Origin of the sequence: Actinopolymorpha sp. B17G11 (genome assembly GCF_040196095.1) — a bacterium.
In the GTDB taxonomy this organism is placed as follows: Bacteria; Actinomycetota; Actinomycetes; order Propionibacteriales; family Actinopolymorphaceae; genus Thermasporomyces.
Window position 1 is genome coordinate 1 of record NZ_JBEFTW010000004.1, and the last position, 115,343, is coordinate 115,343.

Consider the following 115,343-nt stretch of genomic DNA (forward strand, 5'->3'; position numbering starts at 1 on the left):
CGCCTACTCGCGCTCAACACCGCCATCTGGCACAACTGGATCATCGGCGCACCCGTAAAACGCTCCCTAATCGCCTACGACCACTGATCGCTGACCTGATCAAAATTTCCGATCAACGATCTAGGGGGGGATTCCAGCGGTCGACGCAACGCGAGCTGTGTTTGCGGCGAGCTTGCCGAGGGACAACTACGCCAGCATTCGGGGAGCCGGCAGGTACGTTGATGCGTATGAGGATGGGGATCATCGCCGACATCCACGGCAACGATGTGGCGCTGCGTGCGGTGCTGAAGGACGCAGACCGGCTAGCCGTCGACAGTTGGTGGGCACTGAGTGATCTGGTCCTGTTCGGCCCGCGCCCAGCCGAGGTTCTTGAGCTGCTGCGCGGCCTTCCCGGCATCCGCATGCTACGTGGAAACACCGATCGCTATGTCCTGACCGGTGAGCAACCGGCTCCACACGCGACCGCCACCGATGCTGTGGGCAGCGTCGACCTCGTGCAGCGCTACGGGGCCGTAGCGGCCGCAATCGGTTGGACGCGTGGTGTTCTGGACCAAGCCGGATCATTAGCCGTGCTGGACCACCTCCCGACACAGCTGCGACTCCAACTGCCCAGCGGAGCCGCTGTCCTCGGCGTTCACGCCTCACCGCGAGCCGACGACGGCCAGGGGATCGAACCCGACGTGCTGGATGCACAACTCCGACCACTGTTGGCCGAATGCGACGCCGATGTCGTCATCGGCGGCCATACTCATGTCGCGACAGACCGTCTTCTCGACGGCATCCGTGTCCTGAATCCCGGCTCTGTTGGGATACCGCGCACCTGCGGCACTGCCGGCTGGCTTCTTCTTGAAGACAACGGCGATTCGCTATCCGTCGACCAGCGCAGCGTTCCCTTCAACGTGGACGCCGTGGCCAAGGACCTTTACCAGCGGCGGCACCCTAATGCGGATTTCGCCAGTTCCATCCTCACCGGCCAACGACCACAAGTCAGGGACCAATCAAACGCGTGATCGCGTCAATACTGGAGGCCCTACCGAGGCGGTCCTCTCCGCCATTGTGCAACTCCCAGGCCTCGGCGAGCTGGTTCAGGTCGCCGGAGGGGTCAGGTCATCCTGTGGCCGGGATGCTCGGCTGGGGTACGCATCTCGGCCCGGAAACGACTCTGCGGGGTGTCGTAGTCGAGGCCTTTGCGGGGTCGGGTGTTCAGTTCGCGCATCACCGCAGCGACGTGGGTGTCGGGGTGTACGGATAGGTCGGTCCCCTTCGGGAAGTACTGGCGGAGCAGGCCGTTGAAGTTCTCGTTCGCGCCGCGTTGCCAGGGGCTGGAGCGTTCGGCGAAGTAGATGGCGATGCCGGTTGCGGCGGCAAGTTCGCGGTGTCGGGCCATTTCCACGCCCTGGTCCCAGGTGAGGGTGCGTTTCATGTGCGCCGGCAGTGGCGCGAACGCTTTGATGGCGGCAGCGTTGACTGTCTCGGCGGTATGGTCGGCCGGTAGGTTGATCACGATGCCGTACTGGGTTTTGCGTTCCCGTAGGGTCATCATCGCCGAGCCTGATCTGATGCCGAGAACGAGGTCGCCTTCCCAATGCCCGGCCTGCAGTTTGGTCTCGACCTCGGCCGGTCGCTGGTCGATCATGGTCATGTCACGCACCGCCGCACCGTGTCCGGACCGGGTCAGCCAGCGTGACTTGCGGATCCGTCGGCCAGTGCGAAGCTTGCGGCAGTAGCGCTTGTGCAGGCCTTTCCCGCCGGGGACGAGCAGGGCCCGGTAAATCGTTTCCGGACACAGCGACATGGACCTGTCATCTGGGTAGGTGCGGCGGAGCCAGCCGCTGATCTCGTCCGGTGACCAGCATCGGTTGAGTTTGCGTTGCACCAGCTTCCGCAGCGCCGGGTTGGTGGCCAGCTTGGGCTCGCGGGGTCGGCGACGCTGCACTCGTGCGGCGTGGTCGGCGGTCTGGGGCAGGTAGCGGCCTTGTTCGTCACGGTGCCGATCGAGTTCGCGTTTGATCGTCGATGGGCTGCGGCCCAGTTCGGTGGCGATCTGCCGCTTCGAACAGCCCAGCCGCAACAGATCAGCGATCTGCAACCGCTCTCGCAGCGACAGGTACCGTCCCGAGGATTAGCGCTGCTGGGCAGGCGCCACGCTCTGGTGACGGGCTCGGGTGCGAATCAGTACGCCGGTGCGTCGAGTCACCCCGAGCAGCCTGCACGCTGCGGTGTTCGTCAGCCCGGAACGCATCAACTCCCAGTACCGCGTGTCGCGCAACTCGGTCTTCGACAGCGGCCGCGCGTGCAGCAGTTCGACATGGCGCGCTGACTCCCGCACCGCGCGCTGCTCGGCGGCCGTACGCTCACGCCGCGCCCGCTCATAAGCCCTACGGCGTTCGGCCTCCCACACCGCCGACCGCTCCCGCGGAATCCGCAGCTGGCGCGCCACAGCACGCGCGGACACGCCCTGCTCCCGCAGAGCCGTGAACCGGCGCCGCCACCACCGATACGCACTCGCGCGACTAATACCAGCAGCCCCGCAAGCGGCGTCGAGAGAAGCGCCGCCGAGGAAGCTTGCCCAGAACGCGTCCTCAACCTCTTCGCCGACGGCGAGATGGTGTCGGCGGTCGCGTCGGCTAGTGGCCCTCTGCTGCTCCCAGCGAACAACCAGCGGGGAGAAGTACCCCAGCGACGCCTGAGCCTCGGCCACACCCAGGCCCTGCTCGCGAAGAGCCACGAACGACTCTCGCAGCCACCGATACCCCGTCTGCTTTCCGACCCCGGCCGCCCGTGCCGACCGTGTGAGACCACGCCCCTCACGCACCGACGCCAGGAAACGCACACCAGCAGCAGAGTCCGACCGCAAGTACATCGACGAACCACCTTCGAAGAAGGCGTTGCGTCGACCGATAGAACCTGGGGGCTAACCGTACGCTGCCGATCATGCCTCGGTGCGCCAGGATGGCCGGCGCGCTGGGCGTAGCCTCTTTAGTAGAGGGCCGCAGGCGGCCGTCGCGTGGTGCGGGTTGTGGTGCGAACTGCGGTCACGCGATGCACGTGGAGTCGAATCCGGAGGGGCGGCACGACTGCAAAGTCGCAGGTAGAACGCCTGGGGCAGGTCGGCGAGGGTTCTCATAATCCCTGGGTCGCGGGTTCGAGTCCCGCCCGCCCTACCCCTCTGACTTGGCGCGCGGCGTTGTAGCCGAGTGCCGGAACCGGGCGCGGTCCTCGGTGTACTCGATCCGGTTGGCCGAGGACTCCCGGCTGTCCGTGCGGCGATTCACGCCTTTGACCCTGGCAGGTTTGCGATTGAACAGCCACGTTCTTCCGGCAACAATTGCCGGCATGCAGTTCAGCGCCGATCTTCGCGATCGAGTAGCGGACGGAACCATCACCGTCTCCTACCGGCTCTGGTCGCGACCAAAGGTCAAGGTCGGCGGCGTCTACCGGAGCGGGTCCGTGATGATCGAGATCGACGAGATCGAGCTGCTTCCGTTCTCGTCCATCAAGGAGGTGGATCTCGACCGGACAGGAGAGCCCGACCGTGAGACCCTTCGTCGTCGCGCTGCACACGCCGGTCCGATCCAAGACGACACGATGCTGTACCGGGTGGAGTTCCATGTTGTCAGGCAGCGCCCATGATCAGGTGACCCTCTACGCCATACCTTTCGCGTTCATTACCGACTTGAGGTAGGCGATGACGTCGTCGTGCGTGGGCTCCGGCTGTAGGCGAGATGCATTGACCGCCCACTCCAGCGGGGTCAGGTCGGAGTTCCCGTACGGCTCGTCGGGCTCAGATCGCGCCGTCAGGTCAGCACCCCACTCCACAAGCTTGCGGACCTGCTCGAGGTCTCCGCGCCAGGCGGCAATGTGAAGCGACGAAGCCGGCCACGGAGGACGCTCCAGCGCTTGCTGAAAGGCCTCGCGGGTGTGGACAGGCTCGCCGTGGGAGATGATCACACGCTCGAACGGAAGGTCCAGCATCGCATGAAGGTTAGGCAGAGCGCGTTCCTCGTGAGTGGGTGACATCCACACCCTCAACGATCCAGCTCGCTCGGTCAGGCCGTCGCCGAACACCAGAGTCTTGTGCTGTGGAAGGTAGAGCGGCGTCTCGTGCCAGCCACGTGGATCCCGGAAAGGTAGCAGGCCTCCCGGCAGCTCACGACCGGGCACGATCTTCTGCACGTCGGTTTCTGCCGGGCCCACCTTGTCGATCATGTCGGGATCAAAGGCGTTCGGGCCGAAGGCGCGGCATCGGTATCGGCGGACCAGCGCATCGACGCTCCACGTCCTGCGATCGCTCCAGGTCTCACGCATGTGATCGGCGAGCAGGACTGCGACCGCCGTAGGCGGTCTGGCGGCGAATCGATCCCACACCTCGCTCGCGACCTCCGGCGGAAGCAGAGGGTCGACCACCCACCTTTCGTCGCCTGCGTCCACACAGACACTCGTCACCACCTTCTGCCAGTCGTGACCCTCACTCCAGGCGGGGTGCTCGAGCCGCCAGATCCAAAGACCCGGCGCGAGGTCGATGACCTCCACACCCGGGGAGATGCGCTGAGTCATCGCCGCATCATTCCTTTCGCGTGCGGACCGTCCGCTGGCCGACCGGGGGCAGAGCCGGCAGAGCCAGTGTGGCAGGCATACCGGACATCCTTAGTCCTGTACGCAGCGATGCTGTACACCGGAGTACCCGAGTCCGGTCGGGCATTCGTTCGTGGGGCCAGCGGCAGATCGTTCCGAGCGTTCGCTCGTCACTCGTGCGGGGCGAGCGTGCGGGCGAGCAGGCTGGCGGTTTCCGCCAGCAGGTGGTCGTCCGCGGGAACACCCTCGAGTTCCTTGCTGGACATGACGGAGAGGACGAGCGTCGTACCGTTCGGTGTCCACACGATGCCGATGTCGTTCGCGGTTCCGAAACCGCCGGTGCCGGTCTTGTCACCGAGCACCCAGTCGTCTCGGAGCCCCGCCCGGAAGCGCCTGCCGCTCGTGGTGTTGACCTTCAGCCAGGACACCAGCTGGGCGCGATGGAACGGCTTCAACGCACGGCCCAGGACGAGGTGCGCGTAGTCGCGGCCGATCGCCTCCGGCGTGGTGGTGTCCCGCACATCGCCGGGGACGCTCGCGCTCATGTCCGGCTCGTACCGGTCCAGTCGGGTGTACGAGTCGCCGAGGGAGCGGCAGAACCTGGTGAATCCGCGCGGGCCATCCGTCGCGCGCAGCAGCACGTTGGCCGCGGTGTTGTCGCTGAGCGCGATCGTGGCCATACAGAGGTCGCGGACGGCCATCCCGGTGTTGACGAGGTTCTCGGTGATCGGGGACCAGTCGACCAGGTCGTCCTCGGCGTAGTGGAGGACGCGATCCAGATACTCGCCGCGGTTGTCGTAGTCGCGCATCACGTGCGCCGCGAGCAGACTCTTGAACGTCGAGCACATCGGGAACCGCTCGCCGCTGCGGTACCTGACGGTCACGCCGGTACGTACGTTGCGCGCATAGACGCCGAGCCTCGCGGCGTACCGCTTCTCCAGGTCTTGGAGTTGTTGGGTGACGCCGGGGTCCGATGTCGCGGTGGCCATCGGAGTGGCGGTGACCGCGGCGGCACCCGACACGAGCACGCCGGCGGCCGAGGCGGTGAGGCCGGTCTTGAGCAGCGAACGACGGGACACCGGTGAGGTCGACGGCATCTGTGCTCCAGGTTCGAGAGGGGGTAACGGCACGGGCGAGCCAACCAGCTCACCTGCGGTCATGTCCAAGACACAACATTGAACGAACCATGCAGATCTGATATGAGTCAGCCGTGGACCTGTTCGTGCACCTCGAGACGTTCGTCGCCGTCACCGAGGAGCAGAGCTTCTCCCGCGCCGCGGATCTCCTCGGCATCGCACAACCGTTGCTCAGCCGCCGCATCAAGACCCTCGAGCGGGAGCTCGGCGGTGACCTCTTTGACCGGTCCAGGCGGCAGATCGAGATCACCCGGTTCGGCAGTCTGCTGCTCCCGCACGCGCAGGATGTGCTGCGAAGGGCGGAGCAGCTGCGCAACGTGGCCAGGTCCGCCCAGGCGTCCGCGGTCCAGGTGCTCGGTGTGCCGCCGGACTGCGACCCGCCGGCGCTGGCCCGCGTCATCCGCGCCGCGGCTGACCGCGGGGTCGCCGTGAGCGTGCGGGAGCTGCCCGCACTGGCTCGCTCCGACGCCTTGGCGGACGGGTCCCTGACCCTCGCGCTGGTTCGCGTCCCCGTGGACACAGCAGACTCCGCGGACCTCGACGTGCCGCTCGGCCTTGCCGGGGCGATGCCACGCGGCGGGATCGGCGGGGCCGTCGCCCACCTGGAGAGCCTCCGGCCCCGCCGGGGCGCTGCTTCGAATGCCGACCCGGCGCTGCTCGTCACCCCGGAGGACGACCTGCCACAGTTCGTCGAGCAGCTGCGCAGGGCGATCGCTCGTGCCGGGCTGCCGGAGGAACGGGTCAAGGTCGCGTCGTCGACGGCGGCCGCGCTCGCAGAGACCCTCGCCGGCACCGGACTGCTGCTCTGCACAGAGCAGTTTGCGCGACGCAACCAGGTCACCTGGGTGCGACTGCCCGACATCCCGGTGCGCAGGGGGTACCAGCTGGCACCCAAGGCCCCGGACTGGTTGCTCCCGTTGCTCGGCGCCGCCGTCGGGAGTGTCCCCGAGCACCGGCAGGACGCCGACGACGCGCGCACGCGACTGGCGGTGCAGGCGTGACCGTACGCCAACCTGCGTACGTCGCCAGCTCGCCGAAGCTGCTGCCGCTCGCCCAGTCCGTCGCGGCCGACTGGCAACGGCTCGGCGTCCAGGGGCACCTGCTCGCGCGGAACATCAGCACTGGGGATCAGTTCGGGTTCGACGTCGACACGCCGCTGCCAATGGCGTCGGTCGTGAAGGTTCCGCTCGCGCTCGCCGTACTCCAACGCACCGCGACCGGTGCACTCGACGCCGCGCAGCAGATCACCATCGACCCGGGCGCAGCAAGCTTCGGGCCGACCGGAATCGCGGCGTACCGCCATCCGGTGACCATCGCGGTCGGCGACCTCGTGTACCAGATGCTCTCGGTGAGCGACAACGCGGCCGCGGACACACTCGTCGACCTTGTCGGCATCGACGGAATGCAGCAGAGCCTGCGTGAGTGGGGCTGTACCGACATCAAGATCAGGCACCGGATGCAACGGATGTACGACTGCGCCGCCGGTGTGGCGGGCAACGACTTCGGCCTGGCGATGGAGCTCGCGATCAAGTCCGAGAGCACCGGGCACCATGTGATCGAGCTGCTCGACCCCGGGCGGGGCAACGTCGCCAGCGCAGAAGCGCTCGTCGATCTCCTGCAGCGGGTGTGGCTCGACCAGATCGCGGTCCCGGCGGCGACGGCCGAGCTGCGCCGATTGATGTCGCTGCAGGTCTTCACCTACCGGCTGTCCGCCGACCTACGGGCGGACACACTGCGGGTGAGCGGCAAGACCGGGTCGTTCCTCCATCTGAGGCACGAGATCGGCGTGGTCGAAGCAGAGTCCGGCGACCGGGTGGCGATCGCCGCCCTTACCCGGTCGACCCGCAGAGCGATGATCGCCCACGACGTCGACCTGGCCATCGGCGCCGCGGCCCGATCGGCGTTCGAGGCGCTACGCCGCTGAAGGCAGCGCCCGCTGCGCGCAAATGAGGTTGCCTGTCGGACGGCGACCTGCTTCGCTCCTGGACAAAGTATCGATCGATGAAAGGGGCCCCACGATGCGTCGTGCGTTCATGTCCACGCGAACTGCCAGCTATGTGGAGGACGTGACATGCAGTGCGAACGCTGAACCTGGGGATCTTGGCACATGTCGACGCAGGTAAGACCACACTGACCGAGCGGCTGCTCTTCGTATCCGGCGTCATCGACCAGCTGGGCAGCGTCGACGATGGCAACACTCAGACCGACTCGCTGCCGCTCGAACGCCAACGTGGCATCACGATCAAGTCCGCCGTCGTCTCGTTCGAGGTCAACGGGGTCGTGATCAATCTGATCGACACGCCTGGGCACCCCGACTTCATCGCTGAAGTCGAGCGCGTGCTGACCGTCCTCGACGGCGCGGTGCTGGTGGTCTCGGCGGTGGAAGGCGTCCAAGCGCAGACCCGCGTACTGATGCGTACCCTGCAACGGTTGTGCGTTCCCTCGCTGATCTTCATCAACAAGATCGACCGCAGCGGTGCACAAGAGGGGCCCATCCTGCAGAGCATCTCCGACAGACTCACGCCGGGCATCATTGCGATGGGATCGCCCTACGGTCTCGGCACCCACGATCCAGGATTCACGCCGTACGACCCGGCCGAACCTGGCTTCACCTCCCGGCTGACCAGCCAGCTCGCCGACCATGACGACGCACTGCTTGCCGCGTACGTAGGCGACGAGAAGGTTCCGTACGACCAGCTCCGACATTCCTTGGTCACCCAGATCCGTGCGGCGCAGGTGCATCCGGTGTACTTCGGATCGGCGGTCACCGGCGCCGGGGTCGAGGCCTTGATCGAGGGAGTCACCGAGTTCCTGCCCACGGTCGAAGGAGACGCCGAAGGTCCAGTCGCCGGCTCGGTCTTCAAAGTCGAGCGCGGCCCGTCAGGAGAGAAGATCGCCTACGTCCGCCTGTTCTCCGGGACCGTACGCATCCGAGACCGGCTGCACTTCGGCGACAATGCCGAGGGCAAGGTCACGGCCATCCACCTCTTCGACCACGGCAAAGCCGTCCATCACGGTACGGTCACAGCCGGGCACATCGCGAAGCTGACAGGCCTTGTCGACATCCAGATCGGCGACGCCATCGGCACGCCACGCACCACAGCCGGACACTATTTCGCTCCGCCTTCCCTCGAAACGGTCGTCGTGCCCAGCAATCCGGCCGACAAGGGCGCGCTCCACTCCGCCCTCACGCAACTCGCCGAGCAGGACCCGCTGATCAACCTTCGACAAGACGATGTCCGCCAGGAGATCTACGTCTCGCTTTACGGTGAAGTGCAGAAGGAAGTCATCCAGGCCACCCTGGCAAGCGAGTACGCCATCGACGTCACGTTCCGCGAGACCACGCCGATCTGCGTCGAACGACCCGCAGGTGTCGGGACCTCGCTCGACGTGCTCGGGAAGGGAGGGAATCCGTACGTCGCCACGGTCGGGCTGCGCGTTGAGCCCGCGCCCGCCGGTGCCGGCATCGAGTTCCGGCCGGATGTCACGATCGACGGAATTCCGATCCATGCGTTCAAGGACGTGGAGGCGTTCCGCAGGACGGTCGAAACCGCAGTGCGAAACGCCCTCCGGCAAGGAATCCACGGATGGCAAGTCACTGACTGCATCGTGACCATGACGAAGTCCGGTTTCGTTTCGGCAACGAGCGCGAAGGACTTCCGCCTCCTGACGCCATTGGTGCTGATGGACGCTCTCAGCCGCGCCGGCACCATCGTGTGCGAGCCCATCCACCGCTTCCATCTCGATGTCCCCGCGGACACCGTGGGGCAGATGCTGGCGGCCCTGGCGCGGTTGCGCGCCGTGCCGGAAACACCGGCGATTCGCGGCTCGGAGTGCACCATCGAGGGTGTGATCCCGGCAGGACGAGTGCATCTGCTCCAAGAACAACTCTCGGGACTGACCCGCGGTGAAGGCGTGCTGGAGTCGGCCCTGCACCACTTCGAACCGGTCAGCGGCAAGGCGCCGAGCCGCCCGCATACCGGCGTGAATCCACTCAATCGGACCGAGTATCTGCGGCAGATGAAGCGAGGTATCTGAGACACCTCGGCATCGCTCGGCGTGCCAAGTCGACACGCCGCCTCCGCGCTGACCCGCGTGGTCATCTCGAGCGCTGTACGTCGCATCCAGGCCGATTGCTGATGATGGTTAACCTGCCGTCGTGGGTTCTGATCGGGTAGGCGGCGGCGCCGTTGGGCGAGGCGCGGGATGGTATCGCGGCGATTGCCACGTGCACTCGGTTTACTCGGATGGACACCTGGCGCCAGAGCAACTCGCCGCGGAGGCGCGCACCGCAGGGTTGGACTTCATCGCCGCCACCGAGCACAACACGTCCGCCGGTCACGCCGCCTGGAGTGGCGTCGCCGGCGATGACCTGCTGGTAATCCTCGGCGAGGAAGTGACCACGGACAACGGTCACTGGTTGGCGCTTGGTATCCGCCCGGGTCAGGAGATCGACTGGCGGTACCGCGTGCGGGACGGCGTGCTCGGTCGGCACCTGGACGAGGTGCACCGCACGGGTGGCCTGTGCGTGGCAGCGCACCCGCACGCCCCCTACCAGTCCGGGACGTTCATGTATCCCCCTCAGGGACTCGACGTCATCGAGGTGTGGAACGGGCTGTGGGCGTCGGACGTGCCGTGGAATGCCGACAACGCTGCGGCCCTCGCCGAATGGGGGCGCAGCCTGGCCGCGGACATCCATTCCGGAACGTGGCGGCCCGCGATGGGCAACAGCGACACCCACTTCGAGAATCAGCTGGGGATCCCGCAGACAGTCGTCCAAGCTGACGACTTCACCACCGGCGCCATCCTCGCGGGAATACGCGCCGGCCGGAGCTGGGTCGCCGAGTCCTCCGGCGTCGACCTCGCGGTCACCCTCTCCACCAACCACCGGACCGCCGGAATCGGTGAACAGCTCGAGACCGACAACAAGCCAGCCGTCGTGCGCGTAGCCGTTCAGGGCGTACCGTCCGGCTCGATCAGCGTGCACACCGATCGCGGCACCGTCCACCGCGCGTCACTGCCCGAGGATGGCGCAGGCGCGACCGAGTGGGCGACCACCGCCGAGGAATCGGACTACGTCCGCATCGAAGTACGCCACCCCAGCGGCTCCATGGCAGCGCTCACCAACCCCGTCATCCTGACCTAGTCCGGCTGCCGAGCTGCGCGGTGATACTTGGTGTATCGAGCGGGCGGAGGCTGGTGGCGATGGACGTCTGGGCGTGGGCCTTTCTCGTCGTTGCAGTCGCGGCGATCTTCATGGTGATCTCCGGCGAGGTTGTGGTGACGTTCATCCTCACCGGCCTCTGGATGGGAGTCATCTGGCTGCTCGTGACGTACGGCGGAGTGGTGATGGATGGTCCCGGCCCCGCGATCGTGATCGTTGTCGGCATGGTGATCCTCAGCATCGTCACGCTCGCCGCCATGGCCAGCGCCATCGAGGACCGCCGTTCGGACAAGACCTGATCTCAGAGCCACTCTGTGGCAGGTCATGGCTGTGCCATTGTGGACCTGTGAGAGCCGTACAAATCCGGCTCGACCGCGCCATCAGGACACCTAGACGGTGCTGTGCGGCCCCGGCCGGGAAGGAACGTCCAGCTGCGTACGTTCGTCGACTCGAATAGAGACCAAGCGAAGACTCGAGTTCGCCGAGGGCCACTGAGCAGGTGTGGTGACCCGTACGAATCCGGCAAAGTGAGGCATCATGGCAAGGCTCTCTGAGCGCGTCCGCGCATTCTTCCACGGCGAGCAGGCACAGCGACTTACTCGTCAGGCCCGCGAGCAGCTGCGTAAGCCTGGGAACCAGCGGCGACTGCGGCAGTTGGTGCATCCACGCCGGCACCGGCACCACTGACCTGCCGGATCCGGGCGTTCCCTCCGCTGAGGGTGAGGTCCTCGTGTCCCGACTGCTCACAGGTCCAGGTCGACGACGACCGGGGCATGGTCGGAGGGATTCTTTCCCTTGCGCGCATCTCGGTCGACGTAGGCGTCCGTGACGCGTGACGCTGCCGACCGGCTCGCAAGGAAGAGATCGATCCGCATGCCTTCGTTCTTGTGGAACCTGCCGGCTCGGTAGTCCCAATAGGTGTAGGGAGTGTCGTACTTCAGCGCCCGTGGATTCACGTCATCGAGACCGAGCGCGCGAAGGTCGGCGAGTGCCCCTCGTTCCTCATCGGTGACGTGGGTCGAACCCACGAAGACGGACGGATCCCAGACGTCGGCGTCGGTAGGTGCGACGTTGAAGTCACCGGCCACGACGAACGCCTCCGAGGTGGCGAGCTCAGCTGCCAGCGCGTCGCGCAGCGCGGCGAGCCACGTCAGCTTGTAGTGGAAGTGCGGGCTGTCCGGGGTCCGTCCATTGGGCACGTACACCGACCACACCCGCAGCGGGCCACAGGTGGCGCCCAGCGCGCGGGCCTCGACTTGGGCGACCGGCGGGATGTCGACCAGCGCCGCGTCATCCTCATCCGGTGGGGGCGCGTAGCCCGGCTGGCCGGGGAACCCCCGGGTGATCTGTTCGAGTCCCACGCGAGACAGGATCGCCACGCCGTTCCACCTGCCGTCGCCGTGGGCGACCACCTGATAGCCCCGCTCGATCGCCCCCTCACCGGGGAACTTGTCTCCGGCGCACTTGGTCTCCTGCAGGCAGAGCACGTCGGGTTGGGCGAGGTCGAGCCAATCCTCGACGCGTGCCTGCCGGGCGGTGATGGAGTTGACATTCCAGGTCGCCACTCTCACACGTACCGTTGTACCGCACCGACCCAGGTCGTCGTCGGTAGGTCCTGGCGACGCTCGCGGAGAGGTTCGATCAGCCGGGCCGGCGGGTGATACAACGGTACGAATGTATGACCGTCCGCTGATGCCGGGCCTTCGAAGGCGCCTGGCGCTCGCCTCCGCAAGGATCGGGGCGTGGGCGGCTCAGCGACGCTTCCTGGGCGTCGTCCTCCGTACGTACGCGCGGGTGTCTACCCGGTTGCGTCGTCCGGTCCAGGTCGTCGGCCTGGCCGGGTTGGCTGCCGGCGGGGCCTGGCTGGGCATGTTTCTCGGGCAGACGGCGGCTCCGGTGGGTCCGGTGGACACGACGATGCGGCTTGTGCCGTCGTGGGACGGCGAGTCGAGGGTTTCACTGCCGCCTCTCGGCACCCTGGAGCTCGACACGCACGACGGGCCCGTCCAGATCCAGGTCAGCGTCGACGCGATCAACCCGGTCGCTGCGAAGCGGCTCGTCGAGGACCCGCAGGCGCTTCGGGGGCTCGAGCCCGAGATCGTCGACGACGTGCGTACCGGTATCTACGCCACCGCGACCAAGGGACTGATCACCGGAACGCTCGGCGCGATGACGGTCACGCTGATCGTCATGCGTCGCCGGATCCCGACGCTCATCGCCGGCGGTGGGGCCGCCGTCGCGATCCTCACGGTGCTCAGCGTCGCGGGCGCGACGCTGGATCCGCGCGCTGTCGCCGAGCCGAAGTACACCGGCCTCCTTGCCAGCGCACCCTCTCTGGTCGGCGACGCCCAGGACCTCGCCGAAAGCTTCGGTGCCTACTCCGACGAGCTGGTACGCCTGGTCGGCAGCGTCTCCGACCTGTACGACGTCACGAACACGCTCCCGGCCACCTCGGCGAGAGACGACGAGATCCGGGTCCTCCATGTCTCTGACCTGCACCTCGGCGAGCACGCGTGGGACATCATCGGTTCGGTCACCCGGCAGTACTCCATCGACGTGATCGTCGATTCCGGTGACATCACCGACCATGGCCTCCCGGCTGAGAACTACTTCCTGCAACCCATCCGGAACCTCGGTGTGCCGTACGTCTGGGTGCGCGGTAACCACGACTCGCTGGTCACCGAGGAGGCGATGCGGGCGCTGCCGAACGTCGTGGTGCTCGACGGCAAGGTGAAGACGGTGAAGGGGATCCGGTTCCTCGGCGCGGGTGATCCGCGGTTCACCCCGGCCTGGAGGCGTGTCGTGCCGGAGTCGGACACCCGCGCGGTGGCGAACCAGGCGTTCGCGCTGGCGAAGGTCGCGAAGAACTCCTTTCCCGCCGTCGACGCGATCGTCTTCCACGACAGCGCCGGCGCGACGTTCTTCGACGGCCACGCGTCCTTGCTGCTCACCGGCCACGGCCACGAACACCTCGCCCGCGTACTGCCGAAGGGCAGCCGACTCATGCAGGAAGGCACCACCGGTGGCGCTGGCATGCGTGCCCTGAAGTACGAGGAGCCGCAGCCGGTCGCGCTGGCGGTGCTCTACCTCGACCGGTCGACCAGGGAGCTTCGGGCCTGGGACCAGATCACGCTCGGTGGGCTTGGGCTCACGTCGGCCCAGATCGAACGGCACCAGGTGAAGCCGGACGAAGAGGCGGAACCGCCACCGAGCCCGATACCCACTCCGACCGGTTCGGTGCCCGAGACTCCGGTGTCGTCGCCGACCGTCAGCCTCGACCCGTCACCCCCGCCCTCCCCGTCGTCCCCCTCCCCGTCCTCGCCCTCCCCGTCGTCGCCCTCCCTTTCGTCTCCTCAGCCGGACGGACGCTAGCCGCCGAGGCGCAGCGACTGCCGAACGACCCGTACGGGACCGGACGCCGGTGGCGTACGCCTGCGCCATGATGGGGTGATGCGAGTGGTGGTGCTGTCTGACACCCACGCGCCCCGGCGGTGGCGGTCATGCCCCGAGCGGGTCGCCGCACACCTGCGGACGGCTCAGGTGATCCTTCACGCGGGTGACGTGTGCACGGCAGCGGTGCTGGACGAGTTGGCTGCTTACGCGCCCGTGCATGCGGTCCGGGGCAACAACGACGGGCCCGACGTCGCCAACTGGGGCGCGCCGGACGAGGTGGAGCTGACACTCGAAGGCGTACGACTTGCGATGCTGCATGACAGCGGTCCGGCGGCCGGGCGCCTCGCCCGGATGCGCCGCCGCTACCCGGATGCCGATCTCGTGGTCTTCGGTCACTCCCATATCCCGCTGACGGAGACCGGGCAGGGTCTGCGGATCTTCAACCCCGGCTCGCCGACCGACCGGCGCCGGCAGCCACGAGGCACGATCGGAATCCTCGAGCTCGACGCCGGTCGGATCCTGGACGCCCGGATCGTCCCTGTCACCTGACTGCCGCCCCGTCGCCGTCGTCCCGAGGCGGGCAAGGAGCCGGTCGGCGTCCGCGGAAGCGTGCCGGTTGCCCACCACACCGGGTTTGGCGACCGGAAGTTCGACCGGTGTCACCACCCCGACGCCGAGGGAGGTCAGGTGCCGGCACCACGCTGCACGGCCTCTCCGTTGCGCTGCGCGGCGTGTTTGAGCACGACCCGGTGTCCCTGCCAGTCCGACGGAAAGACCGGTGACCATGGATAGCAGCACCGTTCCTGGGTCGGTCGGCTGTCCGGGGCGTGCTTCTCGCCCGAGAAGCGATGCGGCTGATGGTGGCGCGTCCCCGACATCGGCCGGATTCGGACGGGGTTCGGCCTCTCGCGTTTCGTCGTCTGGCCTCACTACGGTGCACGACATGTTGCTCACGCCAGAATCGCCTTATGCAGTTGACGTGAGAGCCGCCCAGAAATACGGCTCTGTTCCGGGACTGCCGGCATGGCAGGCGGACCGGTACCTCGACCTCCTCCTGCCCACACCACGACCGCCGGAGCTGGCACCTGCCGTTCTCTACCTGCACGGCGGCGGTTGGCGGGCGGGGGAGCGGAGCGCCGGACTGTATCCCTGGCTCAGCCCACTGCTCGCCGCCCACGGGTTCGTCGCGGCCAACGTGAGCTACCGGTTGAGCGGAGAGGCACCTTTCCCGGCCCAGCTGTACGACGTGAAGGCGGCGGTCCGCTGGGTGCGGGCGAACGCGGAGGCGTACGGGATCGACCCGGAGCGCGTCGGGGTCTGGGGCGATTCGGCGGGCGGCCACCTCGCGGCGCTGCTCGGCACCACCGCCGGGCGTGCCGATCTTGAAGGGAACTGCGGCTCGACCGAATGGTCGAGCGCGGTGCAGGCGGTGGTCATGCGTTGCGCACCGAGTGACTTTCCCACGATGCCACCCGAGAACGCGGAGGTGCTCGACGCGTTGTTCGGCGGGCCGCCTTCAGAAACTGCGGAGCTCCGCCGGTTGGCGAGCCCTGCGGGTCACGTGCATGCGGGCGTGCCGCCGTTCCTGATCGTGCACGGCACCCGCGATGAGACGGTCCCGTTCGACCAGGCGGAGACCATGGTCCAGGCACTTCGGGCGTACGACCGGGATGTGACGTTCCATGTCGTCGAGGGCGGGCACCACAACCTGCTGGAAAACCTGGATCTGCCCTGGGGGAGCGACCCTTGGGTCGATCTCGGCCTGCAGGCCCTCGACTTCTTCCGGCGGACCCTGGGAACGTGAACGGCCTACGTCCTTCGGGGGCTGATCGGCCGTAGCGTCGGTCACGGGCCGATCGCGGACGAAGACGCCGCCAAACCTCCACCAAGTGCCATGGATCATGCATGATCCATCACGATGACGCCGATCCGCCCGTTGGGACGGGGCACGCTTTCCGACGCCGTGTACGAGCGCCTCGGTGAGCTGATCTGCTCCGGCGGACTCGTCCCCGGCGAGAAGCTCGTCATCGACAAGCTGGCCAAGCAGTTCGATGTCAGCATCACCCCGGTCCGCGAGGCGATGCGCCGGCTGCAGCGTGAGGGCCTGGTCACCGAGACCCCCTACCGCGGCATGACGGTCTCACGCGCGACGGACGAGCAGCTGCGCGAGCTGTTCGCGGTCCGAGGGCTGCTCGAGGGGTACGCGGCGGCCGAAGCGTGCCAGGTGATGACCACCGAGGAGCTCGCCGTCACCGCCCGGTTGCTCGACGCTCTGGAACGCGCCACCGCCGACAACGACGTGCGCGAGTTCCGCCGGCTCAACACCGAGTTCCACGACAGCTTCGTCCACAAGGCACCATCCCAGGCACTACAGGAGGCGATCGCCGCGATCGCCCGCAACACCGAGCGCTACCGGCACTCCGACGACGTCTTCGACCGTGCCTATCTCGAAGCGTCCCAGGCCGAGCATCGGGAACTGCTCACCCTGCTACAGCAACGCCGACGCGACGACCTCGAACGCCTGCACCGCCGCCATGCCATGACCTTCGTCGACCATCTGATCAGGGGACGGACGAGCTAGTGAGGAGGGAGGAGCCGGGTGCGCATCACGAAGGTTGACACGTTCACTTTCTGGGCCGACTGGTGCAACTGGCTCTTCGTCCGCGTGTCGACCGACGAGGGCCTCGTCGGGTGGGGAGAGGGATCTCTGCACGGCGCCATCGCGTCGGTCGAGACCGCGATCAGGGAGATGAGCCCCGCGCTCGTCGGTGCGCCGTTCGATGGCGTGGAGGTCAGCTGGCAGCGGCTCTACCACGGCTGGCGTTGGCGTGGCGGAGCGATCCAGAACACCGCCCTCAGCGCCATCGACCTCGCCCTGTGGGACCTCGAGGGTGTTCCGAAAGGGCCCGGACTCGGTGCGGAGGTCAACGTGGAAGCCATCGCGGAGTTGAGTTTCCGACCGCAGCCGTTGTCGCAGTCCAGGAGCTGGTGGAGTTGATGCGTACGCGCCGCCAATGCCCTCTCAGGTCGCCGGAACAGACCTTTCACGATTGTCTACCGACAGGAGGACTTCTCGTGTCACGCACAGGTGACGACGCCGAACGCCTCGGCCAGGTCGAGGACGCGATCTCCACGGCTTCGCGGTCGTCGGATCTGAAGATCACAGACCTCCGCGTGGCGGTCGTGGCCAGCAACTACGACTACCCGATCATCCGGATCGACACCAACCAGGACGTGTACGGACTGGGCGAAGTACGCGACGCGGGGCACAAGGAAAGCGCGCTGCAGTTCAAGAGCATGCTCGTCGGTCAGAACCCCTGCAACGTGGACATGATCTTCCGTGCCATCAAGCGATACGGCAACAGCGGTCGTGAGGGTGGCGGCGTTTCCGGGATCGAGATCGCCCTGTGGGACCTCGTCGGCAAGGTCTACGGCGTCCCCTGCTACCAGTTCCTCGGCGGCAAGTACCGTGACGCCGTACGGATCTACGGCGACACTCCCGCGCCGGCCGAGCCGACACCGGAGGCCTACGCCGACGTCGTACGCGCCCGTAAGGCTCTCGGCCTCACGTTCATCAAGTTCGACATCCGGCCGAGTCTGTTCACCGACACGCCGGGCGGCACGATCGGCCAGCCGTCGAAGTTCGAGCACGGCCTCGGTCGCCGATGGCGGGCACCGGGTGCCGGATCTCCCGCGAAGCTCACCGAACGCGGCATCGCGCGTGCGGTCGAGGTGGTGTCCGCGGTGCGAGAGGCGGCCGGCTGGGACGTCTCGCTCTGCACCGATCACTTCGGTCATGGACACCTGACCGCGAAGGACGTCATCAAGCTCGCCGAGCCCCTGGAGTCCTTCGGCCTTGCCTGGTTGGAAGATCCGATGCCGTGGTACGACGTGGCCGGACACAAGCGGGTGACGGACGCGATTTCCACGCCGACGGCGGCGGGCGAGGAACTCTATCTGTGGGACGAGTTCCAGCCGTTCATCGAAGAGCGGGCCATGGACATTCTGCACCCCGACCTTCTCACTTCGGGTGGGATGCTGGAGACGAAGAAGATCGCCGACTACGGCGAACGCTTCGGCTTGACGACGGCGCTGCACTTCGCTGGCTCGCCGATCGCGTTCATGGCCAACGTCCACTGCGCTGCGGCGATTCCCAGCTTCGTGGCGCTCGAACACCACGGTCTCGACCTTCCCTTCTGGGAGAGCCTGGTGACTGGCCTGCCGGCGGACTATCTGACCGACGGCTACGTCACCGTCCCGGATTCCCCCGGCCTGGGTGTCGATCTCAACTACGCCGCCATCGAGGAGAACCTCCGCACACCCGACACGATGTTCCTTCCCACCGAAGAGTGGAACACGCCCAAGCTCGGCTTCTGGCGTCCGGACGATCGCTGGCGGGAGTGACGATGACGAGATTCGACCATCTGAAAGGCGTCTTCGGCCTGCTGCCCACGCCTTACGCCGAGGACCACGAGATCCACACCGCCGATCTCCTGGCGGCGGCGGAGTTCTGTTGCGAGACCGGGCAGCACGGCATCGTGTGGCCGGTGATGGTGGGGGAGTTCTACCTCCTGGGTGAGTCGGAACGCCTCCGCCACCTCGAGCCCCTGCTGGAGAAAGTGAACGGCCGCCTGCCGGTGGTGTTCGGATGCTCCGGTACGTCCGTGCCACAGGTGTTGCTGTTCGCCCGCGAGGCGCAGGAGGCCGGTGCAGACGCGATCATCGCCATGCCTCCGGCACGTACGACGCAGGACGTGGGAATGGACATGTTCCGTCGGCTGGGCGAGGTCTTCGAGGGCCCGATCATCCTGCAGAACGCGAGTGACTACGTGCCGCTGTCGGCCGAACAGGTGGCGTCGGTCGTCGACGACGTACCCCAGATCACCTACGTCAAGGAGGAACGCCCACCGGGGCCGCGGCATATCGGGGAGATCCACCAGCTGCTCGGCGACAAGATCAAGACCATCTTCGGCGGTGTTGGCGGGCGGTTGCTTCCCGAGGAACTCGTCCGCGGGGCTGGCGGGTGTATGCCCGCCTGCCAGGTGGCCGATGTCCTGGCCAAGGTGATGGAGCAGTGGTGGGCCGGTGATGAGCCGGCCGCGCGGGACCTGCACCAGCGGCTCCTGCCGATCCTCATCCGGGAGCGGCAGTCACTGATGCGCTACATCCTCAGGAGGCGTGGCGTCTTCACCTCGACCGTCCAACGGGCGCCCAGTGCGGCGTTCGAGCTCGACGCGGACGACAAGCGGGAGATCTCGATCCTGATCGAGGCAATACGTAACGACGTCGGCGGCTATCCCTTCGGGCCGGAGTAGCCGCGAGCCCGCCGTCGGCCATCCAGCGTCGCGAACGAAAGAGGAACGGAGTGAATCATGGGGGACACGGTTTCTCGCAAGGCGTTCCTGAAGTCGAGCGGGATGGCCGTCGTCGCGGCTTCATGGGACAAGGTTCTCCCGAACGTCGCGGAGAAGTACGAGGTGAACGATGATGCGAGCGAGTACGTCTTCACGCTCCGCCGAGGAATGAAGTGGTCCGACGGCAAGCCGTTCGCCGCCGATGACGTTCTTCTGGTACGAGGACGTCTTCATGAACGACGAGTTGATGCCCACCAAGGAAAGGATGATGTGCGGCGGCCAGGAGCCGTTGCTGGTCGAGAAGGTGGACGACATCACTTTCGCGGTGCGGTTCCGTTCCAGGCCGAACGCGCTGCTCGACCGATTGCTCGCGTCGGGCAACGGCTACGGCATCGCGATGGTTGCCACACCTCGCCACTACCTCGAGCAGGTCCACAAGCGCCACAACCCGGACATCGACCGCAGTACCTCGTCGAGGGATGAGCGCCTGAGCCCGGCCCGGAACTCCCGGCTTCTGTCCGACAAGGGCGGGGTGAGGGCGGTCGTCCGCCTGCTCGATATCGTGACAGTCTCGGCGTCCGGCTAAGGAGATGGCACGTGGGTGACGACGCACCGCGGATCCTGTTGACAGGAGCGGCCGGCAGGATCGGCACGAGCCTGCGCGACACGCTGTCGGACTATCGCCTGCACCTGCATGACCGGGATCTGTCCGGCGTCCAGGCGCGGCCGAACGAGATGGTGTTCGAGGGTGACATCGCGGACTTCGACGGCGTCCAGAAAGCGGCGGCGGGGTGCGACGCGGTGATCCATCTGGCGGCGGATCCCCGGGTTTCGGCGCCCTGGGACGACCTGCGCTCGCCCAACTTCGACGGTGCCTACCACGTGTTCGAGTCGGCCCGTCTGGCTGGCGCGCGTCGGCTCGTCTTCGCCAGCACCAACCACGTGACCGGCATGCTCGACCAGCAGGAGCGGTGGCCCCTCGACCCTGGCGGTGACATCGCGCCGGACTCCCTCTACGGCGCGAGCAAGGCGTTCGGCGAGGCGCTCGGACGCTACTACGCCGAGACCAGTGACCTGTCCGTCGTCTGCCTACGGATCGGCTGGGTGCTCGAACGCTACCTTCCCGACAACGCGGGCTGGCGGCGGATGTGGTTGAGCTTCCGCGACCTTGGCCAACTCGTCCGCAAGAGCCTCACCGCCGATGTCCGCTTCGGCATCTACTACGGCGTGTCCGCCAACACCCCCACGCGCTACCTGCTGGACAACGCCCGGAGCGAACTGGGGTACGAACCAGTTGACGACTCGGCCCGGATCGTCGCCGAGCTCGCCTCGTCAAAGGACGCGTCGCAGGCTAGCTCCCAGGTCCCGCGCGCGGAGGCCTAGAGCCTCCCTGCTGCCACCGGGCGAACGGCTCGTCGGCACCGGGCGTCGGGACGTACTGGAGCTGGCCCGGGGCCAGTCGGTGCAGGGCGTCCTGCATCTGCGTGAGGATCGGGGGAGTCCGCTCGACGCCGGGGACGAACTCCTTGGGTGCGGCATAGATGATGCGGGCCACCCCGGCGACGGCACATGCCGCGTGGCACATCACGCAGGGCTCGCAGCTCGACACGACGGTCGCCCCAGTGAGGTTCTCCAGGCCGTGCCGGGAGCAGGCGGCGCGGATGGCGGCCACCTCGGCATGCGCCGTCGGATCGTTGTCCTGCGCGGTGGTGTTGACGCCGGTGCCGAGCACCTGCCCGTCTCGGACCACGAGGGCGCCGAACGGGGCTCGACCGACGCCCGCGTTGTCCAAGGCGAGCTGGACGACCTGCCGCAGGAGATCACCGTCGGCCGGAGCCAGGCCCGGCTCGTCACTCGACGTCATGCGGGAATCGTAACGTTCCTGGCGTTCCGGCCCTGCCCGTCGAGCTTCCAGGCGATCACGTGTCGCGGATGGATGCCGATGAGGTCCCGGCTGAAGCCGTCCCGCTTGGCCGCCGACGCTAGGAGGTCTTCCCGGTGGCGAGCAGCTTCTCCAGCTTGGGTCGAACCTCCTTCATCGCCTCGGCCGCGGAGCGTTTGCCCATCAGGACCGACTCCCAGACCGGCGTGAAGACGTTGCCCCACTCGACGACGTACCCGCCGTAGTGCTTGCCCGTCTTGTCACCGGGCGTACGAAGGAACTCAGGGTTGAGCTCGTCGAGGAAGACCTGCTTGCTCATGGGTTTCGTCGACGGATCGAGGAACACGTCGCCCTCGGCGAGCTCCCGGAGCGACGGCACGCTCTGGCCGAGCGAGGAGACGATCTTCTGGCCGTCGGCCGAGGTACAGAAGGAGATCCAGTCCCAGGCGGCCTGCTTCTCCTCATCCGGTGCCTTCGCCGTGACCGAAAGCGGGGAGTACCAACCGGTGGAGACCTTCTTACGCCCGACCGGGAAGGGGACGACGTCCCAGTCGAACTTCGCCGCCCGGTTGCGCACCGTCGCCCACACGCCGTCATAGACCATCGCGACGTTGCCGGTCAGGAAGGAGAGCTGGCCGGACTGCTGGTAGGCAGGACTCGGGGCAATCGCGTGCTTGACGCCAAGGTCGGCAACGAACTGCAGACCTTCCACCGCCTCTGGTTCGTCCAACGGCACTCGGCGATCCTCGGTGATCACCTCGCCCTCGCTCGCCCACACCCACGGCCAGGGTGTACCGCCGGCGGCCGGGTCGAAGCCGTACTGCTTGACCCGCTTCGGATCGAAGCCGGCCTGGCCGGGGCTCTTGCCGTTGCGGTCGACGGTGAGCTGGCGGCCGTACTCGACCACTTCGTCCCAGGTCATCGGCGTCGTCGGGTCGGGCGGTTCGATGCCGGCCTTCTCGAACAGGTCGAGGTTGCAGTAGATCGCCATCGACCCGCCGTCATAGGGCAGGCCGTACGTCTTGCCTTCGTACTCCGAGGTGTCCCACGCGGTTGGCAGGAACTCGTCCTTCTTGAACCGGGGGTCGCTCTTGATCAGATCGTCGAGTGGCTCGAGCGCACCCGCCCGAATCGACGACGTGATCGTGCACGAGCACTCGAAGAGCGCGTCCGGCGGCGTGCCACTCGCGAGTTTGAGCTGGAACTTCTGGTAGAAGTCGCCCGGCACCTGCTCGATGTTCACCTTGGTGTCGGGATTGCGGGTGGCGAACTCCTCACGCAGTTGGCGGAACACCTTCCAGATCGCCTGGTCGCCACGGGCGAAGAAGTCGACTCCCGCACTGTCGCTGCCGCCCGCGCCGCCGGATCCGCCGGTGAAGCCACTGCAGGCCGACGTGAAACCTCCGGCCGCAAGGGCGAGGCCGAGCGAGCCGGCGCCCAGGAGGAACCCGCGCCGGCTGTGGAGCGGAGACTGTCTCGGAGCATCCACGATGATGCCTTCCTTTCGAGCAAGGCGTCGTCACTACGCCTTGAGACCTGTGAGCACGATTCCGCGGATGAATGTCTTCTGCGCCAGGAAGAACAGCACCACCACCGGCGCCACCATGATGACGGAGACGGCCATGACGAGATGGGTCATGTCCCGGCCCCACTGCAGGCCCTGTAGCGCTGAGATTCCCAGCGCGAGGGTCCACTTCTCTTCGCTCGTGAGGTAGACCAACGGACCGAAGAAGTCGTTCCAGTGTGAGAGGAACGAGAACACCGTCACGACCGCGATCGCCGGTCTGGACAGCGGAAGGATGATCTGGGTGAGGATCACCCAGGGGCTGGCCCCGTCGATGCGGGCCGCCTCGTCGAGTTCCATCGGCAGCGTACGGAAGAACTGCCGGAGCAGGAAGATGAAGAACGCACTGCCGGCGCCGAACCAGTAGGGCACGGTCAACGGCAGGAAGGTGTCCAACCAGTTCAGCGACTTGAAGAGGATGAACGTCGGTATCAGTGTCACGGTGTACGGCACCATGAGCGTGGCCAGCACGATGGCGAAGAAGATGTCGCGGCCGGGCCAGCGCAGTCGTGAGAACGCGAAGGCACACAACACCGACGTCACCACCTGCCCCGCGGTCGCGACGAACGTGATGACGAGTGTGTTCTCCAGATACTGCAGGAAGGGGAGTGCGGAGAGGACCTCGGTGAAGTTGCTCCAGCGCACCGGTTCGGGGATCCACTCCGGCGGTAGGACAAAGATGTTCTCCGGCCCCTTCAGGGAGCTGCTGATCAGCCACGCGAACGGCAGCAGCATGACGAGCCCGCCCCCGGTCAGCAGGACGTAGGCCACCGCGCGGCGGATCCGACCGGTCGGCCGCCGGCGCGGTGCGGCCGGTGCCTCGCCCAGGTCGACTGTCAGGGGACCGCTTCCCGTCGTCGTGGTGGCCACCTGCCTACCTCCCGCGCTCGGCTTCGTAGTAGACCCAACGGCGTTGGAGGCGGAACATCACCACGGTCAGCCCCACGATGACGAGGAACAGCAACCACGACAGTGCCGCTGCGTACCCGACATTGAAGTACTGGAACGCGTTGCGGTAGAGGAACACCATGTACATCAGCGCGGAGTCCTCAGGCCCCGAACTGCCCGTGCCGGTGGGAGTGTAGATCAGGTAGACGATCGTGAAGACCTGGAACGACCCGATGATGCCGAGTACGAGGTTGTAGAAGATGATCGGCGACATCATCGGGACCGTGATGTGCCGGAACTGACCGACCGTGCCGGCACCGTCGATCTCGGCCGCTTCGTACAGCTGTTGGGGGAGTCCCTGCAGTCCGGCGAGGAAGACCAGCATCGTCCCGCCGAGGCCCATCCAGAGCCCGATCATCACGAGGGCGGGAATGGTGAGTCCGGGTTCGATCAACCATCCAGGGCCGGGTATGCCAACGAAGTCGAGCAGGTTGTTCAGCAGGCCGAAGTCGCGGTTGAGGATCCAGCGCCACAGGGCGGCGGCGGCCGCTGCGGGTACGAGCGTCGGGAGATACCAGATGGTGCGGTAGATGCTGATGCCGCGAACCTTCTGGTTCATGAGGATGGCAACCATGAAACCGGTGATGAGCGTCAGGGGGATCGCGAGAACGCTGTAGTAGATCGTCGCCGACAGCGACTTGAGGAACAGCTCGTCGGAGAACATCTCCAGGTAGTTGCGCAACCCGATGAAGGTCGGCGCGTCGACGATCTTGTACTCGGTGAAGCTCAGATAGAACGTGAAGACAATGGGGTACGCCGTGAAGATCAGCAGACCCAGGATCACCGGCGCGGCGAAGAGGTACCCGTGCACCGCCTCCTGCCCCCAGCGCCGGCGCGACCGCTTCGCCCCTGACCGCCTGGTGCCAGCGTCAGCGGGCTTCGCGGCGGGCGGGGAATAAGGCATACAAAATTAGTAATGGTGGCCCGCGTGGCAGGTCAACGGAACGCGGCATCGGTGGACACTCTTGGCCGCCACGCGCGGTGTCCGGGTAGCTGTGATCTGTCAACCCGCCGTTGCGACATCTCCGCCGAACACTGCACTGGTGGTCAAGCCCAGTGCGCTGGCGTACGAGGGGCCCCGGCGGACCGGTCGCAAGACTGGCCCATGTCAGCGGCCGAGTAGTACTGCGGGAAGGTGAACGTGAACGGAATGCGCCGCGCTGTCCATGCACCGCGGGTGGGTCGAGACTCGACAAGGGTCGGTTCGTCGCGGTCGCGGCAGGCAGTGCCCAGCTGGACCGGCTGATCACGACGCCCGGCTGGCCGCGCGACTCAGCGACTCAGCCTGACACCGCCATCTCGCCGAGCTCGGACCAGTCGTCCTGCGGGACCTTGAAGTTCACGATCCGCGGTGTCTCGACGAGGTGGGGCGGCAGCGTCTCGCGTGCCTTCGCGAAGTGCGCGGACTGCACGTGCGCCGCCCCGGCGTCGTCGTCGCGAAACGCCTCCACCAGGACGTACTCGGCCGGGTCGTCGAGGCTGCGCGACCAGTCGAACCACAGGCAGCCGGGTTCACCGCGGGTCGCCCGGGTGAACTCCTCGACGATCGCGGGCCACTGGTCGGCCGACTCGGGCCGCACGCGGAACTTCGCGGTGATGAAGATCATGGCCGTCCCTTTCATACGTACGAACGACGTTGCACGGCACGCTCACTCGCGGGCAACGACGAGTGCCCCACACTAGAGGTTCACAGCAGGCCGTAGGCGACGGCTGGAAGGGCGGTGCGGGGTCGGGCCGATGCCTGCGGCTGGCTACACGCATCGTCGTCCGGGGATGGGTGGAACCGTTCCGGTCCATCGAGCAGAGACACACGTGCTACGTCGCGACCCGCCGGGCATCGATACCGAGCCAGTCGCGGAAGGACGTGGTCCGGCGTACCTCCTGGACGACGAAGCCGGCGGCGGCGAGATGCGCGGCGAGGTCGGGTGCGCGGTGGTAGGTGAACCAGCGCCGACGGTGCGAGCCGTAGTTGAACGCGACCTCCCACGCCTCGCCGTCGCCGTCGGCCACGGACAGGTGGAGCCGGCCGCCGATGCGTACGGCTCGGGCGAACTCGGCGAGCACGCCCGGCACGTCCGCACGAGGGAGGTGGAGCAGTGCGGCCTGGCACCAGACGGCGTCCATGGATCCGGTACGCAGCGGAAGCTGGCGTAGTGCAGAACCCGACAACGCCTCAGCCGATGGTTCAGAACTCGACGACGACCTTGACCTCGTCGTCGTCACGGTCGAGGGCGCTCTGCCAGGAGGTGAGCGGCACGCGCCGGGTGAGGAGGCGGCAGAGCCAGGAGCGGTCCACGCGCAGCAGGGTGTCGACGGCCTGGGCGTAGTGCCGGCGGCCGGCGTTGACCGTGCCCACCAGTGCCGCGTTCGCGCGCAGCAGCATCGGCGGGACCGAGCCGGGGTCGGCGGCGCCACCGGCGATGAGCATCATCACGCCGGCCTGGCCGAGCAGGGCGGTGGCCGGCCCGATCAACCCGGCCGCCCCTGAACACTCGAAGGCCAGGTCGAAGCGGGGACCGTCCGCGAGGGTGCCGAGGTCGTCGGTGTACGCCGCACCGAGCGTGGTCACCAGGTCGGGTTTCACGCCGGTACGCATCCGGTCGAGCACGGTCACGTCGAGCCCGGCGTCGCGGCCGGCGGCGGCGGCGAGCAGACCGATCGGCCCCGCGCCGGTCACCAGGAGGCGCGCGGGCGTGGAGGGTCCCCGTCGGGCGACGTAGAAGGCGGTCTCGAGTGCCTTGCACACGACCGACATCGGCTCGACGAGGACGCCCAGCTCGCCGAGCCTGTCGGGAACGGGAACGAGGTAGGCGGGTTCGCTACGCCAGCGGGTCCGGCCGAAACCGTCGGCACCTTTGATACCGCGTTCGGTGTAGGCACCGCTGGTGCAGAAGTCCCAGTCACCACGGGCGCAGGCGGCACACTCGGCGCAGGGCCGGCGCACGATGCCGGTGACCAATTGCCCGGGCGCGAACCCGGAGGTCGGCGGTGCCTCCACGACCAGCCCGACCGCCTCGTGGCCCAGCACCAGCCGGGGCGCGTCGGGGCCGGACGCGGACGCACGGTGCGTACCGCCGACAAGGTGCAGGTCGGTGCCACAGACCCCGACGAGGAGGGTACGCACGAGCACGGAGCCTTCGCCTGGTCCGGGCTCGGGAACGGCGTGCGTCGCCGCCGTGTCACGCCGGCCCCGCACGACGCTCATTGCCAGGTTCGTCACGGGCGTCACCAGGAGACGATCGTCTCGCCGGTCAGGCGGGCCGACGCCGGGCCGACGAGGAACAGCACGATCGACGCCATGTCCGCCGGCTCCGCGACGCGTTGCAGCCGGGACCGGTCGCTCTGGTCGGCGACCTCCCGGGTGGCGCGGAACCGCCCGGTATAGGTCGCGGTCGGCGCGATGCAGTTGACGTTCACGTCGTACGGACGAAGCTGCTCGGCCAGGCACCTGGTGTAGTGCGAGTTCGCCGCCTTCGCCGCGGCGTAGATGAGGCCGTTGCGGGCCGGTAGGTGCCCCGCGACCGAACCCACGTTGACGATCCGGCCGGTACGCCGTTCGCGCATGTGCCGGCCGGCGTACTTGCAGGCGTACATCGTCGTGAGGACGTTGTTGTCCACGACGGCGCGGATGTCGTCGGGGTCGATGTCGAGCGCGTCGTTCGGCTCCGGCCGGGGGGTCTGCGCGCCGATGTCCCCGCCGGCGTTGTTGACCAGGATGTCGAGCTGACCGAACGCCTCGATCACGTCCGTGATCAGGCCCGCGGTCTGGGCGGCGTTGGTCAGGTCGGCGGCGAAGAACCCGGACCCCCGGCCGAGCGCGCGTACCTCGTCCGCCACCGCCTCTCCGGACTCGGCCTCGCCGAATCGCGCGGCCGCGGCCCCGTCCAGGTCGTGGATCGCGACATCGGCGCCGTGGCGGGCGAGCTCGAGCGCGTAGTGGCGGCCGAGTCCGCGGCTCGACCCGGTGACGAGCGCGACCTTGCCGGTGAGGTCACCGCCCGGGTGGTCCTGCGCGGTCATCGGTCTCCCGCCCGAGCGGTCTGCAGTGCGTGGACGTACGCGAGACTCGCCGTCAACTGGCGCTGCTCGTAGGCGACGATGGCCTCTGCGGGTTCGCCGCGTTCGGCGGGCGTCCGCCAGTCGCCTCCCGGCCGGGCGTTCGCGCGGACGACGCGCAGCGCCTCGGCCAGCTGGGCGGGTGTACGGGACGGCGGGTAGTCGGGCCAGAAGTCGGGCGCGAACACCCGGATGTCGCGGGCCTGCAGCGCACCCAGCTCGATCGCCATCGTGACGCCCGGCACGGCCTCGTCGAGCAGGTCCAGCAACACCGGGAAGTCGGTCAGCCCCTGACCGAGGGGGCAGCGGACGAGCAGATAGCCCTCCTCGCTCCACCACGTCCAGTAGTCCTTGAGGTGGACGTTCTTGACATACGGTGCGACCCGGCGGAAGTAGTCGACCGGTTCCTCCGCCGTTCCCAGCGGGTTGCCGGTGTCGAGGTTGATACCGAAGGACGGCGACCCGATCGACTCACACAGCCACAGGAGTTCTTCCGACGCGAGGTCCTGGTGGTTCTCCACGGCGAGGTTGATGCCCGCGCTCTCGGCGGTTCCCGCGGCCACCTTCAGCTTCGCCTGCACCTCGGCGAGGAAGGGCTGCCAGCGGCCGGCCAGGGGTCGCCGGTCGCCGCCGATCTTGGCGCCGCCGACGACGGTACGGACAGTGGGAGCGCCCACCCGCGCGGCCAGCTCGATCACCCGGGCCAGTGCCTCGGGGTCGTAGCCGCCGGTGTCTACGGTGATGAACAGACCTCGTTCGGCCGCCTCGCTGCCCAGCTTCTCGACGTCCTCACCCTCGAGGAACGTGGCCGGCATCTCCACGCCGGTCAGGCCGTACGTCTGTGCCAGGTCCATCATTGCCCGCGCTGTGATGCGTGGCCGACCGGCGTCGGGGTTGAGACCCATGCTGTAGGTGGTGCCGTACGCGGAAAGTCCCACGCGCAGAGGTGACGGGCTCATTGGGCGGTCCACCCTCCGTCGATCACGAGTTCCGAACCGGTCATGAAGCTCGACGCGGCCGAGGCGAGGAACACGATCGCGCCACTGAGCTCGTCAGGATTTCCCCATCGACCCAGGGGGATCCGGTCGACGAAGAACTTGTTCGTCTCCGGGTTCTCGATGACCGGGATGTTGAGGTCGGTGGCGAACGGTCCCGGGCACAGCGCGTTGACGGTGATGCCGTGGCCGGCCCACTCGAGTGCGAGCACCTTGGTCAGCTGCATCACGGCCGCCTTGCTCGAGCAGTAGGCGCTGCGGTCGGGGAGTGCGGACAGGCCGAGCATCGAACCGACGTTGATCACCCGGCCGTAGCCCTGCGCCTTCATGTGCGGCGAGACGGCCCGGGCGAACAGGTACGGCGCCTTGAGGTTGGTCGCCTGCACGCGGTCCCAGCTGTCCTCGTCGAACTCCTCGATCGGCTTGCGGATGTTGATCCCGGCGTTGTTGACCAGGATGTCGATCCGGCCGAACTCCTCGGCGACCGTGGTGACCACGCGGGCCACGTCGTCGGCGCGGGTCACGTCTCCGCCGACGCCGAGCGCGCGGACGCCGGTGGACTCGGCGATGCCGGCCGCCGCCTCCCTCGCCTGATCCTCCTGGCGGCTCGTCACGGCGACGTCGGCACCGGCTGCCGCGAGTGCCGTCGCCATCACCAGCCCGAGGCCGCGGTTACCTCCGGTGACCAGGGCGACCCGGCCGTTGAGTCCGAACGACTCCAACCCCATGAACGAAACCTCACTTCGCGACGATGGCGATCTTGGCGATCCTTGCGGTCCTTGTGACCTTGGCGATCCGGAACGGACGAGCGGCGACGGACGCGCCGGGCCGGGCGCCACGTTGCGCCCACCCGCCGCTCCCGGAGAGATACGGGGCGAATTGGCCGACCGGGGTTCTTGCGACGGAGCCCTCCACAGGCGGGACCGGGATGGAAAAGGCGTCCCGCGGCAGGTGTCCAGCATTTCGGACGCTATTTACGGCCCGCAACAGGTGTCAAGGAATTGCCGGATCTCGACCGGACTCCAGGCAGAATCACGTATGCGTGATCATTCCCCACGATGCACGGTGGATCGGGCGCGCATCGTGGGGAACTGGCGCGCAAGGCGCGCAGCTTGGGTGGCCGTACGACGTGCCGCACAATGGACGGATGCCCGGGAACGAGCCGGCCGAGGAATGGGTGAGCAGGCCGCCCTCGCCTGCGCTGCGACCGTTCGTGGCGGAGTACGTCGGTTACCGGCAGGCCGGTCGGGCGCCTGGGATCCATCGCGGCCTGCCCTCGCCGTACCTCACCCTGATCGTCACCCTGGACGAACCCGTCACGATCGCCGCCCATCCGGATCCTGCAATCGCGCCAGGCCGGTACGACACGCTGATCGGCGGCCTGCACACCGCTCCCGCCCTGATCAGCCACGAGGGACGGCAGTCGGGGATCCAGCTGGCGCTCAACCCCTGCGGCGCGAGGGCACTCCTCGGGTTGCCGGCCGGGGAGCTCGCCAGCGTGGACGTCGACGGCACAGAGATCCTCGGGTCACTCGCGAACGAACTGCACGAGCGCATCCGGACCGCGGCGGCCTGGCCGCGACGCCTCGCCGTCCTCGACGAACTCCTCCTGCGACGACTCGACCACCTCGGCCACCACCCCGACCACCATCCCGCCCGCCCCCTCCCGCCCGAGCTCCTCCACGCCTGGCGGCGGCTTCTGTCGAGCGGGGGAACGGCCTCGGTGGCCGACGTCGCTCAGGAGGTCGGGTGGAGCGACCGGTACCTCGCGCGGCACTTTCGTACCGAGATCGGGCTCACCCCGAAGGTCGCCGCGCGGGTCATCCGGTTCGACCGGACCCGGCGGATCCTGCAGCGCCACGCCACACCTGCCGACGACTCCGGCCCGAACCTCGCCACCCTGGCCGCGGAGTCCGGCTACTACGACCAGGCGCACCTGGCGAGGGAGTTCCGGTCGCTCGCGGGTTGCCCGCCGAGCCGGTGGCTGGCCGAGGAGTTCGGAAATTTCCAAGTCGCACCAGACCTCGACCGGACAGCATCGAGGCCATGACTGACAACGCACCTGGCACGGCCATCTGGCCGACCCTCCGCGCCCGAGACGCGCGAGCCTTGATCCGCTTCCTGGTCGACACCTTCGGCTTCGTCGAGACGGTGGTCTTCGGCGAAGGGGACCGGGTCGACCACGCGCAGCTGTCCTGGCCGCAGGGCGGCGGGATCATGCTCGGCTCGGTTCGCGATCCGGGCACCGACGACCCGTGGCCGCAGCAGCCGGGACACGAGGGCGTCTACGTCGTCACCGATGACCCGGACGCCCTGTACGCCCGCGCCAAAGCCGCGGGCGTGGACATCCTCCAGGAGCTCCGCGACGAGGACTACGGCTCGCGCGGGTTCGGCGTCCGAGACCCGGAGGGCAACCTCTGGTCGTTCGGCACCTACCGGGGCGAAGCCACGAAGGACGCCTGAGCGGAGCTAGGGCGGGGGTTCAGCAGCCCCGGGGGCGGGGTGCCGAGGACCCTTCACGCCGAGGACGCGGCGGGATCGGCGCCGAAGAGCGGCAGCACCACCTCGTCCACGATCTCGACGATGATCTCGTCGGGGATGGGTACGTCGTTGAAGAGGAAGTACGTACGAAGCAGCGCCTGTCCGGTCTCGAGCCGGCGAGGAGTCACGACGCCGGGGTCGATCTCGCCGCGCTCGGCCGCCCGGCGGGCGATCTCTCCCATGACCATCCGGCCGGTTCCCTGCGAGTGCTGGCGTACCTGTGTGGTGGTGGCCTGGTCACGCAGGACGTCGCTCAGCAGACCGCGCATCGCCTCGCCGGCCGGTCCCGCGAGCGCGTCGGCGGAGGCGCGGAGGCTGGCGAGGACATCACCGCGCAGCGTCCCTGTGTCCGGAGGCGCGGTCGGGTCGGGCAGGGCGTGGTAGACGGCGTCCATCGCGAGCTCGATCCGGGTCGGCCAGCGACGGTAGAGCGAGGCCTTGCTCGCCCGCGCACGTTCGGCGACGCGTTCCATGGTCAGTTTCGCGTAGCCGTGCTCGGCGAGTTCGTCGAGCGTGGCCTGGAAGATGGCGGCGGTGAGGGCGTCTCCGCGCCGCCGCGGCTGGCTGCGGTGGTCGGTGGCCGCCCTGGCCGGAGGGTCGTGCGCTTCGCGGGCCACGGGAGAATCCTAGGAAGCTTCGCGGGTGGCCGCGGTCACCCGTCCTGTGTCGCCGTCGACGGTGACGAGCTGTCCGTCGCTGAGCACGCTGGTTGCCCGGCCGGTGCCCATGACGGCGGGCAGGCCGTACTCCCGGGCGACGATCGCGGCATGTGAAGCGATCCCGCCGGCATCGACCACCACCGCCGCCGCGCGTGGGAACAGCGGTGTCCACGCCGGATTGGTGTACGGACAGACGAGGACGTCGCCAGTCTGCAGGTCACCGAACTGGTCCGGTCCGAGGATGACCTTGACCGGTCCCGTGACGGCGCCACCGCCGGCGCCGGTTCCGGTGACCAGCGCGTCCCCCTCGTCGCTGGCGCGCGGGAAGACCAGCGCAGGATCGATCAGGCGTACGCCGGACAACTCGTCGCGCCTGGCCGCCCTCGCCCGGACCACCGCGCGCACCTCCGATGCGGTCGCGTCCGGGAGAGCGGTCACGTCGGTGAGCGCTTCGAGCTCCTCGAGACGCAGGTGGAACACGTCCTCGGAAACGTCCAGCACTCGGGCCTCGCACAGCCGGCGTCCCATCTCCAGCAGGGAACGCCGCAGGACCGGCAGGGGCTTGGTGAAGTAGAAGTGCGAGTCCTCGCGGAAGGCGATACCCGCCCGGGCCGCCTCGACCCAGCGCCGGATTCTCGCCCGCGCCCACGGCCGGCGCAGCAGTGGATGGTCGAGCACGTCGGCCATCGCCGCACCTGCCCGGTCGGCATCGGCGTCGGCATCGGCATCGGCGTCGGCATCGGTGTCGGGACCACCCCGCGACCGCGCCCCGGCGAGCACCTTGACCAGCCCCAGTGCCGTCTCCGGAGCCTCGCCCCAGGTGGGTGGCGACACGAGAATCGGGCTGGCGGTCTCGCGATGTCCGTACTCACCGAGGAAGTCCTCGAACGCCCGCGCGAACCCGTCGAACGCCGGATCCGCGATCACGTCGACCAGCTTGACCGCGTCGAACCGCGCGAACGCGTCCGCCAGTCGGGCGTCGGCGCGTACCAGATCGGCGAGTCCAGCCAGAGCACGGTTGGCCGCCTCCGTCCTTGTGTGCGCGCCGAGGATCAGGTCGCCCAGCAGGCGCCGTCGCCGCAGCAGCGTGAGCGCGACGAGCAGCCGCAAGAGCGCGAGTCCGGACCGGGGAAGGTAGTCGATGCGCAGGTCGGCGACCGGCTTCTCCAGGTCGAGGGCGGTCCGCGGGACCCGGACGAGCTCTGACCAGGGCAGGCACTGCAGATCGACGCGGGCGAGTGCGTCCGTACGCCGGAGGAACTCGACGAAGCGCGGGTCCTCGGTCCACCGTGCCGGGTCGTACCGGCCGGCGCGGCGGGCGAGCCGGAACGGCGCCAAGAGCACCCTCGGCGCGAGGCGCGGCGATGGCGGCACGACCCGGTCGACCACGCCGTCCTCCTCGTGGAGGATGTCGTCGAAGGTCCGCACCACACCGACGCTCGCCGCCACCTTGGCCATGAGTCCGGCCGGACCGTACGGCAGCCAGGTCGTCATGTCGATGGGGTACGGGCGGACCGGAAGGTACTCGAGCAGGACCGACGCCATGCGCCGCTGTACGTGGTTGAGCCGGACAGGGGGCGGCGGCAACGCGGTCATCGGGCGCGACTGGACCAACCACACCTGCCCGTCGGCGTAGGCCCACTCGATGTCCTGGGGACGTCCGAAGTGGCTGGCGACCGCGGTTCCCAGCCGGGCGAGCTCTGCCAGCACGGCCGCCGGCAGCGGAGGCGTGTCGGTGACCGGACCCTTGTCCTGGCTGACGCCGCCGCCCGGCGTCGAGGCGACGACGACCTCGTGCCGCCCGGGCGTGCGTTCCTTGACCTTGCCGCCGGCGTCCAGGACGTAGTGGTCCGGTGTGACGAGGCCCGAGACGACGGCCTCGCCGAGCCCGGTGCTGGCGTCGACGACGATCTCGCTCCGGTCGCCGGAGACCGGGTTCGCCGTGAACATGACGCCCGCCGTCTCGGCCTCGACCATGCGCTGGACGACGACGGCGATGCGTACGTCGGCGGAGTCGATCCGCCGCTTACGGCGGTAGGCGATCGCCCGCTCGGTCCACAGCGATCCCCAGCAGTGCCGTACGGCGTCGACCAGGGCGGCGGAACCGATGACGTTGAGATAGGTGTCCTGCTGGCCGGCGAACGCCGCGCCGGGCAGGTCCTCCGCCGTGGCGCTGGAGCGGACCGCGACCGGGCCGCCGCCGAGCTTCGCGTGGGCCTCTGCGAGCGCGGCTCGGAGTGCCTCGGGAACCTCGACCGCGGCGAACCCCGCGCGAATCGCGGCACCGTCGCCACCGTCAGCGCCCAGCACGTCGGCGAGGTGGGCCCGGAGCCCGGAGGCGTCGAGGATTCGTTCGTACGCATCTGTGGGGACGACGAACCCGTCGGGGACCGGGAAACCGGCCCGGACCAGCTCGCCCAGGTTGGCGCCCTTGCCGCCTGCCGCACCGATGTCGTCGCGGCCGAACTCGCTGAGCGAGCTGACGTGCCAGTCCGTCATGGCTGGTGCTCCTCGTGTCGTCGGGAGGCGGGGGCGTCGTCGTGCGTGGCGACCTGCGCGGTGGGCTCGTGGTGGGCGTCGACATGGGCAGTGGTCCGCAGCGGGCGTACCGGCAGCGCGAGCGCGAGAACGAACGCCAGCACCAGCAGCGGCGCCATCGCACCGAACACCGGTGGCGCGGCCGTACCGAACGCCGCACTGACTGCGGACCGCACACCCTCCGGAAGCCGCGCCAGGGCGTCGGGGGAGAGGCTCTCGATCCAGCCGCCGCCGAGCCGGTCCGTGAGCCCGGCGGGCAGGCGTTCGGTGAAGCGCCAGGTCACCAGCGCTCCGACGACCGCCACCCCGACCGAGGCGCCGATCTGGCGGAGGAAGGCCACTGCCGACGTCGCCGCACCAAGGTCGGGATAGCTCACGGAGTTCTGTGCCACCAGGACCATGACCTGCATGACGAGACCGACCCCGAGTCCGGTCAGAAGCAGCACGGCCGCGAGAACCGCGGGAGGAGCGCCGGCGCCGACTAGGGCCAGCAGCGCCAGTCCGGTCGCCGTGAGGGCGGTACCGGCTACCGGGAAGGCCTTGTACTTCCCCGTCCGCGTGATGAGCCGACCGGACACCACCGTGGTGAGCAGGACGCCGGCCATGAGCGACGTCACCAGCAACCCCGCCTGCGTGGCGGTCGTCCCCAGGGCGATCTGCAGAAACGCCGGGACGTAGGTGACGGTCCCGAAGAGCGCGAACCCGATGAGGAAACTGATCGTGACCGGGATGGCGAACGCCGGGTCGCGGAACAGTCGCAGCGGCAGGATCGGGTCGGTGGCGAGCCTGGTCGTGACGAGCCAGCCGGCGTACCCGGCGATCGTCGCGGCGATCAGGCCGGGGCGGACCCACGCCGGCACCGCGTCGAGACCGCCCACCGTGCCTGCCAGCAGGACCGTGCCGACGACTGCGGTGCCCAGGGTGAGTGCGCCGGCCCAGTCGATCGGCGGCCGGGCAGTCGGTCGGGGGATCCGGAGTGTGGCGGCCAGCAGGACGAAGGCGACCAGCCCGAGCGGCGGATAGATCGCGAAGATCCACCGCCAGCTGAGCTGGTCGACGAAGAACCCGCCGAGCAGCGGCCCACCCACGGCGGCGACGACGTACGCCGCACCGACGAACCCGAGATAGCGGCCGCGCTCACGGGGACTCACGATCTCGCCGATGAGGGCCTGGGCGCCGATCATCAACCCGCCGCCGCCCATGCCCTGGACCGCCCGGAACGCGACGAGCTGCGACATCGACCCCGCGAGCCCGCACAGGATCGCGCCGGCGACGAAAACCCCGATCGCCGCCTGCATGACGGGTTTGCGGCCGAGCCGGTCGCCGAGCTTGCCGTAGATCGGCATGACCACGGTCGCCGCGACGAGGTACGCGACCACGACAGCGGGCATCTCGTCGAGCCCGCCGAGGTCCGCCGCCACAGTCGGCAGCGCGGGCGCCATGATCGTCTGGTCGAGGGCGCCGAGGAGCATGACGAGCAGGAGTCCCGGGAGTACGAGGGCCATCGACGTCGGCCGTCGCTGCGCCATGCCGCCACCCAACCTCGCGAGAATAGAGTACGGAGCGTTTCCAATACGCGCAGATTACTCTCCACATATTGGAAACGCAACGTTCACTATCGGTGCGGGTGGTGTGTGGGCGACGGGTGGTCAGTCAGGTGCGGGTGGTAAGTCAGGTGCGGGTGGTGAAGTACTGCTCCGGGTTGGACGGTCCTGGCTCGGGATAGTCGGACTCGATCATCATCGTCGCGGGCACGTTGTGGAAATCCGTACGCCTGATGCAGTAACCCTTCGGCGGCAGGGCGATCCCGATCGCGTAGAACTGCTCGCGCGCCATCGCGATGACGTCGCGGAGCAACTGGTCCTGCTCGGCCGGGTCGGCGGTCGCGGCCATCTGGTCGTACAGCCGCATCTGCTCGCGCACCGCGGCCGGCGGCTCCTCGCCGCCGGCGCCCTTGGTCTGGTACCACTCCGCCCACGCCAGCGCGAAGTTCGACTCGTCGCGGTACGGCATGTAGTAGCGGGGTTCGAGGCGCGGGTCCATGCCACCGACGTCGCCCTGCCACACCACCGCGTCGAAGAGGTTGGCGTCCTTGCGTTCGTAGAACAGGTCGCCGTCCTCGGCCCGGATGTTCACCTCGATGCCGACCTCGCGCCAGTATCCCCGCACCAGGTCCATCACGCTCGCCCAGGCGAAGCCGTAGTCCTGGGAGGCGATCTCGACGGAGAACCTGATCGGCGACCCGTCCGGGCCCAGCCGAAGGCCATCACCGTCGCGGTCGCTGTAACCGGCCCTGTCCAGGTGCGAGTTGGCCAGATCCACGTCGTACTCGGTGTACTGCTTGGCCAACGTCTCGTCGTAGAAGTCCGACTCCGGGCGGGGCGCCGGCTGGGCCGGCTCACCCTGCCGCTGGTAGGCAGCGACGATGATCTCCGGTCGGTTGATGGCGTGGGAGAGTCCGATGCGGAAGTCGCGGTTGCGGAAGATCTCGCGTTTCACCGGGTCCTTGTGGCAGAGGTTGAGCGAGATGATCGCGGTGTTCATGTTCGCGTTGACCATGTCGACGAACTCGTAGCCACCCTTCTCGCGGCTCTGCGCGAGGACGGGCTTGTTCCGCAGCGAGGTGATGGTCCGCGTCTGCATGTCGAACTCGCCGTTCGTGGCCTTGAGGAGCATCACCTCCGGATCGGTGATGAGGGTGTTGACGAACTCGTCCAGATAGGGAAGCTGGCTGCCGTCGGGGTCGACCTTCCAGTAGTACGGATTGCGCTCGGCAACCACCCGGTCGCCTTCTCCGACCGGCTGTTTGATCATCCACGCGTTGAGCGTGGGGAGCTCGGGGTTGGCCCATCTGTCGCGCTTGGCGTCGAACAGTGCCACCCAGTCGCCGAGCTTCTCCTCTTCGGCGAGCTGGTCGGCATTGTCGGCGTAGCTCGCGTGGAACTGGGACAGGTAGTGCTTCGGGAGCCGGACGAAGTCGAGACCGTACGCCTTGGTCGCCATCCGCTGCGCGAACAGGGCGTTGGGCGCGGGGAACGTCACCCGTACCGCGTAGTCGTCGATCTTCTCCAGCGTTGCCGGGCCATCCGCGCTGAGGTAGGCCGCGGCCAGCAGCGGAGAGATGTCCTCGTTACGCAACACGTCGTCATAGGCGAAGAGCACGTCGTCGGCGGTGAAGGGTTCTCCGTCGGACCAGCGGGTGCCCTCCCGGAACCGGAAGACGTACTCGGTCGCGTCGGCGTTGACCTCGAAGGACTCGGCGACACCCGGCACCACCTGGTCGCGGCCGAACGTGCGGGCATCGGGGCGCCATCGCAGCACCGGGTCGTAACCGACGCTGCGATCCAGCCACGCGGTGTCGGGCCCGAGCATGGCCGCCCGCCACGTACCGCCGTACTGCCCGATGCGTTCGGCGGGCTCGACGACGAGCGGCTTCTTCGGCAGGCGGCTTCCGACCGGCGGGAGCGTACCGGCCTTGACGCGTTCGGCCAGCATGGGCGCCTCCCGGCCCTTGGACGCGGCCGGTCCGGTCGCCTTCTTCTGCGTAGTCGGATCGGTCGACAGTAGATTGCAGCCGGCTCCCGCGCCGCCGGCCAGCAGGGTCGACACGCCAATGCCGAGTGCCTGCCGCCGGGTCAGACCGTGGCGGACGTGGTTGGTCTGCTGACCCATGGTCAGGCTCCTCTCGTCGAGGCAGCGCCAGCCTTCGAAACCGCCGGGCGGGCTGAACGCGGGACCGTGGAGATGCCGCCCGCCGGGCGAGACGACGACCAGCGTGGATCGCCGCAGTGTAACGATTTATCAATCTGCCACTCAATGGCGTTGCGGACGTCGCCGCGTCCGAGAGAGGACGCTGTCGTGCTTCGAAGAGACCGACGTTCGAGGTGGCCAACGTCCGGACTAAATCGTTAGACTCCGGACGACATCCATACCGGTGTGAGGAGGGCGGTTGGGCAGCGGCAAGGTCAGCCTGCGTGACGTCGCGCGCCATGCCGGCGTCTCACCGAGCACGGTGTCGAACGTCCTCAACGGCAGGGTCGGCCGGATGCGGGACGAGACCAGCGAGCGGGTACGCCAGGCCGTCCGCGAGCTCGGCTATGCGCCCAACCAGCTCGCCCGCCAGCTCCGTACCGGGCAGGTACGCACGATCGGGCTGATCGTTCCCTCGGTGGCGAACCCGTTCTGGGGCTTCGTCGCGTTGCGGGTCGAACAGGCGGCGAGTGAACGCAACTACCAGGTGCTGCTGTGCAACGCCGAGCGCGACCCGGCGCGGGAGGCCAGGTTCGCCGAGACGCTGCTCGACTCCGGCGTGAGAGGACTGATCTTCGGGTCGTCGCCGTTGTCGTTCGACCACCTCACGACATTCGCTGGGCGTGGCCTGCAGGTCGTCGCATTCGACCGGTCACTCGCCGGCGCGGGCTCGGTGGTCGTCGGCAGCGTGGAGATCGACAACGTCCTCGCCGGCCGGCTGGCGATCTCCCACCTGACCGGACTGGGGCACACGCGGATCGGTTTCCTGTCCGGCCCGATCCGTACCGTCAGTCGGCGCGAGCGGCTCGCCGGGTACCGCCAGGCGTTGGAGGCGGCGGGCATCGGGTTCGACCCGGGTCTGGTGTGGGAGGGCGCGTCGGTGACGGCGTTCGGTGATGCGGAGGGGGCCGAGTTGGGTCGGGCAGGTGCGCATCACCTGCTGAGCCGGCCCGACCGGCCGACGGCGCTTTTCACGATCAACGACATGTACGCGATCGGGGCGTACGCCGGCGCTCGTGACCTCGGCCTTCGCGTGCCCGACGACCTGTCGGTGCTCGGCTTCGATGACCTGCCGGTGCTCGCGGAGGTAGCCGCGCCGCCGCTCACCACGGTGCGCCAACCGCTGCCAGAGATGATGCGTGTCGCCACCGACCAGCTCATCGGACGTCTGGAAGGCGAGCGGAGTGGTGAGCCCGAGCACGTGACCGCGGCGGCGGAACTCGTCGTGCGGCAGTCGACAGCCCCACCGGGCGGTCGATGACGTCGGGGAGGTTCGCATGCGTACGCGACAGAAGGGACGATGGTATGGGCCGTGCGAGAGTTGTCTTGGTCGGCGTCGGTGCAATGACCCAGCGGGTGCACCTTCCGTCGCTGGCGTCGTTCGACGACGTGGAGATCGTCGGCGTCTGTGACCTGGACGCCGAGCGGCTGGCCGACGTCGCGGACCGCTACGGCATCGAGGGTCGTTTCACCGACTATCGCGCGATGGTGGACGCCACGGCACCCGATGGTGTCTATGCCGTCGGCCAGCCGCACCTGATGTACGACATCTGGGTCTGGTGCCTGGAACACGGCCTCAACCTCTACGTCGAGAAGCCGCTCGGCCTCAGCTGGCACCAGGCGCGGATGCTGACCCACCTCGCCGAGACGTCGGGGGTGATCACTCAGGTCAGCCACCAACGCAGGACGTCGCCGCTCCTGGTGAAGATGCGCGAGGCATGTCTTGCCCGAGGACCGATCAGCCATGCCGTGTGCGAGTTCTACAAGTGCGACCGGCGCGCATTCGTGTCCGCCCGCGACCGGATGCTCGACGACGGCGTGCACGCGATCGACACGTTGCGGTGGCTCTGCGGTGGCGAAGTCGTCGACATCGACAGTCACTGCAAGCAGGTCGGCGTACCGGACCTCAACTGGATCACGGCGACACTTCACTTCGACAACGGATCGACCGGTCTGCTGGTGGCGAACTGGGCGAGTGGGCGGAGGATCTTCAGGGTCGAGATGCACGCACCCGAGATCGCCTGTGACGCCGACCCGGAGGGGCAGGCTCACCTGTACGCGGACGGGGACACAGCCGGCACGACGTACGACTCTCGTGCGGTCGCGGGCAGCGAGAGCCTCCACATCTACGGTGGGTTCCAGGCCAAGAACCGGGAGTTCGTGGACTCGCTCCTGGCGGGAAAGGAGCTCACGAGCTCACCGTTCCGCGACGCCCTGAAGACCATGCAGGTCGCGGAGAAGATCCTTGCCCAGGCACTGCTGCGCCAGTGAGCGAGCGAAGGCCGCCGAACTCAGCGAGCGGCCTTCCAGGCCGTCGCACCCTGACGGACGTCCCTAGCGCGGGTGGCCGTTGCGTGGGTCGTACGCCGGCATCGTGCGCGTCTGTTCGGCCGCCACCCACGCGGGCTCCGGCTGACGCGCGCCGGGGCCGGGCTGCGTCGGCCGCATGTAGAGCCACTCGCCGTCGGCCCGCCGCTCCCGTCGTTCGACTCTGCCGACGACCCAGCGTTCGCGACCGGACGGGTCGACGCCCGCGTAGTACTCGACCGCCTCGCCAGCAGGAGCGACCGGCGGCGGGTGGTCCTCAGCGGCGAAGGGCCGGCGCCGCTCACGCCGCTCGCGTGGTCCGCGGCTCCGGCGCGGCGCCCAGATCGCGAGCGTCGCGGCCATGCCCAGTGCGCCGACGAGCATGAGGATCCAGCCGATGACGGCGATGTCGATCCCGGAGACGTGGTAGTCGACCGCGAAGGCGAGGATGGCGCCGACAGCGATGAGAAAGATGCTGGCACCGATACCCATGGGAATTCACCTCGAGCACTTGGCTATCTCGGACTGTCCCCGTATCGACCGACCGCCCTCGTGACCGCGGGGCGGGCGGGTCGTCGTGCCGTTCGGACACACTAGGACAAACTAATCGGGAACGCGACTGTGACCCCCTGAACCGGCCGGCCACCGCCAAGTGCCAGCAAGGAGAGCTTCGTGACGAGACCGGTTGACGCGTCGCCCACCGGGCCCTCGCGGGAGAGGTCGCAGCCGCCTCCGGCGGAGGACTTCCTCGACGTGGACGCCTCGCTCAGCGACGAGGAGCGCGCGAGCCGCGATCTGGTGCGTAGGTTCGGCGAGGAACGGCTGCGTCCACGGGTGGCCGAGTGGTTCGAACGCGAGCTCTCGCGCGCTGAGGCCCGCGATGTGCTCCGCGAACTCGGCGTTCTGGGTGTGCTCGGCATGCAGCTTTCCGGCCACGGCTGTGCGGGGGTGCCGCCGGTCACCTACGGCCTCGCGTGTCTCGAGCTGGAGGCCGTCGACTCCGGGATCCGCAGCATGGTATCGGTGCAGGGCTCACTGGCGATGACCGCGATCGACCTGTACGGGTCGGAGGAGCAGAAGTCCCATTGGCTGCCCCGGATGGCGACCGGGGAGGTCATCGGATGCTTCGGCCTCACCGAACCGGACTCCGGCAGCGATCCGGGGAGCATGCGGACGACAGCCCGGAAGTCGGGCGCGGACTGGATCCTCGACGGCACGAAGATGTGGATCACCAACGGCGGGATCGCCGATGTGGCCGTGGTCTGGGCGCGCACTGACGACGGCGTGCGCGGGTTCCTGGTGCCGACCGACACCGAGGGTTTCACCGCCAACGACATCGGCCGGAAGGCGTCGATGCGCGTCTCGGTCACGTCCGAACTCGTCCTCGACGGCGTACGCCTGCCATCCGACGCGCTGCTGCCGGCCGCCCGCGGGCTCGGCGGCCCGCTCGGCTGCCTCAACGAGGCGAGGTTCGGGATCGTGTTCGGCGCCATGGGCGCCGCGCGGGACGCGTTCACCTGTGCGCTCGACTACGCCAAGGCGCGTACGCAGTTCGGCCGGCCCATCGCGGGATTCCAGCTCACCCAGAAAAAGCTCGCGGACATGCTTCTCGAACTCCACAACGGAGTCCTGCTCGCCGTCCATCTCGGCCGGCTCAAGGAAACCGGTCGGCTGCGGCCGGCCCAGGTCAGCTTCGGCAAGCTGAACAACACCCGGTCAGCGCTGGAGATCTGCCGGACCGCGCGCACCATCCTCGGGGCGAGCGGCGTGACCCTCGAGTATTCCGTGCTGCGACACGCGAACAACCTCGAGTCGGTCGTGACCTACGAAGGGACCAGCGAGGTGCACACGCTGGTCCTGGGGCAGGCGCTCACCGGGCTCGACGCGTTCCGCTGATCCGGCTCACCCGAGGGCGACCCGGCGGCGGGACGTCTCATAGGCTGCTGCGGTGACGACAGCAGAGTCTGCGAGCGAGGTTCCGGCGGCCGACGGCACGGCGTACAAGCTGGTGATCTTCGACTGTGACGGCATCCTCGTCGACAGCGAGCCGCTCGCCCTCCGGGTCGACGCCATGCTCTTCGCCGAGCTGGGCTGGCCGCTGCCCGAGGCGGAGATCGCCCGGCGGTTCGTCGGACGTACGTCGGAGTACATGATGGGCGAGCTGACCGGGCACATCGGCCGTCCCGTGCCGGCGGAGGTCGAGGAACGGTTCAACGCCCTCTACCGCGAGGTGTTGGCCGCGGAGCTGCAGCCGGTGTCCGGCATTGTCGAGGCGCTCGACCAGATCACGACGCCGAGCTGTGTGGCCTCCAGCGGCGGCCACGCGAAGATGCGCTTCACTCTCGGCCTCACCGGGTTGTACGAACGGTTCGAAGGGCGGATCTTCTCGGCGAGCGAGGTGGCCCACGGCAAGCCCGCGCCCGACCTGTTCCTGCACGCGGCCGCGAGCATGGGCGTCGAGCCGGCCGACTGCGCGGTGGTGGAGGACAGCCAGTACGGCGTCGAGGCCGCCCGGGCGGCGGGCATGGCGGCGTTCGGCTATGCCGGTGGTGTCACGCCCGCGAGCCGCCTGGAAGGCCCAGGCACCGTGCTCTTCACCGACATGCGCGCCCTCCCGGAGCTCCTGGGAGCGTAACCGGGCGGCGACGCTGGTCGCGCCGCTTCCTCACCGCCCGGCTGGCCAGACGGATCCCGCGCGTGGTCGCCGTCGACGTGGACGCCCCAGTGCTGGAGCGGGCCCTGGCGCGGTTTCCTGACGCGAAGGTCACCTGGTGCTGTGGTGACGCCTTGACCCAACCGCCCTCGTAGGTCCGACCCCGCGGTCGGGCGGACCTCACAAACCCGCTGCCCTGAGAGCTTCCTCGGTTGGTAACCTGCGCGGCAAGTGGATCCGGGATCTCTGCTCGAGGAGGCATCCGATGGCGGCCCAGCTGGTGACGTCGTTCGATCCCGGGCTCGCCATGACCCTCGCGGTGACGTAGGGACCACGGCCCAGACAACGGGCCTTCCGGACCTCCTGCCAAGGCTGATCTCCGCATTCGCCCGGTGACGGCGTCACGTCCAAGCCCCGTGACGTTTCCGTCCAGCTGGGAGAGGCGACCGTGCGTATTCCCGTTCGTGCGTACTGGCAACTGTTGGCTCGTTATCTCGTCGCACACCGTCGACTGCTTGTTCTGCTCGCGGTGATTCTGTTCGCCGGGATCGGCGTACGCCTGTTGACGCCGTGGTTCGCGGCGCGGTTCATCGATGGCGCCACCGTGGCCGCGCGGTTGCCTGAGCCGGCCGCACGTGAGGCGATGCCCGGACTGGTGGTGTGGGCGGCACTGTTCTGCGTCGGCGGAGTCCTCGACCAGGTGCTGGCCGTGTCGGGCGTCCACCTGGGTGCGCATGTCGCGTGGCAGGCGACGAACCGGCTTCGCGAGGACGTCACCGATCACTGTCTGCGCCTGGACACCGGCTTCCACCACGACCACGGCCCAGGTGAGCTGGTGGAACGCGTCGACGGGGACGTCCGGGAGCTGAACAACTTCTTCTCCCAGTTTGCCCTTGTTCTGTTGGGAAACCTGGCGTTGATCGGCGGCGTGCTGGTCGTGATGCTGGCCGTCGACTGGCGGATCATGGGTGTCTTCGTCGGGTTCACCGCCGGCACGCTCTGGATCCTCAGCCGGGTTCGCGGTGTCGCCGCACCTTCATGGCAACGTAGCCGGGCGGCCTCCGCCGACCTCTACGGCGAGGTGGAGGAACGGTTCGGCGGACTGGCCGACATCCGCGCCAACGGAGCCGGGGAGTACGTGCAGGGGCGGTTCACCTCTCTACAGCGCGCGATGTTCCTGCGTACGCGTGCCGCCGGGATCACCAGCGTGCTCGTCGGCGGGGGCACCGAGCTCCTCATGGTGGTGGGATCGGTCGCGATCCTGGCGGTTGCCGTCGCGCTGTACCGATCGGGCACGGTCTCGCTCGGAACGGTCTTCCTCATGGTGGCCTACACCGCTATCGTCGTCGGGCCGCTGCGTCAGATCATGGGGCAGATCGACGACCTGCAGCGGGCGACGGCGAGCATCGGGCGGGTACGAGAACTGCTCGCCGTCACACCCACGATCTCCTCCGGTCCCGGCGCGGCCTTCGCCGGTGGCGCGGTGGCGGTGGCGGTGGAGGACGTGTCGTTCGGCTATCCCGGCCGCGACACCTCGTCGCCGGTCCTGCATGACGTGACCTTCCGGCTGCGACCGGGTGAGGTGCTCGGCCTGGTCGGGCGCACTGGTGCCGGCAAGACCACGATCGCCCGCCTGCTCCTGCGGTTCTACGACCCCGACACCGGACGGATCACCTTCGACGGTACGGACATCCGACAGGCCCACCTCGACGAGCTCCGAGCGACGGTCGGCGTCGTCACCCAGGACGTACAGGTGTTCCGCACGACGCTGCGCGACAACCTCACCCTCTTCAGACCCGGCCGCGCACCTGACGAGCGGCTTGTGACGCTGCTGCGTGAGGTCGGACTCGGCGCCTGGTACGACCGACAACCCGGCGGGCTCGACACCCTGCTCGCCTCCGGATCGGCGGGCATGTCGGCGGGAGAGGCGCAACTGCTCGCCATGGTGCGGGTCTTCGTCGACGATCCCGGCCTGGTGATCCTCGACGAGCCGACATCACGGCTGGATCCGGCGAGCGAGGCGGTGGTGGAGCGGGCATGGGACCAGCTGTTCGCCGGCCGGACGGGCGTGATCATCGCCCATCGCCTGCGTACGCTCGAACGCGCCGACACGATCCTGGTCCTCGAGCGCGGTCGGATCTCCGAGTACGGTCCGCGGGCGGTCCTGGCGCATGACCCCAGCTCCGCCTACCACCGCGCACTCCTTGCCGGCGGCCTCGAGGGCGTGGAATGTCTCGGTGGTCCTGGACGGGCGGAGCGTGAGCGCTCCGGAGGTGTGCGGTGATGCTCGTCCGACTGTTCACCTACCGCCCGGGTCTGCTGTTCGCGTCCGTCCTCACCTGGACGTTGTCGTCCTGTCTCCCGATCCTGACCGGCCTTGTGCAGCAGGCGATCTTCGAGGAACTGGACCCGAGTGCGTCCGGCCATCTCGACGGCCGGGATCTCGAGGGCCGGGATCTCGAGGGCCGGGATCTCGAGGGCCGGGATCTCGAGGGCCGGGATCTCGTGCTGCTCTTCGCCGCCCTCGCCGTCCTCGCGGTATCCGAACCCGCGCTGGGAGTCCTGTGGTACTGGGTGCACACCACGTTCGAGGGGACGGTGGAGGCACTCGTTCGTACCAACCTGTTCTCGTGGGTTCTCACCACGTCGGGGAGGCGCGGGACCCCGGCATCGCCGGTCACCCTGGTGGGCCATCTCCGCGACGACGTTCCCGGTCACACGTCTCTGGTCAACGAGTGGTACCGGCTCTCGGGGGAAGGGGCGTTCGTGGCGATCGCACTCGTGATCATGCTCGGCATCGATCCGCTGATCACCGTCGCGACGTTCCTGCCGCTGGCCGGTGTTGTGGGGTGTACGCACTGGGTGCGCAGTCGGCTGCCGCGCTTGTGGGGCGAGGCGCGGGAGGCGACCACGGCGGTGACGAACTTCGTCGGCGAGGCGTTCGAGGGGGTGCAGGCGATTCGGGTGGCGGGCGCCGAAACGGCCGTGGTGCGACGCTTCGCGCACCTCAATGACCTCCGCAGGAAGGCCGAGGTCCGCAGCCTCGTCGCGGCGAGGCGGATCGACGCGATCACGGTGGCGACGACCATCGCGGGCCGCGGGCTGGTCCTGCTCATCGGGGCCGGTGCGATGGTCGCGGGCCGCTTCACCGTCGGCGACTTCATTCTTTTCGCGTTCTATCTCGACTGGATGCTCATGCTCCCGCGTCGAATCGGCCGGCTGCTCAGCCAGCGCAGGACCAGCGAGAAGTCCCTGGAGCGGCTGCGCGAGGTCATGGGAACGACACCCGTGTCGACGCTCGTGGCGCATCGAGCCGTCCATCTGAGCGGTCCACGGTCGCAGCCGTCGCCCGCGAGTGTCCACGTGGTCGAGCCGACGGCCAGCCGCCGCGGTCGGACGCGGAGCCACAGCGGCGGTCGGCTGCGAGATCTTGTGGTCACTGACCTCTGCTACCGGCATCCGGAGACAGGTCGCGGTATCTCGGGCGTGAGTCTGCACCTGCGTGCCGGCGCCCTGACGGTGGTGACCGGACCGGTCGGTGCCGGCAAGTCGACGTTGCTCGGGGTCATGCTCGGCCTGCGGGAAGCGCAGTCGGGCGCGCTTTTCTGGAACGGCATGCGGATCGAGGATCCGGCGACGTTCATGGTCCCGCCGAGGGTGGCGTACAAGCCGCAGGTCCCGCGGTTGTTCAGTGAACCGCTGCTCGACACGATCCTGCTCGGCCTCCCGCCGGACGCGGTCGACCTGGAAGCGGCCCTGCGCCGTGCCGCGTTCGAGCGGGACGTCGCCGAACTGGACCGGGGACTCGACACGAGGGTGGGCAGCCGTGGTGTCCGGCTCTCCGGCGGCCAGGTCCAGCGGGCGAGTGCCGCTCGAATGTTCGTGCGTACGCCGGATCTTTGTGTCATCGACGACCTGTCCAGTGCACTCGACGAGGAGACCGAACATCTGGTCTGGGAACGCATGGACGGGGCGCGGGCGGAGGACCGATCGGCGGCGTATCTTGTCGTGTCGCACCGTGCGGCTGTCCTCGGAAGGGCGGACCAGATCGTCGTCCTGGAGGCCGGCTCCGTGGCGTCCGTCTCTCATCCGGACCGGAGGTGAGCGGACTCACGCGTGGGTGAACAGGTCGGTCTCGGCGTTGTCGAGGACCTCCTGTAGGTGCAGGCCGCGCTGGACGTCGAGGCCCCTGGGCTTGCCGGCCGCGACCGCCGCGGCGAACTCCGTGACCATCGTGGCGAACGAGTCCGGCCCGGCCGCCGCGGCGCAGTTGACGAACGCGGCCCCACCGGGCCCGAAGACCTCGACCTCGGCGCGGGGCGGCGTCCCTGCCGTGGCGCACAGCGACGCCTCGCTGAACCGGCCGCCCGCGTGCTCGAGGAGCAGGCCGACCCAGCCGAGCGGGTCGCCGTGGGCGCGTACGCCGACGATCCGGCCGAGTGCCGCGTCGAGCAGGTCGATCAGGTCGGGGCCCTCGCCGAGCAGGACGCCCCGCTCGAACCGCCACGGCTGGGTGCGCTGTCGGTCGTGTGGGTTGGCGGTGACGACCCGTCCACTGCCGCCGAGCGGTCGGGTCCGCGGAGCGGCCATGGCCAGGAACTGCCGGACGGGCTCGGCGTAACGCCAGTCGAGCGCGACCTGGGACACCACTCCCGCGCTGGTGACCGCCACGGCGATCTCCTCGGCTCCAGCGAGGTCGTTCGCGAGAGGTTTCTCCAGCAGAACGGCGCGTCTCGCTCGGGCGGCCGCGGCGGCGAGGTCGGTCTGGACATCCGGGGGAATGGCGAAGGCGACCGCCTCGCAGTGGTCGAGCAGGTCGGCGAACCGGTCGTAGCTGGCGACATGGTGACGGTGTGCGAGCTCACGGGCCGATTCGGGCCGGCGTGACCAGATGCCGGCAAAACGTACGTCGGCGGAGCCAGAGAGCGCCGGGGCATGGACCTCGGCGGCCCTCCGTCCCGCACCGACCAGGCCGATGGTGACGCTCACACCTTCACCATAGGCACGCGCGCCCCGGGTCGGCCCCATCCCGGTGATCATGATCGTGATCATGAAGGTTCCCCGGATGTATGGCCCTCTTTGGCTTCACAGTTCTGTTCTCTTTCATGATCACGAGACCTTGGCGGCCCCATCGCATGATCATGAAGTGGATCCGGGCCAGGAAGGGAAACGGGGCTATCCGTCCGCGAATCCTTCATGATCACGATCATGATCACGGGATGTAGCGGTCGGGCATGGTCACGGGATGTCGCGGTCGGGCATGGTCACGGGATGTGGCGGTCAGGGGAGGAGGGGGAGGAAGACGCGCATAGGGCCGGGCTCGCGGTTCGCCCAGGCGTAGTAGGGGATCGCGGTGAGCTGGACCGGGCGCGTCGCGACGGTCCGGTCCGGGTCGTACGCCCGGTAGAGCGGTCCCTGGTCGGGCTCGACGGCCACGGCCGGCACGGTCAGGGTCACGACGCCACCCAGCAGGTCGCCTGCGTACGCAGGCGTCCAGGACTCGGCGCCGGTGAGCCGGAGGTCCTCCACCGCCACGCCCTCGTGGTCAGCTTGTTCGACGCAGTAGACGAGCGGCCCTCGGCTGATCGCCACCCTGCCGTGCGCGGAAGCGACCCGCGGGTGCGCGGCGACGAGCCTGGTCGACAGGTCGAACTCGATGCGTACGGTGTCGCCCGGACTCCAGACCCGCCGCACCGCAAGGTATCCCGTCTCCCGGCCGGCCTCGAGTAACGCCGCGTCGACCGGCTCGCCGGCCACGTGAACCGCGGCTGAGCCCGCCCATCCCGGCACCGGCACGAACAAAGTGAACTCGGCGCCCGGGCCGCTCTCCCGGCCGGCGTCGCCACCACCGCCATCTCCCGGGGTCACCGTGATGTCAACCCGACCTTGCCAGGGGAGGGCACTGGTGACATCGAGTCGCACGGGCGTACCGTCCGAGAGCCGCAGATCCACCTCACCACCCAGATAGAGCTGGACCCAGACCCCTTCCTCCGACGTGGTGTACGCATAACCCGGCAACGACGCGAGCAGGCGCGCGATGTTAGGTGGACAGCACGCACACGCGAACCAGGGCTGCCGGCGATGGCGCCCACTGTCGGCGAGCGGGTTCTGGTAGAAGAACTCCGTTCCGGACAGCGCCAGGCCCGGCAGGACTCCGTTGTACAGCGCGGTCTCGATCGCGTCCCGGTACCTCGCGTCGCCCGTGAGCAGCAGCAACCGCCACGCGAAGAAGATGACCGCGATGGCGGCACAGGTCTCGTTGTAGGCCCGGTCCGGCAGTTCGTACGCCGCACCGAACGCCTCACCGTCCCACCGTGCGCCCACACCTCCGGTGACGGCTGTCTTGTGTCCCGCGAGGTCCGCCCACCACCGGTCGACGGCCGCCCGCAGTTCCGGATCGCCGGTCTCGAGCAGGACGTCTGCGGCGGCGGCGTAGAGGTAGAGCGCGCGTACGGCGTGCCCGGTCACGGTGTCCTGCTCGCGCAGGGGAGCGTGGTCGAGGAGGTACTCACCGCTGTCAAGGACGCCGCGGCCGCGGGAGTCGAGCTGCCAGGTCGCAAGGCGGAGCCACTTCGGCTCGCGCGTGGTGCGGTAGAGCTCGACAAGTGCCATCTCCAGGCAGGGATGCCCGCAGGTGCCGGGCACCTCGTCGGGCGTGAACCTCGCGAAGACATGCTCACAGGCGCGGATCGCCACATCCAGCAGGGTGCGTTTGCCGGTGGCGCGGACGTGGGCGACGGCTGCCTGCGTCAGGTGCCCGAGGCAGTACATCTCGTGCTTGACGACGAGGTCCGTCCAGCGTTCGGCAGTCCGGTCGGCGGAGAAGTACGTGTTGAGATAGCCGTCGTCGTCCTGGGCGGCGGCGAAGAGCGCGATCAGCTCGTCGAGGTCCTTGCCCGGCTCGGGACGGTCACCCGACTCACCCAGGGGCTCGTCGGTTGGCACGTTCTGCGGATCGCCGCCCGAATCACCACGTGACGCGTTGCTGGGTTCACCCTCTCGGCCACCGGCGGCCAGGATCCATGCCGCCGCCTCGACCCATTTGTAGACGTCGGAGTCGGAGTAGTACCTGCCGTGGAACGGTCCGCCGGTGAGCCCCGCCGCCCGCCGGAAGTTCTCCAGGGCCCCGGTCGACTCGCACAGCTCCTGCTGCGCGGGAACCGTCTCGGTTCGGTTGCGTTCCAGCCGCGGCCCCCAGAAGGCGTCGTCGACGCGGACCGCCCCGACGCCGACCGGCCGCAGCCGGGCGTGCGGGCTCTGCCTCGTGTCGACAACAGGCGTCGTGTCCGCCACCCCGGTCGTGGCGGCAACGGGCGGGTGCGGGTTGGCGGTCACTAGGGCTCCCTCGTGGTCGACGAGTCAGGGCGGGCGCCCCCTGGATTCTTGGGTCTACGCATCGGGCACCAGGGGTGCGTCGCCCACCCACACCGGGTCGTCGCCGGTGCCCGCCGGACACGAGGCCCGGACGGCGAGGGAGCAGGGCAGCCGCCGGATGCCGGGCTCGCGCTCGCCGTCGATCGCCTGCAGGAGGGTGGTGCCGACGATCCGGCCGAGGCGGTAGAGGTTCATGTCGACCGAGGTGAGGGGTGGGCGGGTGGAGGCGGCGAGCAGGGTCCAGTTGTCATAGCCGACCACCGCGATGTCGTCGGGAACGCGGACGCCGAGCACGGTGAGCCCGTCGGCGACGCCCCGCGCGATCTGGTCGTTGCCGCAGAGGATCCCGTCGACGCCGGGCCGCGTCTCGAGCAACGCTCGGGCGGCGTGGTAGCCCGCCTCTTCGCCGAACGGCCCGTGCACGACGTGGGAGTCGGGCAGCTCCCACCCCTTCTCGGCGAGAGCCCGGCGGGCACCGGCGATCCGTTGCCGGACCGCCGCGTACGACGGTGGACCCGTGAGGTGCGCGATCTGCGTACATCCCTGGCGGAGCAGTTGCCGCGCCGCGAGCCAGCCGCCGTGCTCGTCGTCGACCGTGATGCTGGTGGCGCGTTCGTCGTCGGCCGTGGTGTAGGCGTAGACGACGGGAAACGGCAGGTCCCGGCCGACCCGCGGTGCCGGGTCGGTGGCGCGGCCGGTGACGATGAGCCCGTCGACCCGCCGAGCGGTGAGGGCGTCGATGTAGTGCCGTTCCCGGACAGCGTCGCGTCGGGCGTCGCACAGGAGCAGGCTGCAGGTGTCGGCCGACAGGGCGTCTTCGACACCGCCCAGCATGGCGGGCGTGAAGCGTCCGTACCCGTCGCGGGTGAGGAGCCCGACCGTGAAAGTCCGGCCGCTCGTGAGCGAGCTGGCGTTGCGGTTGGCCCGGAAGCCCAGCTCCCGCGCACTCTGGACGATCCGCTCGCGGGTCTCCGGGCGCATCCGGCCCTTGCCGTTGAGGCCCTTCGAGGCGGTGGCCACCGACACTCCGGCGACGCGGGCGACGTCGCGGATCGTTGCGGCCACAGGTCCTCCGGGAAGCCAGATGGGAAAACGGTTTGTCAGTCAGCCGGTTTCCGAGGGTCACCGGTGATCTGTGTGCAACGCAAGCAAAACATCGGGATATCTCGAGTATCGAGACGAAGCGCTCCGCAAGCAAGGATGCGCGTTGAGAAACAGTTTTCCCACCTGTTGAACCGTTGACCGGGTGCTGCCGGCTGTTCTACCTTCGCGGCACCATCCCGTGGCAGGAGTGCGCAGATGAGTCACGCCAGCAGTCACCCGGCCTCCCATGGCAGGTCGATCCACAGCCCTCGGTCCGTTCAGAGTCGCCGGTCGTTCCTGCAGTGGGGAGTCGCCGCTGCCGCCGCGACCGCCGCAGGCCCAGTGCTCGCCGCCTGCGGTGGATCAGACGGAGAGGCCGGTGCGAACGGCCAGATCACCCTCAAGGTGATGGGCTTCGAGGTCAACCCCGAGGAGAAGGGAAGCCCGCTCGACAAGGCGTACAAGAAGTTCCTCGCCGACTTCCAGGCCGAGCACAAGAACATCACGATCGACTCGATCGCCACCCCGCCCGAGTTCGACACCAAGATCATCGTCGATCTCGCCTCCGGCACCGCACCAGACCTGTGGTCGCAGGACGCGTCCAGCCTGGCACCACTCATCGACCGCAAACTGCTGCTCGACATGCGCAGGTGCACCGAGAAGCTTCCGTCGCTCGACACCAAGCGGTTCTTCCCCGCTGTCCTGGACATCCACGAGCAGGAGGACGGCGCGATCTACGGCCTGCCCAACGACTTCACGCCGATGGTCGTCTACTACAACACCGACCTCATCGGCAAGGCGGGCTTGACAGCGCCAACGGCCGGCTGGACCTGGGACGACCAGCTGGAGCTCGCCAAGCAGCTCACCAAGGACGGCAAGGGCCGGACCGCCGCCGACGGCGGCTTCGATGCCGCGGACATCACGCAGTGGGGATACCGCGCCGGCCAGTACGCCTACCAGTGGGTCTACCGCACCTGGCAGAACGGCGGCGACGTCCTCGCGCCCGACCGCTCCACCGCGACCGGCTACCTCGACTCGGCGGCCACTCTCGAAGCCCTGCAGTGGTACGCCGATCTGGTCCTGAAGCACAAGGTCTCGCCCAAGCCGTCGGTCCTCGACTCGATCACCGAGAAGTCCAGCTTCGAGGCCGAGTTCATGGCAGGACGTTTCGCGATGTTCGACAGCGGCCACTGGTCGCTCGTCGGGCTCACGGCGGCGGAAGGTTACAAGCCCGAACTGCTCGGCGTCGCGCCCCAGCCGGCCAGCAAGACCGACGCGACCGTGCTGTATGAGTCCAGCTTCGTGATCCGCCACGACCTGCCGGAGGAGAAGATCGAGGCGGCGGCACGGTTCGTCGAGGCGGCGACCGGCCGGTCGTACCAGGACACCAAGGCCATCACCGGGATCGCGATCGCCGGGAACCAGGAGGCGGCGGAGGCGTCGCTCGCCAACGCCGACTCGCAGTTCGCGGGGCTCGACCCGGTGTTCGTCGAGGCCACCGCCAAGGGTCGGCCGCCGTCGGGATCGCAACTGGCGAAGTACCCCACGATCGAGGGCCTCCTCGACGAGATGATGGATCGCATCCTCGCCGGCGGCGCCGTCGAGACGGAGGCGAAGAAGACCGTCAAGCTCATCGACCAGGAGCTGGACGCCCAGTGACGGTCGCCGACGCCGGAGAGGATACGAGGAGGGAGAGGCAACCGCGCGGCAGGGTTCCAGGACATCAACTCTGGAGGCGGTTCTGGAGCCGGCACAACGAACGCGCGGGCTACCTGTTCATCCTCCCGGCGTCGGCGCACCTCGCGTTGTTCCTGCTGATCCCGATCGGGTTCAGCCTCTACCTTTCGTTCCACGAGTGGAGCACACCGGGTTTCCTCGGCGCTCCGTTCGTCGGGCTGGAGAATTATCGCGACCTGCTCCAGGACGAGCCGTTCTGGCGGGCGATGCGCAACACCGCCACCTACACCGTGCTCTCGGTGCCGCTCGGGATGGCGGTGAGCCTCGCGATGGCGGTCACCGTCAACCGTCGCCTGCCCGGAATCAACGTCTTCCGGGCGATCTTCTTCCTTCCGGTGATCACGTCGTGGGTGGCCGTCTCGGTCGTGTGGATCACTCTGCTCTCCCCGAACGCCGGTGTCGTCAACTACGTGTTCAGCCTGGTCGGCCTGCCACCGCAAGCCTGGCTTGACAACCCACGGTGGGCGATGTTCGCGATCGTCGTCATCACCATCTGGAAGGGCGCCGGATTCCAGATGGTGATCTGGCTTGCCGGCCTGCAGTCGATCCCGACCGAGCTGCTCGAGGCGGCCGCCATCGACGGCGCCAACAAGTGGCGGACCTTCTGGCACGTCACCTTGCCGCTGCTCTTCCCGACGACGTTCTTTCTCGCGGTGACCGGCGTGATCGGCGGCTTCCAGGTCTTCACCCCGATGTACGTCATCACCGAGGGCGGCCCGCTCGGCGCCACCGACGTGGCCGTCTACCACATCTACAAGCGCGCGTTCCAGGAGTTCTCGATGGGCTACGCGTCCGCGCAGGCGTGGGTGCTCTTCGCGGTGATCTTCGTCGCCACCCTGCTGCAGCTGTGGTACGTACGCCGCCGCGGAGAGACGAGCCTGGCATGAGGGAACGGAGGATGGGCGAACGGAGCCTGAGGACACCGAGCCTGAGGGAACGGAGCAGGAGAGGACGCATCGTGACAGGTGAGCAGCGTGGGCTGGCGCGGCTGTGGGACGCGCTCATGCCGCTGCGTACGGTCTTCTTCTACGCCATGCTCGTCTTCATCGCCGCCGGCATGCTCGTACCGTTCCTGTGGATGGTGTCGACGTCGCTTCGGCCACCGGGCACGGCGTTCTCCTATCCGCCGCAGATCCTGCCGACGACCTTCGACCTGCGGAACTACCAGCAGCTCTTCACCCTCGTGCCGTTCGGGCGCTACTTCCTCAACACGGTGCTCGTGACAGTACTCACGGTCGTGGGGCAGGTGGCGTTCTGTGCGACCGCTGCCTATGCGTTCGCGCGGCTTTCGTTCATCGGCCGCAAGGCGTTCTTCGTGCTCTTCCTCGCCACCATGATGATCCCGTTCCAGGTGACGATGATCCCGCTGTTCCTGCTGGTCTTCCAGCTCGGCTGGGTCAACACCTACACCGGCCTGATCGCGCCGGGCATCTCCAGCGCGTTCGGGATCTTCCTGCTCCGGCAGGCGTTCCTCACCATCCCACGCGACTACCAGGACGCGGCCCGGATCGACGGCGCGAACGAGTGGACGGTGTTCTTCCGGATCTTCCTGCCCCTGACGAAGCCGGCGCTCGCGACCGTCTCGGTGTTCGCGTTCATGGGCACGTGGAACGACCTGCTCTGGCCGCTGCTCGTGTCCCGTGACGAGGAGCACCGAACGCTGGAGCTGGGCCTTGCCTACTTCAACGCCTCGTCGTCGGCGTTCCAGCAGCCGAACTGGCCGCTCATGATGGCCGCGTCGGTGGTGGTGCTGCTTCCGGTGCTGGTCGTCTACCTGTTCGCCCAGCGGTACTTCGTCGCCGGCATCGCACTGAGCGGGGTGAAGGGCTGAGCCATGTCCGCACCGGATCCTGGGCGTAGGACTGTGCCCGTCGACGACTACACGCCCCACGGATACCTCGACCTGCCGGGCCACACCAGACGCCTGACACCCAAGGGGGTGCTGCGTAGCAACGGGGTGGGTTTCCGGTGGCACTTCCCGGCGCTCGCGACGTCCTACGGCGGGCGGCGGGAGACCTATCGTGCGGGGTTCCGGCTGGTTCTCGACGGGGCGGCCGCCCTCACGGACTTCGACGACCTCCGCGCGCCGTACCACTCCAAGAACGTCGTCCGCTTCGTGGCGACCAGCGGAAACGCCCGGATGGAGGCGGAGTACTTCGCACTCGGCGATGACGTTCTCTGTGCGCAGGTGCACGCGGCACCGCGGCGACAGCTCTCTGTCCAGGTCGGCTACACCCGGCTGATCGCCGCCGACCACGGGTGGGGCGAGTCGGGGCTCGTCGCGCGGCGCGTCGGTGACCGCCTCGTCCTGCAGGGCTTCGAGGACGGCGAGGCGTTCGTTCTGGAGGTCGTCGGTGCGGCCGCCGAGTTCGCGGTGACCACGGGGGACGTGGCCACCGGCGCGGTGCAAGGCGACGTCGACGGTGCGAGTGCGGACCGGGTGACGGCCGTCGGCGCGGCGGGGGAGCAGGTCAGCGTCTCCGGTGTGGTCACGATCCGGTCCGCGACCCCGGTTGCCTGCACCGTCCTGCTCGCGCGCGGACGTACCGAGGACGAGGCAGTGGCGCGCCTGTCGCGGGCCCGGCGTACCCAGGACGCTTGTCGGGCGGCCCTGCTGGCCGACGACGAGGAGTTCTGGTCGCACGCACCCACGCTGGACGGCGACTGGCCGGACCACTGGCGGCGCGGGCTGGTCTATGACCTCGAGACCCTACGAATGATGGTGAAGCAGCCCGCCGGCATCTACCGGCACGCATGGGACGCGATGCAGATCCAGGCACCGCGGGTCGTCCTCGCCGAGGCGGCGATCGACGCGTTGCTCCTCGGCTACGCCGATCCCGAACTCGCCCAGGAGCTGCTCTTCGGCACGTTCGCCGACGCACCACTGCCCAACGTGCCGTGCTCACGCGAGGACGGCACGTACAACATGGTCTCGGCGGACGGTTCTGTCTGCGGCACCGGTCCGCAGTGGGGTTATCCGTGGCTGGTTGTCCGCCAACTCGCGGCGCTGCGGCCCGACCGCGACTGGCTCGCGCGGCTCTATCCGTACCTCGTCCGTTATCTCGACTGGTGGCTCGCCCATCGCCGCGACACCGACGGATGGCTGGTCCACGCGTGCAGCTGGGAGTCGGGTCAGGACCTCTCGCCACGCTTCGGCGAGCAGCCGCTTGGTGGCGGCCACCCCACCTGGTCGACCCGTCCGGTCGACCTGCAGGCAGCGTTCGCGGACGCGGCCCTGGCGATGGCGGAGTTCGCGGTCGAGTTGGGCTACGGCCAGGACATCGCCCGCTGGAGCGCGCTCGCCGAGGACTACGGCCGGCGCACTGAGCAGTTGTGGAACGGCGGCCGGTACGCGGACTGGCGCACCGACACGGGTGCGGACCAGCCGGGACTCACCGGCGTCGACGACGTGATGCTCCTGGCGCCGGTCGCGCTCGGGTTGGCAGCGGCGGAGCGCAGGGAGGCCCTGCGGCCGGCGATCCGGGCCTGTGACGCCGACTCCGTCGTGTGGCCGATGTTCGCGTGGACCACCGTGGACGCCGCACTGGCGGTGGACGAGGACGACACGGCGGCACGGATCGCGGGAGCTGTCGTCGACCGGGCGTACGGCTTCTGGGATGCCCGCGACCACCAGGAAGGTGTCGGAGGCAAGCCCGGGCGCACCCTGCCTGGAATCGCGTGTGAGTACTGGCCGCTGTCCGGCCGCTGCGGTGGCGAAGGGTACGGCTGGGGAGCGTTCACGACCCACCTGCTCCTGGGCGTCCTGGTCGGTATGCGCCCGACGTCGGAGGGTCTGTACGTACGGCCGAACCTGCCGATCGGCATGCGTACGCCCGGGCGCCGTTATGCCGTCAACCTCACCTTGCGTGGTGTGCGGCTGGTGCTCACCTTGCGACCCGACGAAGACGGTGGCGGCGCCACCGTCGATGTCGCCGACCGAACTGCGACGGTGCGTTGGGGTGAGGAGGCCTTCTGGCGTTGGGAGGAGCTCGGGTGCGCAATGCCGTCCTGACAGGACCCTGGGAGGTGGCCGGCCGCCCAGTAGAGGTCCCCGGATGCTGGGAGGACACGGGGATCGCCAAGGACGCGCCCGGACCGTTCGACTACCGGACGACGTTCGACGTAGGAGGGTTGGCCGCCAGCGATCGGGTCTGGCTGCGCTTCGGAGCGGTGAGCTACGCATGCGAGGTCTTCGTCGACGGGCAGGAGGTCGGGCGACACATCGGCATGTGGGACGCGTTCGACGTGGAGGTCACCTCGGCGGTCGACGCGGGCGGCACCCACGAACTGCTGGTCCGGGTCGAGAAACCTGCCAGCCTCACGGCGGGGCCTGACTCGCCGGCGGTTCCCGGTCGCTATCCGACCAGGGAGACCCTCGCCGGCTTTCTGCCCTACGTCTGGGGACACGTCCACGGCGGCATCTGGCAGGACGTCGAGGTGGTCGTCACCGGGCCTGTCGTGTTCGGCGACGTCACCGCGTGGGGGACTCCGGCGGGCGAGGTCACCATCGCAGCTGAGGTGTCCGGAGCGTCCACCGTCAAGGTGACGTTGACAGATCCGACGGGTGGTGTCGTCTCCGAGGTCGTACGCCGGGTCGAGCACGACGCCGTGTTCAGTATCGGCGTGGACGATCCACAGCCCTGGTCACCGGACGATCCGCGGCTCTACACGGTGCACATCGCCGCCCACACCGACGACGGGAGCAGCGACGACGACGACAGCAGCGACGACGACGACAGCAGCGACGGTGACGACAGCGACGAAGACGGGAGCAGCAGCGACGACGGTGGCCGCGGCCGGTCCGACGAGCGAACGTTTCGGGTCGGCCTGCGCGAGCTGACCACCCACGGCAGCGAGCTCCGCCTCAACGGCGACCCGCTCTATCCGCGGATGCTGCTGTCCTGGGGCTGGTATCCCGACCTGCTCCATGCCGCGCCGTCGCGCGACCGGGTCCGCGCCGACCTCGAACGCCTGCGAGAGCTGGGATTCAACGGCGTCAAACTGTGCCTGTGGTTCCCACCGACGTACTACTTCGACATCGCTGACGAGCTCGGGCTGCTGGTCTGGGTCGAGCTACCCATGTGGCTGCCCCATCCGACCGAACACTTTCGTACGCAGTTGCCCGCCGAAACCGACCGGTTGGTCCGGATGGCGCGCAACCATCCGTCGGTCATCCTCTACACGTTGGGCTGTGAGCTGAGTGCCGTCATCGGAGACGATGTTCTTGCGCCGCTCTACGCCCATGTGAAGGGGCTCGTGCGCGACGCCCTGGTCCGCGACAACAGCGGGTCGGGGGAGGCGTACGGCGGACTGCTCACCGAGTACGCCGACTTCTACGACCACCATCTCTACTGCGAACTCCAGCACTTCCGCGAGACACTCGAGCACTTCGCACCAGGATGGCGCGACGCCAAGCCGTGGCTCTTCGGCGAGTTCTGCGACCTCGACACGTTCCGCGACCTTCGCCGCCTGGGCGCCGTAGCCGCCGACCGCCCCTGGTGGACACACGGCGACCCCGCGGTCAATCCGCAGGGCGCCCGCTGGCAGTACGACGTCCAGGCACACGAGGAACGCCTGCGGCGCAACGGCTTCTGGGACCGCGGAGCGGAGCTGGAAGCGATCTCGCGACAACAGGCCCTGCTCCACCGCAAGGTCACGTTGGAGGCCGTCCGGATCCGGCACGACACGTCGGGCTACGTCGTCACCGGCGAGCGCGACACCCCGATCAGCACGGCAGGGCTCTGGGACGATCTCGGCGAGCTGAAGGTCGATCCCGCGGAGTTCCGGGCGTTCAACTCCGACCTGGTGGCGTGTGTCGGCTGGGACCGGCGCCGGACGTGGCGGGCGGGTGGCGACCGGCCGGCTTACGGTGATCCCTGGTGCCACGAGGCCGGTGCCGTCGTACGCCCGCATCTCGTCCTCGCCCACCACGGAAGGGACGCCGCGCCCGTATGGGCGGAGTGGACGGTCGCGCTCGACGGCAGTGATCCTTTCACCTCCGGCTCCCATGGTCCGGGGGAGCGGCTGAGGCCGGGAACGGTGCGGGAGGTGTGCGTCGCGGCGTTCGAGGTTCCGGACGTACGCACACCACGGCAGGCGACGCTGCGGGTCCGTGCCTGGGTGGGCGGTGAGCTGACCTCGAACACCTGGCGGTTCTGGTTCTTTCCGCACTCGCCGTGGGCAGAGGTCGGCCCGGTCGTCCTGGACGACCCTGGCGGGCGGGTCGCCGACCTCCGCGCCCTCGCGCCCGCAGTTGCCGACACCCTCACCACGGAGGCTGTCACGGTCGCGACGCGGTGGACGCCGGACCTCGCCCATGCGGTCGAGAACGGCGCGCGCGCGATCCTGCTGGCCGACGAGGCGAGCGACAGCCCACTGCCGCTCGTCCCGATGCCGTTCTGGCGTGAGGCGGTGAAGGTGATCGAGCCGCACGAAGCCTGGGACGACTTTCCTCATGAGGGATGGACCGACCTGCAGTTCGCCGGATGTGCGCCCGACCTCGCGATCGACACGAGCGACACGTGTGGTGTCGCCGGCCCGATGCGCCCGCTGCTCCGCAGGATCGATGCCCGGACGGCGCACCTGCACGACTACGCGACCGAGATCGCGTGGGGCAAGGGCCGGCTGATCGTGTCCACGTTGCGGTTCGAGGGATCGCGCGGTGACCAGCCTCGTGGGCTGGCCCGCAACACCGCCGCGTCGTACCTCCTGTCGCGCTTTGTCAGTTTTCTCCAGATGCGCTGACCGGGACCGGGACCGGGCGCCGAGCTGGCCGGGGACGGAGATCGGTGGGCTGATGCGGCATTCGCCTGGTTGGCCGGGTTACTCGCCTGGTTGGCCGGGTTACTCGCCTGGTTGGCCGGGTTACTCGCCTGGTTGGCCGGGCTACTCGCCTGGTTGGCCGGGCTGTTGGGGCGTTTCGAGGCGTCGATGCCTTGCCCGGGTGCCACTCGCCTAGCTGACGTGGTTACTCACCTAGCTGACCTGGCCCGCGCCCCTCACGGGCAAGCCGCTCACGGGTGAGCCGCTCACGGGCGAGCCGCTCACGGGCGAGCCGCTCACGGGCGAGCCGCTCACGGGCGAGCCGCCCGCCGTCGGTGCAAGACGCGCACGCGTGACGGAAAACCGGGTGGGTCGGCTTGGCGGCATTGCTTATCCTTGCCACCGTATGCATACTTCCTCGCCGCCCACGCTCACGATGCTGCGGAGCCGGCTCCCCGACCTGATGCTTCGCGACCAGCATCGCCTGCGGCGCCGGCTCGACGGCGTACGCAAGATCCGGTCCGACGGTGCACGTCAGTCGGCCGAGGCCGCGATCGTCGCCGATGTCGACAGGGCGGAGCGGCGCCTCGCCGGCCGGCAGGCGGGCGTCCCGGCGGTCACCTATCCGGCCGCGCTACCGGTCAGCCAGAAGAAGGACGACATCCTGGCCGCGATCCGCGACCACCAGGTGGTGATCGTCGCGGGTGAGACCGGCTCGGGCAAGACCACTCAGCTGCCGAAGATCTGCCTCGAGCTCGGTCGCGGCGTACGCGGCATGATCGGTCACACGCAGCCGCGCCGGATCGCCGCGCGCACCGTTGCCGAACGCATCGCCGCAGAGCTCGACACCCCACTCGGAGGAGCCGTCGGGTGGAAGGTCCGGTTCACCGACAAGGTGGGCGACGACACGCTCGTCAAGGTGATGACCGACGGCATCCTGTTGGCGGAGATCCAGCACGACCGACTGCTGCGCGATTACGACACTCTCATCATCGACGAGGCGCACGAGCGCAGCCTGAACATCGACTTCATCCTGGGCTACGTCAAGCAACTCCTGCCGCGCCGGCCTGACCTGAAGGTGATCATCACCTCGGCCACCATCGATCCCGAGCGTTTCGCACAGCATTTCCAGCTGGAGACCGCCGAGCGTGCATCCGCCGCGGAGGTGCCGATCGTCGAGGTCTCCGGGCGTACCTATCCGGTCGAGGTGCGCTATCGCCCTGTCGTCGACGACGCCGAGGACCGCGATCGCGACCAGATCCAGGCGATCTGCGACGCGGTCGACGAACTCCTCGCCGAAGGCCCCGGCGACATCCTGGTCTTCCTCTCCGGCGAACGGGAGATCCGCGACACCGCCGACGCACTGAGCAAGCAGAATCTCCGCCACACCGAAATCCTCCCGTTGTACGCACGACTGTCCTCGGCCGACCAGCACCGGGTCTTCCAGTCCCACGGCGGCCGCCGGATCGTGCTCGCGACCAATGTCGCCGAGACCTCGCTCACCGTGCCGGGCATCAAGTACGTCATCGATCCCGGCACCGCTCGCATCTCCCGCTACAGCCACCGGTTGAAGGTGCAGCGGCTGCCGATCGAACCCGTCTCGCAGGCGTCGGCCAACCAGCGCAAGGGTCGCTGCGGGCGTACCTCGGACGGGATCTGCATCCGGCTCTATTCCGAGGAGGACTTCGAGTCCCGCCCGGAGTTCACCGAGCCCGAGATCGTGCGGACGAACCTCGCCTCGGTCATTCTCGCGATGGCAGCGGCTGGGCTGGGCGACATCGCGGCATTTCCGTTCATCGACCCGCCAGACCACCGCAACATCAGGGCCGGCATCCAGCTGCTGGAGGAACTCGGGGCGCTCGACCCGAAGGCCAAGGGCCCGAAGCTCACCCCGCTCGGGCGTACGCTGTCCCAGCTCCCGCTCGATCCCCGGTTCGCGCGGATGGTCGTGGCAGCACAGGACAACGGGTGCGTCCGTGAGGTGATGGTCATCGCGGCGGCCCTGTCCATCCAGGACCCGCGCGAACGCCCCACCGACAAGGAGCAGCAGGCGGCGGAGAAGCACGCCCGGTTCGTCGCGGAGGACTCGGACTTCCTCGCCTACCTCAACCTGTGGAAGTACCTGCGGGAGAAGCAGGACGAGCTGTCGTCGAACCAGTTCCGCAAGCTGTGCAAGGCCGAGTTCCTCAACTTCCTCCGCGTCCGCGAGTGGCAGGACATCGAGAGCCAGCTCCGGCAGGTGACCCGGGGTACGGACATCACCCTCAACTCGACGCCGGGCGAGCCGCAGAAGATCCACCTGTCGTTGCTGGCGGGTCTGTTGTCACAGATAGGCGTGAAGGACGGCGAGCAGCAGGACGCTGGGAAGAAGGGGGCGTCGCGCGGTACGCGTCCACCGCGACGCCGGATCTCGCATGAGTACCTCGGCGCGCGGGGCGCGAGGTTCGCGGTCTTCCCGGGATCGTCGCTGTTCAAGAAGTCGCCGTCGTGGGTCATGGCGGCCGAGCTCGTCGAGACGTCGCGGCTGTGGGCCAGGGTCGTCGCGAAGATCGAGCCTGAATGGGCTGAGGCGCAGGCACAGCACCTGGTCATGCGCAGCTACAGCGAACCGCACTGGTCCAAGAAGCAGAGCGCCGTCCTCGCGTACGAACGCGTGACACTGTACGGCGTACCCCTCGCGGTGAACCGGCGCGTCAACTACGGCCGGATCGATCCCGTGGTCTCCCGCGAGATCTTCATTCGACAGGCCCTGGTCGAGGGCCAATGGGAGACCCGGCATGCGTTCTTCCACGAGAACCGCGCGCTGCTGGACGAGGTGGAGGACCTCGAGAACCGCGCGCGCCGGCGCGACATCGTGGTCGACGACGAGACGCTGTTCGCGTTCTACGACGAACGCCTCCCCGCCGATGTCGTGTCCGGCGCGCATTTCGACAGCTGGTGGAAGAAGGTACGCAGGGACACGCCGGACCTGCTCACCTTCTCCACGTCCATGCTCGTCACCGACGCCGCCGAGGCGGTCCGCGAGTCCGACTACCCGGACTTCTGGCACCGCGACGGCCTTCGGCTCAAGCTGACCTACCAGTTCGAGCCCGGCAGCGCCGCCGACGGCGTCACCGTCCACATCCCGCTGCCGGTTCTCAACCAGGTCAACGGGACGTCGTTCAGCTGGCAGGTTCCCGGGCTTCGCGAGGAACTCGTCACGTCGTTGATCCGCGCCCTTCCGAAGCAGCTGCGGCGGATCTTCGTGCCCGCGCCCGACTTCGCGAAGGCGGCTCTGCAGCGCCTCACGCCGTACCAAGGTGCGCTCCAGGAAGCGCTGGGGCGGGAGCTTCGCGCGATGTCCGGCACGATCGTGCCACGCGACGCCTGGCAGCCGGACCGGGTACCAGAGCACCTCAAGATGACCTTCGCCGTCGACGACGGCAAGGGTCGCACGCTGGCGGAGGGCAAGGACCTCGAAGCCCTACGCCGGCAGCTCCGGGACGAGATGACGACGACGCTGGCAAAGGCCGCCGGCGGCCTCGAACGCGACGGCCTGCGCGACTGGGACTTCGACCAGCTCCCGCGCGGCATCGCCCAACGCCGGCAGGGCTACGAGGTCAAGGCCTATCCCGCGCTCGCTGACGAGGGCACCAGCGTCGCCATCCGGTTGTACGAAAGTGAGTCCGCGCAACGTCGCGCGATGGTGGCGGGCACCCGCAGGTTGCTCCTGCTGAAGCTCCCAGCCCCCATCAAACCGGTGCTCGCCCGGTTGAGCATCGCGCAGAAGCTGGCTCTCGGGCACAGCCCGCACGGCGACGCCGGTGCGTTGTTCGACGACTGCCTGGGCTGTGCGGTCGACACCCTGGTCTCCGCGGCGGGCGGTCCCTCCTGGGACGCCGAAGGTTTCGCCAAGCTGGTCGACACGGTGCGCGCCGACCTGCAGGACACTGTGACCGACATCATCGTCAGGGTGGCCGAGATCCTGCGCGTCGCGCACGAGCTGAACGCCCCCCTCGACACCATGACGAACCCGGCCCTGGCCCCGGCGGTCGCGGACGTGCGGTCACAGCTCGAAGGACTCGTCTTCGCCGGCTTCGTCACCGCACACGGCAGGGATCGGTTGCCTGACGTCCTCCGCTACCTGCGGGGCATCGAACGCCGCCTCGACAAGGTCCCCACCGAGACCCAACGGGACCTCGAGCACACGCAGGTGGTCGCCCGGCTTCAGCAGTCCTACGACCAACTCGTCGGAGGTCTGGACGCCGACGACCCCGACTCTCGCATCGAAGGGGTCGAGCAGGTCCGCTGGATGCTCGAGGAACTCCGGGTGAGCTTCTTCGCCCAGCAGCTCGGGACCTCCGCCCCGATCTCGGAGAAGCGGATCCGCAAGGTCCTCGACCGGCTCGAGTCCTGACCCTGACCGGGCGCTGAACATACCCGGGCCGTCAAGCAAACGAGGGCATCAAGGTGCCATGGCGATTGACGCCGCACCGCCCGCCGTCGAAGGTGAGTCCCGACCTGCGGGGGTTGGCGATCGGTCGATGTCCATGCGTACGGCGACAGGCTTGTCGTACGTATCTGTTCATGCGTTGACCGCACTCTCTCGAGGAGACACGATGGCGCGACGGCGACTGATGGGGATACTCGCGGGCTTGACGATGGTCCTGGCGACAGCGGTCGTGGTCGGCGTACCGGCGACGACCGCACACGCCGATGGTTGCTACACCTGGAACCGCACTCTCCAGCAGGGCATGAGTGGAAGCGACGTCACCCAGTTGCAGATCCGGGTGGCCGGTTGGCCCGGATTCCAGAACCAGATCGCGCTCGACGGCGCCTACGGTCCGCAGACCGCGGCGGCGGTACAGCGTTTCCAGGCTGCCTACGGCCTTGCCGCGGACGGAGTGGCCGGCCCGGCGACCTTCGCGAAGATCTACGAGCTACAGGACAACGACTGCACGCCGATCCACTTCTCCTACGCCGAGCTCAACCAATGCAACAGCACCTGGGCCGGTGGCCGGGTCTCGGCGACCACCGCTCGTGCCAACGCACTACGCACGATGTGGAAGCTCGAGGCGCTGCGGCACGCCCTGGGTGACAACCCGCTGATCGTCACGTCAGGTTTCCGCAGCGAGGCGTGCAACAGCGCGGTGGGTGGTGCGTCGAACAGCCGGCACCTCTACGGCGACGCGGCCGACCTCGTCTCCGGCTCCGCCTCCCTGTGCCGGATCGTGCAACAGGCGAGGTCGCACGGGTTCGGCGGCCTGTTCGGGCCCGGCTACCCCGGTCACAACGACCACATCCACGCGGACGGCCGGTCCGGTTTCGTGTGGGACGCGCCCACCTGCGGAGTCTGATCCCGGCGCCGCGTTCCACCCGACCTCGATCGACAACCCTCACCGATCCCGCTGGCTGTTGGCCACGATGGCGGCGGCCGGCGGGATCAACGCTGCGACGGCGGACAGGATGAACGCCGCAGTCACCGAGAACCGGCTCACCACCAGCCAGGCCATTAGGAACAGGCCGATGCAGAGGCCCATCAGGGCAAGGTAAAGGCGCCGCCGCTGCCCGCGCTGTCCCTGCCCCTGCCGTTGTTCGTTCACCTGGGCAAGGCTCGCACCGTCAGGCGGGCATGTCCGGGCGCAGGTACCGCGAGAACCATTCGCTCGCGAGCTGTGCCACGCGTTCCAGCGCACCGGGTTCCTCGAACAGGTGCGTGGCTCCGGCGACAACGGCGATGTCGTGGGGCGCCGACAGCCTCCTGGCCGCCTGCTGGTTGAGGCCCAGTACCTGCCGGTCCTCGCTGCCGACGATGAGGAGGGTGGGCGCCCGCACCCGGTCCAGCGCGGCACCAGCGAGGTCAGGTCGACCACCCCGGGACACGATCGCGCCCACGTCGTCTGGCCGTTCCGCCGCGGCCACCAGCGCGCTGGCGGCGCCTGTGCTCGCACCGAAGATCCCGATCGGCAGGCCACGCGTCTCTTCCCACCGGCGTAGCTGGTCAACGGCAGCGGTGACTCGTTTACCGAGCAGGCCGATGTCGAAGCGCAGCTCGGCGGTCTGGCGGTCGAGCACCTCCTCGTCCGGCGTCAACAGGTCGAGGAGGACCGTCGCGAAGCCCGCATCGGAGAGGGTACGAGCGACTGCCCGGTTGCGCGGACTGTGCCGCGAACTTCCCGACCCGTGGGCGAACAGGACGAGCGCCTCGGCACTGGTGGGCAGGACGAGGTCTCCGCGCAGCTCGACGTCCGCGGGCGCGGTACCAGCAGGGACGGTGACCGGAACGCTCATCGGCGCCTGCACAGCCTCTCGACGTCTCGGTGTCGCCGACGCACCTGATGACCCACCTTGGACTTCCTACCGCAGGGCGGCCCGCGCAAACCAACGCCGACGATGGGGCATACAGATTCGGGCGGACGGGTGGACGTGGCGGACCGGCCGATGGTGCAGATCTGTGGGCGTGGCTGACCGGCGTACTGCTGACCGGCGTACCGCGGGCCGGCCTACTGCGGACCGGCGTACCGCGGGCCGGCCTACTGCGGACCGGCGTGACGCGCGCGAAACCTGGCCGGCGTACGATCGGCTCGTTCGAGCTGGGGCGCTTGGCAGATCCACCCGATCCGACCCGGTCGCGGGCGTAGGAAAGAGCAGGTTCGCAATGCGGATGGCACGATGATCCAGATCCGTGGCGATGAGCAGTCCGGTTACTTCGCGATGGTCGACTGCGACGAGTGTGCGGCGTGCATCGTGTTCAGGCCCCGTGACCACGGGTTGTGGGTGGGCTCGGCGCGCCAGGTACGCGTCTACCTGACCGACCACGTGGGCTGGGTCTTCGACGGCAGCTCGGGCGGCTTCTTCTGTCCCGCCCACTTCGCCTGACCGGATCGGGCCCAGCATGTCGGAGGACGTCGGCGATCCCGGTTCCCCATGCGGATGACGGACCGTCTGGCGGTGTCGCGCACCACCGCCTGGCAGTGTCCGGGACAGGTCATGACCGGTGTACCCGGAGCGGGCCAGCCGACCGGTACGTTCGTAGGAATCGATTTCCGGAGGTACGAACGTGAACGCAGGCGACGGCATGACCGGCGGTCCGAACAGCGGTCGGGGAGGTGGCCAGGGGAGTGGTCGGGGCGGCGGTCCGACGAGCGGGCTGGTCGGCGGGCTCGGTGACCTGGCCCGGGTGTCCGACGCGGTGACCCGCTCGATCAGCGCCGAGAACCCGACCGGTGAGAAGGGCCGCGGCGGTGCGGCGACCGAGGGGACCGGCGCCAACGCGGCGCGTGATCTCGGCCGCGGCTGGAAGGTCTCGCCGTCGATCCGGATCGAGGCCGGCGACACAGCGACTCTGGCAGGCATCGAAGGGTCCGGAGCGATCCAGCACATCTGGCTGACGACCCACGTGTCGAACTGGCGCCGGCTGCTCCTGCGGTTCTACTGGGATGACGACCCGCGCCCGGCCGTCGAGGTACCGGTGGGCGACTTCTTCGGCCAAGGATGGGGAGCGTTCGCCCAGCTGAGCTCCCTGCCAGTCGCGGTCAACCCCAACGGCGGGTTCAACTGCTACTGGCCGATGCCGTTCGCGCGGTCGGCGCGGATCACCCTGGAGAATCTCGCCGACGACCCGGTCATCGTCTACTACCAGGTCGACTACACCCTCGCCGAGCAGGGCGACGACCTGGCGTACTTCCACTCCCAGTGGCGGCGCAGCAACCCGCTGCCGTCGGCGGAGGTCCACACGATCCTGGATGGCGTCGAGGGCACCGGCCACTACGTCGGCACCTACCTCGCGTGGGGCGTCAACAGCACCGGCTGGTGGGGCGAGGGTGAGCTGAAGTTCTACCTCGACGGGGACGACGAGTTCCCGACCATCTGCGGTACCGGGACCGAGGACTACTTCGGCGGTGCCTGGAACTTCGACGTCCCGGGTCAGGGATACACCGCGTTCTCGACGCCGTTCCTCGGACTGCACCAGATCATCGCGCCGGACGGGCTGTACCGGAGTCAGCAGCGGTTCGGCATGTACCGCTGGCATATCTTCGACCCGATCCGCTTCGCGGCCGATCTGCGCGTCACCGTGCAGGCGCTGGGGTGGCGGGCGGGTGGGCGGTACCTGCCGCTGCAGGACGACATCGCCTCGACCGCGTTCTGGTATGGCCGCGAGACGTCGTACGCCGCTCCCGCGACCCCCGACCTCGACACCCTGGAGATCTGCTGAGCACCGGCCTCTCCCGGCCTATCCCCGTGATCATGATCGTGATCATGAAGGAAATCTGGGGTCTATGCGCCGCAAGACTTTCATGGTCATGGTGCGTAGATCCCGGCGTCGACCTGCTGGACCGAGGCGGCCGCCAACCTCGCGGTGAAGTCCTCGGTCTCCTGCAGGTGCTCGTCCATCAGGGCACCGGCCGCGCGCGCCGCTCTGCGGCGTACGGCGGCCATGATCTTGGTGTGGAAGTCGATCGCCCGAGCGGCCAGCTCGGCGTTGTCCTCGACGGTACGCCTGCGGACACTACGCAGCGCACCGTCCACGGAATGGAACAGCGTCAGCGCGAACGTGTTGCCCGCGGCCCGGAGCAAGGCGTCGTGGAAGTCGACGTCGGCGGAGCTGAACGTGTCGAGATCGCCGGCGGCCCACGCGGTCTTCATCGCCTCGACGGCGACGGTCATGCGTTCGAGGTCGGCGTCGGTACGCCGGAGAGCGGCGAGTTCGGCGATGCCGCGCTCGACGATGCGCCGCAGTTCGGTGAGCTCGTACGCGAGTGCGTAGCCGGGTTCGAGGGTCGCCCGCGCGTTGAGCACGGTGCTGTCGAACGGTGCCCACATCGCCGGCGCGTTGACGAAGGTGCCCCGCCCCTGCTGAACCCGCAGGACACCGCGCTGGCGCAGATCCTTGATCGCCTCGCGCAGGGTCAGCCGGCTCACCCCGGCTCGCTCGGCCAGCACGGGTTCGGGAGGAAGCCTGCTCTCCGGTGGGTAGGTACCGCTGACGATCTCGTCCAGCAGTCGTTCTGCCAGTTGGTCGGCGAGGCCGGTGCGGCTGACAGTGGAGAACTGACTCGCGCGTCTGCCGGTGCGCGGCGGATCCACCCAGCGGATGTTCTGGTCGGTCATGTTGGACTGCGCCTCCCCAGCCTGGCCACCTTGCCTGACCATCTTCGGACGGTCCGGTGGCCCACACGAGAGCCACAGAGTATGGCAGCCGCGCAACGGATACCTGGCACAGGGCCGAAACCCGGTACGATCGCGATGTTGAAACATCTGATGTCTTGGAGGGTGCGTACCCCATGGCCGTTCCGGCGCCAACCGCGCTTGCTGACCTGACGCTCCGACTCCATGCCGACGACAACGTTGTCATCGCGATGCAGGACCTCGACCCAGGACCGTACGCGCTCGCCGGCGGCGGCACCCTCGACGTCGCCGACTCCGTGCCCCGCGGGCACAAGGTCGCCGTCGCTCCAGTGGCCGAAGGCGACCCTGTTCGCAAGTACGGCCAGGTCATCGGCTTCGCCAGCGCGGCCATCACACCTGGCCGGCACGTGCACACGCACAACACGGCGTTCCAGATGTTCGAGCGGGCCTACGACTTCGGTGTCGACACGCGCCCGACCGAGTACGTCCCCGAGAACGCCCGCGCGACCTTCCAGGGCATCCTCCGCCCCGACGGCCGCCCGGCGACCCGCAACTACATCGGCATCCTCACCACGGTCAACTGCTCGGCGACCGCGGCCAAGCTGATCGCCGAACGGTTCAAGTACGACGCGCTCGACGACTTCCCGCAGGTCGACGGCGTTGTCTCCCTCACCCACGACACAGGCTGCGGCATGGCTGGTCCTGGCAGCGAGGGGTTCGAGGTCCTGCGCCGTACTCTCACCGGCTACGCCAACCACCCCAACTTCGCCGGCTTCCTCGTCCTCGGCCTCGGCTGCGAGGTCAACCAGGTCTCCTCCCTCGTCGAGCACTGGCAGATCCCCGCGCACAAGCTCACGGTGCCGATGACGATCCAGGAACTCGGCGGTACGAAGAAGACCGTCGCCGAAGGCATCGCCCGGATCAAGGAGATGCTCCCCGACGTCAACAACGTCACCCGCGAGACCGTCCCCGCGAGCGAGCTCGTCCTCGCCATGGAGTGCGGCGGCTCCGACGGCTACTCCGGCATCACCGCCAACCCCGCCCTGGGCGCGGCGGCGGACCTGCTCGTCGCCCACGGCGGCACGGCCGTCTTCGGCGAGACCCCGGAAATCTATGGCGCGGAACATCTGCTGGCTCGTCGCGCCGTCAGCCACAAGGTCGGCGAGAAGCTGGTCGAGCGCATCCGCTGGTGGGAGGACTACACCGCCAAGCACGGCGGCAGCATGGACAACAACCCCTCGCCCGGCAACAAGGCCGGCGGTCTCACGACGATCCTGGAGAAGTCGCTCGGTGCGGCGGCCAAGGGTGGCACGACCAACCTCGCCGACGTCGTCGAGTTCGCCGAGGAGATCACCGCGCGGGGGCTCGTCTTCATGGACACCCCCGGCTACGACCCGGTGAATGCGACCGGCATGGTCGCCGGCGGCTCCCAGGTGCTGTGCTTCACGACCGGGCGCGGCTCGGCGTTCGGGTGCAAGCCCACGCCGTCGCTGAAGCTCGCCACCAACACCCCGATGTACGAACGCATGACCGATGACATGGACCTCAACTGCGGCATCGTCGCCGACGGCGAGGCCTCGGTCGCAGAGTCCGGGCAGCAGATCTTCGACCTGGTGCTGCGGGTCGCGTCGGGGGAGAAGACCAAGAGCGAGGAGCTGGGGTACGGCGACGAGGAGTTCGTCCCGTGGCAGCTCGGCGCTGTGATGTGAGGGAGGCGGTCGCCGTGACGAACGGCGGTGGAACGACCAGCACAGGCACCAACCTCGGCCCGTTCGAACGAATCCGCGACGTCTCACCGCAGGCGCCCCTGCCGGATCTGCTGCCCGTCCGCCAGCACTACGACGTGCCCGTCGAGGCCGACGTCCCGGCGGCGACCAGGCGCGAGCTGGAAGCGCTCCGTCCTCGGATCGCCGCCGGCATGCGGATCGCCGTCACCGCCGGCAGCCGGGGCATCCACGACATCGCCACCGTGGTCAAGGCCGCGTGCACCTGGTTACGGGAGCAGGGGGCCGAGCCGTTCATCGTTCCGGCAATGGGTTCACACGGTGACGCGAGTGCCGAGGGCCAGCTCGCCGTCCTCGCGTCGTACGGCATCACCGAGCAGACGATGGGCGTCCCGCTGCGGGCGACCATGGACACGGTCGTGCTGGGACGCGTACCGGACGGGCCGGAAGTCCATCTCGACGCCCATGCCGCCCAGGCCGACGGGATCCTGCTGGTCAACCGGATCAAGCCGCACACCGACTTCCACGGCGAGATGGAAAGCGGTCTCGGCAAGATCGCCGCGATCGGGCTCGGCAAGCAGCGGGGTGCCGAGGGCATTCATGCGTACGGCTCGACCGGGCTCGCCCGGTGGATGCCCGCGGTGGCCAGGCGAATCGTCGACACCGGCAAGGTGCTCGGCGGGCTTGCGATCGTCGAGAACGCCCACGAGACGACGGCCAAGGTGGCCTTCGTCGCCCCCGACGGCATCGCCGGGCCGGCGGAGACCGCTCTGCTGGCCGAGGCCGGTGAACTGCTCGGGCGGCTGCCCTTCGACGACCTCGACGTGCTGGTCGTCGACGAGCTCGGCAAGGACAAGTCGGGCTCCGGCATGGACACCAACGTCATCGGCCGGATGTGGATCCCCGGCGTCGCCGAACCCGACGGTCCCCGGATCACCGCCATCACCGTGCACGCGATCAGCAAGGCGTCGTACGGCAACGCCGTCGGCGTCGGTCTCGCCGACTTCATCCCGTTCCGCGTGCTGGAGGACATCGACCTGCACGCCGTCTACGTCAACGCGATGACGTCGGGAACCGGCGGCCTGCGGCGTACGAAGCTGCCGATCGCCCTGGCCACCGACCGCGACGCGGTGGCGGCCGCGATTCTCATGTGCGGCCGGCCCGACCCGGAGAACGTCCGGCTGGTCCGGGTCCACGACACGCTCGACACGGTTTCTCTCCTGGTCTCGGCGAGCCTGCGGGCCGATATCGAATCGCATCCGCGGTTGGAGATCGTCGGTGAGCCGGTTCCGTTCGCGTGTACGCCGGAGGGTGAGCTGCCCGCCTGGCCGGCGTAGAGTCCCGCCCGCGACGGCAACAGCTTCGCGGGCAGTGGTCAGGCACATCCGTCGATGTCGGACAATCCAGGATTTTCGGGCTCGAGCTGAACCGACCGGGCTCGCCTTCCGTAGTTAGAGGGGTCAGCGCCCGGTGCTCGACCTATCGACGGGAGTTACCACGTGGAGACCACTGACCCGCAGGCCCGGCTTTCGATGCCCTCGACCGTGCCGCCCCCGCCCGCTGGCGACCTGCCTTCCTTGACCCGGCGCCGGGTCCTGAGCGGTGTCGCCGTCGCCGGAGCCGCAGTCCCGGTGCTCGCCGCCTGCGCCGGTGGCACACAGACCGAGGAGGAGCCGCCCGCCGACGGCGCTCCAGCGGAGGACCCGCCCGCGGAGGAGGAGCCCTCCGAAGAAGAGCCCACCGAGGAGGAGCCGCCCGCCGGGGCCGACGCTCTGGCGAAGACCGCGGACATTCCCGTCGGAGGTGGCGTGGTGCTCGCCGACCAGAAGCTGGTGGTCACGCAGCCGGCGGCCGGTGAGTTCAAGGCGTTCAGCGCGTTGTGCACCCACAAGGGCTGCCCGGTCAACGACGTGACGGACGGGTCCATCAACTGTCCGTGCCACGGCAGCAAGTTCAGCGCCAGCGACGGCAGTGTCACGAGCGGTCCCGCCACCGAGCCGCTGGAGACCAAGGAGGTCACGGTCAACGGCGATTCGATCATGCTCGCCTAGTAGTTGGTGCCGGTCCCTCACAATCGCGAGGCCGCTCGGGGTCCCGTCCCGCTCAGAGCCGCTCGTGGTCCCGTTCCGTGATCATGATCGTGATCATGAAGGTTGTCGTGGCCCATAGCCCCGAGAGCCTTCATGGTTCCGAACGCCTTCATGATCACGCAGCGCAGATCGGCCGTCCGCGCGATGGTCCAGCCCGGAGCGCCAGCCATGATCATGAAGGGAAACCGGACCATGTAAACCAACGGGGCTATAACCCCCCGGAACCTTCATGATCACGATCATGATCACGGGGTGGTGCCGATCAGGTGGGGGTAGGGGCGTCTACGCTCGGACAAGTGGCAGATCCCGCGACCTATCGACCGGCTCCCGGCTCCGTTCCCGACGCGCCCGGCGTCTATCGCTTTTCCGACAGCCGGGGGCGAGTCGTCTATGTCGGCAAGGCCAAGAGCCTGCGTGCCCGGCTCGGTTCGTACTTCCAGGATCTCGCCGCTCTCCACCCGCGCACCCAGGCGATGGTGCAGACCGCGGCCAAGGTCGAGTGGACTGTCGTCAACACCGAGGTCGAGGCACTCCAGCTGGAGTACGCCTGGATCAAGGAGTTCGACCCGCGGTTCAACGTCAAGTACCGCGACGACAAGAGCTATCCGTGGCTGGCGGTGACGCTCGACGAGGAGTTCCCGCGGCTGCAGGTCATGCGCGGTGCGAAGCGCAAGGGCGTCCGCTACTTCGGCCCCTACGCCCACGCCTGGGCGATCCGCGAGACGCTCGACCTCCTGCTGCGGGTGTTCCCGGCCCGTACGTGTTCCAAGGGCGTCTTCAAGCGCGCCCACCAGATCGGCCGGCCGTGCCTGCTCGGCTACATCGGCAAGTGTTCGGCGCCGTGCGTGGGCCGGGTCAGCGCGCAGGAGCACCGACGGATCGTCGAGGACTTCTGCGACTTCATGGCCGGCCACTACGTGCCCTACCTCAAGCGGGTCGAACGCGAGATGAAGCAGGCGTCGGACGAGTTGGAGTTCGAGCGGGCGGCCCGGCTCCGCGATGACCTCAAGGCTTTGGAACGCGCGCTGGAGAAGAACGCCGTCGTCCTGCCCGACGGGACCGACGCCGACGTGATCGCGCTCTCGGAAGACCAGCTCGAGGTCGCGGTGCAGGTCTTCCACGTCCGCGGAGGACGGATCCGCGGGCAGCGCGGCTGGGTCGCTGACAAGACCGACGACGCCGGGACCGGCGAGCTCGTCGAACGCCTGCTCACCCAGCTCTACGGTTCCGAGTCGGCAGACGGCGTGCCCCGCGAGGTTCTCGTACCCGCCGTACCCGAGGACGTCGACGCGCTCACCACCTGGCTCACCGAACGCCGGCACGCACGGGTCGACCTGCGCGTACCCCAGCGCGGCGACAAGAAGGCGCTGCTCGAGACCGTCGCCCGCAACGCCCACCAGGCACTGGGCCTCCACAAGACCAAGCGGGCAAGCGACCTCACCACCAGGAGCAAGGCGCTGGAGGAGATCCAGGAAGCGCTGGGCATGGAGGAGGCGCCCCTGCGCATCGAGTGCTACGACGTCTCCAACCTGCAGGGGGCGGACGTCGTGGCGTCGATGGTGGTCTTCGAGGACGGGCTTGCTCGCAAGAGCGACTACCGCCGGTTCACCATCAGGAGCAGGGGCAAGGTGATGGGCGGAGGGGACGCCGAAGGCGACGGTCCACGCGGATCCAACGACGTCGCATCCATCCACGAGGTCATCACGCGCCGGTTCCAGCGTTATCTCGACGAGCGTTCCGAGACCGGAGAGGTCGGGGAGAACGGCCACGACGACGAGGGTCCGGCCGCTGTCGATCCCGAGACCGGTCGGCGACGCAAGTTCGCGTACGCCCCTGGCCTGGTGGTCGTCGACGGCGGACCGCCCCAGGTCGCGGCGGCCCATCGCGCGCTCGACGAGCTCGGCATCGACGACGTGCCCGTCTGCGGTCTGGCCAAGCGGCTCGAGGAAGTGTGGCTGCCCCGCCAGGAGGATCCGGTCATCATGCCGCGTACGAGCGAGGGCCTGTATCTCCTCCAGCGCGTCCGCGACGAGGCGCACCGGTTCGCCATCACGTTCCACCGGCAGAAGCGGTCGAAGTCGATGGTCGAGAGCCTGCTCGACGACGTTGCCGGACTGGGTGAGACCCGGCGCAAGGCGCTGATGCGCAAGTTCGGTTCGTTGAAGCGCCTGCGCGCGGCGACCGCGGAGGAGATCACGGAGGTCCCCGGCATCGGGGCTCGCACGGCGGCGGCCGTCGTGGCCGCGCTGAGAGACGAAGGCGCCGGCGCCACCGGCCGGCCGGCGATCAACACCGCGACGGGCGAGATCCTCGACGAGGCGGACCCGCCGGCCGTGACCGACACGGCCGAGCTGCCCGACCAGCCGTACCCCTCGCCCAGTTCGGGAGACAATGACGCCATGACGACGCACGAGGATCACCGGCAGGGAGTTGGCCATGGCGACACGTCCACCTGAGCTCGTCCTCGTGTCCGGCATGTCCGGAGCGGGTCGCAGTTCGGCCGCCGACGTGCTGGAGGACCTGGGGTGGTTCGTCATCGACAACCTCCCGCCCGAGCTCCTGCCGACCATCGTGAAGCTCGTCGCCGACGGCGAGCGATCGGTCGCCAAGATCGCCGTGGTGGTCGACGTCCGGTCCGGATCCTTCTTCGCGGCTCTGCAGGGATCGCTCGAGGCGCTGCGCGCCCGTGGCCTCCGCCCGATGCTGCTCTTCCTGGAGGCCGCCGACGAAGTGCTCGTCCGCCGGTACGAAAGCGTCCGGCGACCGCACCCGCTCCAGGGCGAGGAGGGTCGGGTCCTCGACGGGATCGCCCGCGAACGCGTCGCCCTCCGGGAGCTTCGCGCCGACGCCGACCTGGTGATCGACACGTCCAGCCTCAACGTCCACCAGCTCACGGCGAAAATCGTGAACGCGTTCGGCGGCGCCGACGACCAGGCGTTGCAGGCGACGATCATGTCGTTCGGCTACAAGTACGGCATCCCCGTCGACGCCGACCACGTGGTCGACTGCCGCTTCCTGCCGAACCCGTACTGGGACCCGGAGCTGCGGGGGCAGAGCGGCCTGGACTCCGATGTTCGTGAGTACGTCCTCAAACAGGACGACGCGCTTCCGTTCCTCGACCACTATGAAAATCTGATGAGCCTGTTGGCTCGCGGCTATCTGCGAGAGGGCAAACGGTTCGTGACGATCGCGGTCGGCTGCACCGGAGGCAAGCACCGGAGCGTGGCCATGGCGGAGGAGCTCGGTGCGCGGCTTCGAACGCACGGCATCGGCAACCTCGTCCTGCATCGGGACCTGGGGCGGGAATGAGCGCGTCGATGTCCCGGACGAGCGACTCGTCCTCCCGGACGAGGCGGTTCGCCACATGAGCGGCGGACAGTCCGACCCGCGCATCGTCGCCCTCGGCGGCGGGCACGGGCTCGCGGCGTCGCTCTCGGCCCTGCGGCAGGTCACCGAGCACCTCACCGCGGTCGTGACGGTCGCCGACGACGGCGGTTCGTCGGGCCGGCTGCGCAAGGAGTTCGGCGTCCTCCCTCCTGGCGACCTCCGGCAGGCGCTCGCCGCACTGTGCGGCGACGACGAGTGGGGACGGACGTGGGCCGAGGTGCTGCAGCACCGGTTCGCCAGTGACGGTCAGCTCGCCGGCCATGCGGTCGGAAACCTGCTCATCGTGGCGGTATGGGAGCGGCTGGGCAAACACGTGGACGGACTCGACTGGGTGGCGAGGCTGCTCGGTGCGCGCGGACGCGTGTTGCCCATGAGTGCGGTACCCCTCGAGATCACCGCACAGGTACAGGGACTCGACCCTCTCGATCCCGATGCCGTACGCACGCTGCGCGGCCAGTCGGAGGTCGCGGCGACGGCTGGGCGGGTCCTCAGCGTCGCGCTCGAACCCGCCGACCCGCCGGCATGTCCGGAGGCGATCGACGCCGTAGGGGCCGCCGACGCGATCGTGCTCGGGCCAGGTTCGTGGTTCACCAGCGTGCTGGTGCACCTCATGGTTCCCGAGCTCCGAAGGGCGCTGCACCAGACTGCGGCGCGGCGGATCCTCACACTCAATCTCGCACCGCAGGCAGGCGAGACAAGGGACTATTCGCCGGAGCAGCACCTCGAGGTGTTGGCCGCGCATGCTCCCGACCTCCGCATCGACGTCGTGCTCGCCGACGACGCGTCCGTCGCGGACCAGTCGGCACTGGCGAAGGCGGCGGCAACCCTGGGTGCGGAGTTGGTGGTCGCCGACGTGGGGCGCGGCGATGGTTCACACCGACACGACCCTGAACGCCTCGCCCGCGTCTATGGCAAGGTTCTCGTCGGCTGAGTGGTGGGCCGTTCGTATCTTGCGATCGTGTCATTCGGTCACTCTGCGTGGCTAAAACCATGGCGAGAATTCCCTCCGGCTTGACCCATTCGCCCACAGATTTCGTCATGCGTGGCAGGATCGGGCCATGGCGATGACGTCTCAGGTCAAGGCAGAGCTCACGAGCACAACGGTGACGAAACCCTGCTGTCGCAAGGCGGAGGTCTCCTCGACGCTTCGGTTCGCGGGCGGACTGCACATCGTCAGCGGGCGGATCGTCATCGAGGCAGAGCTCGATACCGGCGCGTGTGCGCGGCGACTACGCAGGGAGATCGCGGAGGTCTTCGGGCACGCGAGCGACGTCCTGGTCCTGGCGCCCGGTGGACTCCGCAAGAGCAACCGCTTCGTCGTCCGCGTCGTCAAGGACGGCGAGGCGCTGGCGCGCCAGACGGGTCTCCTCGACGGGCGTGGCCGGCCCGTCCGCGGCCTTCCGCCGCAGGTGGTCAACGGGTCCACGTGCGACGCGGTGGCGGCCTGGCGGGGTGCGTTCCTGGCACACGGTTCGTTGACGGAGCCGGGTCGGTCGGCCTCGCTCGAGGTGACCTGCCCTGGTCCCGAGGCGGCGTTGGCGCTCGTGGGTGCGGCCCGCCGGATCGGGATCGTCGCGAAGGCCCGTGAAGTACGCGGCGTCGACCGGATCGTCATCCGAGACGGCGACGCGATCGGTGCGCTGCTCACCCGGCTCGGCGCCCACGAGAGCCTGATGGCGTGGGAGGAACGCCGGATGCGGCGCGAGGTGCGGGCGACCGCCAACCGGCTCGCCAACTTCGACGACGCCAACCTGCGACGCTCCGCGCGCGCTGCGGTCGCGGCGGGTGCACGGGTCGAGCGTGCCCTGGAGATCCTCGGCGACGACGTTCCCGACCACCTGCGACTGGCGGGGAAGCTCCGCGTGGAGAACACCCAGGCGAGCCTCGAGGAGCTGGGGCAGCTGCACGAGCCGCCGCTGACGAAGGACGCGATCGCGGGCCGGATCAGGCGACTCCTGGCCATGGCCGACAAACGGGCCACCGACCTGGGCGTCGCGGGCACCGAGGCCAACCTCACCCCGGAAATGCTGAGCACCTGACGTCGGTCCTTCACCCCGGCCCCGACCCGGGCCGCCGGGGAATGATCACACATGCGTGATCATTCCCCATGATGCACGGTTAATTCGGCGTGCATCATGGGGAGTTACCGTGTGAGGTACGCGGTCTGAGGCCGGCTCACGACGCTCGCCAGCCGACCGATAGTCTCCGTTTTGAGCCGTGCCGTACGCGCACAATGCAGAGGGGGAGCGGCGTCGGGCAACGAGGCCAGCCGCACGCAACGAGCACTGAAGATCGGCAACGACCCCATGCGAGGGAGTGTCCTGTGACCATTCGGGTAGGAATCAATGGCTTCGGCCGCATCGGCCGCAACTTTTTCCGGGCAGTCCTCGCCCAGGGTGCAGACATCGAAATCGTCGGTGTCAACGACCTGACGAGCAACGACGTGCTGGCCCACATGCTGAAGTACGACTCGGTGCTCGGCCGGCTCGACGCCGATATCCGTTACGACGACGAGACGCTCACCGTCGACGGCCGGTCGTTCCGCGCGACGGCTGAGACCGACCCGGCGAAGCTCCCGTGGGGCGACCTGGGGGCCGACGTCGTCATCGAGTCGACCGGCCGGTTCACCAAGGCCGAGGACGCCCGCAAGCACGTCGAGGCGGGTGCGAAGAAGGTCATCATCTCCGCGCCGGCCACCGGTGAGGATCTCACCATCGTGCTGGGCGTCAACGACGACAAGTACGACCCGGCGAAGCACACGGTGATCTCCAACGCCTCCTGCACGACCAACTGCGTCGCGCCGATGACCAAGGTCCTGCTCGACAGCTTCGGCATCGAGAAGGGGCTGATGACCACAATCCACGCGTACACCACCGAGCAGCAGCTGCTCGACCAGATCGCGGTGACGCGCAAGGGCTCGGTCAACCTGCGCAGGGCGCGCGCGGCGGCGATCAACATCGTCCCGACGACGACGGGTGCGGCGAAGGCGACCAGCCTCGTGATCCCGGAGGTCAAGGGCAAGCTGGATGGCATGGCGTTCCGCGTGCCGGTGCCGACGGGTTCGGTGACCGACCTCGTGGTCGACCTCGGACGTGAGGTCACCAAGGAGGAGGTCAACTCCGCCTACCAGGCCGCCGCGGACGGTCCGCTCAAGAACATTCTCGTCTACACCGAGGACGAGATCGTCTCCTCCGACATCGTCAACACCGCGCCGAGCTGCACCATCGATGGGGCGCTCACGATGGCGAACGGCAACCAGGTCAAGGTCGTCGGGTGGTACGACAACGAGTGGGGCTACTCCAACCGGCTCGTCGACGTCGCCGCCCTCGTGGGTCGGTCCCTTTGAGTTCGGGCCCAGTGAGTTCGGGCCCAGTGAGTTCGGGCCCTGCGACCGAGGGGTCTCGGCTGCGTACGATCGACGACCTGGGAGATCTGCGCGGCAAGCGCGTCCTCGTCCGTTCCGACCTCAACGTCCCGCTGGACGGTGAGATGATCACCGACGACGGACGGATCAGGGCCAGTGTCCCGACGATCCGCGCGCTCGCCGACAAGGGTGCGCGGGTCGCCGTGGCAGCTCACCTGGGACGCCCGAAGGGCAAGCCGGACCCGCAGTACTCGCTGGCGCCGGCGGCTCGGCGGCTCGGCGAACTGCTCGACCGGCCGGTGGCGTTCGGCTCCGACACGGTGGGCGAGAGTGCGCACGCCACCGTTGACGGGCTGGCTGACGGCGGTGTCGCCGTCCTGGAGAACGTCCGCTTCGACCCGCGCGAGACCAGCAAGGACGACGCGGAGCGTGGCGCGTTCGCCGGCGAGCTGGCAGCACTTGCCGATGCGTACGTCTCGGACGGTTTCGGAGCGGTGCACCGCAAGCACGCGAGCGTCTACGACGTGGCGAAGCGACTTCCCCACGCGGCCGGCGGGCTCGTGCTCGCCGAGGTCGAGGTCCTGCGCAGGCTCACGGTCGACCCGGACCGGCCTTACGCGGTTGTCCTCGGCGGCGCGAAGGTCTCGGACAAGCTCGGCGTCATCGACAACCTCCTCGGCCAGGCCGACCTCCTGCTCATCGGCGGTGGAATGGTGTTCACCTTCCTTGCCGCGCAGGGGCATGAGATCGGCCGGAGCCTGCTCGAGGAAGACCAGGTCGAGACTGTCAAGCGCTACTTGACACAGGCGGGCGACCGGATCGTCCTGCCGGTCGACATCGTGGCGGCAACGGCGGTCAGTGACACGGCCGAGCACTCCGTCGTCGTCGTCGACGCGATTCCCAAGGACCGGATGGGCCTCGACATCGGCCCGGCCTCGGCGAAGCTGTTCGCTGACAAGCTTCGCGGCGCCCACACGGTGTTCTGGAACGGTCCGATGGGTGTCGCCGAGATCGAGGCGTTCGCGAACGGGACGCGGGCGGTGGCCGAAGCGCTCACCACGATCGACGGACTGTCGGTCGTAGGCGGCGGCGACTCGGCGGCGGCGGTGCGCGCGCTCGGCTTCGCCGAAGACGCCTTCGGGCACATCTCGACCGGCGGCGGAGCGAGCCTGGAATACCTTGAGGGCAAGACCCTTCCGGGACTTGCCGTGCTGGAGGACGAGTGACGAAGCAGTCGGGTGACGGCCGTACCGTGTTGATGGCCGGCAACTGGAAGATGAACCTCGACCATCGCGAGGCCGTCCACCTGGTCCAGAAGCTGACCTGGATCCTGCAGGACAAGAAGCACGACTTCGCCGCCGTCGAGGTGGTGGTGCATCCGCCGTTCACCGACATCCGCTCGGTGCAGACACTGGTCGACGGCGACCGGCTGCACCTGCAGTACGGCGGGCAGGATCTCAGCCAACACGACGGCGGCGCCTACACCGGTGACATCTCCGGGGCCATGCTCGCCAAGCTGGGCTGCACCTACGTCATCGTCGGACACTCCGAACGCCGTCAGCACCACCACGAGGACGACGCGCTCGTCAATGCCAAGGTGCACGCCGCGCTTCGGCACGGCTTGCGCCCGATCCTGTGTGTGGGTGAGGGTCTGGACGTACGCAAGGAGGGCAGACAGGTCGAACACACCGTCGACCAGGTGCAGGCCGCCCTTGACGGCGTGAAACCCGACCAGGCGGGCGAGATCGTCATCGCGTACGAACCGATCTGGGCGATCGGCACCGGCGAGGTCGCGACGCCGGACGACGCGCAGGAGGTGTGCGCGGCGATCCGTGAGGTGGTGGGACTGCGTTACGACGCCGCGGTCGCGGGCGGCATGCGGGTGCTCTACGGCGGCTCGGTGAAGGCGGCCAACGTCGCCGGCATCATGGAGCAACCCGACGTTGACGGCTGCCTCGTCGGCGGTGCCAGCCTCGACCCGGAGGAGTTCGGAGCGATCTGCCGCTACCACGACATGCCGGTGCTCCCCACCTGAGCGCTGCCGTGGCCGAACGTCCGTACGTCGTGGCCAGTGCCGCGATGTCGGTCGACGGCTGTCTCGACGACACGACCCCCGAGCGGCTGCTGCTGTCCGACGCGGCCGACTTCGATCGGGTCGACGAGGTGCGATCCGGTTGCGACGCGATCCTGGTCGGCGCGGAGACGATCCGGCGCGACAACCCCCGGCTGGTGGTGCGTTCGGACCTACGCCGTCAAGCTCGCCTTGAGTCCGGCCGCCCCGCCGACCCGGTGAAGGTGACGCTCACGGCGAGCGGGGAGCTGGATCCGGGCGCGAGGTTCTTTGCGGCGGGGGAGAGCGACAAGGTCGTCTATGCGGCGGGCGGTTCGGCGGGTACGGCGCGAGAGCGGCTCGGTGACGTGGCGACCGTGGTGGATGGGGGTGACCCGCTCGACCTCGAGGTCGTCCTGGCGGACCTGAGGCGGCGAGGCGTACGACGGCTCCTGGTCGAAGGTGGCGGCCGCGTCCACACGGCGTTTCTCACAGCGGGCTTCGTCGACGAACTCCACCTCGTCGTCGCGCCGTTCTTCGTCGGTGATGCCGACGCGCCACGCTTCGTCGGGGACGGTGCGTTTCCGTATCACCCGGGCCATCCGATGCGGCTCGCGGACGTACGCCGGATCGGTGATCTCGCCTTCCTGCGTTACGTTCTGGCCGCGGACCACTACTGGCTGGCCGAGGCGATCGAGGAGTCCCGGCGGTGTCCGGTCTCGCCGTCGGCGTACTCGGTCGGTGCCGTTCTCGTCGACGTTGAGGGTCGGGAGATCTCCCGCGGCTACTCGCGCGAGGCCGACCCCCGCGACCACGCCGAGGAGGCGGTCCTCGCCAAGGTTGCCGATGACGATCCCAGGCTGCGGACCGCCACGCTCTACTCCACGCTGGAACCGTGCAGCGCCAGGGCGTCCCGGCCACGCCCGTGCGCGGAACTCGTCATCGCGGCCGGCATCCCGCGCGTGGTGATCGCGTGGCGTGAGCCGGACCTCTTCGTGGACTGCCACGGCGTCGAGGACTTGCGCGCGGTGGGTGTCGAGGTTGTCGAGAAGCCTGAGCTGGCTTCGGAAGCGCGCAGCGTCAACGCGCACCTCTTCCGTACGGCCTGAGGCGACGCCCGGCCGTGATCATCTGCCTCAGTGGTACGGCCGACCGTCGCGGCCCAGATGCGCGTTATCGCTGAGGATCAGTTCAACCAAGAGGTCAGTGTCGAGGAGGTTGGGAAGCACGGTGCCTGCGCCAACCTCCCGTAACTCGTCCGCACTGCTGCTGCCGGTAGCTACAGCGATCACGCGAACGCCGCTCCTTCGACCTGCCTCCACGTCTGCGGTCGTGTCACCGATGATCAATGCCCCCGCAGGCGTGATTCGCCGCCCTGCCGCCGCTGACGCGCGCTCCAAGGCAATCGTGACCAGCTCCGTACGGACATCGGCGTCCTCTCCGTAGGCGCCGAGCTCCCACTCGATGTGACGGTCAAGTCCGAAGGCAGCGAGCTTGACCTCGGCGACACCGCGTACGTTTCCGGTGAGCACAGTCTGCGTCACTTGCGGCTGGGCGGCGAGAGCGTCCAGCGCGGCGGCGGCACCGACCAACGCCTGTCCACGTTGACGTAGCTCGAGGGCCCGGTCGACGTGCAACTGAGTCAGGGCGGCAGCGAACCTTTCGAAGTCCGCTCGACTTGTTGACAGGCCATGGAGCCTTGCGGTCTCTCGAAAGATGACTGGTTCAGTGATCCCGTCCACCTTTGCCTGGGTCACCATCTGGCGGCCGGTGACCTGCTCGAAGGCTATGGCCGACAGTTCCTGACCCACGCCGCGAGTGGCGATCAAGGTGTGATCGATGTCCCACAGCACAAGCCACACTGTCGCTCTCCATCTGTCACCTGACTGGCGGGACGAGCGTTCGCATCCACCAGGCTGCGGTACCTCTAGGCTGACAGAATACGGGCCACTGTGCGGTGAACGAGGGGATCGCATGAGTATGCCAAAGCTGCCTATCGGCGAACGGATCCGTTCGGGGCGGGAAAGGGCCGGACGAACCCAAGCGGCGGTTGCCGGCCTGTGTGGCATCACTGTCGACTACCTGTCGCAGATCGAGCGCGGCATGAAGGTTCCTTCCCTGGAGGTACTGCTCGCGATTGCGAAGGAACTAGGTGTGCCTGCCGCCGGCCTGATCGCCGACATCCCGCAGTCCCAGCCCTACTCTTCCGACCATGGAGCTGCACCGCCCGTTGTGAGAGCGCTCTTTGCTTCACAACCCCGATCCTGCGCAGGGGCGTCGGCGCTTTCGCCAAGCCTCCTCCGGCATCGGGTCGAGGATGCATGGCGGAGCTGGCAGACCTCCGGGAGGAGGTTCAGTGAGGCGGTTGAAGTGCTGCCTGAGCTGATCACGGACACCGAATGTGCCGTCAGGGCACACCGAAATGACCCTGATGCAGCGGGCCGGCGTGAAGTGCTGCGCTGCGCCGCAGATCTGTATGGCTTGCTACGGTCTTACTGCCGTCGCACCGGGCGGCTTGACCTGTCGCTGATGGTCGCTGATCGCGGGCTGCGAGCCGCAGAAGACGCGGATGATCCCATCCGCATAGCAACGGCCCAGTGGAACATGGGCCACGTCCTCCTGGGCGACGGCCACCCGGAATCTGCCGAGGATGTGGCTATGCGCGCCATCAGTCAGCTGCGTGAGGCCCCTGAGGACCATGACGTCATCGCCATCGTCGGCGCCCTGCATCTGGTGGCTGTGACAAGTGCTGCGCGCCGCCACGCATGGTGGGTGGCCAGAGATCGGCTCAGAGAGAAAGCCAGCGTGTTCGCTGCGCGGAGCGGCGAGCGCAACGTGATGCACACCGTCTTCGGTCCCACCAACGTTGAGCTTCACCGACTATCCGTCGAGATGGAGGCCGGCGAAGCCACCGAAGCCCTACGCATCGCCGACGGGATCGATACCACCAGGTTGCCGTCCCGAGAGCGGCGCTTCACTTTCAACCTGGAAGTCGCCCGGTGCTACGACCTGCGCGGAGACGATGCCGCTGTCCTGGTACACCTCAGAGACCTTGTTGAGCTCGCACCTGAGGATGCCTCCCACAGCCTGGAGACCCGCGAACTGGTGCGACGGCTGCTACGGCGAGCTCGGCCGACCTACCGCAAGCAGGTTGTCTCGCTCGCCGACCGCCTTGGTATCGCCTGATGCTTCTCGTACCGCTGGTCGAGCCGAACTGACAGTTCGGGTCTCGAGCGTCATCCCGCTCTACGTTCGTCACCACCGACGTACCGAGAGGGACGAGCCATGCTCATAACGGAGAGCACCACGCAGCCAAGGATGCTGCCGGCAGGTCTCGGCCCGGTCGCTGCGTCGCACGCAAGCTGGTGCGGCAGCCTGGGAAGGCCATCCCCACGGAGGCGGGCTGCCGCACCTTCAGTCCGACCGGCGAAGGCGGTAGCGGTGCGATGGCGGATCGGCATGTTCCTGGTATTCATGGCTCTCGGGATCGTGTGCGCGATGGCGGTGGCAGGCCCGTAAACGTTCATCCCCCCGACTCGGGCCGGCTCGATTGGATCTGGTCAGGCGACTCGAAGGATCAGGGCTACACCGACGACGACCTGACCATCACCGCACGGGTACTGTCCCGGGTCTGCCCGATGTGTGGCGCAGGTGTCGGCGTATGGTGCCGCACCGCTTCCGGGAACGTGCTGGCCAGCCTGGATCTGCAGCACGTCGCCCGTCGAAGCTGTGTGCTGTCGACCTAGCCAAGCGGCGATGACCTCGCAGGACGTTGTCGCTTCACGGTCCCGGAGAGTTCGCGAACTGTTGACCTCACCGGAGCGTGGCGGGCGGCCGAGACCCGCTGTAGTCTGACGAACCGCCGCGCTCCTGCCCGTTCGGACCTCGAGGAGATTCCGTTGCGCTGGTTCGTACGCGTCTTTCGTCGGCTGGCTGTGCTCCTCGCCGCCGTCGCCACGTTGCACGGCGTCGTCGTCGTACCCGCTGCCTTTGCCCGGCCGGGCGAATCCGTCGCCGCAGCGCCGACCACGTTCCGGATCCTGTCGTTCAACATCTGGTTCGAGGGCACCGCCGTCCCCGACGGTCTCGACTACGTGGTCGAGACGATCCGAATGACCGGCGCCAACGTGGTCCTGTTGTCCGAGGCCGGGGCGGCCACACATGCGATCGCGGAGGCGCTGTCGACCCCGGAGCAGCCGTACTATGCGGCTGCCTCGGATGACGCCGGCATCGTCTCAGCATTCCCGATCATCGACGAAGCCGAGCTCCCCTACGCCAAGAAGGCAATCCTCGACGTCCACGGGCGGGAGGTGGCGACGTACTCGGCGCACCTCTACTACCGGAACTACGCGACCTATCTCCCGCGCGGGTACGGCGGCGGCGTAGACGAGCCCAGCGAGTTCGCCCAGTACGGTTGGGACAAGCTGCCGGACGGGCCGGTACTCGACGTGGACAAGATCCTTCAGGTCAACGCGGACTCTGGCCGGACCGAGGTCATCAGCCACATCGTCGCGGACGCCGCGCTCGAGCGCGCCAAGAGGCGAACCGTGTTCCTCGGCGGCGACTTCAACGAGCCGCCGGCTGACGACTGGACCGCCGCGACCGGCTCACTGTTCGACCACCAAGGCCTCACGATCCCGTGGCAGACGAGCGCCTTTCTCCGGGACGCAGGCTACGTAGACGCCTACCGCGCCACCTACCCCAACCCGGTCACCCATCCCGGATTCACCTGGCCGTCCGACAACCCCGACAAGGATGCGTCCGAGCTGACCTGGGCCCCCGAGGCCGACGAGCGAGACCGGATCGACTACGTCTTCCACCGCTCCGCGTCCGGGGTCAAGCTCGTCAGCGCGGGCGTCGTCGGCCCGCGTTCGACGATCGTGCGCAACGAGCGCGTTGTCGAGGACACCGACGACAACTTCCTGTCGATTCCCGAGCACTGGCCGAGCGACCACAAGGCGGTCCTGGCGACATACCGGCTGGCCGGATCTCCGCCACCCCCTGAGCGGACGTTCGAGACCGCTACCCGGACAGCCTGACAGGCCGCTGGCTGCCAGCCGAGCAACTGCCGGAGCCCGAGGCGTACGCCGCCGTCGTGGCCGGGTTCGTCACGACCAACGCTGTAAGGACTTCTGACGGCTATCGTCCTAAGGCGAGTGGGACATCACACACGTCGCCTGGTATGTCCGCGCGCGGACAGGGAGCGAGTCGCAGCCGATGAAGATCACCGATCTGAAGTGTGCCGTTCTCGGTCGCAATCCCGTCGTGAGGGTGGTGACGGACGAAGGACTCGACGGATACGCAGCGATCGAGCCGGCGAAGGACCAGCACAAGCCGGTAGTGGAGCTCTATCGCGAGCGCATCCTCGGCGAGGATCCCACCGACGTCGAGCGGGTCATGCTCAAGATCCGCCGGCTGGGGGCGTTCAAGCCCTGGGGGTCCGCGGTCTCGGCGATCGAGATGGCGTTGTGGGACATTGCCGGCAAGGCAGCCGGGCTTCCCGTCCACAAGCTGCTGGGCGGCAAGGTCCGCGACAAGGTGCGCGTCTACAACGGCGGCGTCCGCAGCCCGATGAACGGACACGCACCAGAAGATCATGCCGCCGCGATGACGGCCATGCGCGAGGCGCCAGAGGGCTTCACGATCGTCAAGCAGGCGTTGGCGTTCCACAGCGCGATGCCGGTTCAGCTTCCCGACTTCTTCTACGGCGAGCCGCGCAGCGGTCCCTCCCATCCACACCGCGGGTTACTCACCGAGCGTGGGCTGCGGCACCTGGTCGACTGCGTCGAGGCCATGAAGGAGGTGTTGGGCGACGAGGTCGGGCTGGCGCTGGACCTGGGACCGGGCTGGACGGTGCCTGATGCGATCCGCTTCGCCCGCGCCGTCGAGCCGTTCTCGCTGATGTGGTTGGAGGACATGCTCACCGGCGACTACGTGCCGTACGTCAACGCGGCTCAGTACCGCGAGGTGACGACCGCGACGACCACCCCGATCCATACCGGTGAGCAGATCTATCTCCGGCAGAACTTCAAGGAGCTGATCGAGACACAGGCCGTGCGCGTGGTGGGGCCCGACCCCTGCGACGTGGGCGGCATCGCGGAACTCAAGTGGGTCGCGGAGTACGCCGACATGCACGGGGTGCTGATGGCGCCCCACGGAGTCGGCGACGGCGTACTGGGACTGGCGGCGCTGGTCCAGGTCTGCGCGACCCTTCCCGACAACTACATCGCGTTCGAGTATCCCGTCGGCCGGCCGGAATGGTGGTACGACATCGTCGACGGGCTGCCGGATCCCATTGTCTCCAACGGTTTCATCGACGTGTGGGACCGGCCGGGCATGGGTGTCGAGCTCATTCCCGAAGCCGCCCGGCCGTACCTCTCGGCGGAGGACGCGGACTTCTTCGACTGATTCCGTTCGTACGAACAAGATCCGTGGATCCGTCATCCCCCGCCAACATGCCGGAGGCTGTCGCATGAAGATCACCGACGTGCGGTTCACGACGTACGACCTGGGGAAGCTGGCGAAGCCTTTCCGCAACTCGATCCTGGTGACCGAGAACAAGCGCCTCACCCTTGTCGAGGTCGACACCGACGAGGGCATCTCCGGCCTCGCTCTGTCGGCCGAAGGCTCCGCCAGATTCGCGGTACCGATCCGCGATCGGCTCGTCGGCGAGGACCCGCGTGATCACAGCCGCCTCTGGCACCGCATGTTCACCGGTTGGCGGAAGCCTGTCGTCAAGGGTGACGCCGTGTCGGCGATCGGGTCGGTCGACAACGCCTTGTGGGACCTGCGAGGCAAAACGTTCGACCTACCGGTCTACCGGCTGCTCGGCGGCTTTCGTTCCCGCGTACCCGCATATGCCGCCGGTGGCTACTACGAGGAGGGCAAGGGGCCTGCGGACCTCGCCGAGGAGATGCTGCGGTTCGTCGGCGCCGGCTACCGCGCCGTCAAGATGAAGGTGGGTGGCGCGGACATCGGTGAGGACGTACGCCGGGTGGCCGCGGTCCGCGAGGCGGTCGGGCCGGACATCAGGGTGATGGTCGACGCGAACAACGCCTGGACCTCGGCCGAGGCGTTGAAGTTCGGGCAGGCGGTGGAGGGGTTCGACCTTGCGTGGTTCGAGGAACCCTGCTGGCCCGACGACCACGAGGGGATGGCCCGGCTGGTGGGCCGCCTCACGACTCCCATCGCCACCGGTGAGATCGAGTTCACGCGTTGGGGGTTCCGGGATCTCATCGAACGCCGGGCGGTCGACATCGTCCAGGCCGATCCGCAGACATGTGGCGGGCTGACGGAGTGGGTCCGGATCGCGACCCTCGCCTCCGCGCACCACCTGATGATGGCGCCGCACGGTAACCACTACGTGGGTGCGCACGCGGTGGCGGCGGTCGACAACGGCCTCATCGTCGAGAGCTACGCCGGTCTCAGCCCGTGGCAGGACGAGTTCCTCGGCGGGATCTCCTTCGTCGACGGCGATCTGGTCCTCCCCGAGACCCCAGGGCTGGGAATCGCCGTCGATCGCGCCGCGCTCGAGCGAGCCGCCCGTACCAGGTGACGACCGCATCCGGCCGCCGCGTACGACTCGGACGGCGTTTCCCCGCGCCGTACCTTCGAGATCGGTTCATCGCATCGTCGAGCCGAGTTCGCGCAGCCGAGCGCTGCGTTCGAGATGGTCGCCGCGGGAGATCCACGTGGAGGACATGATGGTTGCTCGAACCAAGATCGTCGCTGGAGTGGTTGCCGGGCTCGCGGCCGGAGCGCTGGCACTGAGCTCCGCTCTGCTGCCAGCGCAGGCGTCCGCACCAGCTGGTGCCGCGGCCGGCGAGCCGCCGGTGTACACGGCCACGCTCGACAGGTCCTACGACACCTTCGATGCGAACCAGGGCGTCGGCGTCGACCGAAACGCCTTCTACGCGGTCAACAACCGCACCATCACCAAGCATGACCGGGCGACCGGCAAGCCTCTCTTGCAGTTCGCCGGCAACGACGACGGTCCGATCACGCACATGGACAGCGGTGTCGTCGTGAACGGCAGGTTGTACGCAGCACACTCCAACTACGACGAGTCGCCGATGGAGAGCTCGGTCGAGGTGTTCGACTCCAGGACGATGCGACCCATCCGTACCCACAGTTTCGGCGTCGACCGAGGATCGCTGACCTGGCTGGACCGGCACGACGGCGCGTGGTGGGCAGGCTTCGCCAACTACGACGTGGTCCCGGACGACCAGACCGAGCCGTACGGCGAGACGTACAACACCCAGGTCGTGAAGCTGGACGACCATTTCCAGGTCGTCGAGGCGTGGACGATCCCGAAGGCGATCCTCGACAGGTTCAAGCCGATGAGCAACTCTGGTGGGTCGTGGGGACCCGACGGGCGGCTCTGGCTCACCGGTCACGACCTCGGTGAGGCGTACGTCATGAACGTCCCGTCCGCGGGTTCGAAGCTCGAATGGGTGGCGACCGTCGAGCTTCCGGAGGTCGAGGGACAAGGCATCGCGTGGGACCGCTCCGGTGACAAGCCGAGGTTGTGGACGATCAGGCGGTCGACGTCGCAGGTGTTGACCTTCACCGTTCCCTACGGCTCGATCAGCGACCCGACCACAGATCCCTGGCAGGTCCTCGGCCCCGGCGAATTCCGCGAGTAGACGGACACTACCCCCGTAGGGCGGTGTGTCGGCGGGTAGTGCTGCCGCTGGCGGCGGTTGTGCGGAACACGCTAGGACGATCGGGCGGCGTGGCGTTCGACGGTCTCGGCCATCGTCTGGGCCAGGAGGCCCGCCACCGGAAGGGAGACACCGGCGGTCCGCGCTGCTGCCACGATGTCCCAGAGGTCCTTGCTCCACGGGCGATAGGCCACGGGCACGTCGGCCGCGTCGTAGGCCGATGCCACCTGGTCGAAGAATCCCCAGCTCCGCGCCACCCACGAGTCGCCCGTGCTGGTGCCCGCAACCTTCAGGACGGTGGCCGCATCGACGTCGTACGCCTGGGCAAGGTCGAGAGCCTCGTGCGCCCCGGCGAGCGCGGCGAACATCATCAGCTGGTTGGCGAGCTTCACCGCCGATCCCGCGCCCGGAGCGCCGACATGGACGACGTCGCCGGCGATGGTGTCGAAGTACGGCTGTGCGAGTCGCAACGCCTCGGCGTTCGCGCCCACCATCACGGTCAGGTCGCCCCGCTCGGCGCGTTCGAAACCGCCGCTCACGGGGGCGTCGACGAAGGCGGTCGTCGACGAGTCAGCCAGCTCCTGGCCGAGGGCGTTGGCGGTGGCCGGGAGCACAGTGCTGTGGACCACGACGAGGGGATCGTCCGCCAGGCTCGCAAGGAGGCCAGGCGTACGCACGACCGCCGAGACCGCTGCATCATCGGGCACGGCCAGGGCGAGCACCCGGCATCCAGCGAGGTCGCGCAGGGAGGCGGCCCCCGACGCTCCCTTCGCGACGGCGGCGCTGACCGCGTTCGGTCGGATGTCGTACGCCGTCACCGGCCAACCCGCGCTGACCAGGGCGGACACCATCGGCAGTCCGAGGTTGCCCAGCCCGACGAATCCGATCTGCGCCGAACGGTCGAGCTGGTTCATGCGTTCCTCCCGGTCTGTCGGTCAACGGCGGTGGCCCCTGGCTACGCCAGGCAAAGCTGACTATTGTCTACAACAGTCGAAGGACCCTTCACAACCAGTCGGCGTACACCCGACCATCCGAGACGCGGAGGATTCGTGGCAGCACGCGACCGGACACAGCCGACCGGCCGGCGTGCGGCGTCGTCCGAGGGTCAGCCTCCCGCATCGTCCGACGGCACCCCGCCGGCGCCCGCCACCGTCCGGCCCCGGCTCGACCCGCCGAGCCTCGTCCAACTCGCCGCCGACGAGCTGCGCCGGATGATCCTCGCGGCCGAGCTGCGACCCGGCGAACGGCTGATCGAGGAACGCCTGACCGCGCATCTCGGCATCAGCCGGCCACCCCTGCGCGAGGCGATGCGGATCCTCCAACAGGAAGGCCTCATCGTCGTACAGCCGCGCCGGGGCGCCACGGTGACCCAGCTCGCCGACGAGGACGTGTTCGAGATCCTCACCCTGCGTTCGGCTCTCGAGCGCCTGTCGGTGGAGCTCGGCGTTCCCGTCACCGACGACCGCGCCGACCGGCTGCAGCGCTGCCGCGACGCTCTCGCCGAGATGCAGGCGTGCGCCGAACGCGAGGACCGCGCGCACCTGGTCGAGTGCGGCTATGCGTTCCACCGTTCGATCGTCGGACTTGCCGGCCATCGGCGGCTCGAGGGTCTCTACGACTCGCTCCATCAGCAGTTGCTGTTGTGCATGGCGATGAACCTCTATGCCCGCGAGCACTTCTACGAGGATCTCGCGCACCACGTCGACCGTCACCGCGTCCTTCTCGACATCATCGAGCGCGGTGACACCCAGGCGGTGCTCGACGAGCTCGCGGCACACGGGGAGAGGTCGTTCACCAGGCACGCACGCAGCGAAGCCGCCAGTGATTCCGCACCGAGGTGAATGCCCGCAGCCTGAAAACCGCATCCCCGGAAGAGGTGGACCCGTGCACACTCGCCGTGCAGTTACTCGGAACGAACTCTCCCGTCGTGCCGTCCTGGCCAGGGCGTCCACCGGCGCCGTCCAACCTGCGGATCTGGTGGAACATCATCCTTCCGCTGTCGAAGCCGGTACTGATCGCGATCGGCATCTTCTCGTTCGTGTACCACTGGAACGACTTCCTGCTTCCGCTCATCTACCTGCAGAGCGAGGGAAACAAGACGCTCGCGTTGGGCCTGCGCGCGTTCATCAGTCCGACGGAAGCGTCGTGGAACATCAGCATGGCGGCGTCGATGTTCCTGGTGATCCCGGTGCTCATCGTCTTCTTCGTCGCGCAACGGCAGTTCATCCGGGGCGTTGTGATGACCGGGATGAAGGGCCGGTAGGTCAGGGAACGATTCCACCAGAGGAGTACGTCGATGGAGCCGAACGAGTCCGAGCGCGCCAGCATGGCGGGAGTGCGGGTCGTGGAGGTCGGTGTGTTCATGGCCGCGCCGTTCGCCGGGATGCAGCTGGCCGACCTGGGTGCCGACGTCATCAAGGTCGAGCCACCCGGGCGTGGTGACCCGTCGCGTCAGATCGGGCCGTTCGTGGCGGGGGAGAGCGCGCCGTTCGTACGCCTGAACCGGAACAAGCGTTCGGTCGTGATCGACCTCAAGCATCCCGAGGGAAAGGAGGCGTTCCGCCGGCTCGTCTCCACCGCCGACGTCCTGCTGGAGAACCTCCGCCCGGGCGCGATGCGCCGCCTCGGCCTCGGCTACGACGACCTGCGCGTGGACAACCCGCGACTCGTCTACGCGTCACTGTCGGGTTGGGGTCAGGACGGGCCGCGCGCGGGGCTGCCAGGGCTCGACGTCATGGCCCAGGCGAGAGCGGGCCTCATGAGCATCACCGGAGAGCCGGACGGCCCGCCCGCGAAGATCGGCGTACCGGTGTGTGATCTCGTCTGCGGCCTCTACGCCGCCCTCGCGGTGACGGCGGCCCTCCGAGCGCGGGATGCCACGGGCGAGGGGCAGCACATCGACGTGTCGCTGCTGGAGTCCGGGGTGTCGTTCGCGATCTGGGAGGCGGGACGGTACTTCGGCGCCGGCGAGGTCGGTGGCCGGTTGGGATCGGCGCACCAGAGCACCGCGCCCTACCAGGCGTTTCGTACCTCCGACGGGTGGGTCACGCTCGGCGCGGTCACGCCCAAGACCTGGGCGGCCCTGTGCGACCTGCTGGGTCTGGAGGAGCTCCACGCCGCCCAGCGCTACGCCGACGCCTACGACCGGCAACGCCTTCGGGCCGAGCTGGCGCCGGCGATCGAGGCCGCGACGTCGACCTGGACCACCGAGCGCCTGCTCGACGCACTCGACGAGGCCGGCGTCCCCTGCGCCCCGATCGCGGACTACGCCGAGGTCTTCGCCGACGACCATCTCCACGAGCGGGACTTCTTCTGGGACGCCCCGCATCCCCGGCTCGGCCCGGTCCGCCAGATCGGGTCGCCGATGCGGATGTCCGGCACACCGGTCGTACGCCACCGCGCGGGCCCGCCTCTCGGGGCCGACACCAGGGCAGTATTGGCGGAGGCAGGCATGTCGGACCGCGCGTTCGACGAGCTCCGCGCCTCGGGTGCGGTCCAGGACGTGGGAGAGGAATAGCAACAGTGGGGGACGACCGGCCGAAACCCGACCAGGATGGCCCGCTGCTCGTCGAGCGGAAGGGCGCTGCCCTGTGGGTCACGTTCAACCGGCCTGAACAGCGCAATGCCATCACCTGGGAGATGTACGAAGGCCTGGTCGAAGCGTGCCGCCGGGCCGACCGCGAGGCCGACGACGGGCTCCGGGTCATGGTGCTGCGCGGCGCGGGCGGTGAGGCGTTCGTCGCGGGGACCGACATCGCCCAGTTCACCGAGTTCGCCGCTGGCGCGGACGGGATCCACTACGAACGCCGGATGACGGCGCTGCTCGACCAGCTGGCATCCGTACGCGTCCCGACGGTCGCGGTCGTGACCGGCTACTGCGTCGGGGCGGGCCTGGCCATCGCCGCTGCCTGCGACCTGCGGATCGCCACGGAGGGATCCCGGTTCGGCGTACCCATCGCGCGCACCCTGGGCAACTGTCTCTCGCTCGCGACGACGGCGCTCCTGGTGGACCAGCTCGGCGCGAACCGCACGCTCGACCTGCTGCTGCGGGCCCGGTTCATGGGCGCGGAGGAGGCCCACACGGCCGGGTTCGTGAGCGAGGTCTGTGCGGTGGAGGAGGTCGACGCGGCGGCGGAGGACGTCGTCTCGCGCCTTGCCACCCACGCGCCGCTCACGATGTGGGCCGCGAAGGAGACGGTCCGGAGGCTGCGGACGGCTGAGATCCCCGATGACACCGACCTCCTCCACCGGGTCTACGCGAGCGAGGACTTCTCGGCTGGGGTTCGGGCCTTCCTCGCCAAGGACCGCCCGACCTGGAGAGGCCGTTGAGCGACACCGGCGGGGACGATCCCCGCGTGCGGACCGAGATTCTCGACCTCATGGGAGTCCGGCGGGGTCACTTCCTGCTGGAGTCGGGTCACCACGGCGATCTGTGGCTCGACCTCGACGCGCTATTCGAGAATCCCACGGCGCTCCGCCCGTTCGTTCACGACCTCGCGCGCTCACTCGACGTCAACCGGCTGGACGGCGTGTGCGGCCCGCTCACCGGCGGGGCGTTCGTCGCGCAGATGTTGGCACTGGAACTCGGCGTGAAGTTCTGGTTCACCGAACGCACCCAGCCACCCCGGGAGGGGACGCTCTACTCCGCGCGCTACGCGCTTGCAGCCGGGCAGCGGGTCGCGGGCGCCCGGGTCGCCGTCGTGGACGATGTCATCAACGCCGGCTCGGCGGTCACGTCAACGCTGTCCGCGCTGAGGTCGGCCGGGGCGATGCCGGCCGCGCTGGGCGCCCTGCTGGTCCTCGGCCAGGCGGCCGAGGCGTTGGCCAGCAAGCATTCCGTACCTCTCCACAGCACGGCGCGGCTGGACAACGCCCTCTGGCCACCGGCGGCCTGCCCGCGGTGCGCAGCCGGCGTACCGCTGGACACGACCTCGACGATGGGCGGACCTGCACCACCGTCATCCGGATGACGGCCGACTCACTCCCACCACACCGTCAGCCAGCCGTAGCACACGATGGGACCTCCGCTGAGCGGTTGGTTCCAGGAGAAGGCTGTGACCTGGGTCGCGGTGGAGAAGAAGCCGGTAAAGGGAACCTGGTCGCCTTCCCGTTGTTCCAACCCCTCGAAGGTGAAGTTGGAGGCGACGCTGAGTTCTCCGTTGGTGGACACCTGCGCGGCTCCGGCCAGGGCCGGTCCGGCCTTGCGCCGGAAGAACTCGTTGGTCCACGTCCAGTTTCCGTCCGAGTCGCCCCACAGGCTCATCGTCGAACACTCACGGGTGACCTCGTCCTCTCCCTCCTCAGTGGTGCCGACGTTCCTTTCGTCAGCCCTGGCCAGTTCCCGGCGAGGAGCAATCGCCAGTTCTTCCTCCCCGATCACGGCCAGTGCTTCGTCGACCGTCAGCGCGGGGTTGGACTTCCATGCATGTTCGAGTGCCTTGGCCTGTTTGCTGTCGAGGTGAATGGCAGCGGTCTCGGCCTGGACCACCGGCCTCTTGTCACCGCCGGCCGCGGCCGCTTGCTCTGCCATGGCACCGCCACCAGTAACACTGGTGACCAATGCGAGGAAAGCGATGATCATGGCGCGCATGATGCACCCCCGGTTTCGTCTTATGAAGGTTGTGCGCCGGCCGCGGTTCGGTCGGCGGCACTGCGCGGTCTCGACAGAGACTGACCGTTGCCGGTATCGATCCGATCTCGGTTCGGTACTGGCCCGAGAGGCTGCGGCCCGGGTGCCGTTTCAGCCGTCAGTACGCCCGGCACTGTCGGGGAACCTCGTGGCAGGGTGAGGGGATGGCTCACGACATCCTCCTGCGCGGCGGCACCCTGATCGACGGCACCGGAGCACCCGGTCGTACCGCTGACGTCCTCGTCGCCGACGGTCGGGTCGTCGACGTGAGCGCCGTAGGCGCAGGCGGCCTCGACGTGAACGCGAGCGAGGTCGTCGACATCCCGGGCGCGGTGGTCTGCCCGGGGTTCATCGACCTGCACTCCCATGCCGACTTCACCGTGTTCGGTGCACCGGAGGCGGTCACGCAGGTGACCCAGGGCGTGACGACGCTCGTGACGGGCAACTGCGGATTCTCGCCGTTCCCCGTCGTACCACACCACGCCGACGAACTCCGCGCACACGGGCGGTTCATCGATGACGGGCTGACCTGGGAGTGGTCGAGCGCGGGGGAGTACGCCGATGCGGTCGGACGGCTCCCGCTGGGTGTCAACCTCGCCTTGCAGGTCGGTCACGGTGCGCTGCGGATCGCGGCGATGGGCGGCGCCGACCGCGCTCCCACGCCAGCCGAACTGGAGCGGATGCGTGCGCTCGTCGCGCGGAGCGCCAACGCCGTGGTGGGATTCTCCACCGGTCTCATCTACGCACCCGGCACGTACGCGGAGGCCGACGAGCTCGTGGCGATCGCGACGCAGGCCGCCGCGGAGGGACTCCTCTACTCCACTCACATGCGCGACGAAGGTGGCGGCCTGCTGGATGCTGTCAACGAAGCGTTGACGATCAGCCGGCGGTCCGGCGTACGCCTGGAGATCTCGCACCTCAAAGCGTCCGGTCCGGCCTTCTGGGGCTCCGTTGCCGAGGCACTGGACCTGATCGAGGCGGCGAGAGCCGAGGGTGTCGACGTCGGCGCAGACCAGTACCCCTACACCGCGTCGAGCACGACGCTCACCAGTTGGCTGCCCGGCTGGGCGCTCGACGGTGGTCCCGCCGCGATGCTGAAGCGGCTCGATGATCCGGACCAGGCGGAACGTATCGCTCGCGACCTCGGCGGCGACGTCGGCGGGTCGTTCGATCCCGAGCGCATCGTCGTGGCGGACACACCTGACGGGCCCTACCAGCGGTTCGTCGGGCGCACCATCGAGGCGGCGGCCGTCGAGCTCGGCCTCGACACCGCCCACGCCGCCGTCGAACTGCTGCGCGGCCAGCGTGGACTCCTCGGCGTGGTCAACCACTCGATGTCCGAGGACGACGTACGCCGGATTCTGCGCGACCCCGCTGTCGCCGTCGCCAGCGACGGTCATGTGCTCGGCTGCCCAGGCCGCGGGCGACCTCATCCGCGCGGGCTCGGGACGTTCACCCCGGGTGCTCGGCCACTACGTGCGCGACGAGCGGGTGCTCGACCTGCCCCTCGCCGTACGCACGATGACGGAGCTGCCGGCCTCGCGGCTCGGCTGGTCGGACCGCGGCGTGGTCCGGCCGGGTGCCGTCGCCGACCTCGCGGTGTTCGACCCCGGGACCGTGACCGACCGGGCCAGCTTCGAGGACCCGTGGCAGCTCTCGACCGGCGTCCTGCACACCCTGGTCGGGGGCACGATGGTCCTGCGTGACGGCGTTCCGACGAGCACCCCGGCCGGCCAGGTGATCCACCGCCGTCCACGTCCGTGAAACCGAATTGCCGCCAGCCGGCGCCGACACCGAGAATGGCCGCTCGTGACGCGTCCTCGACCAGCCGAGGAACCACCAGGCGGGTCGAGGTGGTCTTCAGGGCTGTCCAGATGGTGGCGCCGGCTCGCCGCGCTGCGCCTCGACCTGACCCCGATGCGGACCTCCCGCGACTTCCGGCTGCTCTGGATCGCCGGCACCGTCTTCTATCTCGGCGGGATGATGACCTACGTCGCCCTGCCGTACCAGCTCTACCACCTCACCGGCTCCAACTTCGCCGTCGGCGCCCTCGGACTCATCCAGTTGGTCCCGCTGATCGCCTGCGGCCTCTACGGCGGGGCGCTCGCCGACCGGGTGGACCGGCGGAGCGTCCTCGTCGCGACCGGCACAGCCCAGTGCCTGCTCACGGTCGTGCTCCTCGTCAACGCGGCCCTGGCACGGCCGTCCGTCGGACTGATCTACGCCGTGGCAGTGCTGTTGACGGTCGCGCAGTCGCTGCAAAGACCGAGCCGCGAGGCGCTCACGCCGCGCGTCGTCCGCCATGACGAGCTGCCCGCTGCCGTCACCCTCTCCTCGGTCGGGATGCAGACCGGCATGCTCGCGGGACCGGCGCTCGCCGGGGTGATCCTCGCGACCAGCGGCGCCGTGTGGGCCTACACGGTCGACGTCTGCGGTCTCATGATCGCTACCGCGCTCTTCGCCACCCTGCGCCGCTATCCGCCGTTGCAGGACACCGTGCAGGCCGGTCTCGCCGGCGCGGCCCGGGGGATCGCCGACGGGCTGCGCTACGCCGTACGCCGCAAAGACCTGCTCGGGACCTACATCGTCGACCTGACGGCGATGTTCCTGGCGATGCCGATCGTGCTGTTCCCCGCGTTCGCGGCCGACGTGCTGCGCGAGCCGACGATGCTCGGGTTGCTCTACTCGGCGGGCACAGTGGGCTCGTTGGTGGCGACGGCGACGAGCGGCTGGACGGCGCGGGTTCACCACCACGGCCGCGCGGTCGTACTGGCGGCGGCGTGCTGGGGCGCGGCGGTCGTCTTCGCCGGGCTCGCGCCGTCGGCATGGCTCGCGATCGTCGCGTTGGCGTTCGCCGGCGCGGCCGACATGATCAGCGGGATCTTCCGCAGCGTGATCTGGCACCAGACCATCCCGGACGAACGACGGGGCCGGCTTGCCGGGATCGAGATGCTGTCGTACTCCATCGGGCCGATGGGCGGTGAAGCACGCGCTGGTCTGGTCGCCGACGCGACGAGCGTGCGTACCTCCATCGTGAGCGGTGGCGTGCTGTGTGTGGTCGGGGTCGCGCTCGTGTCCGCGTGGCTGCGGGAGTTCTGGGGGTACGACGCGCGGACGGACGAGCACGCAGTCCGTGAGCGCGACATCCGCGCCGCCCGGTCCGCCGCGGAGGCGGCGGGTGCCACCGCTGGCGTCACGACGGCGGCCGGAGTCACGAGGGCGGCCGGAGTCACGGGGGCGGCGGCCGCCGGATCGGTCGGTGACCCGTCCACCTCGTCCTGATCGGGGTGGCGTCCCTCGAGGTGACGATCCTCGCTCTCGAACCTTGCACCGGCCGCGAAGATCGCCCTGACGCCGCGGCTACAGTGCCGGGGGGCTACGGCTTACGCTGTGTGTCGTACTCTTAGGGCTCTTGGGTTATCCATAGCCGGTTATTGGCGTTATCGGACAAAGGGGTTCACCGGACCGTGGTTACCACGCTCTCGATCCTGCTGATCCTCACGAGCCTCGTGCTCGTGCTGCTGGTCCTGCTCCACAAAGGGCGGGGCGGCGGCCTGTCTGACCTGTTCGGCGGCGGAGTGACGTCGAGCCTCGGTGGCTCTTCCATCGCTGAACGCAACCTCGACCGCATCACGGTTGGCACGGGCATCATCTGGTTCGCCTGCATTGTGGGACTCGGATTGCTGCTCAAGTTCGGCTGAGCGTGCGGGCACACTCCCCACCTCGCTGGACAGCGCCGCGACGACCGCGGCCACCTGGTCCCTACTGATCGCCGATGTCCGGGCTCGTTCCAGAGCCATCGTTCGTCCGCAGACCGTCACGAGGGAGATCGTCAGTGGCAAGTGGCAGTGCCATTCGGGGCAGCCGGGTCGGTGCCGGTCCAATGGGAGAGGCCGAGCGTGGTGATACCGCGCCCCGCCAGAGAGTGACGTACTGGTGTGCCAACGGGCACGAGACGCGTCCGAGCTTCGCGCTTGACGCGGCGGTGCCTGACTCCTGGGACTGCCCGCGGTGCGGGCTTCCCGCCAGTCTTGACTCGGGCAACCCGCCGGCGGCGCCGAGAAATGAGCCGTACAAGACGCACCTCGCCTATGTCAAGGAACGCCGTACCGACGAAGAAGCCCGGCAGATCCTCGAAGAGGCGCTGCAGCAGCTTCGCGAACGCGTCGGTCGCGGAGAAGTCATTCTCTGACCGAGGCATCGTTCCCACGACCTGTGGGAGGGCGGTCGACTTCCAGGCCGATATTCCTCCCGCCAGTCTGAGGGGCACGCTCGTCCGGGCCGGGTAGCTGAGTCGGGCTGCCCGGCCGGTTTCGTTCGCCGGTCTTGTCATCGGCACGTCGTGGGTCTACCGTCGCCGCCAGACATCCCATGTCCCACGTCCAATGTCGACGCAAGGGACGGACGAACGGAGTCCGGCATGACGGCAGCGCCTCCGTACGCACGCCCGAGCGGGGACACCGAACCGCGGCGAGCCGGCGTCCCTCGCGCAGCGACGGTGTCCATCCTCGCCACCACCTGCCTGCTCGCCGCGCTGCTGGCGGCGGTGCCCCGCACTGACGCCGCCGGTGCGGAGCCGCGGCCGGGCCAGGAATCGGGCCATGAGGAGAGCCTGGGCCTGGTCGAGCAGGCGATGTTCGAGGAACAGGTGCTGTTCCAGGGCGGCACGCTGGGCTACTCGTGTTTCCGGATCCCGGCGATCGTCACCGCCACCGACGGCACGTTGCTCGCCTTCGCCGAAGGCCGGGTCAACACCTGCTCAGACACTGGCGACATCGACCTCGTACTTCGCCGGTCGCAGGACGGTGGCCGAACCTGGGGACCGCTGCAGGTCATCATCGAGGGATCGGGAGACACCAGAGGGAATCCGGCACCGGTCGTGGACCGGGCGTCGGGTCGGATCGCGTTGCTCTCGACCTACAACCCAGGGGCGAACCAGCAGATCCGCCGCCCGTTCCTGCAGGTCAGCAACGACAACGGTGCCACGTGGACCGCACCGGTCGACATCACCGGCGACATCAGCAAGCCCGAGTGGGAGTGGTGGTACGGCACCGGGCCGGTCCATGGCATCCAGCTCACCCGCGGACCCCATGCCGGACGTCTCGTCGTCCCGTCGTACTTCAACGAAACGGGCGGAACGCCCGGCGGCGTCGTGCTCGTCTACAGCGACGACGGTGGGCTGACCTGGCACCGAGGTGCGATCGCCTCGCACGACAGCCAGGTGATGCACCCGGGCGAGAACACCATCGTCGAGCTCGTCGACGGCGGGATCTATGACTCCGCCCGCGAAAGCGGGAGCGATCCTGACCCGGGCAACCGTGCGTTCGCGACCAGCGGCGACGGCGGAGAGACCTTCGACGCGCCGTTCGCCACCGACCCGCGGATCGTCACGCCGATCGTGCAGGGATCGCTGCTGCGGCTGGGCGCGGTCGACGAGGGCGATGCCCGCAACCGGATCCTGCTCGCGGCGCCGGCGCATCCGGCGGCGCGCGAGGTGATGACGGTTCGCTCGTCCTACGACGAGGCTCGGACGTGGGAGTCCTGGGATGAGGGCAAGGTCGTCCACTGGGGTCCCTCGGCGTACTCCGACCTCACCGAGATCTCCGACGGCGTGGTCGGGTTGATGTACGAGGCGGGGAGCTTCAGCCCATACGAGACGATCCGCTTCGCCCGCTTCGACGAGGCCTACCTTGCGACGCCGAACGGTGATCCGCCCGGCATCCCGCCGCCTCCGGCGCCTGGGCCGACGACGCCCGACCTGGCGAAGGCAGGTGTGCCGGGGCGTGGCAACACCGCGTACGTCCGAGGTGGAGCGACGCTCGGCGAAGGCCGGTTCGGCACGGCGCTCGACCTCGACGGTAGCGACGACCGAGTGGAGCTGCCCTTCACGAAGGCGCTCGACCTCGCTGCCGACGACTTCACGTGGTCCACCTGGATCCGCTACTCGGCGACGGCCGGGTCGCACACTTTGCTGTGGGCGTACCGGCTCGGGTCCGGCACGACGCCGCAGGTCTGGCTGCGCGCGGAACCGGGCAGCAACCGGATCCGTGCGCTGATCGGCACCGGCTACGGCTCGGCCACCCTGACCGCCACCGACCCGGTGAACGACGGCGAGTGGCACCACGTCGCGCTGCGGCGGGCTGGCCGGCAGTTCAGCCTGTGGCTGGACGGTGAGCAGGTGGCGGCCGCGACCGGGCCGAAGGGCTCGGTGACCGAGGGCCAGGAGTTCGGCGTCGAGGGGATCCACGTCGGCCAGCGCATCGACGGTGCGAACCGGTTCCAAGGCTCGATCGACGAAGTACGCATCTACCGGCGTGCCCTGCCCGAGTCGGAGATCGGTCAGGTCAGCCGGTCCAGTGCGCTGGATCCGCGTGGGCTGGAGCTACGACTTCCGTTCGAGAAGATCCAGGGCGGCTGATCCTCATCCGACGCGCGCGTTGTCCAGCACCAGGTGGATCGCGGCGGACACGTTGTCGGCGGTGCGCGTAGGTTGGTACTCGAGCTCGGCCGGCCAGATCCTGCCGAGAGGCAGCCACACGCTGGGGTAGCCGATGGCCTGAGCGCCGCCGATGTCCGCGCGCGCAGAATCGCCGACGACCCAGCCGCCGTCGGCCAGCCTCGCCCCCACCACCTCCGCGGCGCGGGCGAAGATCCCCGCGTCCGGCTTGGCCGCCCCGACGCCCTCGGAGATGACCCAACCGGCGACCTCCCGATCGAGGCCGGAAACCTGGATCTTCTTCTCCTGTTGGCGGACCCGGCCGTTCGTCACGATGACCGGAGTCCAGCCGAGGGCCGTGGCGTGTCGCAGGGCCGTACGGGTGCTCGCCGCGAGGGTGACCGCATCGGCGGCGCCGTTGTCAAGGAAGCCTTGCACGAGCGGGGGAGCGAGCATCGGATAGCGATCCAGCAGCCCGCGTGCTACCACGCCCCGCGGCCGGTAGCCGCTGGCGTCGAGCTCGAGAACCCAGTCGAGGTCGGTGGCCGGAAGTCCGTGCGTAGCAAGGAGATCCGTCGTCGCGAACCGGAACGCGGCATCCCGGTCGACGAGGGTGTTGTCGAGGTCGAGCAGCAGGAGTGGCACGTGGAGCGATCCTACGGCCGCGCCGCTTCGCGGATCCAGCCAGATGCTTCAGGGGCGGGCGGTCCGGCCCTCGCTCGGTTTGCTCTCGTGGTGCAGCCGGTCGAGCCCGGTGACCGCGTAGGTGTAGGTCCGTCCCGGATCGGCGGTGGTGTCAACGAAGCCTTGCTTCGTACCCGACCCCGCCCGCACGGTCGTGAGCAGGTTGCCCGCGTCGTCGAAACCACACGGGTCGGACTCGTCCCCGTCGAACCGGTAGACGGCGTACGACGTGGCCCGGCGGTGCGCCGACGAGGTGTCCTTCCAGGACAGGCGTGCGCCCTCGTCGGTGTGCTCGGCGCTCACGAGTGACGGTTGGTCAGGTGCCCTCCCGCCCAGCTGGCGCATCTCCGGCACCAAGGCCGGCCGCGCGTAGTGGTCGGCGACCAGGATGCTCATGTTGTCAAGCCGGTCGGCGATGACGTCCTTGGCGCTGAAGTAGATGTCACCGGCCACCTGCGGATGGTCGCGGTTGAAGGTGAGGTGCCGCGTCATCTCCCGCGGGTCCGACCAGGCGGGATCCTGCGTGGACGTGCCCGCCTTGTAGGTCGCCTGGCCGACGAAGAGTTGGACATCCCTCCCGTCGACCTCGGCCGACCACCACGGCACGAGCTTCGCGTAGTCGGCGGGAGCGAAGCCGATGTTCCAGTAGACCTGCGGGACGATGTAGTCGATCCACTCCTCGCGGACCCACCGCCTGGTGTCGGCGTACAGGTCGTCGAAGGTCTCGACGCCGGCCTGTGTGTCGGACCCCTCGGGATCGGTGGCGATGTTGCGCCACACCGCGAACGGGCTGATCCCGAACTTCACCCAGGGCTTCGCCTTCTTGATGCGTACGGACAACTCCTTGACGAGCAGGTCGATGTTGTTGCGGCGCCAGTCGGCCTTGTCGGGGAAGCCGGCGCCGTACTCCTGGTAGGTCGCCTCGTCGTCGAACTGCTCGGTGCCCACGGGGTATGGGTAGAAGTAGTCGTCGAAGTGGACGGCGTCGACGTCGTAGTTCTTCACCGCGTGCAGGATGGCGTCCTCGACGAAGCGCCGCACCTGCGGGATACCTGGGTTGTAGTAGAGCTTCCCGCCGTAGGGCACGATCCAGTCCGGGTGCTGCCGGGCTGGATGATCGGGTGCGAGGTGGGCGGGATCAGCCTGCATACTGACGCGGTACGGATTGAACCAGGCGTGGAACTCCAGGTTGCGCGCGTGCGCCTCGCTCACGAGGAAGGCCAGCGGGTCATAGCCCGGGTCCTGTCCCGGAGTGCCGGTCAGCCATTCCGACCACGGTTCGTACGGCGAGGGCCAGAAGGCGTCCGCGGTCGGCCGGATCTGCACGACGACGCCGTTCAGGCGACGGTCCTCGGCTTCGTCGAGCAGGCGGAGGTACTCGGCCTTCTGCTCGGCGACGCTGAGGCCCTGCCGGGACGGCCAGTCGATATTGACCACGCTGGCGATCCACATCGCGCGGAACTGCCGCTTCGGCGTCGCCGGATCAGGTGCCGGACACTCCTTGCCCGTCGTCGAGTCTCCGCCGCCTGGTGCCGCGGCGGCCCTCTCGCCGGACGACGCGACCGGCGCGGCGGCGGACGGCAGGGCGGCCATGGTGGCCACCAACGCGACCGCGGAGACCGCGACGAGCGTGAGGCGTTGCAGGTGGATGCGCGAGGTCAGCACGGTGGACGCACCTCCCGGACGGCGTACACGGATGTGCACGATGCTCGGAAGCAGTGTGCCGCTCCGCGCCGGGCGCGTCTATAGTTTTCGGTTGCCGGCATATGCATGTAAGGAATGTGCGGATGCTCGGCCGTGACCGGTGCGGTTCACGTGTTCACCCCAACTCCGCGAAGTCGACACCGGTGAGCTCTGCGGAGCGCTTCCACAGCGCCTCCGCCGTCGCGCTGTCGTACGCCCGTGCCGCGGCTCGCACCCGAGTCGGCGAGCCGCGCAGGCCGAACCATCGTGGGCCGAAGAAGTCGCCGCTCCGCACGTCCGGCATCGTGGCCGCGTAGAGACTGGGCAGTGCACCAGCGAAAGCGGGTTGCGCCGCCAGATCTCCCGCGGTGCGCAGCAGCCACCCAGGTGGCCTGGTCTGGGACCACGGATGCTGCAGATTCGTCGCGGCGTAGCCGGGATGGCTGGCCGCGCTGACCAGATCCAGTCCGGTGTGCTCGGCACGGCGTTGGAGCTCGAACGCGAAGAGCAGGTTCGCCAACTTGCTCTGTGCGTACGCCCGCCACCGGCCGTACCGGCGTTCGGACATCAGGTCGTCGAAGTCGATCCTCCCGACCGAGTGCGACGCGCTGGTCACGGTGACGACCCGTGAGCTGCCCGCACGGGTCAGGCAGGAGAACAGCAGCCCGGTGAGCGCGAAGTGGCCCAGATGGTTGACACCGAGCTGCCTCTCGAAGCCGTCCGGGGTCACGTGGCGAGGGATCGCCATGATCCCCGCATTGTTGACGAGGATGTCCAGCCGCGGATGTGCCGTCCGCATCTCCACGGCGAATGCCCGAACGCTCGCCAGATCGGCAAGGTCGAGCCGCCGGAGCTCGAGTGCCGGGCGGCCGAGTTCGTGCTTCATCCGGGCGAGGGCGGCTTCGCCCTTGCGGAGATCGCGGCAGGCCATGACCACTGTCGCGCCGTAGCGGGCCAGCTCGAGCGCGGTGTGGAAGCCGAGTCCGGAGTTCGCACCGGTGACGACGGCGGTTAGCCCGGTGAGATCAGGGATCGTGTCCGCGGTCCAACCAGGCGACGTCATGGCAGCCATCATTCCGCGCGTATCCGGCAAATGGCATCGACCGTCCGGTCGTGGCACAGGAGGTCCGGCCAGGCATACTCGAGGGCGTGGGCAAGGATCCGGCTGGCGGCCACCGTGCCGTCGATGCGGCAGTCAGGCACCTCCTCCGGGCGGGGATCGACGGCGGAGGGAGGCTTGCGTCCGCGGATCGGGCGGCCGAGCGTGCTCTGCGCGCCCATCCCGACGCCGAGGACGCGATCGACCGGATCGTCGCGACGCACACCCGCCTCGCGGCTGCCGGAGGTTTCGCCACCGGAATCGGCGGTTTCGTCACACTGCCGGTCGCGTTACCCGCCAACGTCCTCGGCTTCTACCTGATCGCGACCCGGATGGTCGCGGCGATCGCCGCCGTCCGTGGGCATGACGTGAAGGAAGACGCCGTACGCACGTCGGTCCTGCTCGCCCTGACCGGCAGCGACGCCTCGAAGGTCGTGAAGCATGCGGGGATCGGCGTGAACGGCGTCGCGGCGTACGCACTGCGAAGTGTGTCGCCGGCCGCTCTCATGGTCGTGAACAAGGGCGTGGCGTTCCGGCTGTTCGTCCAACTCGGCCGACATGGCCTCAGTAGGTTCGGCCGCGCGATACCCGTCGTCGGCGGCTTCGTCGGTGCGGCGTTCGATGCCCTGCTGATCCGTCGGATCGCCCACCAAGCCCGCGAGCACTTCCCGCCCCGGGCGGGATCGGAGGACCTCCCGCGCTCGCCGGAATGATCAGCAGATCAGGCCGCGCTTGCTCTCCGCGCCATGGGCGGTGGGATTCGCCCCGATCCATCGCGGATCCGCCGGCTCGCTCGCCCGCTGGTAGCGGATGTCGCAGGACAGTCGCAGCCGGTCGGATGTGTTGTCGAGGCTCCCGTGCAGCGTGTACATCGGGAACGTCACCAGGTCACCCATCGCGAACTCGGCCGTGAGCCAGCGCAACCCGAGGTCGTCGCGCAACTGGACCGGGTCGGGGGAGATGTATCCGTTCCACTCCCACGCCCCGGCGCGGGCCGAGGCGGTGGACTCCTCGTCGTTCTCGCAGTAGGTGTCGACGTCTCGGGTGTGGTAGTCGCGGCGGAGTTGGTCGACACGGTGTGAGCGCTCGAGGACGATGAGGCCGCCGAGGCGCAGGTCGACGTCGCCGAGCGGCACCCACGCGGTGAGCAGGCGCGGCGTACCCCGGTTCATGAAGACGCTGTCACCGTGGGGTGGCGTCCCCCTGCCCGGACGTACGGCGCGCAGCCAGGTGAAGTCGAAATGTCGCACCCGCTCGCCGAAGATCCGTTCGTACAGTGCGGCCGTGCGGCCGGCGTAGAGCAGGCGCTGCAGTGGCGCGCTGGCCTTGGCGGTTGTGTGGAGGATCCCGCGGTACGACTCGTCCGAGGGGATGCCGTCCATCGGATCCGTACCAGGCTGCACGAGTCCGTCGGCCTGCAACCTCGTCATGAGGTCGAGCCGAGCCGCGAGTACCTCGTCTCGGTCGAGGTGGCCCGGAAGGTAGAGATACCCGTCGTCGTCGAGCCGACGGAGCAGCTCGTCGGCATCGTCGGCCACGTCGGCGGAACGCCGGAGCTGGCCCAGCGCCTCTGGGGCGGCGTCGAGGGTACGCTCCTGAGCGCGAAGAGGGGGAAAGGTCGAGATCGTCACCTGGTGGCTCCTCTGCGGGCGTACGACGCGGCCGATCGCCCTGATCGCCGGTGGGCTCCGGTGCGGACGACCTCCAGCATGGGTCGCGTCCGCACGAAGCGGCAAGGCGTAGAACCGGACGGGCCACGACCGGCAGCGGACCACCACAACCCGCTCATCACACTCGACCACCACATCGGATACGCCCAGGAGGAAATGCGGATGGCGGCACGGATCTGTGTCCTTGGTAGCGCCAACATGGACCTGGTCGTGTTCGCGGAACGACCGCCGGCGATGGGGGAGACGGTGACGGGCGATCGCTTCCTCACGATCCCCGGCGGCAAGGGAGCCAACCAGGCGATCGCCGCGGCGCGGGCAGGCGGAGAGGTCCGGATGGTCGGCGCGGTGGGCGAGGATCCGTACGGCGACCAGGTGCTCGGAGTTCTGCGGGACGCCGGCGTGGACACTGCCGGAGTCGCCCGTGTCGCCGAGACCACCGGAACCGCCCACATCCTGGTCGAGCGCGGTGGCGACAACTCGATCGTTGTCGTACCCGGCGCCAACGGCACCGTGCACGAACCCGTCGCAGGTCTGGATACCTCGCTGGCCGACGCCGACCTGTTGTTGCTCCAGCTCGAACTCCCGCTCGACGCCGTCACCGATGGTGCGCGAGCGGCTCGGGGGCACGGCGTCAAGGTTGTCTTGACACCCGCACCCGCGCAGCCGCTGACGGGCGCACTCCTGGAGTCGGTCGACCTGCTGGTGCCGAACGAGCACGAGGCGGCGGTGCTGACAGGAGCGGCCGATGTCGACTCGGCCGCGTCCGTCCTCCTCGAGGTCGTGCCCGAGGTCGTGGTGACACTCGGCGCTCGGGGTGCGTTGTGGCGTGACCGGCACGGCGGACGGCTCGAGGTACCGGCGCCCGAGGTGGTCGCCCGTGACACCACGGCGGCGGGTGACACTTTCGTGGGCGCGCTGGCTGTCGCGCTGGGGGAGGGCCGCCCCATGCCGGACGCCCTCCGGTGGTCGGCCGTCGCTGCCAGCCTGTCGGTCCAGAAGGAGGGCGCGAGCACCTCGATGCCCGACCGCGCCGCCATCGACCGCGCCGCCGCGACCACCGGCTGACCCTCCCGGTTCTCTGCCGCTGCGCCGCCCGCCGGGCGGGAGATCCCCTCGATCCCCGCCCGGCAGCTGTTCCCCCAGCCCCTACGGAGTGTCAGCGGTGGGGTCGACGACGCTCCTGATCTCGGTGATGACCGTGACGGGCATTCCGCTGAGACGGGCGTGCTCGCGCACGACCGCCTCGTCGTCCGCGATGTAGACGCAGAAGATCTTGTCATCGGCGACGTAGCTCTGTTGCCATTGCACGCGCGGCGAAAGCGCTGTGACCGCCTTGTTGGACTCCGCGGCGGCGGCGCGGAGGCCTTCGGGCGAGAGCCCGCCGGCCCCCGGTACGTCGCGTTCGATGAGGTACTTCGGCACGGTGCATCCCTTCGTTCGCGCCCTCGTGACCCGCGGGCGTCCGGACCACGAGGCTACGAAGCAGGGAGTACGCACAGCTTCGGTCAGATTGTGCAGGTCGCCGCGACGAGCCATGGGTCGTTCTCCCCACCCGTGACGTTCGACGGACCATGCTCCAAGACGTCTCTGGGTGGCTATGACTCGTGCGATCGCGCCGGTGGGACGTTCAGCCGGTGATCTGGCAGAACGACGCGTAGTGGTCGGCGGTGTAGTAGAGCGCGGACGGATCCGTCGGCTGGGCACCACCGGCGACGAGCCGTCGGTCGCCGCGGTCGGGCGCTCCCGGAGTCGGGACGGTGTAGACGCGGTAGTAGCCGAGGTCCTGGTCGGGGAGCAGGCTTTCGCGGTTCTCGTACGTCGTCCCGTCCTGGTCATAAGGGAACGGACCTCCGGCCCGGACCAGTGAGACCGTCTCCGCCACCTGTGCGGGCAGATCTGCCAGGGCGCACTCGCCGACCGGGTCGGGCGTTCCGCCGGTGCCGTCGATCTCGCAGAACGACGCGTAGTGGTCGGCGGTGTAGTAGGCCACGTCCGGGTCGGTGGGCTGGTCGCCCCCGGCGACGATCCGCCGTGCGCCGCGGTCGGGCGAGCCGGGCGTGGGCACGGTGTACTCGCGGTAGTAGCCGATGGGCTCGGCGGGCAGGAGCCCTTCGCGGTTCTGGAACACCGTGCCGTCCTGGTCGTAGGGGAACGGCCCTCCCGCGTAGATCAGGTCCAGCGTCTCCGCGGCCTCGGGCGGCAGGCTGGACAGCGCACACCCCGGCAGGGCGGCGGCGTCGACCGACGGAGCGGTCAGGACTGAGCCCCGCTCCGGCAGCACCCGAGCACTGGCCGTACCAGTGAAGAGGGGGCTGGCGAGGAAAGGGGCGGTGACGAGAACGGACAGGGCGAGGATGGCCAGGGCGAGTCCTGCGAGCGTGCGCGACCGGCCACCATGGCGGTGATGTGGCTGGGGGCTACCCGGGGAGGACGGTTCGCGCCTTCGCGGGGTCCGCGGCTTCGTGGCGTTCTCCATGATCGGAACGCTAGGACGAACCCGGACGAACGGGAAGATCACGCACGTGCTCGTCGCCCATTGGCCGCGCCGCCGACACCTTCCTGCCACCCTCGTGAGCGACCTGACCGCCGGGCGAATGCCAGAGGCGTGGACCCCGTCACGGCAGGGCGAGGTGGGTGAAGCTGATCCGTTCGTAGGGGCGATGGTCGCCGTTCTCGAACAGCACCCCGATCGTGCGCTCGCCGTTGTGGCGGCCGAGGTCGACGAGATCGGAGTACGCAGCGGGACCCGGCGAGACGACGACCTCCTCGGGAAAGGACCGACCGGCGTCCCGGCTCGAGCGGACGGTCAGTCGCCTCCGGACCTCCGGATCACCTGGCCCGGCGAAGACCAACTGCCCATCGACGGCCAGCAGGCTGCACTGGACGACGGGCGTCGCGAGCGCCAGCACTGGTGCGTACGGCCGGTCGAACGTCTCCCCGCCATCGGAGCTCACGGTCTGAGCGCGATGGGCGGGCGCGAGGCCGCCCTGGTTGCGGGTGTTGGCGTAGATCCGCCCGTCCGGGAGCTCGGCGACCGTCGACTCGTTGGCATGTACGCACCAACCGGCCGACTGGTGTTGCTCGGGCGGGCAGTGGTCCTCCGCACCGATCCGCCAGGATCGTCCGCCGTCGTCGCTCAGCAGCAGGTGCCCGCCGTGTCCCGCTGCGCCGGTCGAGTGGTTGGCGGGTACGACGAGGCGCCCGGCGTGTGGCCCCTGGCGGAGCGCGATCGCATGGCCCGGCCCGGTGGCGTACCACCGCCAGTCGGGGCGTTTCGTCGAGGTGGTGAGGTCGACCGCCGCCGTCCAGCTCAAGCCATGGTCGGCGCTGCGCTGCAGCCAGACCCGCCGCGACTCGGCGGCAGGGACCTCACCCCGCACGATGCGGTCCTCGGTCGCGCTTCCGGCGGCCCGGGTCGTGAGAAGCACGACATCGCCGGACGCCGGATCCACGACCGGGCTCGGGTTGCCGACGGTGTTGCCGGGATCGCTCGCTACGACCTGGAGGGCAGACCAGGTGTCCCCACGGTCGGCGGATCGCCGCAGGACGAGGTCGATCGGCCCCGCGTCTCCCGGACCGAGACGGCGACCTTCGGCGAAAGCGAGCAGCGTGCCGTCGGGCACGGCCACGATCGCCGGGATCCGGAACGTGTCGTAACCGTCGGCCCCCGCGGCGTACACCGTCCTCGCCGGCGTCACCGCAGGCCCGCTTCCTCCAGGTGCCGCGCGACGGAGGCGAGTTCGCGGTCGTCGAGGGGGATCATCGGCAGGCTGGTCGTCGCGTGGGTGATCACCCCGCGCATCCGCAGTGCCGCCTTGAACGCACCGATGGCCGAGGAGTACAACCCCATCCGGCCGTCGCCGACCCCGACGAGGGCGAAGAGGCGCCGGAGCCGGTCCTGCTCGGCCATGGCCGCCGGCCAGTCACCACGTCGCGCGGCTTCGTACAGGCGGACGAACCCGGCCGGGTCGACGTTGCCGAGACCCGGGACGATGCCGTGCCCGCCCGCGACGAGTGCGAGGTCGGCGTGGACCTCCGACCCGGTGTACGCCCGGAACGACGGCACCCCTGCCGTCGCACCGATCGCGGCCCGGAACCCGTCGATGTTCCCGCTGGAGTCCTTGAGCCCGGCGAGTACGCCGTCCGCGGCCAGCTCGCCCACCAGGTCGGAGGGCAGCTTCGTGTGGACCGCGGTGGGGATGTCGTACGCGAGTAGCGGCAGGTCGACGGCTCGCCTGATCGCGCGGAAATGGACCGCGATCTCCGCCGGGTGCGTGGGCGAGTAGAACGGCGCGGTCGCGACCAGGCCGTCGGCGCCGTGCTTCTGGGCCGCCCGGGCGTGCGCGATCACACGGGTCGTGGTCATGTCGATCGCCCCCGCCACCACGGGTACCTGTCCCGCCGCGAAGCCCACGACTGCCTGCAGCACTCGCGTCCGCAGGTCGTCGGTGAGGTAGGCGGCCTCGCCGGTCGACCCGCCGACGAACAGTCCGGCGACGCCGGCGTCGAGGAGGAAGGCGCAGAGGCGTTCGAGGGAGGCGACGTCGAGCTCGCGCTCGGGCGTGAACGGCGTGCAGACCGGCGGGATGACACCTGACGGTGTGCTGGCTGAAGCCACGGTCCACCTCTTCGTCTCGCCATACGTAGGACGTGGGATGTCCGCCGGATAGGCTAGCCCAAGGCGCCGAATGCTCAGGGCACCGGACGCCCCCACAGCCCGTAGGACCCGGGCCCCGGTGCCCACAGGACCCGGGCCCCGGTGCCCACAGGACCCGGGCCCCGGTGCCCACAGGACCCGGAGCACCCGGGTCCCAGGACTCGCTGAAGGTTGGTACATGGCAGGGACAGGTCGCCAGCTCGAGGCCCGGATCGTCGATCTCATCCTCGACGAAGGGCTGCGGGCGGGTTCGCCGTTGCCGGCGGAGCCGGCCCTGGTGACGACGTTGGGCGCGAGCCGCAACTCCGTCCGTGAAGCCCTCCGCGCGTTGCACACGCTGGGGATCGTCGAGATCCGGCACGGCTACGGGACGTTCGTGGGCAGTGCCCCGCTCACGGCCGTCACGCCCGGCCTGCTCTTTCGTACCCGCCTCGCTGTACGCGACGACCCGAGTGCGCTCGCCGACCTGGTGGAGGTCCGCGAGCTGCTCGAACTGGGACTGATCGAACGCGTCGCCGACCAGGCAGATGACGACCTCCTCGAAGCGCTCGACGCGGCCGTCGAGGCCATGCGTACCGGCGAACTCGCCGACGCCGACCGCAGGTTCCACGAACGGTTGTACGCGGGCGTGGGCAACGAGCTCGCCACGCAGCTGGTCAGTCTGTTCTGGGACATCTACCACCAGGTCGCGAGAGAGCTTGCTCCGCCGCCGCTGGACCGTTCCCAGGTGGTCGGGAGCCACCAGCGGATCGTCGAGGCCCTCCGCTCTCGCGACGGGGCACGGGCGCGGCACCTGCTGCGTTCGCACTTCGCCGACCTGCGCGAGCGGGTGGCCCGCCTGGTCGATGCCGTCAGCCCCGCCGGTACGGAGTCGCGTTCGTAGCACCTGGCACGATGGGGAAGTGCCTCGATCCCTGGATGAACTGCTCGACCTGCTCGATCTGGAACAGATCGAGGACAACCTGTTCCGCGGCCGCCAGCCGGAGACCAGGCTGCAGCGGGTGTTCGGCGGACAGGTCGCCGGCCAGGCGTTGGTCGCGGCCAGCCGTACCGTCGAACCCGGCCGGGCGGTGCACTCGCTGCATGCGTACTTCCTGTTGCCCGGCGACACCAACGTCCCGATCGTCTACGACGTCGAGCGGCTGCGTGACGGCCGGTCGTTCAGCACCCGCCGGACGGTCGCGCGACAGCATGGCCGGACGATCTTCTACATGTCGGCGTCGTTCCATGTGCCCGAGGCCGGGTTCGACCACCAGGACGTGGCACCCGACGTACCCGCTCCGGACGTGTGCCCGACACTCGGCGAGGTGTTGGAGAAGATCTCGGGGCGCCCGAGCGACACGTGGGCGGAGGAGTGGGCCGCGCTCGACGTGCGCTATGCGGGCGACTCGCGCCGTGGCGGTACGCCGGACGACCCGGACCATCCCGCCCGCGCGCGGGTGTGGTTCCGCGCCGCCGGCCGGCTGCCGGACGACCCGGTCCTGCACCGGTGTGTTCTTGCGTACGCCAGTGATCTGACCCTGCTCGGTGTCACGCTCGTGCCCCACGACACCTATATCGGGGCGCGTGGCCTGCAGACCGCGTCGCTCGACCACGCGATCTGGTTCCACCGGCCCTTCCGCGCGGACGAGTGGCTGCTCTACGACCAGATCTCACCGTCGGCGTCGGATGCCCGGGGCCTTGCGACCGGCCGGCTGTTCACCACCGACGGAAGCCTGGTCGCGTCGGTTGTCCAGGAGGGGCTGATCCGTCCGCGTCTCGATGGGGCAGGGTAGGCAGCATGATTGTGGCGTTCAGCATCAGTCCCGCCGGCGGCGCCGACGACGGCAGCGTGAGCGAAGCCGTCGCCGCGGCGGTCCGCGTGGTCCGCGAGTCCGGCCTGCCCAACGAGACCAACGCGATGTTCACCAACATCGAGGGGGAGTGGGACGAGGTGATGGCGGTGGTCAAGCAGGCCGTCGACGTCGTGGCAGCGACCTCACCCCGGGTCGGCCTCGTGCTCAAGGCCGACATCCGTCCCGGCCACACCGGAGAGCTCACCGGCAAGGTCGAACGCGTCGAGCGCCTCCTCGCCGACGGAGACCACGACGGGGCATGATCACGCATGCGTGATCATTCCCAACGATGCGCGGTGAATTCGCCATGTTTCGTTGGGAATTGACGTGCGTCGTCGTCGGCTGGCGTAGGGGTGGGATCGGTGAGCGGGCGTAGGCCGGCGACCAGCTCGGCGAGGCGTTCCGGACGGACGACCCGCGCTCGCACGGCGCCTGACGCGAGCCGGCGGGTGAGCGGGTCGAGCGGCAGAGGCGCGTTCGATGCGACCAGGAGGACGTTGCCGTAACGCCGGCCACGCAGCTGGGACGGTTCGGCCACCAGCGCGACGTGCCGGAAGACCTCGCGCAGGGTGGCCGCCTCCGCACGGGCGTGCCGCTGCTCGGTGCGGTCGGCGACGTTGGCGACGTAGGTACCCTCCGGTGCCATGACGCGGGCGAGGTCTGCACAGAACTCGACCGTCGTGAGCGCCGGCGGCACCTGGTTGCCCGCGAAGACGTCGCGGATCACGACGTCCTGAGAGGCGTCCGGGAGGGTACGTAGGCCGTCGCGAGCCTCGGCGACCCGGATCCGGAA

At 68.7% G+C, this 115,343-nt stretch carries 106 protein-coding genes and 2 pseudogenes (1 of these 108 running past the window's edge); 68 read left to right on the plus strand and 40 right to left on the minus strand.

Annotated features, from left to right (window positions below):
- The first annotated feature begins 227 nt into the window (after positions 1-227).
- Positions 228-1,010, plus strand: coding sequence for a metallophosphoesterase family protein (locus ABN028_RS05975; protein WP_349695907.1), 783 nt, complete (start codon positions 228-230; stop codon positions 1,008-1,010).
- Positions 1,011-1,102: 92 nt separating this feature from the next.
- On the opposite strand, the gene ABN028_RS05980 is transcribed toward ABN028_RS05975, so the two are convergent.
- Both ABN028_RS05980 and ABN028_RS05985 read right to left on the minus strand, forming a co-directional pair.
- A complete protein-coding gene (locus ABN028_RS05980; protein WP_349696044.1) occupies positions 1,103-2,107 on the minus strand; it encodes an IS30 family transposase in 1,005 nt (334 codons plus the stop codon).
- Between the two features lie 15 nt (positions 2,108-2,122).
- Positions 2,123-2,863 (minus strand): hypothetical protein, encoded by a 741-nt coding sequence (locus ABN028_RS05985; RefSeq protein WP_349695908.1) that lies wholly within the window; start codon positions 2,861-2,863, stop codon positions 2,123-2,125.
- Between the two features lie 473 nt (positions 2,864-3,336).
- Here ABN028_RS05985 and ABN028_RS05990 point away from each other — a divergent pair, with 473 nt between their 5' ends.
- Positions 3,337-3,633: an ASCH domain-containing protein gene (locus ABN028_RS05990; RefSeq protein ID WP_349329027.1), complete on the plus strand. Its 297-nt coding sequence runs from the start codon at positions 3,337-3,339 to the stop codon at positions 3,631-3,633.
- Positions 3,634-3,645: 12 nt separating this feature from the next.
- Here ABN028_RS05990 and ABN028_RS05995 read toward each other — a convergent pair whose 3' ends face one another.
- Both ABN028_RS05995 and bla read right to left on the minus strand, forming a co-directional pair.
- Entirely contained in the window at positions 3,646-4,557 is a 912-nt protein-coding gene (locus ABN028_RS05995; RefSeq protein ID WP_349695909.1) for an MBL fold metallo-hydrolase, read from the minus strand.
- Between the two features lie 188 nt (positions 4,558-4,745).
- Positions 4,746-5,672, minus strand: a complete 927-nt coding sequence (gene bla / locus ABN028_RS06000; RefSeq protein ID WP_349695910.1) for a class A beta-lactamase — start codon at positions 5,670-5,672, stop codon at positions 4,746-4,748.
- A gap of 113 nt (positions 5,673-5,785) precedes the next feature.
- Between bla and ABN028_RS06005 the strand changes: the two genes are divergently transcribed.
- The 6 genes from ABN028_RS06005 (at position 5,786) to ABN028_RS06030 (ending at position 11,562) form a co-directional block, all read left to right on the plus strand.
- Positions 5,786-6,712 (plus strand): LysR family transcriptional regulator, encoded by a 927-nt coding sequence (locus tag ABN028_RS06005; RefSeq protein WP_349695911.1) that lies wholly within the window; start codon positions 5,786-5,788, stop codon positions 6,710-6,712.
- The gene (locus ABN028_RS06010; RefSeq protein WP_349695912.1) at positions 6,709-7,635 is read left to right on the plus strand and encodes a serine hydrolase; all 927 of its coding nucleotides are present in this window, start codon (positions 6,709-6,711) and stop codon (positions 7,633-7,635) included. Before ABN028_RS06005 ends, ABN028_RS06010 begins: the two co-directional genes overlap by 4 nt.
- A 152-nt stretch (positions 7,636-7,787) precedes the next feature.
- On the plus strand, positions 7,788-9,749 hold the full coding sequence (locus ABN028_RS06015) for a GTP-binding protein (RefSeq protein ID WP_349695913.1): 1,962 nt from the start codon (positions 7,788-7,790) through the stop codon (positions 9,747-9,749).
- Positions 9,750-9,870: 121 nt separating this feature from the next.
- On the plus strand, positions 9,871-10,857 hold the full coding sequence (locus ABN028_RS06020) for a CehA/McbA family metallohydrolase (RefSeq protein WP_349695914.1): 987 nt from the start codon (positions 9,871-9,873) through the stop codon (positions 10,855-10,857).
- Positions 10,858-10,916: 59 nt separating this feature from the next.
- On the plus strand, positions 10,917-11,174 hold the full coding sequence (locus tag ABN028_RS06025; protein WP_349329034.1) for a hypothetical protein: 258 nt from the start codon (positions 10,917-10,919) through the stop codon (positions 11,172-11,174).
- 238 nt (positions 11,175-11,412) lie between these two features.
- The gene (locus ABN028_RS06030) at positions 11,413-11,562 is read left to right on the plus strand and encodes a hypothetical protein (protein ID WP_349329036.1); all 150 of its coding nucleotides are present in this window, start codon (positions 11,413-11,415) and stop codon (positions 11,560-11,562) included.
- A gap of 56 nt (positions 11,563-11,618) precedes the next feature.
- Here the strand turns inward: ABN028_RS06030 and ABN028_RS06035 are convergent, their stop codons facing one another.
- On the minus strand, positions 11,619-12,446 hold the full coding sequence (locus ABN028_RS06035) for an exodeoxyribonuclease III (RefSeq protein WP_349329037.1): 828 nt from the start codon (positions 12,444-12,446) through the stop codon (positions 11,619-11,621).
- A 103-nt stretch (positions 12,447-12,549) separates the two neighbouring features.
- Between ABN028_RS06035 and ABN028_RS06040 the strand changes: the two genes are divergently transcribed.
- The gene (locus tag ABN028_RS06040) at positions 12,550-14,247 is read left to right on the plus strand and encodes a metallophosphoesterase family protein (protein ID WP_349329038.1); all 1,698 of its coding nucleotides are present in this window, start codon (positions 12,550-12,552) and stop codon (positions 14,245-14,247) included.
- 78 nt (positions 14,248-14,325) lie between these two features.
- Positions 14,326-14,817, plus strand: coding sequence for a metallophosphoesterase family protein (locus ABN028_RS06045; RefSeq protein ID WP_349695915.1), 492 nt, complete (start codon positions 14,326-14,328; stop codon positions 14,815-14,817).
- Between the two features lie 134 nt (positions 14,818-14,951).
- Here the strand turns inward: ABN028_RS06045 and ABN028_RS06050 are convergent, their stop codons facing one another.
- Positions 14,952-15,146, minus strand: coding sequence for a hypothetical protein (locus tag ABN028_RS06050; RefSeq protein ID WP_349329040.1), 195 nt, complete (start codon positions 15,144-15,146; stop codon positions 14,952-14,954).
- A 101-nt stretch (positions 15,147-15,247) separates the two neighbouring features.
- Between ABN028_RS06050 and ABN028_RS06055 the strand changes: the two genes are divergently transcribed.
- The 8 genes and pseudogenes from ABN028_RS06055 (at position 15,248) to ABN028_RS06090 (ending at position 21,005) form a co-directional block, all read left to right on the plus strand.
- Positions 15,248-16,072 carry an alpha/beta hydrolase fold domain-containing protein gene (locus ABN028_RS06055; protein WP_349695916.1) on the plus strand — a complete coding sequence of 275 codons (825 nt, stop codon included), beginning with the start codon at positions 15,248-15,250 and terminating at the stop codon, positions 16,070-16,072.
- A gap of 114 nt (positions 16,073-16,186) precedes the next feature.
- Positions 16,187-16,849, plus strand: a complete 663-nt coding sequence (locus ABN028_RS06060) for a GntR family transcriptional regulator (protein WP_349329043.1) — start codon at positions 16,187-16,189, stop codon at positions 16,847-16,849.
- A gap of 18 nt (positions 16,850-16,867) precedes the next feature.
- The gene (locus ABN028_RS06065; RefSeq protein WP_349695917.1) at positions 16,868-17,266 is read left to right on the plus strand and encodes an enolase-like domain-containing protein; all 399 of its coding nucleotides are present in this window, start codon (positions 16,868-16,870) and stop codon (positions 17,264-17,266) included.
- A gap of 77 nt (positions 17,267-17,343) precedes the next feature.
- Positions 17,344-18,672: a mandelate racemase/muconate lactonizing enzyme family protein gene (locus ABN028_RS06070; RefSeq protein ID WP_349695918.1), complete on the plus strand. Its 1,329-nt coding sequence runs from the start codon at positions 17,344-17,346 to the stop codon at positions 18,670-18,672.
- 2 nt (positions 18,673-18,674) lie between these two features.
- Positions 18,675-19,583 (plus strand): dihydrodipicolinate synthase family protein, encoded by a 909-nt coding sequence (locus ABN028_RS06075; RefSeq protein WP_349695919.1) that lies wholly within the window; start codon positions 18,675-18,677, stop codon positions 19,581-19,583.
- A gap of 102 nt (positions 19,584-19,685) precedes the next feature.
- Positions 19,686-19,778 (plus strand): annotated as a pseudogene (locus ABN028_RS35275) (hypothetical protein); the annotation flags it as partial.
- Positions 19,779-19,854: 76 nt separating this feature from the next.
- Complete coding sequence (locus ABN028_RS06085; RefSeq protein WP_349695920.1) at positions 19,855-20,208, plus strand: hypothetical protein; 354 nt, start codon at positions 19,855-19,857, stop codon at positions 20,206-20,208.
- A gap of 11 nt (positions 20,209-20,219) precedes the next feature.
- Complete coding sequence (locus tag ABN028_RS06090) at positions 20,220-21,005, plus strand: NAD-dependent epimerase/dehydratase family protein (RefSeq protein WP_349695921.1); 786 nt, start codon at positions 20,220-20,222, stop codon at positions 21,003-21,005.
- Here the strand turns inward: ABN028_RS06090 and ABN028_RS06095 are convergent.
- The 10 genes from ABN028_RS06095 to ABN028_RS06140 form a co-directional block, all read right to left on the minus strand.
- Positions 20,974-21,486 (minus strand): nucleoside deaminase, encoded by a 513-nt coding sequence (locus ABN028_RS06095; protein WP_349695922.1) that lies wholly within the window; start codon positions 21,484-21,486, stop codon positions 20,974-20,976. The two genes, ABN028_RS06090 and ABN028_RS06095, sit on opposite strands and share 32 nt — an antisense overlap.
- Positions 21,487-21,604: 118 nt before the next feature.
- Positions 21,605-22,993 (minus strand): ABC transporter substrate-binding protein, encoded by a 1,389-nt coding sequence (locus ABN028_RS06100; RefSeq protein ID WP_349329051.1) that lies wholly within the window; start codon positions 22,991-22,993, stop codon positions 21,605-21,607.
- A gap of 33 nt (positions 22,994-23,026) precedes the next feature.
- Positions 23,027-23,938, minus strand: a complete 912-nt coding sequence (locus tag ABN028_RS06105; protein ID WP_349329052.1) for a carbohydrate ABC transporter permease — start codon at positions 23,936-23,938, stop codon at positions 23,027-23,029.
- A gap of 4 nt (positions 23,939-23,942) precedes the next feature.
- Positions 23,943-24,920, minus strand: coding sequence for a carbohydrate ABC transporter permease (locus ABN028_RS06110; RefSeq protein WP_349329053.1), 978 nt, complete (start codon positions 24,918-24,920; stop codon positions 23,943-23,945).
- Positions 24,921-25,296: 376 nt separating this feature from the next.
- The gene (locus tag ABN028_RS06115) at positions 25,297-25,623 is read right to left on the minus strand and encodes a putative quinol monooxygenase (RefSeq protein WP_349329054.1); all 327 of its coding nucleotides are present in this window, start codon (positions 25,621-25,623) and stop codon (positions 25,297-25,299) included.
- 208 nt (positions 25,624-25,831) lie between these two features.
- Positions 25,832-26,185, minus strand: a complete 354-nt coding sequence (locus ABN028_RS06120) for a class I SAM-dependent methyltransferase (protein WP_349695923.1) — start codon at positions 26,183-26,185, stop codon at positions 25,832-25,834.
- Positions 26,186-26,201: 16 nt separating this feature from the next.
- Positions 26,202-27,236: an alcohol dehydrogenase catalytic domain-containing protein gene (locus ABN028_RS06125; RefSeq protein ID WP_349695924.1), complete on the minus strand. Its 1,035-nt coding sequence runs from the start codon at positions 27,234-27,236 to the stop codon at positions 26,202-26,204.
- Between the two features lie 5 nt (positions 27,237-27,241).
- A complete protein-coding gene (locus ABN028_RS06130) occupies positions 27,242-28,036 on the minus strand; it encodes an SDR family NAD(P)-dependent oxidoreductase (RefSeq protein WP_349695925.1) in 795 nt (264 codons plus the stop codon).
- Complete coding sequence (locus tag ABN028_RS06135; protein ID WP_349329058.1) at positions 28,033-29,010, minus strand: sugar phosphate isomerase/epimerase family protein; 978 nt, start codon at positions 29,008-29,010, stop codon at positions 28,033-28,035. Before ABN028_RS06135 ends, ABN028_RS06130 begins: the two co-directional genes overlap by 4 nt.
- 17 nt (positions 29,011-29,027) lie before the next feature.
- On the minus strand, positions 29,028-29,795 hold the full coding sequence (locus tag ABN028_RS06140; protein WP_349329059.1) for an SDR family NAD(P)-dependent oxidoreductase: 768 nt from the start codon (positions 29,793-29,795) through the stop codon (positions 29,028-29,030).
- A gap of 419 nt (positions 29,796-30,214) precedes the next feature.
- Here ABN028_RS06140 and ABN028_RS06145 point away from each other — a divergent pair, with 419 nt between their 5' ends.
- Both ABN028_RS06145 and ABN028_RS06150 read left to right on the plus strand, forming a co-directional pair.
- Positions 30,215-31,117, plus strand: coding sequence for a helix-turn-helix domain-containing protein (locus tag ABN028_RS06145; protein WP_349695926.1), 903 nt, complete (start codon positions 30,215-30,217; stop codon positions 31,115-31,117).
- Complete coding sequence (locus ABN028_RS06150; protein ID WP_349329061.1) at positions 31,114-31,530, plus strand: VOC family protein; 417 nt, start codon at positions 31,114-31,116, stop codon at positions 31,528-31,530. Before ABN028_RS06145 ends, ABN028_RS06150 begins: the two co-directional genes overlap by 4 nt.
- A 53-nt stretch (positions 31,531-31,583) precedes the next feature.
- On the opposite strand, the gene ABN028_RS06155 is transcribed toward ABN028_RS06150, so the two are convergent.
- From ABN028_RS06155 to ABN028_RS06170, 4 genes are all read right to left on the minus strand, one after another.
- Positions 31,584-32,225 (minus strand): TetR/AcrR family transcriptional regulator, encoded by a 642-nt coding sequence (locus ABN028_RS06155; protein ID WP_349695927.1) that lies wholly within the window; start codon positions 32,223-32,225, stop codon positions 31,584-31,586.
- 9 nt (positions 32,226-32,234) lie between these two features.
- Positions 32,235-34,766 (minus strand): PEP/pyruvate-binding domain-containing protein, encoded by a 2,532-nt coding sequence (locus ABN028_RS06160; RefSeq protein WP_349695928.1) that lies wholly within the window; start codon positions 34,764-34,766, stop codon positions 32,235-32,237.
- Positions 34,763-36,334 (minus strand): MFS transporter, encoded by a 1,572-nt coding sequence (locus tag ABN028_RS06165; protein ID WP_349695929.1) that lies wholly within the window; start codon positions 36,332-36,334, stop codon positions 34,763-34,765. Before ABN028_RS06165 ends, ABN028_RS06160 begins: the two co-directional genes overlap by 4 nt.
- Before the next feature lie 142 nt (positions 36,335-36,476).
- Positions 36,477-38,477 carry an ABC transporter substrate-binding protein gene (locus ABN028_RS06170; protein ID WP_349695930.1) on the minus strand — a complete coding sequence of 667 codons (2,001 nt, stop codon included), beginning with the start codon at positions 38,475-38,477 and terminating at the stop codon, positions 36,477-36,479.
- 277 nt (positions 38,478-38,754) lie between these two features.
- Here ABN028_RS06170 and ABN028_RS06175 point away from each other — a divergent pair, with 277 nt between their 5' ends.
- Both ABN028_RS06175 and ABN028_RS06180 read left to right on the plus strand, forming a co-directional pair.
- A complete protein-coding gene (locus tag ABN028_RS06175) occupies positions 38,755-39,816 on the plus strand; it encodes a LacI family DNA-binding transcriptional regulator (protein ID WP_349329066.1) in 1,062 nt (353 codons plus the stop codon).
- Between the two features lie 44 nt (positions 39,817-39,860).
- A complete protein-coding gene (locus ABN028_RS06180; protein WP_349695931.1) occupies positions 39,861-40,826 on the plus strand; it encodes a Gfo/Idh/MocA family protein in 966 nt (321 codons plus the stop codon).
- A gap of 63 nt (positions 40,827-40,889) precedes the next feature.
- On the opposite strand, the gene ABN028_RS06185 is transcribed toward ABN028_RS06180, so the two are convergent.
- Positions 40,890-41,354, minus strand: coding sequence for a DUF6458 family protein (locus ABN028_RS06185; protein WP_349695932.1), 465 nt, complete (start codon positions 41,352-41,354; stop codon positions 40,890-40,892).
- A 261-nt stretch (positions 41,355-41,615) separates the two neighbouring features.
- On the opposite strand from ABN028_RS06185, the gene ABN028_RS06190 reads away from it, so the two are divergent.
- The 4 genes from ABN028_RS06190 to ABN028_RS06205 all read left to right on the plus strand — a co-directional run bounded on the left by ABN028_RS06190 (position 41,616) and on the right by ABN028_RS06205 (position 47,619).
- Entirely contained in the window at positions 41,616-42,758 is a 1,143-nt protein-coding gene (locus tag ABN028_RS06190) for an acyl-CoA dehydrogenase family protein (protein WP_349696045.1), read from the plus strand.
- 52 nt (positions 42,759-42,810) lie between these two features.
- Positions 42,811-43,497 carry an HAD family hydrolase gene (locus ABN028_RS06195; protein WP_349695933.1) on the plus strand — a complete coding sequence of 229 codons (687 nt, stop codon included), beginning with the start codon at positions 42,811-42,813 and terminating at the stop codon, positions 43,495-43,497.
- A gap of 466 nt (positions 43,498-43,963) precedes the next feature.
- The gene (locus tag ABN028_RS06200; RefSeq protein ID WP_349695934.1) at positions 43,964-45,799 is read left to right on the plus strand and encodes an ABC transporter ATP-binding protein; all 1,836 of its coding nucleotides are present in this window, start codon (positions 43,964-43,966) and stop codon (positions 45,797-45,799) included.
- On the plus strand, positions 45,799-47,619 hold the full coding sequence (locus ABN028_RS06205) for an ATP-binding cassette domain-containing protein (RefSeq protein ID WP_349695935.1): 1,821 nt from the start codon (positions 45,799-45,801) through the stop codon (positions 47,617-47,619). The genes ABN028_RS06200 and ABN028_RS06205 overlap by 1 nt, the downstream gene beginning before the upstream one ends.
- A gap of 6 nt (positions 47,620-47,625) precedes the next feature.
- On the opposite strand, the gene ABN028_RS06210 is transcribed toward ABN028_RS06205, so the two are convergent.
- From ABN028_RS06210 to ABN028_RS06220, 3 genes are all read right to left on the minus strand, one after another.
- On the minus strand, positions 47,626-48,567 hold the full coding sequence (locus ABN028_RS06210; protein WP_349695936.1) for a Gfo/Idh/MocA family protein: 942 nt from the start codon (positions 48,565-48,567) through the stop codon (positions 47,626-47,628).
- Between the two features lie 228 nt (positions 48,568-48,795).
- Positions 48,796-50,850: a glycoside hydrolase family 127 protein gene (locus tag ABN028_RS06215; RefSeq protein WP_349695937.1), complete on the minus strand. Its 2,055-nt coding sequence runs from the start codon at positions 50,848-50,850 to the stop codon at positions 48,796-48,798.
- A gap of 54 nt (positions 50,851-50,904) precedes the next feature.
- Complete coding sequence (locus ABN028_RS06220) at positions 50,905-51,954, minus strand: LacI family DNA-binding transcriptional regulator (RefSeq protein WP_349329074.1); 1,050 nt, start codon at positions 51,952-51,954, stop codon at positions 50,905-50,907.
- 234 nt (positions 51,955-52,188) lie between these two features.
- Between ABN028_RS06220 and ABN028_RS06225 the strand changes: the two genes are divergently transcribed.
- The 5 genes from ABN028_RS06225 to ABN028_RS06245 all read left to right on the plus strand — a co-directional run bounded on the left by ABN028_RS06225 (position 52,189) and on the right by ABN028_RS06245 (position 60,453).
- Positions 52,189-53,631 carry an ABC transporter substrate-binding protein gene (locus tag ABN028_RS06225; RefSeq protein ID WP_349695938.1) on the plus strand — a complete coding sequence of 481 codons (1,443 nt, stop codon included), beginning with the start codon at positions 52,189-52,191 and terminating at the stop codon, positions 53,629-53,631.
- On the plus strand, positions 53,628-54,596 hold the full coding sequence (locus ABN028_RS06230; RefSeq protein WP_349329076.1) for a carbohydrate ABC transporter permease: 969 nt from the start codon (positions 53,628-53,630) through the stop codon (positions 54,594-54,596). Before ABN028_RS06225 ends, ABN028_RS06230 begins: the two co-directional genes overlap by 4 nt.
- 71 nt (positions 54,597-54,667) lie before the next feature.
- Positions 54,668-55,540, plus strand: coding sequence for a carbohydrate ABC transporter permease (locus ABN028_RS06235; RefSeq protein WP_349329077.1), 873 nt, complete (start codon positions 54,668-54,670; stop codon positions 55,538-55,540).
- Between the two features lie 3 nt (positions 55,541-55,543).
- A complete protein-coding gene (locus ABN028_RS06240) occupies positions 55,544-57,721 on the plus strand; it encodes an MGH1-like glycoside hydrolase domain-containing protein (protein ID WP_349329078.1) in 2,178 nt (725 codons plus the stop codon).
- The gene (locus ABN028_RS06245) at positions 57,703-60,453 is read left to right on the plus strand and encodes a glycosyl hydrolase 2 galactose-binding domain-containing protein (protein WP_349695939.1); all 2,751 of its coding nucleotides are present in this window, start codon (positions 57,703-57,705) and stop codon (positions 60,451-60,453) included. The genes ABN028_RS06240 and ABN028_RS06245 overlap by 19 nt, the downstream gene beginning before the upstream one ends.
- A 223-nt stretch (positions 60,454-60,676) precedes the next feature.
- Here ABN028_RS06245 and ABN028_RS06250 read toward each other — a convergent pair whose 3' ends face one another.
- Positions 60,677-60,874, minus strand: a complete 198-nt coding sequence (locus ABN028_RS06250) for a hypothetical protein (RefSeq protein WP_349695940.1) — start codon at positions 60,872-60,874, stop codon at positions 60,677-60,679.
- A 3-nt stretch (positions 60,875-60,877) separates the two neighbouring features.
- Here ABN028_RS06250 and hrpA point away from each other — a divergent pair, with 3 nt between their 5' ends.
- Positions 60,878-64,867 carry an ATP-dependent RNA helicase HrpA gene (gene hrpA / locus ABN028_RS06255; RefSeq protein WP_349695941.1) on the plus strand — a complete coding sequence of 1,330 codons (3,990 nt, stop codon included), beginning with the start codon at positions 60,878-60,880 and terminating at the stop codon, positions 64,865-64,867.
- A 202-nt stretch (positions 64,868-65,069) separates the two neighbouring features.
- Positions 65,070-65,807: a D-Ala-D-Ala carboxypeptidase family metallohydrolase gene (locus ABN028_RS06260; RefSeq protein ID WP_349329081.1), complete on the plus strand. Its 738-nt coding sequence runs from the start codon at positions 65,070-65,072 to the stop codon at positions 65,805-65,807.
- A gap of 39 nt (positions 65,808-65,846) precedes the next feature.
- Here the strand turns inward: ABN028_RS06260 and ABN028_RS06265 are convergent, their stop codons facing one another.
- Together ABN028_RS06265 and ABN028_RS06270 are read right to left on the minus strand one after the other, a co-directional pair.
- On the minus strand, positions 65,847-66,053 hold the full coding sequence (locus tag ABN028_RS06265) for a DUF3099 domain-containing protein (protein ID WP_349329082.1): 207 nt from the start codon (positions 66,051-66,053) through the stop codon (positions 65,847-65,849).
- 19 nt (positions 66,054-66,072) lie between these two features.
- Complete coding sequence (locus ABN028_RS06270; RefSeq protein ID WP_349329083.1) at positions 66,073-66,741, minus strand: dienelactone hydrolase family protein; 669 nt, start codon at positions 66,739-66,741, stop codon at positions 66,073-66,075.
- Positions 66,742-67,122: 381 nt separating this feature from the next.
- On the opposite strand from ABN028_RS06270, the gene ABN028_RS06275 reads away from it, so the two are divergent.
- Together ABN028_RS06275 and ABN028_RS06280 are read left to right on the plus strand one after the other, a co-directional pair.
- Entirely contained in the window at positions 67,123-67,329 is a 207-nt protein-coding gene (locus ABN028_RS06275; RefSeq protein WP_349329084.1) for a hypothetical protein, read from the plus strand.
- 181 nt (positions 67,330-67,510) lie between these two features.
- A complete protein-coding gene (locus ABN028_RS06280; RefSeq protein ID WP_349329085.1) occupies positions 67,511-68,665 on the plus strand; it encodes a glycoside hydrolase family 172 protein in 1,155 nt (384 codons plus the stop codon).
- Between the two features lie 86 nt (positions 68,666-68,751).
- On the opposite strand, the gene ABN028_RS06285 is transcribed toward ABN028_RS06280, so the two are convergent.
- Positions 68,752-69,603, minus strand: a complete 852-nt coding sequence (locus tag ABN028_RS06285) for a FadR/GntR family transcriptional regulator (RefSeq protein WP_349695942.1) — start codon at positions 69,601-69,603, stop codon at positions 68,752-68,754.
- A gap of 131 nt (positions 69,604-69,734) precedes the next feature.
- On the opposite strand from ABN028_RS06285, the gene ABN028_RS06290 reads away from it, so the two are divergent.
- The 11 genes from ABN028_RS06290 (at position 69,735) to ABN028_RS06340 (ending at position 83,303) form a co-directional block, all read left to right on the plus strand.
- Positions 69,735-71,288 (plus strand): UxaA family hydrolase, encoded by a 1,554-nt coding sequence (locus ABN028_RS06290; RefSeq protein ID WP_349695943.1) that lies wholly within the window; start codon positions 69,735-69,737, stop codon positions 71,286-71,288.
- Between the two features lie 14 nt (positions 71,289-71,302).
- Positions 71,303-72,640, plus strand: coding sequence for a nickel pincer cofactor-dependent isomerase, group 22 (locus tag ABN028_RS06295; RefSeq protein WP_349695944.1), 1,338 nt, complete (start codon positions 71,303-71,305; stop codon positions 72,638-72,640).
- Positions 72,641-72,802: 162 nt separating this feature from the next.
- On the plus strand, positions 72,803-73,354 hold the full coding sequence (locus ABN028_RS06300) for a Rieske (2Fe-2S) protein (protein WP_349329089.1): 552 nt from the start codon (positions 72,803-72,805) through the stop codon (positions 73,352-73,354).
- A gap of 335 nt (positions 73,355-73,689) precedes the next feature.
- Positions 73,690-75,849: an excinuclease ABC subunit UvrC gene (gene uvrC, locus ABN028_RS06305; RefSeq protein WP_349329090.1), complete on the plus strand. Its 2,160-nt coding sequence runs from the start codon at positions 73,690-73,692 to the stop codon at positions 75,847-75,849.
- The gene (rapZ, locus tag ABN028_RS06310; RefSeq protein ID WP_349329091.1) at positions 75,830-76,702 is read left to right on the plus strand and encodes an RNase adapter RapZ; all 873 of its coding nucleotides are present in this window, start codon (positions 75,830-75,832) and stop codon (positions 76,700-76,702) included. The genes uvrC and rapZ overlap by 20 nt, the downstream gene beginning before the upstream one ends.
- Positions 76,703-76,757: 55 nt before the next feature.
- Complete coding sequence (locus ABN028_RS06315) at positions 76,758-77,711, plus strand: gluconeogenesis factor YvcK family protein (RefSeq protein ID WP_349329092.1); 954 nt, start codon at positions 76,758-76,760, stop codon at positions 77,709-77,711.
- 127 nt (positions 77,712-77,838) lie between these two features.
- Positions 77,839-78,819: a DNA-binding protein WhiA gene (gene whiA / locus ABN028_RS06320; protein ID WP_349329093.1), complete on the plus strand. Its 981-nt coding sequence runs from the start codon at positions 77,839-77,841 to the stop codon at positions 78,817-78,819.
- A 284-nt stretch (positions 78,820-79,103) separates the two neighbouring features.
- Positions 79,104-80,126: a type I glyceraldehyde-3-phosphate dehydrogenase gene (gap, locus tag ABN028_RS06325; RefSeq protein ID WP_349329094.1), complete on the plus strand. Its 1,023-nt coding sequence runs from the start codon at positions 79,104-79,106 to the stop codon at positions 80,124-80,126.
- Positions 80,127-80,185: 59 nt separating this feature from the next.
- On the plus strand, positions 80,186-81,370 hold the full coding sequence (locus tag ABN028_RS06330) for a phosphoglycerate kinase (protein ID WP_349696046.1): 1,185 nt from the start codon (positions 80,186-80,188) through the stop codon (positions 81,368-81,370).
- Between the two features lie 32 nt (positions 81,371-81,402).
- Positions 81,403-82,179 carry a triose-phosphate isomerase gene (gene tpiA, locus ABN028_RS06335; protein WP_349329269.1) on the plus strand — a complete coding sequence of 259 codons (777 nt, stop codon included), beginning with the start codon at positions 81,403-81,405 and terminating at the stop codon, positions 82,177-82,179.
- An 8-nt stretch (positions 82,180-82,187) separates the two neighbouring features.
- The gene (locus ABN028_RS06340) at positions 82,188-83,303 is read left to right on the plus strand and encodes a dihydrofolate reductase family protein (protein ID WP_349695945.1); all 1,116 of its coding nucleotides are present in this window, start codon (positions 82,188-82,190) and stop codon (positions 83,301-83,303) included.
- A 27-nt stretch (positions 83,304-83,330) separates the two neighbouring features.
- On the opposite strand, the gene ABN028_RS06345 is transcribed toward ABN028_RS06340, so the two are convergent.
- Positions 83,331-84,056 (minus strand): HAD family hydrolase, encoded by a 726-nt coding sequence (locus ABN028_RS06345; RefSeq protein WP_349695946.1) that lies wholly within the window; start codon positions 84,054-84,056, stop codon positions 83,331-83,333.
- A 112-nt stretch (positions 84,057-84,168) separates the two neighbouring features.
- Here ABN028_RS06345 and ABN028_RS06350 point away from each other — a divergent pair, with 112 nt between their 5' ends.
- The 6 genes from ABN028_RS06350 to ABN028_RS06370 all read left to right on the plus strand — a co-directional run bounded on the left by ABN028_RS06350 (position 84,169) and on the right by ABN028_RS06370 (position 90,839).
- Positions 84,169-85,380 carry a helix-turn-helix domain-containing protein gene (locus ABN028_RS06350; protein WP_349329097.1) on the plus strand — a complete coding sequence of 404 codons (1,212 nt, stop codon included), beginning with the start codon at positions 84,169-84,171 and terminating at the stop codon, positions 85,378-85,380.
- A 260-nt stretch (positions 85,381-85,640) separates the two neighbouring features.
- The gene (locus ABN028_RS35280) at positions 85,641-85,940 is read left to right on the plus strand and encodes a zinc finger domain-containing protein (RefSeq protein WP_502879167.1); all 300 of its coding nucleotides are present in this window, start codon (positions 85,641-85,643) and stop codon (positions 85,938-85,940) included.
- Positions 85,941-86,093: 153 nt separating this feature from the next.
- Entirely contained in the window at positions 86,094-87,233 is a 1,140-nt protein-coding gene (locus tag ABN028_RS06355; RefSeq protein WP_349695947.1) for an endonuclease/exonuclease/phosphatase family protein, read from the plus strand.
- Positions 87,234-87,411: 178 nt separating this feature from the next.
- Positions 87,412-88,602, plus strand: a complete 1,191-nt coding sequence (locus ABN028_RS06360) for a mandelate racemase/muconate lactonizing enzyme family protein (RefSeq protein WP_349695948.1) — start codon at positions 87,412-87,414, stop codon at positions 88,600-88,602.
- A gap of 64 nt (positions 88,603-88,666) precedes the next feature.
- Positions 88,667-89,749, plus strand: coding sequence for a mandelate racemase/muconate lactonizing enzyme family protein (locus tag ABN028_RS06365; protein ID WP_349695949.1), 1,083 nt, complete (start codon positions 88,667-88,669; stop codon positions 89,747-89,749).
- Between the two features lie 148 nt (positions 89,750-89,897).
- On the plus strand, positions 89,898-90,839 hold the full coding sequence (locus ABN028_RS06370; RefSeq protein WP_349695950.1) for a hypothetical protein: 942 nt from the start codon (positions 89,898-89,900) through the stop codon (positions 90,837-90,839).
- 71 nt (positions 90,840-90,910) lie between these two features.
- Here ABN028_RS06370 and ABN028_RS06375 read toward each other — a convergent pair whose 3' ends face one another.
- A complete protein-coding gene (locus ABN028_RS06375) occupies positions 90,911-91,771 on the minus strand; it encodes an NAD(P)-dependent oxidoreductase (protein ID WP_349695951.1) in 861 nt (286 codons plus the stop codon).
- A 135-nt stretch (positions 91,772-91,906) separates the two neighbouring features.
- Here ABN028_RS06375 and ABN028_RS06380 point away from each other — a divergent pair, with 135 nt between their 5' ends.
- From ABN028_RS06380 to ABN028_RS06400, 5 genes are all read left to right on the plus strand, one after another.
- On the plus strand, positions 91,907-92,698 hold the full coding sequence (locus tag ABN028_RS06380; protein WP_349695952.1) for a GntR family transcriptional regulator: 792 nt from the start codon (positions 91,907-91,909) through the stop codon (positions 92,696-92,698).
- A gap of 86 nt (positions 92,699-92,784) precedes the next feature.
- Entirely contained in the window at positions 92,785-93,120 is a 336-nt protein-coding gene (locus ABN028_RS06385; RefSeq protein ID WP_349329105.1) for a carbohydrate ABC transporter permease, read from the plus strand.
- A 33-nt stretch (positions 93,121-93,153) separates the two neighbouring features.
- Positions 93,154-94,374, plus strand: coding sequence for a CaiB/BaiF CoA transferase family protein (locus ABN028_RS06390; RefSeq protein ID WP_349695953.1), 1,221 nt, complete (start codon positions 93,154-93,156; stop codon positions 94,372-94,374).
- Positions 94,375-94,379: 5 nt separating this feature from the next.
- The gene (locus ABN028_RS06395) at positions 94,380-95,186 is read left to right on the plus strand and encodes an enoyl-CoA hydratase/isomerase family protein (RefSeq protein WP_349695954.1); all 807 of its coding nucleotides are present in this window, start codon (positions 94,380-94,382) and stop codon (positions 95,184-95,186) included.
- 26 nt (positions 95,187-95,212) lie between these two features.
- Positions 95,213-95,827: an orotate phosphoribosyltransferase gene (locus ABN028_RS06400; protein ID WP_349329108.1), complete on the plus strand. Its 615-nt coding sequence runs from the start codon at positions 95,213-95,215 to the stop codon at positions 95,825-95,827.
- A gap of 8 nt (positions 95,828-95,835) precedes the next feature.
- Here ABN028_RS06400 and ABN028_RS06405 read toward each other — a convergent pair whose 3' ends face one another.
- On the minus strand, positions 95,836-96,438 hold the full coding sequence (locus ABN028_RS06405) for a hypothetical protein (protein WP_349329109.1): 603 nt from the start codon (positions 96,436-96,438) through the stop codon (positions 95,836-95,838).
- A gap of 212 nt (positions 96,439-96,650) precedes the next feature.
- Here ABN028_RS06405 and ABN028_RS35285 point away from each other — a divergent pair.
- The 6 genes and pseudogenes from ABN028_RS35285 to ABN028_RS06430 all read left to right on the plus strand — a co-directional run.
- Positions 96,651-97,397 (plus strand): annotated as a pseudogene (locus tag ABN028_RS35285) (amidohydrolase family protein); the annotation flags it as partial.
- A gap of 487 nt (positions 97,398-97,884) precedes the next feature.
- Positions 97,885-98,250, plus strand: coding sequence for an amidohydrolase family protein (locus ABN028_RS35290; RefSeq protein ID WP_502879168.1), 366 nt, complete (start codon positions 97,885-97,887; stop codon positions 98,248-98,250).
- Between the two features lie 45 nt (positions 98,251-98,295).
- Entirely contained in the window at positions 98,296-99,768 is a 1,473-nt protein-coding gene (locus ABN028_RS06415) for an MFS transporter (RefSeq protein WP_349329111.1), read from the plus strand.
- A gap of 185 nt (positions 99,769-99,953) precedes the next feature.
- Positions 99,954-100,187, plus strand: a complete 234-nt coding sequence (gene secG, locus ABN028_RS06420; protein WP_349329270.1) for a preprotein translocase subunit SecG — start codon at positions 99,954-99,956, stop codon at positions 100,185-100,187.
- A 134-nt stretch (positions 100,188-100,321) separates the two neighbouring features.
- Positions 100,322-100,678 (plus strand): RNA polymerase-binding protein RbpA, encoded by a 357-nt coding sequence (locus ABN028_RS06425; RefSeq protein WP_349329112.1) that lies wholly within the window; start codon positions 100,322-100,324, stop codon positions 100,676-100,678.
- Between the two features lie 228 nt (positions 100,679-100,906).
- Entirely contained in the window at positions 100,907-102,904 is a 1,998-nt protein-coding gene (locus ABN028_RS06430; RefSeq protein WP_349695956.1) for an exo-alpha-sialidase, read from the plus strand.
- Positions 102,905-102,907: 3 nt separating this feature from the next.
- Here ABN028_RS06430 and ABN028_RS06435 read toward each other — a convergent pair whose 3' ends face one another.
- The 3 genes from ABN028_RS06435 to ABN028_RS06445 form a co-directional block, all read right to left on the minus strand.
- Entirely contained in the window at positions 102,908-103,567 is a 660-nt protein-coding gene (locus ABN028_RS06435; protein WP_349695957.1) for an HAD family hydrolase, read from the minus strand.
- 48 nt (positions 103,568-103,615) lie between these two features.
- Entirely contained in the window at positions 103,616-105,271 is a 1,656-nt protein-coding gene (locus tag ABN028_RS06440; protein ID WP_349695958.1) for a glycoside hydrolase family 10-like protein, read from the minus strand.
- 154 nt (positions 105,272-105,425) lie between these two features.
- The gene (locus ABN028_RS06445; protein ID WP_349695959.1) at positions 105,426-106,352 is read right to left on the minus strand and encodes an oxidoreductase; all 927 of its coding nucleotides are present in this window, start codon (positions 106,350-106,352) and stop codon (positions 105,426-105,428) included.
- A 50-nt stretch (positions 106,353-106,402) separates the two neighbouring features.
- Here ABN028_RS06445 and ABN028_RS06450 point away from each other — a divergent pair, with 50 nt between their 5' ends.
- Positions 106,403-107,101, plus strand: coding sequence for an EcsC family protein (locus tag ABN028_RS06450; protein ID WP_349329117.1), 699 nt, complete (start codon positions 106,403-106,405; stop codon positions 107,099-107,101).
- On the opposite strand, the gene ABN028_RS06455 is transcribed toward ABN028_RS06450, so the two are convergent.
- A complete protein-coding gene (locus ABN028_RS06455; protein ID WP_349329118.1) occupies positions 107,102-108,019 on the minus strand; it encodes a phytanoyl-CoA dioxygenase family protein in 918 nt (305 codons plus the stop codon). It lies immediately after the preceding gene.
- Between the two features lie 3 nt (positions 108,020-108,022).
- On the opposite strand from ABN028_RS06455, the gene rbsK reads away from it, so the two are divergent.
- On the plus strand, positions 108,023-109,123 hold the full coding sequence (gene rbsK, locus ABN028_RS06460) for a ribokinase (RefSeq protein WP_349329119.1): 1,101 nt from the start codon (positions 108,023-108,025) through the stop codon (positions 109,121-109,123).
- 81 nt (positions 109,124-109,204) lie between these two features.
- On the opposite strand, the gene ABN028_RS06465 is transcribed toward rbsK, so the two are convergent.
- The 4 genes from ABN028_RS06465 to ABN028_RS06480 form a co-directional block, all read right to left on the minus strand.
- Positions 109,205-109,480 (minus strand): DUF4242 domain-containing protein, encoded by a 276-nt coding sequence (locus ABN028_RS06465; protein WP_349695960.1) that lies wholly within the window; start codon positions 109,478-109,480, stop codon positions 109,205-109,207.
- 205 nt (positions 109,481-109,685) lie between these two features.
- Positions 109,686-110,534: a guanyl-specific ribonuclease gene (locus ABN028_RS06470; protein ID WP_349695961.1), complete on the minus strand. Its 849-nt coding sequence runs from the start codon at positions 110,532-110,534 to the stop codon at positions 109,686-109,688.
- Between the two features lie 139 nt (positions 110,535-110,673).
- Positions 110,674-111,756: a sialidase family protein gene (locus tag ABN028_RS06475; protein ID WP_349695962.1), complete on the minus strand. Its 1,083-nt coding sequence runs from the start codon at positions 111,754-111,756 to the stop codon at positions 110,674-110,676.
- A complete protein-coding gene (locus ABN028_RS06480) occupies positions 111,753-112,676 on the minus strand; it encodes a dihydrodipicolinate synthase family protein (RefSeq protein WP_349695963.1) in 924 nt (307 codons plus the stop codon). The genes ABN028_RS06475 and ABN028_RS06480 overlap by 4 nt, the downstream gene beginning before the upstream one ends.
- A gap of 217 nt (positions 112,677-112,893) precedes the next feature.
- Between ABN028_RS06480 and ABN028_RS06485 the strand changes: the two genes are divergently transcribed.
- From ABN028_RS06485 to ABN028_RS06495, 3 genes are read left to right on the plus strand one after another with little or no spacing between them, the layout of a single operon-like run.
- Positions 112,894-113,598, plus strand: coding sequence for a FadR/GntR family transcriptional regulator (locus tag ABN028_RS06485; RefSeq protein WP_349329124.1), 705 nt, complete (start codon positions 112,894-112,896; stop codon positions 113,596-113,598).
- 19 nt (positions 113,599-113,617) lie between these two features.
- Positions 113,618-114,490, plus strand: a complete 873-nt coding sequence (gene tesB, locus ABN028_RS06490) for an acyl-CoA thioesterase II (RefSeq protein WP_349695964.1) — start codon at positions 113,618-113,620, stop codon at positions 114,488-114,490.
- A gap of 5 nt (positions 114,491-114,495) precedes the next feature.
- Positions 114,496-114,813, plus strand: a complete 318-nt coding sequence (locus ABN028_RS06495; protein ID WP_349329126.1) for an MTH1187 family thiamine-binding protein — start codon at positions 114,496-114,498, stop codon at positions 114,811-114,813.
- A 14-nt stretch (positions 114,814-114,827) separates the two neighbouring features.
- Here the strand turns inward: ABN028_RS06495 and ABN028_RS06500 are convergent, their stop codons facing one another.
- Positions 114,828-115,343, minus strand: partial view of a spermidine synthase gene (locus ABN028_RS06500; protein ID WP_349695965.1) — the 3' portion only. Its footprint extends 417 nt past the window's final position; the window shows 516 of its 933 coding nt (coding positions 418-933); its start codon lies off the right edge, out of view; the stop codon is at positions 114,828-114,830.

What these genes read in the sequence shown, in the direction of transcription:
- ABN028_RS06430 (WP_349695956.1), top strand. Translation starts at nt 100,907, where the DNA reads ATGACGGCAGCGCCTCCGTACGCACGCCCGAGCGGGGACACCGAACCG.
- ABN028_RS06275 (WP_349329084.1), top strand. Translation starts at nt 67,123, where the DNA reads ATGATCCAGATCCGTGGCGATGAGCAGTCCGGTTACTTCGCGATGGTC.
- ABN028_RS06075 (WP_349695919.1), top strand. Translation starts at nt 18,675, where the DNA reads ATGACGAGATTCGACCATCTGAAAGGCGTCTTCGGCCTGCTGCCCACG.
- ABN028_RS06495 (WP_349329126.1), top strand. Translation starts at nt 114,496, where the DNA reads ATGATTGTGGCGTTCAGCATCAGTCCCGCCGGCGGCGCCGACGACGGC.
- ABN028_RS06445 (WP_349695959.1), bottom strand. Translation starts at nt 106,352, where the DNA reads ATGACGTCGCCTGGTTGGACCGCGGACACGATCCCTGATCTCACCGGG.
- ABN028_RS05990 (WP_349329027.1), top strand. Translation starts at nt 3,337, where the DNA reads ATGCAGTTCAGCGCCGATCTTCGCGATCGAGTAGCGGACGGAACCATC.
- ABN028_RS06260 (WP_349329081.1), top strand. Translation starts at nt 65,070, where the DNA reads ATGGCGCGACGGCGACTGATGGGGATACTCGCGGGCTTGACGATGGTC.
- ABN028_RS06050 (WP_349329040.1), bottom strand. Translation starts at nt 15,146, where the DNA reads ATGTCGGGGACGCGCCACCATCAGCCGCATCGCTTCTCGGGCGAGAAG.
- ABN028_RS06165 (WP_349695929.1), bottom strand. Translation starts at nt 36,334, where the DNA reads ATGGCGCAGCGACGGCCGACGTCGATGGCCCTCGTACTCCCGGGACTC.
- ABN028_RS06240 (WP_349329078.1), top strand. Translation starts at nt 55,544, where the DNA reads ATGTCCGCACCGGATCCTGGGCGTAGGACTGTGCCCGTCGACGACTAC.
- ABN028_RS06145 (WP_349695926.1), top strand. Translation starts at nt 30,215, where the DNA reads ATGCCCGGGAACGAGCCGGCCGAGGAATGGGTGAGCAGGCCGCCCTCG.
- ABN028_RS06170 (WP_349695930.1), bottom strand. Translation starts at nt 38,477, where the DNA reads ATGGGTCAGCAGACCAACCACGTCCGCCACGGTCTGACCCGGCGGCAG.
- ABN028_RS06270 (WP_349329083.1), bottom strand. Translation starts at nt 66,741, where the DNA reads ATGAGCGTTCCGGTCACCGTCCCTGCTGGTACCGCGCCCGCGGACGTC.
- ABN028_RS06040 (WP_349329038.1), top strand. Translation starts at nt 12,550, where the DNA reads ATGTATGACCGTCCGCTGATGCCGGGCCTTCGAAGGCGCCTGGCGCTC.
- ABN028_RS05995 (WP_349695909.1), bottom strand. Translation starts at nt 4,557, where the DNA reads ATGACTCAGCGCATCTCCCCGGGTGTGGAGGTCATCGACCTCGCGCCG.
- ABN028_RS06160 (WP_349695928.1), bottom strand. Translation starts at nt 34,766, where the DNA reads ATGACGGACTGGCACGTCAGCTCGCTCAGCGAGTTCGGCCGCGACGAC.
- ABN028_RS06095 (WP_349695922.1), bottom strand. Translation starts at nt 21,486, where the DNA reads ATGACGTCGAGTGACGAGCCGGGCCTGGCTCCGGCCGACGGTGATCTC.
- ABN028_RS06060 (WP_349329043.1), top strand. Translation starts at nt 16,187, where the DNA reads ATGACGCCGATCCGCCCGTTGGGACGGGGCACGCTTTCCGACGCCGTG.
- ABN028_RS06115 (WP_349329054.1), bottom strand. Translation starts at nt 25,623, where the DNA reads ATGATCTTCATCACCGCGAAGTTCCGCGTGCGGCCCGAGTCGGCCGAC.
- ABN028_RS35280 (WP_502879167.1), top strand. Translation starts at nt 85,641, where the DNA reads ATGGCGGATCGGCATGTTCCTGGTATTCATGGCTCTCGGGATCGTGTG.
- bla (WP_349695910.1), bottom strand. Translation starts at nt 5,672, where the DNA reads ATGCCGTCGACCTCACCGGTGTCCCGTCGTTCGCTGCTCAAGACCGGC.
- ABN028_RS06110 (WP_349329053.1), bottom strand. Translation starts at nt 24,920, where the DNA reads ATGCCTTATTCCCCGCCCGCCGCGAAGCCCGCTGACGCTGGCACCAGG.
- ABN028_RS06285 (WP_349695942.1), bottom strand. Translation starts at nt 69,603, where the DNA reads ATGGTCAGGCAAGGTGGCCAGGCTGGGGAGGCGCAGTCCAACATGACC.
- rapZ (WP_349329091.1), top strand. Translation starts at nt 75,830, where the DNA reads ATGGCGACACGTCCACCTGAGCTCGTCCTCGTGTCCGGCATGTCCGGA.
- ABN028_RS06470 (WP_349695961.1), bottom strand. Translation starts at nt 110,534, where the DNA reads ATGGAGAACGCCACGAAGCCGCGGACCCCGCGAAGGCGCGAACCGTCC.
- ABN028_RS06360 (WP_349695948.1), top strand. Translation starts at nt 87,412, where the DNA reads ATGAAGATCACCGATCTGAAGTGTGCCGTTCTCGGTCGCAATCCCGTC.
- ABN028_RS06205 (WP_349695935.1), top strand. Translation starts at nt 45,799, where the DNA reads ATGCTCGTCCGACTGTTCACCTACCGCCCGGGTCTGCTGTTCGCGTCC.
- tpiA (WP_349329269.1), top strand. Translation starts at nt 81,403, where the DNA reads ATGGCCGGCAACTGGAAGATGAACCTCGACCATCGCGAGGCCGTCCAC.
- ABN028_RS06030 (WP_349329036.1), top strand. Translation starts at nt 11,413, where the DNA reads ATGGCAAGGCTCTCTGAGCGCGTCCGCGCATTCTTCCACGGCGAGCAG.
- ABN028_RS06085 (WP_349695920.1), top strand. Translation starts at nt 19,855, where the DNA reads ATGAACGACGAGTTGATGCCCACCAAGGAAAGGATGATGTGCGGCGGC.
- ABN028_RS06130 (WP_349695925.1), bottom strand. Translation starts at nt 28,036, where the DNA reads ATGACCGCGCAGGACCACCCGGGCGGTGACCTCACCGGCAAGGTCGCG.
- ABN028_RS06405 (WP_349329109.1), bottom strand. Translation starts at nt 96,438, where the DNA reads ATGATCATCGCTTTCCTCGCATTGGTCACCAGTGTTACTGGTGGCGGT.
- ABN028_RS06290 (WP_349695943.1), top strand. Translation starts at nt 69,735, where the DNA reads ATGGCCGTTCCGGCGCCAACCGCGCTTGCTGACCTGACGCTCCGACTC.
- ABN028_RS06045 (WP_349695915.1), top strand. Translation starts at nt 14,326, where the DNA reads ATGCGAGTGGTGGTGCTGTCTGACACCCACGCGCCCCGGCGGTGGCGG.
- ABN028_RS06025 (WP_349329034.1), top strand. Translation starts at nt 10,917, where the DNA reads ATGGACGTCTGGGCGTGGGCCTTTCTCGTCGTTGCAGTCGCGGCGATC.
- ABN028_RS06150 (WP_349329061.1), top strand. Translation starts at nt 31,114, where the DNA reads ATGACTGACAACGCACCTGGCACGGCCATCTGGCCGACCCTCCGCGCC.
- ABN028_RS35290 (WP_502879168.1), top strand. Translation starts at nt 97,885, where the DNA reads ATGTGCTCGGCTGCCCAGGCCGCGGGCGACCTCATCCGCGCGGGCTCG.
- ABN028_RS06370 (WP_349695950.1), top strand. Translation starts at nt 89,898, where the DNA reads ATGGTTGCTCGAACCAAGATCGTCGCTGGAGTGGTTGCCGGGCTCGCG.
- ABN028_RS06185 (WP_349695932.1), bottom strand. Translation starts at nt 41,354, where the DNA reads ATGGGTATCGGTGCCAGCATCTTTCTCATCGCTGTCGGCGCCATCCTC.
- ABN028_RS06315 (WP_349329092.1), top strand. Translation starts at nt 76,758, where the DNA reads ATGAGCGGCGGACAGTCCGACCCGCGCATCGTCGCCCTCGGCGGCGGG.
- ABN028_RS06225 (WP_349695938.1), top strand. Translation starts at nt 52,189, where the DNA reads ATGAGTCACGCCAGCAGTCACCCGGCCTCCCATGGCAGGTCGATCCAC.
- ABN028_RS05985 (WP_349695908.1), bottom strand. Translation starts at nt 2,863, where the DNA reads ATGTACTTGCGGTCGGACTCTGCTGCTGGTGTGCGTTTCCTGGCGTCG.
- ABN028_RS06390 (WP_349695953.1), top strand. Translation starts at nt 93,154, where the DNA reads ATGGAGCCGAACGAGTCCGAGCGCGCCAGCATGGCGGGAGTGCGGGTC.
- ABN028_RS06350 (WP_349329097.1), top strand. Translation starts at nt 84,169, where the DNA reads ATGAGTATGCCAAAGCTGCCTATCGGCGAACGGATCCGTTCGGGGCGG.
- whiA (WP_349329093.1), top strand. Translation starts at nt 77,839, where the DNA reads ATGGCGATGACGTCTCAGGTCAAGGCAGAGCTCACGAGCACAACGGTG.
- ABN028_RS06365 (WP_349695949.1), top strand. Translation starts at nt 88,667, where the DNA reads ATGAAGATCACCGACGTGCGGTTCACGACGTACGACCTGGGGAAGCTG.
- ABN028_RS06375 (WP_349695951.1), bottom strand. Translation starts at nt 91,771, where the DNA reads ATGAACCAGCTCGACCGTTCGGCGCAGATCGGATTCGTCGGGCTGGGC.
- ABN028_RS06140 (WP_349329059.1), bottom strand. Translation starts at nt 29,795, where the DNA reads ATGGGGTTGGAGTCGTTCGGACTCAACGGCCGGGTCGCCCTGGTCACC.
- hrpA (WP_349695941.1), top strand. Translation starts at nt 60,878, where the DNA reads ATGCATACTTCCTCGCCGCCCACGCTCACGATGCTGCGGAGCCGGCTC.
- ABN028_RS05975 (WP_349695907.1), top strand. Translation starts at nt 228, where the DNA reads ATGAGGATGGGGATCATCGCCGACATCCACGGCAACGATGTGGCGCTG.
- ABN028_RS06180 (WP_349695931.1), top strand. Translation starts at nt 39,861, where the DNA reads ATGGGCCGTGCGAGAGTTGTCTTGGTCGGCGTCGGTGCAATGACCCAG.
- ABN028_RS06210 (WP_349695936.1), bottom strand. Translation starts at nt 48,567, where the DNA reads ATGATCACGATCATGATCACCGGGATGGGGCCGACCCGGGGCGCGCGT.
- ABN028_RS06485 (WP_349329124.1), top strand. Translation starts at nt 112,894, where the DNA reads ATGGCAGGGACAGGTCGCCAGCTCGAGGCCCGGATCGTCGATCTCATC.